This window comes from Streptomyces sp. NPDC085931 (assembly GCF_044540565.1).
In the GTDB taxonomy this organism is placed as follows: Bacteria; Actinomycetota; Actinomycetes; order Streptomycetales; family Streptomycetaceae; genus Streptomyces.
Genome location: NZ_JBITSK010000011.1, coordinates 1 through 115,343, shown reverse-complemented (window position 1 = coordinate 115,343; position 115,343 = coordinate 1). Strand labels below are relative to the sequence as shown.

Here is a 115,343-nt window from a genome sequence, read left to right as displayed (position 1 = left end):
GTCTCCGTTGGGGGTCGGGCGGCTCGTGCGAGGAGCCTGACGGCTCGGCTACGTATGACAACCGGGCCACCCTACCGGCGCGCCCGGCCGGCCGACGCGCGGACCGGGCCGGGTCACGCGCGGGTGGGACCGACGTCACAGCTCCCTGCGAGGGGGTGCAGCAGGGCGGTGGCCTGCTCGTGCAGGTCGCCGAGGGCGGACATCTCCGAGGCCACGGCCGGGGGCGAACGGAAGGCGACCGCTTCACGGCCGGTACTCCTTGACGACCGGCACTCCCCTACGGCCGGTGCTCCTTCACGGCCGGCGCTCCTTCACGGCTGGTGCTCCCGCAGCCGGGTCGACACCCAGACGCCCAGCAGGGCCACCGCCGCCATCGGCAGGAACACCGCGGCGAAGGCGGCGGGGTGGGAGCCGAAGGTGTCGGTGGCGGTGTGGGCGACCGTGCCGCCGCCCAGGGCCGCGAAGGCGGCGCCGCCGGCGGACAGGAGGACGACGTTGGACAGGCCGTCGGAGATCTGCAGCGCGGCGGAGTTGCTGCCGGCCTCCTCCGGGGCGGACAGCTTCAGCAGGAGCACGCTCGTGGAGGAGATGACCAGCCCCATGCCGAAACAGCCGACGCCCCAGGCGACGGCCAGGGTCCAGACGGGCACCGGGTCGGCCAGCACGCTCGGCGCCGTGGCGATGGCCGCGGCGACCAGGAGCATGCCGACGGTCGTCAGCCGCTCCCGGTACGGTTCGAGCCGCGGCCGCGACTGCACCCAGGACCCCAGCGCCCACGTCCCACCGCCCGCGGCGAGCGAGAACCCGGCCAGGGTCGGGCTGAGCCCGCGCTGGGTGACCAGCATCAGCGGCACGAAGGACTCCGCGGCGATGAACGATCCCGCCGCGACGCCGCGCAGCAGCACGACCGACGGCAGCCCCCGGGCGGCCCGGTAGGTGCCGCGGGGCAGCAGACCGAGCACGGCGGGCACGAGCAGGGCCACACCGAGCACCCCCGGCAGGAGCGAGAGGGGACGCAGGTCCTGCGCGGCGTACTGGAGGAGCCCGGCGCCCAGGGAGATGGCCAGGGCGAGCCGGATGCGGCGACGGTCGAAGGAGACCCTGGGCCCGCCGGCCGCGCCAGCCTTCTCCGCCGCCCCGGCCGGTCCTTCCACCGCCCCGGACGGTCCCTCCGCCGCCCCGGCCGCGTCCGGACCGCCCGCCGGACCGGACGCGCGGCGCCGGATCTGCGGCAGGGCGAAGGCGAGCGGGAGCAGGACCAGGACGGGGATGCCCACGAACACCCAGCGCCATCCGAGCCGCTCGGTCACCGTGCCGGCGGCGAGCGGGCCGACGATCGACGGCACGATCCAGGCCGCCGCGAAGGCCGCCATGATCGCCGGGCGCAGCCGTTCCGGGTAGGCCCGCCCGACCACCACGTACAGCGCGACGATCACCATCCCGCCGCCGAGCCCCTGCACGGCCCGTCCCAGGATGAACACCCACATCGCCCCGGCGGTCCCCGACAGCAGCAGCCCGGCGCCGAAGGAGGCGATGCCCGTGGTCAGCGGCGCGAGGGGGCCGTGCCGGTCCGACCACTGCCCGGCGAGCACCATCCCGAACAGGCTGGTCGTGAAGTACCCGGAGAAGGCGAACGCGTACAGCGAGATCCCGTCCAGCTCACGGGCCGCGACGGGCATCGCCGTGCCGACGGCGGTCGCCTCGAAGGCGATGAGCAGCACGACGGAGACGATGCCGACGCTCAGTGCCCGGTACCCCTGCCCGAGGACGCCCTCTCTCTCCTCCGCGAGGGGGGTCGGTGCATCCACGACATCGGCGTCACGCGGCTTGGAGTCAGGCATGCCCGCCAGCGTAAGGTCCACGCGGCACTGTGACCCCTGTCGCAAGACGGTCCCCGCCTGAGACCTTGGTCGTACGCCCTTCATGAACGCCGTGTGGCAGTCACGTTGCACCGCACCGGATGCCCTTGAGCCCGCCACCGGGCCGGCCGTACGGTCACTGCACCGAGTTCGAGCCCAGGCCCGAACAAGGCCGTGTGCCCGAGTGGTTCAGGGGCTCGCCTGCAAAGCGAGTTACGTGGGTTCGAATCCCGCCACGGCCTCCAGCTCTTCGACGTGATCGAAGCCGTCACCCTGCTGCGTGGCGCAGCCCCCTACGCCCCGGCCGACGCGGCCGATCTGGCGGCCCGCTCGATCTTCGCGCAGTGGACGGCGCGGGCTTCCTCATCGATCTGCGTCTCGTGCTCGGGGCGCATCCCGGTTCGGCCGTCGACGCCTTCGCGCAGGATGTCGGCATGCCCGGCATGCCGGTTGGTCTCGCCGAGGACGTGGACCAGGACGGCGAACAGGTTCGTGCCGGAATGAGGATCCGGCCACCAGGGCACGTGGCCGGGGGCATCGAGGGAGAGCTCGTCGATCGTCGTGTCCGCGTGTTCCCACGCGCGCCGGTAGAACTTGATGATCTGATCGCGGGTCTCGCCCTCAGCCGCCCACAGATCGCTGCCGTCGTGGTCCTGCCACCGGGGCAGCGGCAGCGGGAAAGGGCGGTCGAAGACCTCGCCGAAGTACCTGGCCTCGACGCAGGCCACGTGCTTGACCAGGCCGAGAAGGTTGCTCCCGGTCACCGTCAACGGCCGTCGGGCGTCGTATTCGGACAAGCCGTCGAGCTTCCAGAGCAGCACCTCGCGGTCCCGGCGCAGTCTCCCGTGGAGGTTGGCCTTCGCGAATTCATCGATCATGCGGCATGAGCCTGCCATGGGCCGTCACCACAAGCCGGGGAACTTCCTTCGGATCGACCCGCCGGCAGAAGGCGACTGAGGTCGAGGAGCCGGCGCGGAGGGCCGGACGCGAAACGGTGGACCGGTGCACAACCCCGAGTGCCTCTCAGGTGTCCAGGACATGACCGGTAGCCGACGCTCCGGTCCGTCATGTCCACCGTTTCGACGAGGAGAACCCCGTGCACCTGCGCCCCCCGGCAGCCGTCCTGGCCGCTGCCGTGATCGCCGTCGCCGGACCCGCCGCAGCCGCTCCCGCGGCGTACGCCGAGGAGGGCGGGCCGGACCTGGTCGTGTCGACGCTTCCGGCCGCGTCCCTGAAGCCGGGCGAGGTGTACGACCGGTCCGTCACGCTCACCAACAAGGGCACGGAGGCCGTGGACGGCGTGACCTTCCGGGTGCGTCTGACGCGCGGGCTCGACTTCCCCGAGCAGGTGAAGGGCTGCACCTACTCCACCGTGCGGGACCAGGTCAGGCAGGCCCTGTGCGAACTCGACACGGTCGTCGAGCCGGGCGCCTCCGTCACCACGCCCGTCCGGTTCAAGGCGCTCGGCAAGGCGCTGATGGAGGCCGTCGAGTACGGCACCGGCGCGAGCGGCGACGCGCCCGGTGAGGGCTACGACGACAGCCACCGGCGGATGACCCTGACCGCGGACAACACCGCCGACCTCGTCGCGGTCGGCGAGGACACGGAGGCCCTGGCCGGCGAGCAGCAGTCCGTCACGGCGACCCTGCGCAACGACGGCCCGGGCTGGGTGCAGAACCAGGACAGCGACGACCTCCCCGGCCTGCTGGTGCAGATACCGCCGGGGACCACCGCCGTGCAGGTGCCCGAGGACTGCGCGCCGTTCGGGATCGACGGCCCGAGCGGACCGCAGGGGACCCCGGGCAAGCCGAAGTACGTGTGCTGGCCCGGGGACGGGACGCTCGACGTCGGCCAGTCCCTGTCCTACACGTTCCTGCTGGACATCAAGGAGTCCGCGCAGGACACCGAGGGCAAGGTCACCGCGTCCTCCGTCTACGGCATCGCGCCCGCGTACGACAAGAACCGCGCCAACAACACCGCCCTGATCCGCATCGACCTGCCGAGCGACTACGAGCCCGCGCCGAGCCCGTCGGACGGCGCCGACGGTGGCGGCAACGGCGGCGGCGACAACGGAGGCAACGGCGGCAACGAGCCGGAGGGTCAGGCCGCCGGCGGCACCGGCGGCACAACCTCCCCCTCGGCCACGACCGGCACCTCCGGCGGATCCGGCGGCACGACGGCCGGCGGCTCCACCGGTGGCAACCTCGCCGCCACCGGCTCCGACGGCACCCCGCTGCTCGCCGGTGCGGCGGCGGCCGCCGCGGTGATCGGCGGCGGTCTGGTGTTCGCCGTGCGCCGCCGCAACGCCTCCCGGTCCGCCTGACGGCCGGCCGCTCAGCGCACTCCGCCCGCCTCGTCCTGGAACACGGTCGTCCCGTAGTGCCGGGACGAGGCCGGCGTCATGCTCCCGCGGTATCGACCGCCGACAGGACCTGGAGCATCGTCATGGCCAGCTGGTCGTAGGCGTCGGTCGTCAGCGCGTGGCCGGACTGCTCGTCGATCGCCCGCTCGCGGTGCAGGAGCCAGAGCGTGCAGGCGAGGGTCGAAACGTCCGTGTTGAGGGGGTGGAGCGTCGCTTCGGGTTCGCTCCAGTCGAGGACCGCGCCCGTGGCGCCGTCGACGACCAGGCTGTGGTCCTCGGTCAGGTGGCCGAGGCGTATCAGCCGGCCGGCGCCCGCGGGGAGGCGCGCCGGGGTGCCCGCGTCGGCGTGGAACTCGGCCAGGGTGGCCAGCGGGACGTCCGTGTCCAGGGAGAACGGGTGGACGTCCTCCGGGAGGCCCACCTCGCGCAGGAAGCGGCGGGTCGGCTCGTGCGTGAGGGTCGCCGGGAAGTCGACGTCCTCGAAGCGCGCCACCTTGCCGGGGCCGAACTCCTGGTCCAGGAGGCGGTGCGGGAGGTCCAGACCGAGGCCGGAGGCGCCGGAGCGGCCGGCGACGAGGGACAGGGGGCGGATCAGGGCCGCCGGCTTCCGCAACGAGGCCGGTTCGCCGCCCGTGCCGTCCCGGAAGACGGACAGCAGGTGCCGGGAGGCCTCCGCCACCGCCGGGAGCCCGTAGCGGCCCGCGTAGGAGGCGAACTGGCCGCGCAGCCCCGCCAGTTCGTCCGTGGCCTCGGCGAAGCGGACCAGGGTCCGCAGCGAGGGCGCCACCGGGCGGCGGTCCAGCGGGCCGGGCCGGTCGTGCAGGAGGTACGTCGTCGGGATCCCGCCCGTCGCACCGTCCAGCAGGACCGGCTCCGTCCCCAGGCCGGCGCGGCCCAGCAGCCCGCCTGTCACCAGCTGTGCGGCCAGCTCCGCCGCGAGACGGTCGTCCGGGGCACCCGGGTCGCCCGAATCGCCCGTGGCATCCGACAGCGCGCGCAGGCCGTCCCGGCGCGGCCCGTCGACGCCCAGCACGCCGCTGCCGGCCGGCAGGCCCGGTCCCGTCAGCCAGGGCCGCGTCGACGCGTGCGTGACCCACGGGTCCAGCGCGGACTCGGTCAGGGTGATCACCGCGGCACCGGCGTCGGTCGTAGTCATGGGCTCCCCCGCATGCGCTTGCTCCCGTCCCCTGGCGGAGCACGGCGGACCGCCCGGCCGGGCCCGGCAGCCGTCCCCCACTGACCGGAACACTACGCCCCACCACTGACAACGCCCCGGAACAGCGACGCGCGCCCGGCGATGAGCACGCGTCCACCCCTCAGGACGCTCAGCCGACCCTCGCGCGTTCCCTTCCCGCGAGAATCGCCTCGACCGTCTGCCCCACCGTCAGCTCCGAGGTGTCCAGCCACAGTCCGATCCGCGGGGTCCGCGTGCGCAGCGCCTCGTCCAGCGCGCCGACGGTCCAGCCGGCGCCGTAGCCGGTCTTCGGGCGCGCCGCCTCCCGCGCGGCCACCGTCCCGGGGCGCGGCGCGAGGACGACCACGTACAGCGGGCTGGTGCGCACCAGGGCGGTGTACCTTCCCAGGTTCTCGCCCAGCACCACGTCCTGGACGATCGCGGCGAAACCGGCCTCGGCGTACGCGTCGGCCGTCGCCGCCGACAGCCGGTGCCGCAGGAGCAGTTGGGCCCGCGCCTCGCCGCCCGCGCCGGGGACGTACTCGGCGCGGCCCGTCACGATCATGCGCCGGAACGCGTCCCCGCGGACGTGCGCGGCCCTCGGCAGGGTCTCCGCGAGCGCCTGGGCGACCGTCGACTTGCCGGCCGCCATGACGCCGGTGACGAGGACGACGCCCGTGAGGGACATCAGGAGCGTTCCGTCACCACCGCCGCCTGGGGGCGGATCGGCAGCCGGTTCACGGGGCGGCCCGTGGCGGCGCGCACGGCGGAGGCGACGGCCGCCGGGGAGGCCACCACCGGCACCGCGCTGACCGCCTTGGCCCCGAAGGGCGCGACCACGTCCCGCTCCTCGACCAGCCGCACGATGCGGATGTCGGGCGCGTCGAGGGCGGTCGGCAGGGCGTACCCGGTCAGGTCGGGGTGGCGGATCAGGCCGCGGGGCGTGCGCAGGTTCTCGGTGAGCGCGATGCCGACGCCCTGCGTGACGCCCGCCTCGATGCGGGCGGCGAGCTGGGCGGGGTTGAGGACCCGGCCCACGTCCTGGGCGACGGCCAGCTCCACGACCCGTACGGAACCGATCTCGATGTCGACGTCCACCACCGCGCGGATCGCGCAGAAGGCCATGCCGACGAAGGCGTCGCCCTGGCCGGACTCGTTGAGCGGCTCGGTGGGGTGCGGGCGGCACTGGGCGGTGGCCCACAGTTCCTTGCCGTCCAGCGCCTCGGTGACGGTGGTGGACAGGACGCCGTCGTACGAGGTGATCTTGCCGTCGGTGATCTGCAGCAGTTCCGTGGACATGCCGAACTTGTGCGCGAGCGGCTGGAGGAGCTGGGTGCGGACCATCTTGGCCGCGCGCTCCACCGCCCCGCCCGACACCCAGGTGTGCCGGCCGCGGCAGCCCGCGCCCGCCGGGGGCTGGTCGGTGTCGACGGGCGCCACGTGCACCTCGTCGATGCCGAGGGTCTCCTGGACGATCTGCCGGGCCAGGGTGGTGAAGCCCTGGCCGGTCTCGACGGCCGCGCACAGCACCGTCGCGACGCCGTCGTGGACCTTCACGGTCGCCGTGGAGACCTCGTCCGCGCCCTCCGCGCCGAGCATGTGCACCATGCCCACGCCGTAGCCCACGCCCCGGCGCACGGCGCCCGGTTCGCCCGCGCCCTCGGGGCCGCCGGGCAGCAGCCACTCGTCCTCGGGGGTGTCCTTGGGCAGCGGCGGCAGCGGGAAGTCCCGGACGGCCTGGAGGAGTTCGGCGACCGGGGCCGGGCAGGTCACACTCTGGCCGGTCGGCAGCACGTCACCGGTCGCCATGGCGTTGCGCAGGCGCACCTCGGCCGGGTCGAGGCCGAGCTTCTTGGCGATCTTGTCCATCTGCGCCTCGTAGGCGGCGCAGACCTGCACGGCGCCCTCGCCGCGCACATGGCCGGACGGGGGGTTGTTGGTGCGCACGGCCCAGCCCTCGATGAAGGCGTTCGGGACGACGTACGGGCCGCAGGCGAAGGCGACGGCGGCGGCCAGCGCGTCGCCGGAGGTGTCGGCGTAGGCGCCCGCGTCGAGCAGGATCTGCGCCTCGACCTTGACGAGTCTGCCCTCGGCGTCGGCGTGGTGCCGGTAGCGCAGCAGGGTGGGGTGCCGGTGGGCGTGGCCGAGGAAGGACTCCTCGCGCGTGGCGGTGAGCTTCACCGGGCAGCCGGTGCGCAGCGCCAGCAGGCCGAGGGGCAGTTGGAAGCCCTGGTCCTCGCGGTCGGCGGTGGCGCCGGGCACGCCGGTGACGACGACCTTGACGCGTTCGGGTTCCAGACCGAAGGCGGCGGCGGCCGCGTCGCGGTCGGCGTGCGGGTCGGTGGAGGCGAGGTACAGCTCCACGCCGCCGTCCGGGCGCGGTACGGCCAGGCCCGCCTCGGCGCCGATGGGCGCGGGGTCCTGGCGGCCGATGCGGTACAGGCCCTCGACGACGATCTCGCCGGCCGCCTCCGGGTCGCCGTGGTGCAGCGGGATGTGCCGGATCAGGTTGCCGTCGGGGTGCAGCGGCTCGGCCTCGAAGGCCTGCTCCGGGTCGGTCACCGGGTCGAGCACCTCGTACTCGACGATGACGGCGGCGGCCGCCATGCGCGCGGTGTCGGGGTGGTCGGCGGCGACGGCGGCGATGGGCTCGCCGTGGTGGCGCACGACCTCGGAGGCGAAGACCGGGCGGTCGGCCTTGCCGCGCCCGTGCAGCGGGCTGCCGGGGACGTCCTCGTGGGTGACGACGGCGCGGACGCCGGGCATCTCGCGCGCGTGGGTGGTGTCGATGGAGACGATGCGCGCGTGCGGGTGCGGGGAGCGCAGCACGGCCGCCCACAGCAGGCCCTCGGCCCACAGGTCGGCGGCGTAGGGGAAGGTGCCCTCCGTCTTGGCGCGGGCGTCGGCGGCCGGGAGGGAGGCGCCGAGGCCGTGCGGCAGCGGTTCGGGTGCGGGGGCGGCCTCCGCGGCCTGCGCGGTGGCTGCTTCGTTGCTCACGCCTGGCCTCCGTCCTGGCCGTAGGGCTGGTCGTGCGGTTGCGGAGAGTGCGGGTGCGGGGAGTGCGGGTGCGGGGAGTGCGGTTCGGACGCGTGCGGGTGCGGGGGCGCTCCGAAGGCCGACGCGTTCACGCCACCGGCGCCCGGGCCCGCCTGGTGCGGGATGCGCGGCTCGTCGCCGTCGCCGTCGCCCGAGGCGCCGTGCGCCTCACGTTCGGCGACGACCTCCTTGACGGCGTCGACCACGCCCCGGTAGCCGGAGCAGCGGCACAGGTTGCCGCACAGCGCCTGACGGGTCTCCAGCTCGGTGGGGGCCGGGTTGCCCTCCAGCAGGTCGTGGACCGTCATCGCCATGCCGGGGATGCAGAAACCGCACTGCACGGCGCCGCAGCGCGCGAGCGCCCGCTGCACGTCCGACGGCTGCCCGTCCTCGGCCAGCCCTTCCACGGTGCGGACCTCGCTGCCGGCGGCGGTCACGGCCGGGACCAGGCAGGACGCGACGAGGCGCCCGTCGACCTGGACGTTGCACGCCCCGCACTCGCCCTGCGAGCAACCGTCCTTGGCGCCCGCGAGACCGAGCCGTTCGCGCAGCACGTACAGCAGGGACTCGCCGATCCACGCGTCCGTGACGGGGCGTTCGGCGCCGTTCACGCGCAGGACGTAGGAGGCGAGGGGGTGCTCCTCCTGTGGTGCGGCGGGGGCGGCGGCCGCGTCCTGGGAGGTGGCGGAGGGGTCCTCGCCGGGCGCCTCGCCGTCGGCGGCCGGGGCATCGGCGGCCTGGGCTTCGGCTGCCTCAGGTACGGCGTCCGGTGCGGTCTCCGGTCCGGACTCCCGCCGTGTCTCCGGTCCGGACTCGGGTCCCGTCTCCGGTCCGGACTCCGCTTCCGGCGGGAGTGGCCCGGCGTCGGACCCGGCCGGACCGTCGGCGCCGTCCACGGCTTCCTCGGCCCCTGGGGCGTCGTCCGCGCCCTCGGCGGCCTCGGGTGCCTCACCGGGGCCGCCGACGGGCGCTGAGGCCTCCTGAGCGGCCTGCGCGGCCCCGACGGCGTCGGCGTCCCGTTCGGCCGCCGGCCCGGACCCCTCGGGGGCCTCGCCGGGAGTCTGCCCGGAGTGCCCGGCGTAAGACTGGGCGGCCTCCGGCTCGGCGGCGGCCCGGCCCGGCCCGTGAGCGGGTACGCCCGGCTGCGACGGCCCGTGGCCGGGCAGCCCCGGCTGCTCCACCTGGTGACCGGGTACGCCCGACCGGCCCGGCCCGTCCCCAGTCGGCTCACCGGCCGGCCCATGGCCGGACAGGTCCGGCCGCTCCGGCCCGTGCCCGGGTGCGCCGGTCCGCTCCGGGGCATGGCCGGGGAAGCCCGCCGACGCCTCGTGACCGGCGTAGCCGGAGGGGCCCTGCTCGTGACCGGCGGGGCCCGAGGACTCCCGCGTGGGGGAGGCGAAGTCGGCCGGTTCCTGCCCCTGGCCGGCGAAGCCCGAGGTCTCCCCCGCGTGTCCGGCGGAATCGGAGGACTCCCCCGCCCGGCCGGCGAAGCCAGGGGACTCGGGCCCGTGACCGGTCAACTCGGCGGACGGAGCCCCGTGGTCGGCGAGGCCGGAGCCGTCCGGTCCGTGACCGGCGGTCTCCGCACGGTCCGGCCCGTCGGCAGCGGCGCCCGAAGGCGCCGAGGGAACGTCGGTGAAGCCGTGGGCGTCCGCCCCGGGAGCCGCGAAGCCGGACTGCCCGGGCGCGTGGCCGGGCGTCGTCGGTTCAGCGGCGTGACGCGGTGCCGCGTGCTCGTCCGGCCCCGCGCCGTGCGGCAGCTGGGTGGCGTGGCCCGGGTCCGTCTCGTGCGGCAGGGGTCCGGCGGGCGGTCCCTCCGGGGCGTGCGCGCCCCGCGTGCCCGGCTCCGCCGGGTATCCGGAGGCGGCGGGTCCGGCGTCCTCGGGCCGGCCGTGTCCGTGGCCCTGCCCGGGCGGGAAGCCCTGCCCCCGCTCAGCCCCGTGCCCGTGCCCCGGGTCGTGGCCGCTCCCCGGGTCGTGGCCGACGCCCTGGTCGTACCTCTGGCCCGGTTCGCCCCCGTGCGGGTACGTCCCGTCCTGCCCCTGCGTGTCCTGCGGATCCTGCTGCCCCCACGGCCGGCCGGCCGCCTGGGTCGCCCACGGGGCGGGCGCGCCGCCCGGGAGCGTGGCCGGCGGCGTGCCGCCCCACTGCTCGACCAGTGACGACGTCGTGAACTCGCCGGACTCGTCCGGCAGGTCCCCCCCGGCGACGGGAATGGACCACTGCCCGGTCACGTCGTGCCCGGGCGCGGTCTCCGTCGCCGCGGGCTCCTCGAAGGTCCACTGCCCGGTGACGCCCGGGTCGTACGTGAAGCGGTCGTCATTGCCGTGCTGCCCCGCCCCGGCGCCCGGGCCGTACGGCGTGCCGTAGGGCGCCTCGGAGGTGCCGTACGGCTGCTCCCCGGCGTCCCGGCCGTGCTGCTGGTGCGCCGCGTGCGGGTCGTGCCACTGGGCGCCGTCGACGGGCGCGCCGGGCACCGGCCAGGTGCCCGTGGCCGCCGGGTCGGTGCCCGCGGTCGTGGCGGGGGCGACCGTTATCTGCGGCGGTACGTAGCCGTGGCCCGGCGCGGCGAGCGGGCTGTCGGCGGCCAGCAGGGCGTCGACGCCCCCCTCGGGCAGCTCCACGAAGGCGGTGGCGCCGTCGTCGTACTCGCCCTGGGGCAGCGGGTCCCAGCGGCTCCCGCTGCGGGGCGTGCCCTCTCCGTGCTGGTCGTCGGTCACGACAGCGCCCTCCCCAGTGCTCGTCGGGCCAGCGCGGCGACGGTGCGCCGCAGGTGCAGTACGGCGGGCGGGAGCTGCGGTACGGAGCCGTCCTCGCCCGGGGCCGCGTCGGGGATGCAGGCCGCGGCGACGTACTCCCCGAAGGCGTTCAGGGCCTCGGGGACGAGTGTGCGGCTGTTGTCCCAGTCGATGAGTCCGCCGACCCACTGCTCGGCCTCCAGGGGCCGCAGCGGCATCGGCGCTATGGCGCCCACCGCGCAGCGCACGCCCCGGCGCGCGGGGTCCAGGACCAGCGCCACGGAGGCGACCGCGCGGCCCGGGCCGGTGCGGCCGGTCGCCTTCAGGAAGACCTGCGGGGCGTGCAGCAGCGGCACGCGCACGTAGCCGATGAGTTCACCGGCGCGCAGCATGTCCATCCCCGCCAGCAGGTGCGACACCGGAATCTCCCGGCGGGCGCCGCCCGGGCCCGCGATGATCAGGGTCGCCTCCAGGGCGGCCAGCACCGGCAGCGCGTCCCCGGTGGGGGCGGCCGAGGCGATGTTGCCGCCCAGGGTGCCCGCGTTGCGGATGTGCGGCGGGCCGGCAGCGCGCGCGGCGGCGGCGAGCGCCGGGATCAGGGCCGCGAAGTCGGGGCGTCCCATGCGCGCGTGCGTGAGGCCCGCGCCGAGCAGCGCGTGGCCGTCCTGGTACTGCCAGCCGCGGATCTCGCTGATCCGGCCGAGACCCACCAGCGCGGCGGGCCTGAGCTGCCCGGAGTTGACGGCGGCCATGAGGTCGGTGCCACCCGCGACGGGTACGGCGGCGGGCACGGCGGTGAGAGCCGCGACGGCCTCGTCCAGCGTCGTGGGCAGCGTGACGGCCTGCGCCGCCTGCGGTGCGTGCGTGGTCAAACCGGCTGCCCCTTCCCGCTGCCCCACCTGGTCCCACCTGTGCTGCCGTACGGTACGTGCTGACAGGGCGGACGTGGCAACTCTGGCACATCTTGGCGAGAGCCGAAGACACGGGTCCGCTAGGAGGCATTCGCCCACCTCATCGGGGAGATGGTCCGTTTTCGCACGGGTTCACCAATGCATGCCGATTGGCACTTTCGGTGACCCTTGTGCGCTTTTTCCGTGGCCTGTTCGAGCTGTTCGGGAGGGGCGGCCGGTGCTACCGGCGGGGCGGCGGACCGTCGATCGGGCGGCCCAGCACCCCCGGTCGCCGCTGCCAGGGCAACGGACCGGCGGGTGGCCGGTACGCGACGCCCAGGGCGTCGAGCCGCCGGTAGTGGGCGGCCATACGGCGCTCGAAACCGGCGAAGTCCCGTTCCGCCGGGGCGGGCAGGGCGCTCCAGGCGACCTCGCACAAGGCGGCGAGCCGGGGGAACGCCTGGTAGTCCACGCGCGCCTGGTCCTCCATCACCTCCGTCCACAGGTTGGCCTGGGTGCCCAGCACGTGCCGGGCCTCCTCGGGCGTCAGCTCCGGGGGAACGGGCTCGAACCGGTAGACGTCCTCCAGGGTGCGCACCCACCCGATCGGTACCGGCTCGTCGGGGCCCGGTGCCTGACGGTGGTCCAGGTACACCTGCTGCTCGGGGCACATGACGACGTCGTGGCCGGCCCGGGCGGCGGCGATGCCCCCGGCGTAGCCGCGCCAGGAGGACACGGCCGCGCCCTCGGCGAGACCGCCCTCCAGGATCTCGTCCCAGCCGATCAGCCGGCGCCCGCGCGCGGCGAGCCAGGTGTCGAAGTGCCGGACGAACCAGGACTGGAGCTCGTCCTCGTCCGCGAGCCCGAGTTCCCGGATGCGCGCCTGGGCCGTCTCCGACCGCCGCCACTGCTCCTTGGGGCATTCGTCGCCGCCGATGTGGACGAACTCCGAGGGGAACAGCGCCAGCACCTCCTCGAGGACACCCTCGTAGAAGCGCAGGGTGGTGTCGGTGGGGGCGAGTACGTTCGGGTTGATTCCCCAGGTGTCCCAGACGGAGAGCGCGGAGGTGTCGATGACGTCGGTGTTGCCGAGTTCCGGGTACGCGGCGATCGCGGCCTGCGAGTGCCCGGGTACGTCGATTTCGGGGACGACGGTGATATGCCGCTCGGCGGCGTAGGCGACGATCTCCCGGATGTCGTCCTGGGTGTAGTAGCCGCCGTGCGGTTTCTCCTCCCACAAGGGGGAGGCGCGGTGGCCTGTTTTGGTCCGGGCGCGCCAGGAGCCGATCTCGGTCAGCCGCGGGTGCCGCTCGATCTCGACGCGCCAGCCCTGATCGTCCGTCAGGTGGAAGTGGAAGACGTTGAGTTTGTGTGCCGCCATCAGATCGAGGTAACGCAGCACGCCTTCCTTGGGCATGAAATGCCGGGCGACGTCGAGCATCAGGCCGCGCCAGCGGAACCGGGGGGCGTCCTCGACGGTGACGGCGGGCAGCTCCCACGCCCGCCTGCCCGACACCGGCGCGCGGCGGAACGCCTCGGGGCCCAGCAGCTGACGGAAGGTCTGGGCGCCCCAGAACAGGCCGGCCGAGTCGGCCCCTTCGACGAGGACCCGCCCGGCGTCCACCGTGAGGCGGTACGCCTCGGGCCCGCCGAGACCGGGCCGGATCCGCAGCTGGAGCCCGCCCGTGCCGCCGGTGCGCGCGTCCAGCGGCAGGCCGGTCGCCGCGCCCACGGCCGCCCGCAGCCACCGCGCGGCCGGTTCGGCGCCGGGGCCCGCCTCCAGGCCGGTGCCGGTGTCGAGCACAAAGCCGGGCCCGTTCCCGGTCTCGATGCGCACGGGCGCCGGAATCAGGTCGGTCACAGGAGAGGTCACATCAGTCCTTCACCGCTCCGCCCAGTCCGGAGACCAGGCGCCGCTGTACGAGTACGAAGAAGACCAGGACCGGGATCGTCATCACCGTGGAAGCGGCCATGACGCCGCCCCAGTCCGGGTCGTCGGGCTTGTAGAAGACCAGCAGGGCCATCGGCAGCGTCGACTGCGAGGTGTCGCTGATGATGAACGACTTGGCGAACAGGAAGTCGTTCCAGGCGGAGATGAAGGAGAACACGCTGGTGGCCACGAGGCCCGGCAGGACGAGGGGGAAAAGGATCTGCCACAGGAATCGCGCCCGGCTCGCCCCGTCGATGTAGGCGGCCTCCTCCAGCGCCTCCGGAACGGCTTTCACGAACCCCCGCAGCATCCAGATCGCGAAGGGCAGCGAGAAGGCGATGTGGGGCAGGATCAGCGACCCGAGCGTGTTCAGCTGACCGGCGTCCCGCATGAGGAAGAACAGCGGGATCGTGAGGGCTTCCACGGGCACCATCTGGGCCACCAGAAACATGATCAGCAGGGTGGTCCGCATACGGAAGCGGAATCGTGTCACGGCGGTCGCGGCGAGAAACGCGATCAGCGCGGAGGCGAGCACGACACTGCCCGCGACGACGAGGCTGTTGAGGAAGTAGCGGCCGAATTCCTGTTGCCCGAAGACGCGCCGGAAGGAATCCAGGGAGGGCGCGAGCGTCCACGGCCTGGGCTCGCTCGACTCGATCTCCCCGGCCGGTTTGAAGGCGCTGAGCACCATCCAGTAGAGGGGGAAGGCGACGACGACCGCGATCAGCAGCGCGGAGGCCTCGGCGGCCAGCCGGCCCGGGCGGCGCACACGGGCGCGAAGAAGATTCACAGTTCCTCCCCCTGCCGGCGCAGCAGCCGCAGGTACACCAGGGTGACGGCGAGCAGGATCAGCAGCATCACGACGCCGATCGCGGAGCCGAGGCCGTACTGCGAGGACGCGAAGGCCTGCTGGTAGGCGTAGACGTTGAGGACCAGGTTCTGGCCGGCGATGCCGCCGCCGTTGGTCATGACGTAGATCTGCGTGAAGACCTTGAAGTCCCAGATGACCGACTGGATCGTGACGACGACCAGGATCGGCCGGAGCATCGGGGCGAGGACCGAGCGCCAGATCCGCCACTGGGAGGCGCCGTCGAGGGAGGCGGCCTCCAGCACCTCGGCGGGGACGGCGCGGATGCCGGCGTACACGGTCACCATCACGAACGGGAAGGAGCACCACACCACTTCGAGCAGGACGAGGAGGAAGGCACTGATCCGGCCGTAGGTCCAGGAGTGGTCGCCGAGGCCCAGCATCCGGTTGACCGGGCCGAAGTCCGGGTCGAAGAGGAACAGCCACACCGTGGACCCGGTGACGGCCGGGGTGGCCCACGCGCCGAGCGCGGCGAGCATCAGCGCGAGGCGCGGCACGGCGCGCACCCGGGTGAGCAGCACGGCCAGGGCGCATCCGGCCGCGAGCGTGGAGACGACACAGGCCGCCGCGAACAGCACGGTGGCGAGCAGCACCTGCCAGAACTGCGGGTCCCCGAACAGCTCGGCGTAGTTCCCGAACCCCTCGAAGGCGGCCGGCTCGCCGCCGCTCACCTGCGCCTGCGTGTACTGGAAGAACGAGATCAGGCCGAGCTGGTAGATCGGGTAGACGAGCAGCCCGCCGAGCACGACGAGCGCGGGCGCGAGGTACAGCCAGGGCGTCCAGCCGCCGGACACCAGCGGGGAGGTGCCGGCCGGCCCCCGGCGTCTGGTGCGGCCCTTCCCGCCCGGCGGCCGCACCGCCGCCGCGCGGGACTCGCCGGCCCCGTCCGCGGCGGCCTGCGGGGAGGGGGCAGGTCCGGCCGGCGGGGCGAGGGGCGCGGCGACGGCGACCGGGGGCGCCGCGGGGCGGCCGGGGCCCGCCGGCCGCGTACGGTCGTTCATCCCGCTCACCCGGCCGAGCCGAACGCCGTGTTCATCTTCTGCGCGGCGTCCTCGGAGGCCTGCGCGACGTCCTTCTTGCCGCTGATGACCTCCTGGAACATGGTCGGCAGGACGAGCTGGGAGTCGATCTGGGCCCAGGCCGGGGACGCGGGGACGAACCTGGTGCCGGCCGAGAGGGTCTGCACGAAGGGCTTCACGAAGGGCTCCTCCCGGGCGACCTGCCGGCGCACGTCCGTGAAGGTCGGCAGGAAGCCCATGGCGTCGAAGAGTTCGGCCTGGGTCTTCTTGCCGGCCAGCCGCCGCATCAGGTCGACGGCGAGCGTCCGGTGCGAGGTGCTCTTCAGGACGCCGATGTTGTTGCCGCCGGCGAAGGCGGGCGCGATCGAGCCGGGCTTCACGCCGGGCAGCGGGGCGACGGCGTACTTGCCCTTGACCTTCCCGGCCTCGACGGCGGTGTGGCTGAAGTCGCCGCCGATGGCCATGCCGGCCTTGCCCGCGGCGAACGCGGAGACCGTGTCGTTGCCGCCCATGCCGGCGCACTTGGCGGCCGGGCAGTTGTCGTCGCCGAAGAGTGAGGTGTACGCCTTGATGCCCTTGCGGGCCTGCGGGCTGTCGATCCCGGAGGCGTACGAGCCGCCCTTGCCGGTGGCGAGTTCACCGCCGTTGGCCCACACGAACGGCATGGCGCCGTAGGTGTAGGCGCCGCCGACGACCAGGCCGTACAGCTCGGGCCTGGCCGCGCGGATCTCGCGGGCGGTGGAGGCGAGTTCGGCCATCGTCCTCGGCACGGACAGGCCGAGCTCCTCGAACACGTCGGTGCGGTAGTACAGGGCGCGCACGCCGACGTAGAAGGGCGCGCCGTAGACCTTGCCGTCCACGGTGACCGACTGCTTCGCGGTCGGGTCGGTGTTCTTCGCCTCGCTCCAGTCGCCGAACTCCTTCGTGACGTCGAGGAGTCCGCCGTCCTTCACGTAGCCGGCCGTGTCGGTGTTGCCGTACTCCATGACGTCCGGAGCGGAGGCGGGGTCGTTGAAGGCGGCCTTGACGCGCTGGGCGCGGGTCTCGATGGGGATGTACTCGACGTCGACCTCGGTGCCCTCGTGGGCCTTCTCGAAGTCGGCGACGACGGCGTCGACGACCTTCTCCTTGGGCGCGTTGCCGACCTCCTGGAAGAGCCACACGCGCAGCGTGCCGGTCTTCTCGTCCTTGTCGGAGGCGGTGTTGCCGGAGGTCTGGGGCGCGCAGGAGGTGGCCAGGAGGGCGGCGAGCGCACCGAGGCCGACGAGGCGGGCGGACAGCTTCATGGAGTGCTCCTCCGAGGGAGTGTTGCAACATGCGCAATGAAGGTTTCGCTGTGCACAACACTTCGGAGGCTAGGGACTGCATGAACACGCCCACAAGAGGTCTCAACCACTCTGTGACCGGCAGACGCACCCCGTGCAACGCCCGGACAGCACAAAAGCCCCCAGGGCACGCAAAACGCACCCTGGAGGCTTTACGCCGCGCGGACCGGGTCCGGGCCTACTGGTCGCCCTTGCCCTTGTCGTCGCCGCCGGAGCCCATGGACTCGTAGATCTCCTTGCACAGGGGACACACGGGGTACTTCTTCGGGTCGCGGCCCGGGACCCAGACCTTGCCGCACAGCGCCACGACGGGGGTGCCGTCGAGGGCGCTCGCCATGATCTTGTCCTTCTGGACGTAATGGGCGAAGCGCTCGTGGTCACCGTCACCGTGAGAGGTCTGCGGCGTCGGCTCTACGAGGGTCCCCGTACCAGTCCCGCGCTCGGGCTCGAGAGTGCTCATAGGGCCAAGGGTACTGAAGCTCACACGCATCAGTTGAGCGAAGGGTCGTCGGGGTACGTCGCCACCATCGCCAGCTCGTTGCGCTGGCGGCGCAGCACCTCGCGCCAGAGCCGCTCCGGGGACGGGCAGGACACGTCGCCGGGCTCGGACTCGACGACGTACCAGGCGCCCTCCACCAGCTCGTCCTCCAGCTGGCCCGGGCCCCAGCCGGCGTACCCGGCGAAGATCCGCAGGGAGCCGAGGGCGGAGGCCAGCAGCTCGGGCGGCGCCTCCAGGTCGACCAGACCGATCGCGCCGTGCACCCGGCGCCAGCCCAGCGGAGCGGCCTCCCCGGCCGCGCCGCCCGGGACCACGGCGACCCCGAGGGCCGAGTCCAGCGACACCGGGCCGCCCTGGAAGACCACGCCGGGCTCGACGGCGAGCTCGCCCCAGCCCTCCAGGATGTCGCCCACGTCCACCGGGGTGGGGCGGTTGAGGACGACACCGAGGGAACCCTCCTCGTCGTGGTCGAGGAGCAGCACCACCGCGCGGTCGAAGTTCGGGTCCGCCAGGGCGGGTGTGGCCACGAGCAACCGCCCTGTGAGCGAGGACACCTCGGTCATGCCAGACATGATCCCGCATCTTGCCTCCCCGTGGGGAGCGAAGCGGGCGTCCGGAGTGCGCGCAGCTCAGGGCGCACCGGTGCGCCCGGCGCGCACGAAGGTGATCGTGACCCCATGTGCCCGGCACGGAACGGTTCGTGTTGTGACAGAGCTATGACGTGGCTGGGTCCGCCTCAGGCTTACAGAAGGGGGGTGGTGGGCGATTACCCTTTCCCTCCTGGCCCCTGCCCGACTCCACGGAACGCGAGATTCATGACCGTCAACGACGATGTCCTGCTTGTCCACGGCGGAACCCCGCTGGAGGGCGAGATCCGTGTCCGCGGTGCGAAGAACCTCGTACCGAAGGCCATGGTCGCAGCGCTGCTCGGCAGCGCCCCGAGCCGGCTGCGCAATGTTCCGGACATCCGCGACGTGCGTGTCGTACGGGGTCTGCTGCAGCTGCACGGTGTGACGGTCCGTCCGGGTGACGAGCCCGGCGAACTGGTGATGGACCCGACGCGCGTGGAGAGCGCCAACGTCGCTGACATCGATGCCCACGCCGGCTCCAGCCGTATCCCGATCCTGTTCTGCGGCCCGCTGCTGCACCGCCTCGGCCACGCGTTCATCCCCGGCCTCGGCGGCTGCGACATCGGCGGCCGGCCCATCGACTTCCACTTCGAGGTGCTGCGGCAGTTCGGCGCGAAGATCGAGAAGCGCGAGGACGGCCAGTACCTGGAGGCTCCGCGGCGGCTGCGCGGCACGAAGATCCGGCTGCCCTACCCGTCCGTCGGCGCGACCGAGCAGGTGCTGCTGACGGCCGTCCTCGCCGAGGGCGTCACGGAGTTGTCCAACGCGGCCGTCGAGCCGGAGATCGAGGACCTCATCTGCGTGCTGCAGAAGATGGGCGCGATCATCGCGATGGACACCGACCGGACGATCCGCATCACGGGTGTGGACCAGCTCGGCGGCTACAACCACCGCGCCCTGCCGGACCGCCTGGAGGCCGCGTCCTGGGCCTCGGCCGCGCTGGCGACCGAGGGCAACATCTACGTCCGCGGCGCGCAGCAGCGCTCGATGATGACGTTCCTGAACACCTACCGGAAGGTGGGGGGTGCCTTCGAGATCGACGACGAGGGCATCCGCTTCTGGCACCCCGGCGGTCAGCTGAAGTCCATCGCGCTGGAGACGGACGTCCACCCGGGCTTCCAGACGGACTGGCAGCAGCCGCTGGTGGTCGCCCTGACGCAGGCCACGGGCCTGTCCATCATCCACGAGACGGTCTACGAGTCCCGTCTGGGCTTCACGTCCGCGCTGAACCAGATGGGCGCGCACATCCAGCTCTACCGCGAGTGCCTGGGCGGCTCCGACTGCCGCTTCGGCCAGCGCAACTTCCTGCACTCCGCGGTCGTCTCCGGCCCCACCCGGCTCCAGGGCGCCGACCTGGTCATCCCCGACCTGCGCGGCGGCTTCTCGTACCTCATCGCGGCCCTGGCGGCCCAGGGCACGTCCCGGGTGCACGGCATCGGCCTGATCAACCGCGGCTACGAGAACTTCATGGAGAAGCTCGTCGAGCTGGGCGCGAAGGTCGAACTGCCGGGCAAGGCGCTCGGCTAGGCCCCGCAGGCCCGTACACGCCGAGGGGCGGCCACCTGGACCAGGTGGCCGCCCCTCGGCGTTTCATGCGGCTCTCGGCGGGCTCACGCCCCGAAGGGGCGCGGGGAACTGCGCGGCCGGCCACAGGCGGCCCGCAGTTGCCCACGGCGCACGCGAGGGAACGCTTACTTGCCCTTGGCGGCTTCCTTGAGCTTCGAGCCCGCGGAGACCTTCACGCTGTAGCCGGCCGGGATCTGGATGGGCTCGCCGGTCTGCGGGTTGCGGGCGGTGCGAGCGGCACGGTGGGTGCGCTCGAAGGTCAGGAAGCCGGGGATGGTGACCTTCTCGTCCCCCTTGGAGACGATGTCGCCGACGACGTCGGCGAACGCGGCCAGCACGGCGTCGGCGTCCTTGCGGGTCACCTCGGCGCGGTCGGCCAGCGCGGCCACCAGCTCACTGCGGTTCATGTTGTTACTCCCGTGTTCATCTTGCCGTTGAGGCGTCAGATCGAAGCCGATGCTGCCAGGGTCCTCGTTGAGTCCCCGGACCCGGGTCCGTCGTCAGACCCTCGCGCCCAGGGACGCATCCTGCCCCTACCTGCGGCGGGAAAGCCAATCCGGCACCCGCAGGAGTCGTGAGAACACCCTTGGGGAGTCACACGAAAAGAGGGCCTGAGCCTGGCCGCCACGATAGCTCCGCTGCTGACGGGGGTCGTGCGACGCGCCGGTCCCCCGGCGGCCGTGGGCTTACTCACAGTCCCGGGGACGACCGTCCCGAAGGCCCCGGTAGACCTGGTCCTCAGACCGCCGACGGGCTGTTCGCCGTCGCGCCGGCCGCCTTGGCCGCCTCCCGCACCGCACCGGCCACCGCGCCCGCGACCTTGTCGTTGAAGACGCTCGGAATGATGTAGTTCGGGTTCAGCTCGTCCTCGGTCACCACGTTCGCCAGGGCGGTCGCGGCGGCCAGCATCATCTCCGTGTTGACCGTGCGGGACTGCGCGTCCAGCAGGCCGCGGAAGACGCCCGGGAAGACCAGCACGTTGTTGATCTGGTTGGGGAAGTCGGAGCGGCCCGTGGCCACAACGGCCGCGGTCTGACGGGCGATTGCCGGGTCGACCTCGGGGTCCGGGTTCGCGAGCGCGAACACGATGGCGTCCTCGGCCATGGCGGCCACGTCGTCGCCGTCGAGGACGTTCGGGGCGGAGACGCCGATGAAGACGTCCGCGCCGCGCACGGCCTCCTTGAGCGTGCCGGTGAGGCCCTCGGGGTTGGTGTTGTCGGCGATCCAGCGCAGCGCCGAGTCGGGGGCGGCGTCCACCAGGTCCTCGCGGCCGGCGTGCACCACGCCGTGGATGTCGGCGACGACGGCGTTCTTGACGCCCGCGGCGAGCAGCAGCTTGAGGATGGCCGTACCGGCGGCGCCGGCGCCGGACATCACGACGCGGATGTTCTCGATCGCCTTGCCCGCGACGCGCAGGGCGTTGGTGAGCGCGGCCAGGACGACGATGGCGGTGCCGTGCTGGTCGTCGTGGAAGACGGGGATGTCCAGCGCCTCGCGCAGCCGGGCCTCGATCTCGAAGCAGCGCGGGGCGGAGATGTCCTCCAGGTTGATGCCCGCGAAGCCGGGGGCGATCGCCTTGACGATCTCGACGATGGCGTCGGTGTCCTGGGTGTCCAGGCAGATGGGCCAGGCGTCGATGCCGGCGAACCGCTTGAACAGCGCGGCCTTGCCCTCCATGACGGGCAGGGCGGCCTTGGGGCCGATGTTGCCCAGGCCCAGCACGGCCGAGCCGTCGGTCACGACCGCAACGGAGTTGCGCTTGATGGTGAGGCGGCGGGCGTCCTCGGGGTTCTCGGCGATGGCCATGCAGACCCGGGCGACACCGGGCGTGTAGACCATGGAGAGGTCGTCGCGGTTGCGGATGGGGTGCTTCGACGCCATCTCGATCTTGCCGCCGAGGTGCATCAGGAAGGTACGGTCCGAGACCTTGCCGAGCGTGACGCCCTCGATGCCGCGGAGCTCCTCGACGATCTCGTCCGCGTGCGCGGTCGAGGTCGCCGCGATCGTGACGTCGATGCGGAGCTTCTCGTGACCGGACGCGGTGACGTCGAGGCCGGTCACCGAGCCTCCGGAGGACTCCACGGCGGTGGTGAGCTGCGAGACGGCGGTTCCGCTCGCGGGCACCTCCAGCCGGACCGTCATCGAGTAGGAGACGCTGGGCGCCGTTGCCATGGCCGACTTCCTCTGCTTTCACCTGACGCTGTTTTGTGCCGTCCGATCGTCGCACCTACCGCTCGGTAGCGGGTAGCCGCCCTCCATTGCGAACGTTTTGTTCGCGGAACCGGCGGGCAACGGCAGGCAAAAAGAGACCCACGTCACGCTGACGTGGGTCTCTTTCGCGTTTAGGTGGCACCGACCCGCCATGCTCGCCTCGCGGCAAGTGGTCGCTCGTAGCGACGAAGGTTGGGCCCGGGGGCTTGGATCGGGCCGGTGCCACGTCCAGGCTAACAAACGGATCCCGTAAGGCCATTCCCGTATCGCGAGTTCATTTCGCCGTCGAGTGGGTAACCCGCTCAATCCCGCAGCAGATCCGGGATTCCGGCCGCGTCGGGCTCGTCCCGTTCGGCGGAGACGACCGTGAGCTGCTGGGTGGCCCGGGTCAGCGCGACGTAGAGGACGCGCAGGCCGGCCGGTGACTCGTCGGCGATCTCGGCCGGCGAGACCACGACCGTCGCGTCGTACTCCAGGCCCTTGGCCTCCAGGCTGCCGAGTGCCACGACCCGGTCGCCGAGTCCGGCGAGCCAGCGGCGGGCCTCCTCGCGGCGCTGCATGGCGACGACCACGCCGACCGTGCCGTCGACGCGCTCCAGCAGCCGGGCGGCCTCGTCGCGGACGGTGGCGCCCAGGCTCTGGCCGGCCACGGTGAAGCGCGGCTCGACGCCGGTGGAGCGGACCGCCCTCGGGGCGACGGAGCCGGGCATCGCCAGGGCGAGGACCCTCGCGGCGAGCTCGGCGATCTCGGCCGGGTTGCGGTAGTTCACGGTGAGCTCGAAGCGGCGGCGCGGGCGGGTGCCGAGGGCCTCGTCGCGGGCCTCGGCGGCCTCGTCCGGGTCGGACCAGGAGGACTGCGCCGGGTCGCCGACGACCGTCCAGGTGGCGTGCCGGCCGCGGCGGCCGACCATGCGCCACTGCATCGGCGTGAGGTCCTGCGCCTCGTCGACGATGACGTGCGCGTACTCGACGCGCTCCTGGGCGAGCCGTTCGGCCCGCTCCCGCTGGGTCTCCTCGCGCACCGGCATCAGCTCCTCCAGGCCGGTGAGCTGGTCCAGCGGGTCCAGCTCGCGCTTCCTGCGGGGGCGGGCCGGGGCGCCGAGGACGGCCTGCAGCTCGTCCAGGAGCGCGATGTCGTGCACGGAGTACCCGTCGCGCTTGAGGGAGCGGGCGACCTTGCGGACCTCGCCCGGGTTGAGCAGGCGCCGGGCCCAGCGGCCCAGGCGGCGCTCGTCCGACATGGCGTCCAGGACGGCGGCCGGGGTCAGCTCCGGCCACCAGGCGTCGAGGAAGGCGAGGAAGTCGTCCTCGGAGGTGATGTCCTCGTCGAAGGAGGACCGCAGCTCGGCGGCCAGCTCCGGGTCGGTGTGCCGGCCGGCCGCGCCGGAGCGCTCCCACAGGGCGTCGAGCAGCAGCTTGCGGGCGCGCGGGCGCAGCAGGTTGACGGGGGCGGTGCCGCCGAGGGCGGCGCGGCGGATGCCGGCGAGTTCCTCGGCCTCCAGCTCCAGGCGGCGGCCGAAGGCGACCACGCGCAGCCGGGCCGGTGCCTCGGGCCGCTCCAGGGCGCCGCGCGCGGCCTTGCGCAGCACCTTCAGCATGCGCGAGGAGCCCTTGGCGCGGGCCACGGCCGGGGAGTCGTAGAGGGTGGCCTCGGCGCCCTCGACCAGGGAGCCGATGGCGCGGATGGCGACCTGGCCCTCCTCGCCGAGGGAGGGCAGGACGCCCTCGGTGTAGGCGACGAGCAGCGGGGTCGGCGAGACGATCAGGATGCCGCCGGCGTACCGGCGCCGGTCCTGGTAGAGGAGGTAGGCCGCGCGGTGCAGGGCGACGGCGGTCTTGCCGGTGCCCGGGCCGCCCTCGACGTACGTCACGGAGGCGGCGGGGGCGCGGATGACCAGGTCCTGCTCGGCCTGGATGGAGGCGACGATGTCGCGCATGGTGTGGCTGCGGGCCTGGCCGAGCGCGGCCATCAGGGCGCCGTCGCCGATGGCGGGCAGTGCACGGCCGTCGAGGAAGGCCGTCAGCTCGGGGCGCATCAGGTCGTCCTCGACGCCGAGGACCCTGCGGCCCTTGGAGCGGATGACCCGGCGGCGCACGACACGGCCGGGGTCCACGGGCGTCGACCGGTAGAACGGGGCGGCGGCCGGGGCCCGCCAGTCGATGACCAGCGGGGCGTAGTCCTGGTCGAGCACGCCGATGCGGCCGATGTGCAGGGTCTCGGCGATGTCGGCGGTGTTGTCCGGGCGCACCGCGCCCTCCGCCGGCTCGACCGCGGTGTACGCGCCGTCCGGGCCCTTCTTGCCGTCCTTGCCGAGCAGCAGGTCGATCCGGCCGAAGAGGAAGTCCTCGAACTCGTTGTTGAGCCGGTTGAGGTGGATGCCGGCGCGGAAGACCTGGGCGTCCCGCTCGGCCAGGGCGCCGGGCGTGCCGACCTGGCCGCGCTGGGCCGCGTCGTTCATCAGGAACTCCGCCTCGTGGATCTTCTCCTCGAGGCGCCGGTACACCCGGTCCAGGTGTTCCTGTTCCACACCGATCTCGTGGGCTCTCAAGGAGTCTTCGAGCGCGGCTTCCTGTTGAGCCTGAGCGGCCACCGGGCCCCCTTCTGACGTGCTGGGCAGCCGTCCACCGTACGCGAAGGGGACCCGGTAAGGCTACGCGTCGACCTCGACCAGCCGCTTGCCGTCGAAGGTGACGACCTCGAAGTGGTCGATCTCGTTCGGCTCGAAGGCGGCGCCGCCCTGGACGTACAGGGGCTGCTTGGCCTTCTCCGTCCTGGCGTCGGGGAGGCCGTAGCCCCACTCCGGGACGGACCAGGAGGACAGGGTCTCCCGCTCGCCGTTCTTGCCGACCGCGACGAGGGCGCACTTGAGCGGGCCCTTGACGTTCTTCAGCTCGGTGACCACGCCCGTCCCCCAGTCCTTCTTCTGGAGGGCGACCGTCGCGGTGACCTTGGTGGTCGGGTCGGTGGCGGAGATCTTGTCGGAGATGCCGTCGAAGGCCGCCTTGGCGGGGCTCGCCGCGAGCGGGCGCTGCTCCGTGCCGCCGCTGTCACCGCCGCCGCTGTTCGTCGCGACCGCGACGAAGGGGCCGCCCACGATCAGCGCGCCGGCCGCGGCCACCATGTAGAGACTGCGGCGGCGCTTCCGGGCGCGGCGGTCGGCGACCTCGTCGACCAGCTTCTCCACCAGGCGCGGGCGGGGCTTCGCGGACAGCGACTCGCCGATCGCGGGTGTGCTTCCGGAGCCGGGCAGGTCGGCGAGGGCGGCGAGCATGGGCTCCATGCCGGCCAGCTCGTCGAGCTGCTGGGCGCACCATTCGCAGGTGGCGAGGTGGGCCTCGAAGGCGGTCGCTTCGGCGTCGTCGAGGATGCCGAGGGCGTACGCGCCCACGGTCTCGTGCTCGTTCGGCACCGGAGATTCCTGCATGGGGCCAGACATACCCATGCCTCCCGTACCGAACCCTTGGTTACCCCCGTAAACACTCATCACGCCGTCACCCCCCGCTCCTCCAGTGCCAGCTTCATCGAACGCAGGGCGTAGAACACCCTGGAGCGGACCGTTCCGCTGGGTATGCCCAGGGTCTCGGCCGCCTCGTTGACGGTACGCCCCTTGAAGTACGTCTCGACGAGCACCTCCCGGTGAGCGGGGGTCAGGTCGTCGAGTGCGTCCGAGAGAGTCATCAGCCACAGCGCCTTGTCGATCTCGTCCTCCGCGGGGATGACCTCCAGCGGCGACGGGTCGACCTCCTGCGGCCGGGCCTGCCGGCTGCGGTGGCCGTCGATGACGATGCGCCGGGCGACCGTCACCAGCCAGGGGCGTACCGAACCGGTCGCCCGATTGAGCTGACCGGCGTTCTTCCAGGCACGGATGAGCGTTTCCTGTACGACGTCCTCGGCGCGCTGCCGGTCTCCGGCGACCAGGCGCAGGACGTATGCGAGCAGGGGTCCGGCGTGTTCGCGATAGAGCGCACGCATCAGCTCCTCGTCGGGTTCCGAGGGCTGGGACATGCGATGTCGGGCCCTCGGTGCTCGTTCATTGGCCACGACGGAATCCTTGCGCACGCCCACCTCCGATGTCCGGGGGTTCCCCCAGTCGGTCGCTCCACAAGCCGTACGGAAGCGAGCCGTTGGGTGTTCAAAGGAAGGCGACAGATTTCTTCGAAGTGACGTGACGAGCGGGACATGGGGTCACATTCCCACCCCCCGTTCTTTACATTTCCGCCACATCGGCAAGATCGGGCCGGGCTTTCCCTACGGGACCGTAGGCAAACGGCGTGTAAGCGAAATCACTTCGGCCGGGGGGTCACAGAAGTCGCATTCAGGACACGGTATTTCAGTGCACGGACCACTCAATTCCGTTTCACGCGCGGGCGAGTGCGGCACGGCGGCGGTGCCGGGCGACGCGTTCGCGGTTGCCGCAGACCTCGCTGGAGCACCAGCGCCTGCGGCGGCCCCGGGAGGTGTCGAGGTAGACGATGCGGCAGTTGTCCCCCTCGCACTGGCGCAGGGCCGCGCGCGCGACGGGGTCGGTGAGCAGTTCCACGGCGTCCCGGGCCACACAGGCGAGCAGGGCGGCGCAGTCCGGCGGGCCGTCCAACTGCCGTACGAGCTGCCCGTCCTCGCCGCGGACGGCGCGGGGCGCCGGGGGCGCGGTGCGGGCCAGGTCGTTGACGCGCGCGAGCGCGAGGTCGTACGCCGCCACGCCGGCGCCCGGCCGGCCGCGCACCAACCGGTCGATCTGGCCGCGCAGTTCGCGGAAGGCGGCCGGCCAGGTGGCGTCGGCGTGCGCCAGGGCGGTGTCCGCCGGGACCAGTCCGGAGCCGGTGATCCAGGCGCGCAGCACGGGCAGGGCGTCGAGCCGTTCCCGCGGATGCGTGGTGGAGAGCAGGTCCAGGCAGATCCGCCCGGCGTCGAAGCGCAGCTCGTAGGGGGCCGTGGCCGTACCCAGTGCCATGTGCCTGTCACCGCCTAGGTCGGTGAGACGCCAGTGAGGGCTCCAGAACCGTTCCCCTCTTACAGTGCCCGCCCCGGCACGCGCCGGAAAGCCCTCACGCGAGGACGGGCCGCGAAGCGGCCCCGGGCGGCCGAGGGGCTGCCCTCCCCTCCCGTGTCTGGCACGCCTGCCCTCCGGCTCGGGTCCCGGCCGGGCCACTGCGACCGCACACCGACCGTGACCGCGCCACGGGCCCTTGATCGGCCTCCGCCCGGCTCGGGTCCCGGCCGGGCCCCTGCGACCGCACACCGCCAGTGGCTGCGCCACCGGCCCCTGACCGGCCTCCGCCCGGCTCGGGCCCTTGACCGGCCTCCGCCGCGACACGGGCCCCTCACCAGCCGTCGCCACGCTCCCGGCCTGCGCCGTCGCATCGACCTCTCACCAGCCGTCGCCACGCCACCGGCACTCCCCCGGCCTCCGCCGCCACACCGGCCCCTGACCGGCCTCCGCCCGGCTCGGGTCCGGCCGGGCCACTGCGACCGCACACCGACCGTGACCGCGCCACGGGCCCTTGACCGGCCTCCGCCGCGACACGGGCCCCTCGCCAGCCGTCGCCACGCCACGGGTCACTCGCCCGGGCTGCGCCGCCTCACCGGCCCCCCACACCGGGCCTGTGCCGCCTCACCGGCCCCCCACCAGCCGTGGCCCCGCACCGGTCACTCGCCTGGCCTGCGCCGCCACACCGCGCCCCCACCAGCCGTCGTCACGCCACCGGCACTCCCCGGCCTCCGCCGCCACACCGGCCCCTGACCGGGCTGCGCCGCACACCGGCCCCCCACCAGCCGTGGCCCCGCCACCGGTCACTCGCCTGGCCTGCGCCGCCACACCGCGCCCCCACCAGCCGTCGCCACGCTCCCGGCCTGCGCCGTCGCACCGACCTCTCACCAGCCGTCGCCACGCCACCGGCACTCCCCCGGCCTCCGCCGCAACACCGGCCCCTGACCAGGCTGCGCCGCGCACCGGCCCCCTCCACCCCCAGGTCTGCGCCGCGCACCGGCCCCCTCCACCCCCAGGCCTGCCCCGCCGATCCCACCCCCCAGCTCGGCGGATCTTCGCTCAACCCCCGGGGCGCCTCACGCGTCCGCGTACTTCGTCTCCGTCGCCGGGTCCAGGGCCAGGCGGTAGCCGCGTTTGACCACCGTCTGGATGAGCTTGGGCGTGCCCAGGGCCGTGCGCAGGCGGGCCATGGCCGTTTCGACGGCGTGTTCGTCGCGGCCGGAGCCGGGCAGGGCGCGGAGCAGCTCGGCGCGGGCCACGACCCAGCCGGGGCGCCGGGACAGGGCGCGCAGCAGGGCCATGCCGGCCGGCGGCACGGGCCGGAGGTCGCCGTCGACCAGCACGGCGTGCCCGCGGATCTCCACCCGGTGCCCGGCGACCGGCAGGGAGCGCGCCCGCGTGGGCAGCTCCTGGCAGAGCAACTGGACGAGCGGCCCGAGCCGGAAGCGCTCGGGCTGGATCGTGTCGATGCCGCGGGACTGCAGCGGCAGCGCCGTGACCGGGCCCACGCAGGCCGGCAGCACGTCGTGGCTCAGGGCGGCCAGCACCTCGGGCAGCAGCCCGCGCTCCTCCGCCCGGGCCAGCAGCGAGGCCGCCGCCGGCGCGCTGGTGAAGGTGATCGCGTCCAGGCCCCGGGAGACCGCCGCGTCGAGGAGCCGGTCCACCGGGCCGAGATCCTCCGGCGGCATCCACCGGTACACCGGCACCCCGACCACCTCGGCCCCGCCCTCCCGCAGCGCCTCCACGAACCCCGGCAGCGGCTCACCGTGCAGCTGGATCGCGACGCGCTGCCCCTCGACGCCCTCCTCCAGCATCCGATCGAGCACTTCCGCCATGGACTCCGAGGACGGCGACCACTCCTCCGTCAGCCCGGCGGCCCGCACCGCGCCCTTCACCTTCGGCCCGCGCGCCAGGATCCGTACCCCGCCCAGCCGGGTGAGCAGGTCCTCGCCCAGGCCCCAGCCGTCGGCGGCCTCGACCCAGCCCCGGAAGCCGATCGCGGTCGTGGCGACCACGAGGTCGGGTGCCTGCCGGATGATGTCCTTCGTCGCGGCCAGCAGTTCGCTGTCGTCGGCGAGCGGCACGATCCGCAGGGCGGGGGCGTGCAGGACGGCGGCACCGCGCCGCTGCAGCAGCGCCCCGAGCTCATCGGCCCGGCGCGCGGCCGTCACACCGACGGTGAAACCCGCCAGTGGTCCGTGGTCCGGTCGTCGTTCTTCCTCGTACATGGCTCTCGTCCCGCACTCGAGTCGTCGTACTGCGTGGTACGGCGTACCTGCATGCCGATCGAGCCTGTCAACGGCTCGTGACAGGCCCGGATCGGCGTGATGTCGCTGGTGTTACGTCACACCTCGGCGTAGCTGAGCTGCGGCTTCGCCTCCGAGGCCGCCGACGTGGCGGGTACCCGGGAAGCCGTGCGCCGAAGGTATACGGCCCACGTGAGCGCGAAGCACACCGCGTAGAAGGCGAGGAAGGCGACGAACGCGCCGGTGCCGGAGCCGTAGGAGAGGAAGGACTGGCGGAAGGCGAGGTTGATGCCGACGCCGCCGAGCGCGCCCACCGCGCCGATCAGGCCCATCGAGGCACCCGACAGCCGCCGCCCGTACGCCGCTGCCGCCTCGCCCTCCAGCCCCAGGGCGAGGGCCTTGTTCTGGAAGATGCCCGGGATCATCTTGAACGTCGAGCCGTTGCCGAGCCCGCTGAGCACGAACAGCACCACGAACGCCCCGGTGAACAGGGCCAGCGACTTCTCCATGGAGGCGCCGATCAGGACCGCCGTCGCGACGCCCATCGCGACGTAGTTCCACAGGCTGATCTTCGCGCCGCCGTAGCGGTCGGCGAGCCAGCCGCCGACGGGCCGGATGAGGGAGCCGAGCAGCGGGCCGAGGAAGGTGACGTAGGCGGCCTGCAGCGGCGTGCGGCCGAACTGGTTCTGCAGCACCTGGCCGAAGGCGAAGCTGTAGCCGATGAAGGAACCGAAGGTGCCGATGTAGAGGACGGACATGATCCACGTGTGGGCGTCCCGGGCGGCGTCCTTGGCGGCACCGGTGTCGTTCTTGACGTTCTCCAGGTTGTCCATGAACAGCGCGGCCAGCACGGCGGCCACGACGATCAGCGGGATGTAGACGCCGAGCAGCACACGCGGTCCGCCGCCGGCGCCGATGATCGCGAGCGCGGCCAGCTGGATGACGGGGACGCCGATGTTGCCGCCGCCCGCGTTCAGGCCGAGCGCCCAGCCCTTCTTCCGCAGCGGGAAGAACGCGTTGATGTTGGTCATGGAGGAGGCGAAGTTGCCGCCGCCGACGCCGGCGAGCAGGCCGACCAGCAGGAAGGTCGAGAAGGAAGTGCCCGGCTCCATCACGGTGAACGCGGCGATCGTCGGGATCAGCAGCATGCCGGCCGAGATGATCGTCCAGTTGCGTCCGCCGAAGACGGCGACGGCGAAGGTGTAGGGGACGCGGACGACGGCGCCGACCAGCGTGACCACCGAGGTCAGCAGGAACTTGTCGGCGGGGGTCAGCCCGTACTCGGGGCCCATGAACAGCACCAGCACGGACCACATCGTCCAGACGGAGAAACCGATGTGCTCGGACAGCACGGAGAAGTAGAGGTTCCGGCGGGCCACCCTCTCGCCGGTCTCCTTCCAGAACGTCTCGTTCTCGGGATCCCAGTGCTGGATCCAGCGGCCGCCCCTGCTCGGGGGTGCGGGTGCCGTGCCGGGGCCTGTCATGACGCCTCCACTGTGCTCCGGGACTCGGTGGTACTTCGAGTGACTGGTCCCGAAGGTAGGGAGGGCGCGTTTCCTGCCTGTGCCCGCGAGTGACCGCGAGGGAACGATGCTCTCACCCTGCCCCCGGCCGTCATGAGAGGTTCCACCCCTGCCACGGCGCGACCGGGGCGTGTTCTCCACCGTGAAGGGCCGGGGGGACGGGCGCCGTTATCCTCTTGCGGACCCCACACGGGAAGGGGAGGGTCCATGTCCGCAGAGTCGGGGGCCGGCCGGCCGGAGGCACCGCGGCCGCAGCGTTCCGCCGCCGGAAACGTCGCCTTCGCAGCAGGGGTGCTCCTCGTTCTGGCGACGGCTGCGCTGGGCGCCTTCGCGGCCGTGGCGCTGCTGGGCAGGGCCGTGGACCCCGGCCCCTTGTCCGGCGTGGTGCCCGACGAGGGGCACCATGCCCTGATCGTCGGCGGCATCGCAGCCGGTGGGCTGACCGGGCTGATGCTGCCGGTGATCCTCTTCGGGATGGTGCGAGGCAACGAGGACACTCCCCGTGTCGATCCCGCCGCCGCTGCCCGCAAGGTGCTGGCGGTGCTGGTCTTCGATCTCCTCCTGCTGATCGTGTCGTTCCTGGTCGCCCAGCTGGGCTGGTTCCTGCCGGCGCAGGTCACCGCCGTAGTGGCCGTTTTCGCCGTCGGCTTCAGCTGGATGCCGCTGGCGATGGTGCCCTGGGAGCGGCTCGGCCTGGGCGGCGGGTTCGGGAGGCCGCGCGGGCCGTCCGCGTCACACCAGGCGCAGTGAGCCCGCCAGCTCGTCGGCGACCTCGACGAGCTCCGCGCCGAGCCCCAGGGACGTCCACAGCAGCCGGCACTCCAGTGCCGTGGAGTGCCGGCGCGGCAGGACGTAGTGGGCGATGCCCTCCACGACCGTTCCACGGTCGGCCTCCGGGTCCGTGGGCTCCTGGCGGTGCACGCGCAGAGCCGGTCCCAGCGGCAGTTCGACCTCGGTGAGGGCCGGACCTTCGCCGAAGTGCGGGCCCGGCGCGCGCTCCGCCTCGGCCCGGAACGCGGCCACCGTGCGGGAGCCCGCCGGGACGGTCAGTTCACGCACCGTGTAACTCGCCACGACGGGTCCCTCCCGGGGTGCCAGGACCGCCGCGCACAGGGCGCCCTGTCGCAGCGCCGCGCCCCAGTACCAGAGCAGGTCCGTCGCGAACGCCTCGCGCCACTGCTCCGGTACGTCGTCGCCGAGGTGCTGTCCGGCGAGGGTACGCGCCCATGCCTCGGGCTCCTCGCTCACCAGGTCCAGGATCAGCCAGTTGTGGTGGGCGGGCAGCGCGACCCGGCATTCCCGCCACTCCTCCGGATGCGTCATGCGTGCGCTCACGCCCCGGCGAGCGATGCGTCGGACCCGGTGACGTCGATCTCCGGCTCGCCGCCGAACAGCCCGATGAAGCTCTTCGTGTCGGAACCCGCGCCCGTCCCGGTGCCGCCGAGGCCCACGACGTTGTACGCCATGGCCTGCTTGAACGCGTCGGGCGTGCCGATGAAGGCCAGGTCCGCGGGGTCGATGTTCCGGATGCGCGAGAGTTCGTCGACCATGCCCGGTCCCGCGTACATGCTGACCAGGCCGCGCGGTCCGGCTGCCGTGTAGGCGTCACGAGCCGCCGAGAGGTGGTCGCCGACCTTGAACAGGTCGCGCCAGTTGCCGCGGATGGTCGCCAGGTCGTCCGCGAAGGAGTTCGGCAGGCCCCGGAAGGCCGCCCGCAGGCCCACGTCGGGCAGCGCCGCCCCGGGGCGTGCGCCGGCGCGGGCCCCGACCATGGACTCGACCAGCGCGCGGCGCGCGGCCGAGTTCATACCGGGGTTCCAGCCGCGCACGTACTGGGTGGCCGCCGTCCAGACGCGGCTGCGGCCGACGGTGGCAGCGGCCTTGGCGCCCGCCGTGAAGACCCGTCCGATGCCGAACGTGGCGAGGCCCAGCACGTCGACCGCCACGTCGCTCCAGGAGCCGTCACCGTTGATCGCGAGCAGCACATGGCAGACCAGTGAGATCGCCGTCATCACCAGGGCGACGGTGCCGAGTACGCCCGCCAGCGCCTGCCCGATGACGGGGATCCAGCCGACGAGCAGTGACAGCACCCCGCAGACGGCGGCGATGGCTCCCGTGATGTCACTGACGATCTTCAGGGTGTCGCGCAGGTCGTCCAGCAGGCCGTCGTTGAGGCCGTCGCCCTCGGTGGTGTCGTGGATGCGCCTGGCCGCCTTGTCTCCAGCCTCCTTGTGCCGGGTCTTCAGCTGGGCCAGCCGGCTGCGCAAACCGTCCAGGCCCTCCTGCAGGTCGGTGACGGCCCTGTCGAGCTTGTCCTGCCCGGCGTCGTCGGTGCCCTTGGGCGGGTTCTCGGCCTTGGACCGGGCCGTGGTCAGGCTGTGCTGCTTGGTCTCGGCCTGGGTGAGGAGCTTGTCGGCCTCGCCCTGGATCGTCTCCAGGTCGGTGGAGTAGTCCTTGAGGGCGACTCCGGCGTCGGCGTAGCGGTCGTGTGCCTTGCTCACCGTCTTGGCCGTCTCGTTCGCCTTCTCGGCGAAGGCTCGGCCTGCCTCGGAGTCCCAGCTCTCCAGGTTGCCGATCCGGCGCAGCGCGTCCGCGGTCTTGGTGATGGTCTCGGCCGTGGCCGTGAACCGGCGGGCGAGGGCCTTCATGTCGTGGACGTCACCGGGTACGGGATCGCCGCTCTCGCCCAGCACCTCCCACCGGTGGCCGGCGGGGCGGGTCACCTCTTCTTCCCCTTGCCGGTGAGCGCGTTGTACAGCGCGGTGTCGAGTTCGGTGTACGCCTTCCCGGCCTCCTTGGCGAGCGTACCGAGCCCTTCGATCTCCTCGATCATCTTCTTGCGGTTGTCGTCCCAGCCGTCGGAGAACTCCTGGAGCCGGTCGTACAGCGTCCGGTGGCCGACGGTCCGGCGGTCGTAGGCGTCCATGAGCTTGTCGAGCCCTTCCAGCTCGGTCGCCACCGTCCGCAGTCCGGTTCCGGCCGTTTCGAGATCCTGCGTCGACACCCTGAGCTTCTTGCTCACCGGTGCTCCTCCCCCGTCCGCTCGTCGTCGCGCTGCTGCCAGCGCAGGGTCGCGGCCACCGCGTCGAACAGCCCCACCATGGCGTCCGCGATCGGCTCCAGCGGTGTGCTGAACGTCAGCATCAGCACCTCGTCCCGGCCCGGAACCGGCACGAAGTACTCGACGACGGTGTCCTGGAACTCGGAGCCCAGCTTGCGCGACTGCTTCGTCCGCTCCCGCCGCAGTACCCGGGCCACCCGCCCGACGGCGGGCAGCGTCTCCAGGCTGACCTCGCCGGACCCGGCCAGCGCGGCCACGGCGTCGAGGCCGTCGAACCTCTCGTACAGGCGGGAGATCAGCAGGGAGGCCGACAGCGGGATGCCGCCCGCCTCCAGGAAGGACAGGTACAGCACCACGCCGCCCTGCTCGACTGCCGCCTCGGCCGTGCCGAGCAGGTGCTCCTCGGTCTTCCGGCGCAGCACGGGCTGGTCGTCGACGCCCGCGAACCGGCGTGTGACCAGGGCGCGCACAGACGCCTCGCGGCGGTCCGCGGGCAGCAGCGGGACGCGGAACCAGTCCTCCGGCGTGATCAACCCGAAGACCGGGGCGCGCGGCGCGGCCGGCTGTGATGTCGGAGCTTGTCTCACCGTCGTTCTCTCACCCGCGACAGACAGGGACCCGCGACGAGGGCCCGCTCGTCATCCGCCCCCGTCGATGCCGGCTCAGCTTAGCTGCCGGGCGCCGGGCGCCTCCGGCGTCCGTGAATCCTCACCCGAGGCTCACCGCTCGGCCACAGCCGGGGTTTCTGCTTCGCCGCCAGGTCCTCCGCCCAGCCGAAGGCCAGGATGCAGGCGCCGATGAGGAGCCAGACCACGGCCAGGACCGGCCAGGGGCTTTCCAGGAGGCCGGGGACGTTCTGTTCCAGGAGGGGGAAGGCCCACAGGTGGTCCCAGAGGGTGGCCGCGATCAGGATGCACATGTTGTGCCAGAGGTAGATCGTGACGGCCCGGGAGTTGAGCAGGGTGATCGTGCCGGCCAGGGGGCGCAGCCGGCGGGGCCAGTCGGACCAGGACGGGCTGACGTGGAGCAGCAGCAGGACCGTGCCGAAGGACCACAGGGCCTGGGCCAGGGGCATGCTGTCGAGGTCGTTGCCGGTGCCGAAGTCGTGGTGCAGGGCGTACCAGAGGCCGGCCAGGGCGATGACGGGCGCCACGGACGGGACGACGTAGCGCGGCAGGCGCCGCAGGATGCCCTCCTGGTGGGCCATGCCGAGGATCCAGCAGGCGCCGAAGGTGGAGAAGTCCGTGAGCGCGGAGGGGATCCGCTCGCCGGGCAGCGTGATCCAGCCCTGCTCGAAGGCGACGGCCAGGACGACCGGCGCGGACAGCGTGACGACCGGCAGGGCGCGCAGGGCCTTCAGCAGCAGCGGGGACAGCAGGACGTACCAGAGGTAGGCGCGGATGTACCACAGCGGGCCCGCGAAGTCCGCCGCCCAGTTCTCGCCGATGACGCCGTGCACGCCGGGCAGACCCTCGGCGTACGGCGGGTCGCTGATCGGCACGATCCAGAAGGCGAGGTGGAGCCACCACCAGCCGGGGTGCCCGTCGTCGCCCGGTCCCCAGCCCTGCAGGACCATGCCGGTCACGCCGACGACGCCCAGCAGCCACAGCGGGGGCAGCAGCCGGCGCATCCGGCCGCGGATCACCTGGACCGGCGGGCGCTTCAGCGAACGGGCCATGAGGTTGCCGGCGAGCGCGAACATCACGCCCATCGACGGGAACACCAGCGGCAGCCAGGCCCAGCCGGTCAGGTGGTACAGCACGACACGGAACAGCGCGAGGGCGCGCAGCAGGTCGAAGTACCGGTCGCGTCCGGGGCGTGCGGACGGGGTCTGCTCCTGTTTCGGAGCCGCGGTCACGGGTGCCGTGGTCATGCGACCGGCCTCCCGTCCATCTGCTGCCGGGGCGTGGCGGTCCCGCCCCCGGGCAGCCCCACCGCGCCCGTGCGCCGCAGCTTCTGCCAGCGCAGCCGGCCGCCGGTGAGGGCGGTGATCCAGGACTGGAGCAGGACGACGTACATGAGCTGGCGGTAGAGGAGCTGCTGGAGCGGGAGGGAGATGAGGTGGGTCATGCGTTCCTTGTCCAGGTGGAACGCGTAGGCCGCGCACACCCCTTGCACGGCGAGGACGCCCAGCCAGGCGCCGATGGTCTTCTCGGTCGGGCCGAACACCAGCCCGTACAGCAGGAACACGTCGATCAGCGGGGCGAGCAGCGGCGCCACGACCATGAACATCGACACCAGCGGCAGGCCGACCCGCCCGAAGCGGCCGGAGGGCCCGCGGTCGACCAGGGCCCGGCGGTGCTTCCAGATCGCCTGCATCGTGCCGTACGACCAGCGGTAGCGCTGGGACCACAGCTGCTGCACGGACTCGGGCGCCTCGGTCCAGGCGATGGCCTTCTCCGCGTAGACGACGTGCCAGCCGTCGCGGTGCAGGGCCATGGTGATGTCGGTGTCCTCGGCGAGCGTGTCGTCGCTCATGCCGCCGACCCGTTCCAGCGCGCTGCGGCGGAACGCGCCGACCGCGCCGGGGATGGTGGGCATGCAGCGCAGGACGTCGTACATGCGGCGGTCGAGGTTGAAGCCCATCACGTACTCGATGTGCTGCCAGGCGCCGATGAGCGAGTCGCGGTTGCCGACCTTGGCGTTGCCGGCGACGGCGCCGACGCGCGGGTCGCCGAAGGGCTGCACGAGTTCGCGGACGGTGGTCGGCTCGAAGACGGTGTCGCCGTCCATCATCACGATGATGTCGTGGCGGGCGTTGGCGATGCCCCGGTTGAGGGCGGCGGGCTTGCCCGCGTTGAGCTGGCGGACGACGCGTACGCCGGGCAGGCCGAGGTTCTCGACGATGCGGGCGGTGCCGTCGCTGGAGCCGTCGTCGACGACCAGCACCTCGATGGGGTGGTCGCTGGCGACCAGGGAACGGACCGTCTGCTCGATGCACTTGGCCTCGTTGTAGGCGGGCACGAGCACGGACACCGGTTCAATGACGGGCTCTCCCCAGCGGAAGCCCTTGCGCCGGACCCGGCGGGCGTGCGCGACGGAGAGGATCAGCATCAGCCCGAGTCGTCCGAAGACCAGGACGCCGACGACGGCCAGGCCGGCGACGAGCACGTCGGTCGTCTTCTCCGAGGCCTGCACCAGGAAGACCCAGGCGTCGCCCTTCAGCGCCTCCAGCCCGGTGACCGGGGTGTGCGCGCTCGGGGCGTCCAGGGCACCGGTGAGCGTATGGAAGCGGTAGCCCTTGTCCTGCAGCCCGGAGATGTACCGGTCGAGCGCGGCGACGGTCTGGGAGCGGTCGCCGCCGGAGTCGTGCATCAGCACGATGGCGCCCTTGCCGCCCTTCGGCATGGCGTTGCTGATGATCTTCTCGACCCCGGGCCGCCGCCAGTCCTCGCTGTCGGTGTCGTTGACGATGGTGATGTAGCCCTTGCTGCCGATGTACTCGGTGACCGGCCAGGAGTTGTTGTCCATGTTCCGGGCGTACGACGAGTAGGGCGGGCGGAACAGCGAGGTGCGGATGCCCGCCGCCCCGGCCAGGGCGAGCTGGTTCTGGGACAGTTCCCAGTCGACGCGGCTCTTGCTCTGCAGGGACAGGTCGGGGTGGTTGAAGGTGTGCAGGCCGATCTCGTGGCCCTCGTCGACCATCCGCTGGACGAGGTCCGGGTAGCGGGAGGCCATGGTGCCGGTGATGAAGAAGACGGCCCGGGCGTCGTGCTTCTTCAGCACGTCGAGGACCCTGGGCGTCCATTCGGGGTCGGGACCGTCGTCGAAGGTGAGGACCAGCTCGCGGTCCGGCAGGCGCAGGCTGGTGGGGTCGCCGTCCCGGGTGTCGATGACGGGACCGCCCTTGAGGACGTCCTTCGGGACGCGGTCGTTGGCGGCGGGCGGGCCCACGCGGTGGTCGGCGAGGATCTCGCTGTGCACGTAGCCGCGCAGCATGAGCATCGCCATCAGCGCGACGAGCACGAGCAGGGGCAGCAGCAGGCGCATGGGCAGGCGACGGCGCCTGGAGCCCCCACGGGCTCGTGACGCGGGCCCGGAACGGCGGACAGGGGATGCCATGGGTGGTGGTACCTCGGGTGGTGCGAGTCGGGTACTGCGGGGACGGGGTGTTGCGGCGGGGGGTGGTGGTGATGCGGTCTTCGGTTCGAGGACGGGTGACGGGCCCCGGGTGCCGGCCCTCGGGTGACGGCCCTCGGGTGACGGCCCTCGGGTGACGGGCTTCGGGTGACGGGCCCCCGGTCGGCGGCCCCGGTCGGCGGCCCCCGGTCGGCGGCTCTCAGGTGACGGCCCCGGGGTGATGGGCCGGTGTCACCGATGGCGTGGGACGGGACGGGCGGGACGGGACGGCACCGGCCGGGTGGGGCGGCACCGCCTCCGTTTCGCGGGCTGCGGCCGGCGGGGTTTTCCGGCCGCGCGGCCCGCGCAGGGCGTTCCGGCCGGGGCGGACGCACCGGAACGGCCCCCGCCCGGCCGGTACGGCCACCGCCACAGCCGTCGCGGGTCGGCGGCCGGCCTAGGCCGCCGGTGTCTCGGCGACCGGCTGCGGCTCCGCCGGGCCCTCGGCCACCGTTCCGGTGTCGCCGCCGTCGCCGGTGCCCGTGGTCGCGGTCGGCTCCGGGGTGGAACCGCCCGTGGGTGTCGGGTCGGTGGCCGGCGTGGTCGGCGGGTCCGCCGGTTCGCTGGGGGCCGGTTCGCTCGCGCCGGGGCCGGGGGCCGGTGCGGTCCGGGTCGCCTTCGGCGTGGGCTCGGCCGAGGGGTCGGGACGACCCGTGCCCGCGGTGGCCTCCGGCCGGAGGGCGCTGGGGCCGGACGAGGGCACCGTGGTCCCGCCGGCGGCCGGCGTGCCGCTCGGGGCGGTGGCGCCGGGGTGCGAGGCCGGGGCCGACTCCGCCGGCAGCGGCGGGCTGTCGACCTGCCCGGCCGGCGGGTTCTCCTTCTGGCCCGGCACGGGGAGCCAGGGCGCGTTGGAGTTGCCCGACATCAGCGTGGCGACGATGACGACGGCGTAGATGCCGCAGGCCAGGGCGACGGCCATGCCGATGCGCCGGAAGCGGCGGCTGCGGCGGCCGGACTCGTCGACGAAGACGGGCCGGTCGGCGGCGGGGGCGACGCCGGGGCCTTCCTTCACCTGCCGGACGAAGCCGTCCCCGAGCTGTACCGCGTCGAGCTGGACCGTGACCTCGTGCGGGTCGTGGCTGTGCTCCCCCGCCTCGGACCGCGCGTCGGCTCCGGCAGCGGAGCCGGGAGCGGGTGCGGAGCCGGGAGCGGATACGGGACCGGGAGCGGATGCGGGGCCGGAGGTGCCGGGGCCGGCTTCCTCCGGCTCCTGCCACGGATCGCGCACGGCGGGCCGGGACGTCCGGGACTCCGGGGACGAGGAGAGCGAGTCGGCCTCCCCCTCGCTCTGCCGGGGAATGCCGCGCAGTATCTCCGTCCCGGCGGGCAGGCGCACACCGGTCACCCGGACGTCGCCCTCGGAGAAGACCTGCGTCGCTCTGCCGTCGCGGGCTCTGCCGTCAGCGGTGAGTTCACCGGTCGCGGTAGCGGCCTCGGGCCATTCGGGTTGGGCGTCTTCTCGCCACTTTGTCACGCGCACGCACTTCCCCCCACGGGATGGTTCAGGCGCGCTTCCGACCTGAGCACCCGCCGTCGGACCGGGCCCCCACCCGTCCGAGCGCCCCCTCTTACCACACCGTGCTCAGGCGTCGAATGTAGCGCACGCGCAGGTTCCGTGTGGGCGCCGTGTCGAATCGTGTCAATCGTGAGACGCCATGAGGACATGATCGGCGGCCGGAATCCATCCCCCCGGAGGACGCCGCAACCACCCTTCCTCCGCGGCCAGCCGGGCCGCCGCCGCGCGCAGCGCGTCAAAGGCGGGGTGGGTCAGGCCTCTGCGCCACACCAGCGACACGGGCGACAGCGGCACCGGATCGACCAGCGGCCGCAGCACGGTCGACGGCAGGGCCGGGAACCCGACGACGGCCAGGATCGGGTGACGCGTCCTGGCCATGATCCGCTGGAACTCCTCCTCCCCGACGGCCAGCGGGGCGGGCGGCGCGAGCTCGATCCCCCGCCCTTCGAAGAGCAGCCGTGCGAGGGCCGTCCACTCCGGGGTGCGGGGATTTCCGGCGCCCGCGTAGACGGTCTCGCCGGCCAGCTCGGCGAGCGGCACCTCGGCCGCCCCGGCGAGCCGGTGGTCCTCGGGCAGCACCACCGCCATCGGCTCGTAGCGCACCGGCTGGTGGTCGAGTCCGCTGCGCAGCGCCGGGTCCAGGCCGGCGAACCGTCCGAACGACGCGTCGAGCCGGCCCGCGAGCAGCTCTCCGGCGGCCCAGGTCAGGCCGGACTCGTAGCGGGCCATCAGCTCGTGCCGGGGGGCGAGTTCGCGCGCCCGGTGCAGCACGCTGCGCGGTGTGGCCAGGCCCGGGGAGTTGAGGTCGACCAGCAGCGGCCGGGCCTGGTCGAAGGCGGCGAGCAGGTCGTCCTGCGCCCGCAGCGCCCGCCGGGCGTACGGCAGCAGCCGTTCCCCGTCGGGCGTGAGCGTCACCTGCCGGGTGGTCCGCACGAACAGCTCGGCGCCCAGTTCCCGCTCCAGCCGCCGCACGTCCCGGCTGAGTGCCTGCTGCGCCAGGTGGAGCCGGAGCGCGGCGCGGGTGAAGTGCAGCTCCTCGGCGACGGTGACGAAGGCGCGCAGCAGGCGCGGGTCGAGGTGGGCGGGCATGCCGTGAACCTACAGCGGGCGGCGGCCCGGGGGTTCAGGGGCCGGTGGGCCTGCCCCGGGCCTCGGCCTCGCCCTTCGGCGCCTCCGCGCCGGCGGGCGACGCCTGGCCCACCCGGTGCCGGGGCACCGACCGTACGGGCGGACGCGTCAGGGTGATCTGCCGGACGACCTGCTGGAAGCAGGCCAGCGCCGCGATCCCGGGCAGGGCCGCCGCCGCGGTGCCGAGCACGGTCCTGGGCGCCTGGGCGACACAGAGCAGTACGGCGACACAGGAGAAGACCAGCACGACGCACCAGGAGTGGGCGGCACGGCGCTGGTGCAGCGCGGCCCGCAGGACGGACAGCGACGCCACCAGCCACGGCCCGTAGACCAGCAGGGGCCACCAGGTGCGCAGGCCCCGTTCCGCGGGGGACGCGCCGACCAGGCGCAGCGGGTCGTAGGCGACCATGCCGCTCAGCAGGCTCACGGCGGTGGCGATCACGGCCGCCAGGGCGGCGACCAGGAAGCTGGTGGTGCGCAGCAGGCGCGGGGCCTTCCGGGTCCGGACCTTGCGGTGACGCCGGGGGACGTCACGGACGGGCGGGAGTTCCTCGGTGATGTCCTGGAGCCGTCTCATCCGCTCGCCGCCGGGTGCGGGGACCGGCTCCGCCGCCGCGGGCGGTGGCTCGTCGCGGGGGGTGGGGATCCGCTTCGCCTCGTGCTGGAGGGCTTCCTCGAGGATGAACGCCAGTTCCTCGGCCGGGTCCCAGGTGGGGTCCGGCGGGGTCAGCGGGGTGACGAAGTCCCGGGTCGGTGCCCGGTGCCGCCCACTGCCCTCGATTCCGTTGTCGTACATGACGCGGCCCGCTATTCGGCGAGCGCGAAAGCGGGCCATTCCGTCGCACTGATCCACCGTCGGGCGAGATCTTTTTCCAGATCGCTCATGGCGTCGATGAAATCGCGCAGCACCGGTTCGGTCACCTGCAGCGTGACCGGGCAACCGCCTCTGGTGAGCGTGCCGTTGACGGTGGCGGACGAGTGCGCCGGTGCCGGAATGTAGGTGTACGGGCCGAGCGTTACCGCCCAGCCGTCTTTCCTGGTCGCCTCGGTCATGTACCGACTAACCGTCGGCCCACTTCGGCGGATGCGCGGCAAACGAGTGAAGGATTTTCCCGAATGAACATCTTTTCCATGCGCGATGAGGAGCATTAGGAATCTCCATATCGCTGTATGAAGAACAGGGAGCGAACAGTTCCCGCCATGGTCTTTTCGGCCTGCCGGGAGGAGCCCGCGGACCCGGGCCCGGCGGATCCACAACGGGGGTGCGTGAGTCGGCGCGGAACAGGTGTTGGACGGCTTGATCACCGCCGGGTGACGGTGGGCGCATGCCGCGTCTCGCTCCCTACCGCCGCCTGTTCCGCCTGCCCGGCACCCGTGCCTTCACCGCGGGGAACCTGATCGCCCGGCTGCCGATGGGCATGTTCAGCGTCAGCGCGGTCGTCATGATCGCCGGGACGCGGGGCTCGTACGCCCTCGCCGGTGCCGTCACGGCCACGGGGCTCGCGGCGACCGCGGTGGTCGCGCCGTGGACCGCGCGGCTGGTGGACCGTCACGGCCAGGCCCGGGTGGCGCTGCCCGCCACGGTGATCGCCGTCCTCGGCTCCCTCGCCCTGCTGCTCTGCGTCCGCCACGGCGCCCCGGACTGGACCCTGTTCGCCTCCTACGCCGCCACCGCCACCACCCCCAACACCGGTGGCATGGCCCGGGCCCGCTGGGCCCATCTGCTGGCCGGCGACGCCGAGGGCCTGCACACCGCCAACTCCTTCGAGCAGGCCGCGGACGAACTGTGCTTCATGCTGGGCCCGGTGCTCGCGGCCTTCCTGTGCGGGGCGCTGTTCCCGGAGGCGGGCACGCTGGCCGGCGCGGTGCTGCTGCTGACCGGCATGCTGCTGTTCACGAGCCGGCGCGCGACGGAGCCGCCGGTGCGGCGGCACATACCCGGCAAGGCCCCGCTGCGCGCCCCCGGCATGCCCCCGCTGCTCGCGGTCTGCCTGGCGACGGGCGGGATCTTCGGCGCGACCGAGGTCGTCACGCTCGCCTTCGCGGACGCCGCCGGACACCGGACGGCGGCCGGTGCCGTGCTGGCCCTACAGGCGGCGGGCTCGTGCGCCGCGGGCCTGCTCTACGGCGCCGTGCGACCGGCCGGACCGGCCGCGCGGCGGCTGGCCTGGTGCGTGGCCGCGATGACCGCGCTGCTGACCCTGCCCCTGCTCGCGGCCGCCCTCACCGGATCGCTCCCGCTCCTGGCGGCGGCCCTGCTGGTGGCCGGGACGGCCACGGCCCCGACGATGGTCACGACCATGACGCTGGTCCAGGAGCGCAGCCCCGAAGGACGGCTCAACGAGGGCATGACCCTCGCGGTGACCGGCCTGCTCGGCGGCATCGCCGGCGGCAGCGCGCTCGGCGGCTGGACGGTGGAGCACGTGTCGGCGACGGCGGGGTACGCGCTTCCGGTGACGGCCGGGGCCCTGGCGCTCACGCTCGCCCTGGTCGGTGTTTCGAATCGCTTCACCGATCAGCGCACGCCCCATTGACGCTCCCCCGCACCCCGCATACGTTCGATCGTCGAAGCGCTTCGACGTCGGCACCGGGATAGTGAGGGACCCCCATGAAGTTCACCGACGGCCGCGGGCCGCAGTGTGCGCCGGAGCGGATCTGATGGCCAGGATCACGGACGTGGCGCGCCGGGCCGGGGTCTCCCCGAGCACCGTGTCGTACGCGCTGAGCGGCAAGCGCCCCATCTCGGCGGAGACCCGGCGGCGCGTGGAGGAGGCCGCGCGGGAGCTGGGCTACCGGCCGCAGCCGGTCCCGCCGGCGCACGGCGCGCCGAACGTCCTGGCCGTGGCGGCCCCGCTGCGCCCGGGCGTCCACCTGCCGGCGCTGATGCGGCTGACGCAGTCGGTGGTGACGGCGGCCCGCGGGTACGACCACGACGTGCTGCTCCTCACCGGCGAGGAGGGCCTCAGCCGCTCCGCAGTCCCGGCCCCGGCACGCGTGTTGCTGGTCGTGGACGTCGGCCTCCACGACCCGCGCCTGCCCGTGCTGCGCTCGCTCGGCCGCCCGGCCGTGCTGATCGGCCTGCCCGCCGAGCGGCCCGGGCTGCCCTGTGTGGACCTGGACTACCGCGCGGCGGGTGAGGTGTGCGTGCACCACCTGGCCGCCCTCGGCCACCGCGCCGTGGCCCTGCTGGGACCGCCGCCGGAGGTCTACGTGCGCGAGACCGCCTCGGCCCGCCGTCTGGTCGAGGGGTTCACGGCCGCCGCCGACCGGCACCGGATGGCGTCGTCGGTGCACCCGGCCGAGTGTTCCGGTGCCCCGGCCCTGGTGGACCGGCTGCTGGGCGCCCACCCCGCCCCGACGGCTGTGATCGTCCAGAACGACGCCCTCGTGGTGCCTCTGCTCACCGCTTTGCGGCAACGCGGCCGGCGCATCCCGGAGGACATGTCGGTCCTGGCCGTGGGCACCGACGTCCCCGAGACGGTCTCGGCCGTCACCGTGCCGTCGGCGGAGCTGGGCACGCTCGGGGTGGAGCTGCTGCTGCGCGAGCGCACCGGCCCGCCCGTGCCCCGGACGACGCTGCTGCCGCCGCGGCTGACGGAGCGGGGCAGCACCGGCCGGGCATGACGAAGGCCCCGCCGCCCGGAAGCGACGGGGCCTTCGCCCACATGGGATGAGTGGAGATGGCGGGAATCGAACCCGCGTCCAACGGTGCAGAACCAGGGCTTCTCCGTGTGCAGTTCGCTGCGCTTTTCTCGGCCCCGGCGATCACGCGAACAAGTCGCCGACGGGCCCAGTCACTGTTTGATTTCCCATCGAACCCCGTGACCGGGCTCGATGGTTTAGTTCCCTAGCTTATGCCAGGATCCGGGTCGGGAACGCTCCCGGGCTGACACCCATTTAGGGTCCTTCAGTCACTGCTTATCAGGCAGCGAGGGCGAAGGACTGGGAATCGCGCTTGGTGTTGGCGATTATTTTTTGCGACATATGGTTTACGAGATCATTGCCGCTTCCTCGACACGCTTCCCCTGCCTCGACAGCCGCTGTCGAAACCGATCATCCCCATGTTGTGTTGACAATGCCCTCCGTGGAGGGCGCGTACCCGCTGTGGGGTGCGGACACCATCGTACGTGACCAACGCAGGTCGGTGCCAGCGTATTCCCTACGCCCCGCGCTGCCTGCGCTTGACCGCGGCGATCGCGCGCTCGGTCTCCCTGCGGTCCTGCTTCTCCCGCAGCGCCTGCCGCTTGTCGTACTCCTTCTTGCCCTTCGCCAGCGCGATCTCGACCTTGGCCCGGCCGTCCTTGAAGTACAGCGAGAGCGGCACGATGGTGTGGCCCGTCTCGCCCGACTTGGACTCCAGCTTGTCGATCTCGGCGCGGTGCAGCAGCAGCTTCCGCTTGCGGCGGGCGCTGTGGTTGGTCCACGTGCCCTGGGTGTACTCCGGCACGTGCACGTTGTACAGCCACGCCTCGTTCCCGTCGAGCTGCACGAAGCCGTCGACCAGCGACGCCCGTCCCTGGCGCAGGGACTTCACCTCGGTGCCGGTGAGGACCAGGCCGGCCTCGTAGGTGTCGACGATGAGGTAGTCGTGCCGCGCCTTCTTGTTCTGGGCGATCAGCTTGCGCCCTTTTTCCTTAGCCATAGTGCCGCCCATTTTCGCACTACGCAGGGGGGTTCCGGGAAGCCGATTACGAGGGGCTGGCCAGGCCCCGCAGGACGCTCTCGGCCCGCTGCAGGGCCCCCTCGTCGGCCTCCAGGTCGGGCGTGATGCCCCGGCCGTCGACCCCGCGCCCCGAGGGGGTGCGGTAGTGGCCCACGGTCAGCTCGGCGACGGAGCCGTCGGGCAGCCGGCTCGGCATCTGGACCGAGCCCTTGCCGAAGGTGCGGGAGCCCACGACCAGCGCGCGGCCGCGGTCCTGCAGGGCGCCGGTGAGGAGTTCGGCCGCGCTCATCGTGCCGCCGTCGACGAGTACGACCAGGGGTCGGGTGGTGTCGCCGCCGGGTGCGGCGTGCAGCGCGCGCTGGGCGCCGTCGACGTCGTAGGTGGCGACCAGGCCGCCGTCGAGGAAGGCGGAGGCGGCGGTGACGGCCTCGCCGACCAGTCCGCCGGAGTTGCCGCGCAGGTCCAGGACGACGCCGCCGGGCGGGGCCTCGCGGACCGCCGCGCGGACCCGCTCGCCGGAGTCCTTGGTGAAGGTGGCGACCTTGATGACGGTGACCGGTCCCGCGGTTTCCCGGACGGTGACCGGGTCGGTGGACAGCTGGGCCCGGCGCAGGGTCTCGGTCCACGCGCGCGTGCCGCGCTCCAGGCCGAGGCGGACGGTGGTGCCGGCGGGGGCGTCGGTGGCGTCCCCGCGCAGTAAGGAGATCACCTCGGTGACCGGGCGTCCGTCGGTCCTGCGGCCGTCGACGCTGCGCAGGACGTCGCCGGGGCGGACCCCGGCGGTGGCGGCGGGCGAGCCGGCACGCACCTTCGTCACCTCGATCCGGCCGTCGCGTTCGCTGCGGGCCCACAGGCCCACGCCGGTGTACTGGCCGTCGAGGGCCTCCTCGAACTCCTCGTACTCGCCCTCGGAGTAGACGGCGCCCCAGCGGTCGCCGCTGCGGCTGACGGCGCGCTGTGCGGCCTCCACGGGGGACTTGCCGTCGGCCATGGCCTCCTCGGCCGCCCTGGTGACCGCCGCGTGGTGCCCGGCCGGGCGGGCCGAACGGGCCTCGTCCGGGGCCGACTTCCGGTCGGACTGCGGGAGCGCGCCGGTGGCGGCTCCGGCGGCGAGCACGCCGGCGAAGACCAAGGTCAGGGCGGCCCCGCGGCGGATGCGACGGGGCTGACAGAACGGGTCACGACCTGACATGCCGGTGAGTCTAGGACAAGGGGAAGGGCCGTACGGTCCGTTGACCGCACGGCCCCTCTTGGCATGCGTCACACCTTCAAGTACTTGCGCAGCGCGAAGAACGCGGCCAGCGCGGGCATCAGCAGGCTCGTGGCGAGGATGAGCGGCAGCTTGGTCAGGACGGCGTCCCAGCCGATGAAGTTGATCAGTGTGAGCTGATCCGCCAGGGCCAGTCCGTGGTCGATGATGAAGTACCGCGCGACGAGCAGGAAGGCGCACGCGAGTGTGCCGCCGATGAGTCCGGCGACCGCGGCCTCCATGATGAACGGCGCCTGGATGTAGAAGCCCGAGGCGCCGACCAGGCGCATGATGCCGGTCTCGCGCCGCCGGCTGAACGCCGAGACGCGCACGGTGTTGACGATCAGCATCAGCGCGACGACCAGCATCAGCGCCATCACCGCGCGCGCGGCCCAGTTCATGCCCTCCAGCAGCTTGAAGAGGTTGTCCAGGGTCTCCTTCTGGTCCTGCACGGACTGCACGCCGTCCCGCCCGTTGAAGGCGGTGGCGACCACCTGGTACTTCTCCGGGTCCTTCAGCTTGATGCGGTACGACTCCTGCATCTGGTCCGGCGTGAGGGAGGCGGCCAGCGGGGAGTCGCCGAACTGCTCCTTGTAGTGCTTGTACGCCTGGTCCTGCGACTCGTACGTGACCGTCTGGACGACGTCCATCTTGTCGAGGTCGCTCTTGATCTGCTTCTTCTGGTCCTCGGTCACCGCGCCCTTGGCGCAGTTGGGGTCGGACTCGGCGTCGGACTTGTTGCAGAGGAAGATCGAGACGTTGACCTTGTCGTACCAGTAGCCCTTCATGGTGTTGACCTGGTCGCTCATCAGGAGCGACCCGCCGAACAGGGCCAGCGACAGGGCGACGGAGACGATGACGGCGAAGGTCATCGTCAGGTTGCGGCGGAGACCGACGCCGATCTCCGACAGGACGAACTGGGCGCGCATGGCGGCTGGTTATGCCTTTCCGTGGATCTCGGGAAGCGGTCTCAGTGCTGGTAGCCGTAGACGCCGCGGGCCTGGTCGCGGACGAGGCGGCCCTTCTCCAGCTCGATGACGCGCTTGCGCATCTGGTCCACGATGTTCTGGTCGTGCGTGGCCATCACCACGGTCGTGCCCGTCCGGTTGATGCGGTCGAGCAGCTTCATGATGCCGACCGAGGTCTGCGGGTCGAGGTTGCCCGTGGGCTCGTCGGCGATGAGCAGCTTCGGGCGGTTGACGAACGCCCGCGCGATGGCCACGCGCTGCTGCTCACCACCGGACAGCTCGCCGGGCATCCGGTCCTCCTTGCCGCCGAGCCCGACGAGGTCGAGCACCTGCGGCACGGACTTGCGGATCTCGCCGCGCGACTTGCCGATGACCTCCTGCGCGAAGGCGACGTTCTCGCCGACCGTCTTGTTCGGCAGCAGCCGGAAGTCCTGGAAGACCGTCCCCAGCTGGCGCCGCATCTGCGGCACCTTCCAGTTGGAGAGGCGGGCGAGGTCCTTGCCCAGGACGTGCACCTGGCCGTGGCTGCACCGCTCCTCGCGGAGGATCAGCCGCAGGAAGGTGGACTTTCCGGAGCCGGAGGACCCCACGAGGAAGACGAACTCGCCCTTCTCGACCTCCAGGGAGACATCCCTGAGGGCGGGGCGGGTCTGCTTGGGGTAGACCTTGGAGACATTGTCGAATCGGATCACGGATGCACCACGGGTCGCCGGGGGTAGATGAGCGTGACCTTACGCGACCCGGGCACGGCGCCGCAGTCACCGGTCGCGGTTGCGCATCGGATGTGCCGTTTTGTACGTCCCCCCGGTGGGGCGGGGAACTGTACGAGCGGCGCGCACCCTCCGGAGGAACCTGGCACAGTGGAGGGGGAACATTCCCACCCCCACGAACGTTGGACACGTGGAACCGTCGCAAGGAGGGCAAGCGCATGACGTACGACCGGCTGGTGTGCGCGAACTGTGCGGCCCCCGTGAGCGAGGGCCGCTGCCCCGTGTGCCGCGCGAACCGCGAGCGCCTGCAGCAGGAGAACTTCCTCGCGGGTATGAGCCCGATGGCGCTGATCGCCCTGCTGACGGTGCTGATCGCGGCCGTGGCCCTGCTGGCCCACCAGACCGCGTGACGGCGTAGCCCCCGAGCGAGCCCCCTGTCGTTACGGCACGGCGAAGGGCCCGGAGCGTGCTCCGGGCCCTTCGCGCTGTGCGCACGGTCCGTGCGGGCGCGGCTACCGTCAGGCGGCGGCGCCGCCCCGGCCGCCCATCAGGCGCGGCAGGACGCGGAAGCCGACACCGCCGGCGATCATCGTGGCGGCGCCGAGCACCAGGAAGGTGGTCTGCGCGGCACCCGTCTCGGCGAGCTCGGGGCCGCCGGCCTGGGCCTGCGGGGCCGGGGTGTTGTCCGAGCCGGTGTCGGTGAGGGCCGACGAGCCCTGCTCCTGGGTGGAGGCACCACCGTCGGGGTCGGCGTTGTTGCCGCCGCCGTTGCCCCCGCCGCCACCGTTGCCGTTCCCGCCACCGTTGCCGTTGCCGTTCCCGTTGCCGTTCCCGTTGCCCGGGTCGCTCGGCTCGTCCGTCGGGTCCTCGGTCGGTTCGGTGGGCTCGTCCGTGGGCTCGGCCGGGGGCTCCTCGGTCGACGGCGGGTCGGTCGGGAGGTTCGTGGGGACGCCGGTCGGCTCCTCCGTCGGCGTGGGCGTCGGCGTCGGGACCGGCGACTCCTCGGCGCACAGGATGCCGAGCAGGCAGTCCTCGGCCTCGGCGGCGGATGCGGCACCGGCGGCGGTCAGCGAGGCACCGGCGGCGATCACGGCGCCGGCCGCTATCCGCGCGACGCGGATCCGCGTCTTCTTCGTCATGTGGTTGCTACCCCCAGTAGCTCATCGTCATTAGGCAGCGTTCGGGGCTGTGCTCGACGGGGACGGCTGCGGTGAAGGGCCCCCCGGTTCACATGCGCCCCAGAGACACGCATGCCGCGCTTCACCCTTCCCACTTTTCAAAGACACGTCAAGGCCGTTTGCGGGCGCCATGTCCAACTACGGGGGCTATGCCGGGAGTCTGAGCTCGTGAGTGTGATGTAAAACCCAGACATGCGGGTACGGAAAAGGCAACTGCCGCCTGGGGGGCGGCAGTTGCCTTGTCGACAAACTTACTTCTCCTGCTGCTTGCGCCAGCGAATTCCGGCCTCGAGGAAACCGTCGATCTCGCCGTTGAACACGGCCTCGGGGTTGCCGACCTCGAAGTCGGTGCGCAGGTCCTTCACCATCTGGTAGGGGTGCAGGACGTAGGAACGCATCTGGTTGCCCCAGGAGTTGCCACCGTCGCCCTTGAGGGCGTCCATCTTGGCCTGCTCCTCCTGACGGCGCCGCTCCAGCAGCTTGGCCTGGAGGACGTTCATCGCCGTGGCCTTGTTCTGGATCTGCGAGCGCTCGTTCTGGCAGGAGACGACGATGCCGGTGGGGAGGTGGGTGATGCGCACCGCGGAGTCCGTGGTGTTCACGCCCTGGCCGCCGGGGCCCGAGGAGCGGTACACGTCGATCCGCAGCTCGGACTCGTCGATGTCGACGTGGTCGGACTGCTCGACCACGGGCAGCACCTCGACGCCCGCGAAGGACGTCTGCCGGCGGCCCTGGTTGTCGAAGGGCGAGATGCGCACGAGCCGGTGCGTGCCCTGCTCGACGGAGAGGGTGCCGTAGGCGTAGGGCGCCTGGACGGCGAAGGTGGTCGACTTGATGCCGGCCTCCTCCGCGTACGAGGTCTCGATCAGCTCCGTCTTGTAGCCGCGCTGCTCGGCCCAGCGCAGGTACATCCGCTGGAGCTTCTCGGCGAAGTCGGCGGCGTCGACGCCACCGGCCTCGGCGCGGATGTTCACCAGGGCCTCGCGGGAGTCGTACTCGCCGGACAGGAGGGTACGGACCTCCATCTCGTCCAGCGCCTTCTTCACCGCCGCGAGCTCGGACTCGGCCTCGGCGCGCGTGTCCGGGTCGTCCTCCTCCTCGGCCATCTCGAAGAGGACGCTCAGGTCGTCGATGCGACCGCGCAGGGCCTCGGCCTTGCGCACCTCCGCCTGGAGGTGGGACAGCTTGCTGGTGATCTTCTGCGCCTCATCGGGGTTGTCCCACAGGGACGGCGCGGCCGCCTGCTCCTCGAGCACGGCGATGTCTGCCCTCATCTTGTCGAGGTCCAGAACGGCCTCGATCGACTCCATGGTCGAGGAGAGGGACTTGAGCTCTTCGGATACGTCGACGACTGCCACGCCCTCCAGCGTAACGGCTCCGCCCACCGACCATGCCCGCACGCCCACCGCGCCCGGCCCACCCCGGCGGAGCCGGGCCACCCCGACAGGTCATGAATCCCAGGACCGGGACGCCCTCGCCGAGGCCGGACACCCGGGCCGGTCCGGGGGGCGGGCGGCCCCCGCCGACTCCGGACAACCCGGCCGGCTTCCGGGGAGCGGGTGGCCTTCGCCGGCTCCGGACAGCCCGGCCGGTTTCCGGGGAGCGGGAGACCCCCGTCGACGCCGGACACCCCGGCCGACCCGGGGAGCGGGCGGCCCCCGCCGGCTCCGGAGAGCCCGGCTGGTCCGGAGAGCGGGTGGCTCCCGCCGGCTCCGGACTGCCCGGCTGGTCCGGAGAGCGGGTGGCCTTCGCCGACTCCGGACACAGCCCGGCCGGCCCCGAGAGCAGGCGGGGGCCGTCCGCTTCCCGGCCCCCGCCTGCTCTCCGGGCCGGTCGGGAGAGCGGGACGCCCCCGCCGACGCCGGACACCTCGGCTGGTCCGGCGGCCGGGACGGAGCCACTGGGGCCTGCGGCGCGGTAGGCAGCGGTCCGGGCAAAGCCGCGCTCTTGCCCCCTGGGCCCAGGACGTCAGGTCCTGGAGGCACCCCAGCGGTTCGGGCGGAACACCGGCAGGCTGCGGCCGGCCCTCCGGGGGGGGGACCCGAGCGGCCCGGCCGGAGCGCCCGCGCCCTGCAGTCGGGTCCGGGACCCCGCGCCCTGGCGGTGGGCGGCAGCCGCCCGGGGGCGAGAGGCCAGCGGCGACGCCGGGCGCCCGGCCGGTCCGGCCGTCGGGGCGGAGCGCCGGGAGGCTGTGGCCCCCGGCCGTCACACCCTGGCAGCGCCCGGCGGCCGCCCAGGAGGCACCCCGGTCGGTCCGGCCACCGGGACCTGCGGCGCGGCACCCGGGCGGTCCGGGTGGAGCGCCCGGAGGCTGCAGCCGGGCCTCCGGGTGTCACGCCCTGGGGGCAGCCGAACGGCCCGGGCGGAGTGCCCGGGCCCTGCAGTCGGCTTCGGGGCCCCGCGCCCTGGCGGTGGGCGGCGGCCGCCGGGGGCGGGAGGTGCGCGGCGACGCCGGGCGCCCGGTCGGTCCGGCCGTCGGGGCGGAGCGCCGGGAGGCTGTGGCCGCCGGCCGTCTCGCCCTGGTAGCGCCCAGGGGGCACCCCGGTCGGTCCGGCCACCGGGACCTGCGGGGCGCCACCCGGGCGGTCCGGGTGGCGCGCCCGGGGGCTGCGGCCGGCCTCTGGGTGTCACGCCCTGGGGGCAGCCGGGCGGTCCGGGTGGAGCGCACCGGCCCGTGCCGGGGGCCACGGGGCGTCACGCCCCGGCGAGCCCGGCCGGTGTTCAGGGGGACTGCGGGGCCGAGTTCTTCGTGTCCTGGGACGGGGGGGTCGAGTCCTCGTCCGAGGAGGAGAGCCAGGCTCCTACGCCGACCGCTGCCGCCAGGGCCACCGCGCCCGCGCCCAGGGCCACCCTGCGGCGGCGGGCGACCGCGCGGTTGCGGGCCGAGCCGGGGCGGGGGGCGCCGGGGGCGCGGGGCGCCCGGGCCGTGCCGTGGGCACCGCCGGCCAGCTCGTCGGGGGCCGGGACGCGCATCGACGTGTGGGTGTCCCGGTTGGAGTCGGCCGGTTTCGCGCCCGGAACCAGGGGGACCGCGCCCCGCCGCCGGACCTGCCGGCCGGCCGGGACCGGCCCGGCGGGCCGTTCCTCGCGGTCGGACTCCTCCACGGCCTCCGTGTCCGGCTCGTCCACCTCCAGCGGCGGCATGCCCGCCAGTATCGGCAGCAGCTCCCGCAGCCGCGTCCCGAGCTCGGAGGCGCGCAGCCGGGAGGCCGGGGCCTTGGCGAGGCACTGTACGAGCAGCTGCCACAGCTCGTCGGGGATGCCGGGCAGCGGGACGACCGTCTCCGTGACGTGCCGGCGCAGGACCGCGCCCGGGTGGCCGCCGCCGAACGGGGTGAAGCCCGCGAGCAGCTCGTAGAGGACGGTGGCGAGCGCGTAGATGTCGACGGACGCGCGCGGGGGCAGGCCCTCGACGATCTCGGGGGCGAGATAGTCCGGCGTGCCGATGATCTTCGTGGCCTTGGTGCGGCGCGGGGTGTCGATGAGCTTCGCGACGCCGAAGTCGGTGAGCAGCGCCCGGTGGGAGCCGCCGGGGCCGAGCGGGCCCTGCATGTCCAGCAGGACGTTCTCCGGCTTGACGTCCCGGTGCACGACCCCGGCGGCGTGGGCCGCCGCGAGTCCGTCGGCGATGTCGGCGGCGATCGCGACGGCCGCCTCGGGGGCGAGACGGCGGTCCCGGTCCAGCCGGGTGCGCAGGTCCGTGCCGCGGACGAGGTCCATGACGAGGGCCAGGTCGTTGCCGTCGACGACCAGGTCGCGCACGGACACCACGTGCGGGTGCTCCAGGCCGAGCAGGGCCGTGCGCTCCTGCACGAAGCGCCCGACGAGTTCCTGGTCGGACGCGAGGTCCTCGCGCAGCAGCTTGATGGCGACGGGGCCTTCCGGTCCCTCGCCCAGCCACACCGTGCCGGCGCTGCCCCGCCCGAGGATCTGGTGGGCGGTGTACCGGCTGCCGATCTTCCGTGCCAAGGCTGCTCCTACCGACGCGTGTTGTCGCTAAAACTACGCGTCCGAGGGACCAACCTTCACCGCGGAGGCGGAAATCACCCGCCAGGTGTCGACAAATCACCAACCCCGCAGGGTGGTTCGGGTCAGTTCGTGCCCGAACCGCTCCCGCCGAGCTTCTCGAACCAGCCGGTCACGGTGGAGAACCAGTCGGTGAGCTGGTCCCAGTAGCCCTTGGTGGTGCCGATCCAGTCCTGGAGCGGGCTGAGCTCCCAGACCAGCCAGCCGGCGACGAACAGGATGACGATCGTGAACAGGCAGCCCTTGAGGCAGCCCAGGCCGGGGATGCGCATCGGGTTGGCGCTGCGCTGGCGCGGCTGCCGGGGCTCGCGCTGGGGCCGCTGCGGCTGCTGCGGCTGGGCCGGGGGCGCCGGCGGAGCGTAGCGCTGCGGCGGCTGGGGCCGCTGAGGCTGCTGCGGCTGCGGGGCGTACTGCTGGGGCTGCTGCTGTTGCTGCGGGTAGCCGTAGCCGGGGCCCGGCGGGGGCGCCTGGCGGCGCGGGGGCTGCTGCTGCGGCCGGGCGACCTGGCGCTGCGGGCGGCGGCGCAGCGGGTCCTCGTTCGAGTCGAGGTACTGCACCTGCGTCTGCTCGTTGCGGTCGCGGGCCGCGCGCAGCTGGTTCTGCCAGGGGTGCGGGTCCTCGGGGCCGCCCTGCTGGTTCTGCTGCCCGGGGTGACCGGGGGCGCCCGGCGGGACCGGCGGCATCACGGCGGTCGGGTCGGCCGCGCCCCGGTGGGGCAGGACGGCGGTGGGGTCGGCGGCACCGGCCGGGCCGCCGGTGTGCGGCAGGACACTCGTCGCGGCGTTCGGGTCGTAGGCGCCCGCGCCCTGCGGCAGGACCTGCGTCGGGTCGGCCGCGCCGGGCGTGTCCGGCACCGGCGCGGGGGCCGGGTCGGGCGCCAGGAGCGCGCCGACGCCCTCGGCGGCGGCGATCTGCGCGGAGTTCGCGTGCACGCCGATGCCCTCGGCGACGACGCGCAGGCCACGGGCGAGGTTGACGGCGCTGGGCCGCTCGTCCGGGTTCTTGCGCAGGCAGCGCTCGATGACCGTCCACAGCGGGTCGGGGACCGTGGAGGGACGGCGCGGCTCGGCGCTCAGGTGCTGGTGCAGCACCTCCAGGGCGGAGCCGCCGGCGAACGGCGGACGGCCGGTGACCAGCTCGTACAGCAGGATGCCGGCGCCGTAGATGTCCACGGCGGAGGTCTGCGGGCGGCCCTCGGCGGACTCGGGGGCGACGTACGCGGGCGTGCCGACGAACTCCTGGGTGCGGGTCAGCCCCGGGGAGTCGGCGAGGCGGGCGATGCCGAAGTCGGTCAGCAGCGGGTGCATCCGCCCGTCGTACTGCTTCAGCAGCACGTTGGCCGGCTTGAGGTCGCGGTGGACGACCCCGTCGGCGTGGCTGGCGGCGAGCGCGTCGGCGATCTGGGCGGTGAGCAGCGCCGCCGCGACGGGTGTGAAGGGCCCGTTCTCGCGCAGGTAGCGGTGCAGGTCGGGGCCGTCGACGAGGTCCATGACCAGCGCCAGCAGCTCGCCCTCGACGACCAGGTCGCGGACCCGGACGATGTTCGGGTGGGTCAGCCGGAGCAGGACCGAGCGCTCCCGGAGGAACCGCATGACGATGTCCGGGTCACCGGCCAGCTCCTCCTTGAGGACCTTGATGGCGACGGTCTCGCCGGGCTGTCCCGGCACGGCCGCCTCGGCGCCCGCCGTCTCGCGCTGGCGGGCTCGCCAGACGGTGCCCGTGGCGCCGCGTCCGAGCGGCTCCTCGAGCAGGTACTTGCTGCCTACCGGCCGCACGTCATGCGCTCCCTGGTGCTTGCCTTGCCTGCTGGCCTGTCCGACCCACTGTAGTGCCGGGTCGCCGAGGACCGGAGTGTCGTCTTTCTGTGCGTCTTACGTATCCGCACTCCTACGTGTTCGAACGGAAGACGCTCACCCCGGTCGTGTGGTTGCCGGGAACGGACGTGACCGATCTCAAGGCGATGCCTGCGGGTCATTTCTCAGGCACTTTTGCGGGCAGAGCCGACCAATCAAGATCACCTTTTCCGGAGCGAGGGGCGCGGTGTCAGTGGCAGGTGCGAGGATGCCTGCAGTACTGGCCGACGTGCCGGGGCGGGGCGGGGGGCTCCGCGCCCGGGCAGAAGGGACCGCTGACGGCGATGCAGATCCGGCTGACCGTCGTAGATCCGCTGGGCGCATCGGCTCCGGGGCGGGAGAGCGCCCCACGCAGCGACGTCCTGGTCACGGCACCGGCCGGTACGGCGCTCGCGGCGGTGGCCTCGGCGCTCGCCCAGGTGGTCTCCGGGGGCGACGGTTCGGGCACGCCCGTGCTGTACGCCGGGGAGCAGCGGCTCGACGCGCAGCGCTGCACGCTCGGCGAGCCGCCGCTGACCGACGGTGCCGTGCTGTCCGTGGGCGCGCCCGGGGAGCCGGAGCCGCACCCCGAGTGGGACGACGCCCCGGCCCAGCTGCAGGTGGTCGCGGGCCCCGACGCCGGCGGTGTCCACCTGCTGCACGGCGGCGAGATCCGCATCGGCCGCTCCGCCGACGCCGACGTGCCCCTCGACGACCCGGACGTCTCCCGGCTGCACTGCGCGGTGACGGTGGCCGCGGACGGCCGCGTCTCGGTCGCGGACCTGGACTCCACGAACGGCACGACGCTGGACGGGGCGCGGGTGGGACGCCGGGCGGTCCCCCTCGCGCCCGGGGCGCTGCTGCGGATCGGCGAGTCGGCCCTGCGGCTGGCTCCCGCCGGAGGGCCGGGGGGCCGGGTGGAGACGACGCCGGACGGGGAGGGACACGTGCGCGTGCCCGGACCCGTGCCCGAGCCCGCCGGGGACGAGCCGCCTTCCCCCGCGCGGCCCTCCGGCCCCGCGCACCACGCGTACGGCACGGCGGCCTGGGGCACGCCGGGAACCTCCGGGCACGGTCCGGGAGAGGCCGTGGTGCCCGGGCAGGGCGGCGCGCCGCGCGCCGAGAGCGGGAACCAGCCGCCCGCGGAGGGAGCGCGACCGGGGGCTTCCGGGCTGCTTCCCCCGGAAGGCAGCCTCCGGGCGCCCCGGCAGCGGGGTGCGGCGCCGTCTGGGGGCGGTGACACGGACACGCACGCGGGGCGTTCCGGGGTGCGCGCCTTCGGCGGAACGACCCCGGACGGCACCTCTGCGCAAGCCGGGGCTGCGGTCGGGGCCGGACGCGGTCCGGCCGGGGCGTACGGGGCGGAACCCGGTCCGGCCGGGGCTGCGGACGGGGCCGGGCATCCCGGTGCCGGACCTGCCGACGGTGTGGGGCGTCCGCCCGCCGGGGCCGCCGACGAGACCGGTCGGCCTGGCAGCGGGGCCTTCGACGACACCGGCCGGTCCCGCACGGGGGCCTTCGACGACACCGGCCGGTCCCGCACCGGGGCCCTTGACGGCACCGGGTGGCCTCGTGGCGGAGTCGCGGACGGTTCTGGTCACGGCACGGCCCGGCCCGACGCGGCCGCCGCCGGGCGCGACTCCCGCGGGGCCGCCGTCCCCGCCTCCCCCGCCCCACCTGCCGCCCCCGGCGTTTCCGCCGCATCCACCGCATCCACCGCATCCACCGGCGCCGCCGTCCCCGCTGACGAGCGCGTCGGACGGGGCCGCAAGGGCACTCCTCTGCGCGGCACCGACGTGCCGCCCGGCACGCGTCGGCGGGGCGGGCTCGGAGCATGGGCCCGGCGGTGGGCCGGAGGGCGTACGGAGCAGCCCGCGGAACCGCACGGGACGTACGACGAGGACGAGCCGGCCGGGACGCCCCCGGTGGAGCGTCCGGCGGCGGGCCCGGCCGTGCCCGAGACCTGGCCGGACCCGGCCGCACTGCTGCTGACGGCCCTGGGGCCCGGGCCCCGGCTGTGGGAGCGCGGGCCGGACCACCCCGAGGCACTCGCCGTGCGGCTCGGCACGGCGGACCGGGCGGCGCCGGACGGCTCGGGCCTGCTGCCGGCCGTGCCGGTGACGGCCGGGCTGCGTGAGGTCGGGGCGCTGGGACTGGCCGGGCCGCGGGCGCGGCTGTCCGGGCTGGCCCGCGCCGTGCTGGCCCAGCTCGCCGCGCTGCACTCCCCCGACACCCTGGAGATCGTCCTGATCACGGCGGACCGCTCCCGCCCTCTGGAGGAGCGCACCGCCGAGTGGTCCTGGCTGGGCTGGCTGCCCCATGTCCGCCCGGGGCACGGGCAGGACTGCCGCCTCCTCCTGGCGCACGACCGCGAACAGGCCGCGGCCCGCACGGACGAGTTGCTGCGCCGCCTGGACGACCAGCTGGCTGAGGAGGGGGCGGGCCCGGCCCCGGTGGGGGGTGGGCTGATCCCCGGCGCCCGGAGCGCCGGCGCCCACGCCGCCCGGTCCGGCGGGCCGAGTGCCTCCACGTTCCGCGCCCATGGAGCCGACGGCCCGGGCGACCGCGCCGCAGGCTCGGGCGGACCGGTGCCCGGCGCGCGGGTCCCGGACGACGCCCGGTATGCCGACGGCTCCGGCGTCCCGGCCGCCCCCGCCCACGGAACCACCGCCCCGGACGCCCACACCCGGGGTGCGGACACACCGCTGCCCGACACACGCACCCCCGCCGCCCAGACCCACGGCACCGCCGACTCCCGGCACCACACCCCGGGCACACCCACCCCCGGCGCACGCACCCCCCGCACCCCCGCCGCCCAGACCCACGGCACCGCCGACTCCCGGCACCACACCCCGGGCACACCCACCCCCGGCGGCCGCCACCCCGCCGACACCGGCAGCCACCCCGGCGGCACCGGCACCCCCGTCCTCCACGCCCCGGCGGCCCCCGCCGCCACCCCCGCCGGCCCCCGGGGTGAACACCCGGCGCCGCCCCACCCCCGGCGTCCGTCCTGGGCGCAGGGCGACCTCGACGCCGTCGGGGGGAACGGCTTCCCGGGGCCGTACACCGTCCTCGTCGTCGACGGCGACCCCGGCGGAGCCGGTCTGCGGGAAGCCGTGGCGCGGCTGGCCGTGGAGGGGCCGCGGGCCGGGATCCACGTGATCTGCCTGGCCGAGACCGCCGCCGCCTCGCCCGCCTCCCCCGTGAGCGACACCTACGAGGCGGCCTGCTCCGTCGCGCCCACCTTCCGGCAGTGCGGCGCGGTCGCGCTGCTCAGCGGGGACGTGGCGACCGCGCTGCGGCTGCTGCGCGTGGCCCGGGCCGGCGCGGACGGCGCGGCCCCGGGTCCCGTCGGGCACGGCACCGTCGCCACCGTCGACGCCGTCTCCCCGGCCTGGGCCGAGCGGTTCGCGCGGGCGCTGGCCCCGCTGCGGACGGACGGCGCGGCGAGCGACCGGCAGCCGCGCGTCTCCGCACCGCTGCCGCAGGCGGCCCGGCTGCTGGACGAGCTGGGCCTGGCCCGGGCCACCCCGGCCTCGCTGATGGCCCGCTGGGCGGACGCGGCCGACGACACCGACGCGCTGGGCGGCCGGGTGCGCGCGGTGCTCGGCGCCGGCCCGCGCGGCCCGGTCGGCGTGGACCTCGCGGCCCAGGGACCGCATCTGCTGATCGAGGGCCCGCCGGGCAGCGGCCGTACGGAGCTGCTGCGGGCGGTCGTGGCGTCCCTGGCCGCCGCCGAGCGGCCGGACCGGCTCGGCATCGTGCTGGTCGACGGCCGGGGCGGCCCGGGCGCGGGCGGCGGTCCGGGCGAGGGCCTGCGGGTGTGCACGGACGTCCCGCACGTGTCCACGTATCTGACGGCGCACGACCCGGTGCGCATGCGGGAGTTCGCGCAGTCGCTGAGCGCCGAGCTGAAGCGCCGATCCGAGCTGCTCGGGCGCAGCGACTTCGCCGAGTGGCACACGGGACGTGAGCTGGCGGGCCGCATGGTCGCCCAGCGCACGGCCGCGGCCCGCGGCGCCCAGCCGGGCGAGGCGGCCGCCGGCGCCGCCGACCTGGACAGCGCCTCCAGCTCCACGCTGCGGCTGCGGCCCGGCGGAGCCCGGCGGCAGACGGAGGCGGCGGCGCCTCCGCTCCCCCGGCTCGTGGTGGTCGTGGACGACCTGGACGCCCTGGTCTCCCCCGCCCTCGGCTCGACGGGCCGCCCCGCCGCCGGGTCGGTGATGCGCGCCCTGGAGGCCGTGGCCCGGGAGGGCGAGCGGCTCGGCGTGCACCTGGTGGCGGCCACCGGCCCGTGCCCCCGGACGGCGGAGACGGAACCGGCCCGCCGGGCCACCCTGCGGGTCACGCTGGACGCCCCGGCCACGGGCCCCGACGAGCCCGCGCCCGGCCGCGGCAGCCTCACCGCGGCGGACGGGCGGGTCACGCCGTTCCAGGGCGGGCGGGTCACCGGCCGGATCCCCCGGACGGCGACGCTGCGCCCCACGGTCGTGGCGCTGGAATGGCACCGCATGGGTGACCCTCCGGCCCGGCGTCCGGTGCGGGAACTCGGAAACGGCCCGACCGACCTGGCACTGTTGGCCAGCGCGCTGGAAAGGGCGGCGCGGGAGGTCGCGGCGGCGCGGGTGCCGTCCCTTCTGTGACGGGGACGGCCGTCTCCGTGACGGGGACGGCCGTCGGCCCCGCCCGGCGACGCGGGGCCGCGCCCCTGGTCACGAGGGGGTCACGATCCCCCGCTTGACACGCGACGCCATCTTGCCGCCCCCGCACACCCGGGCGTAGACCAGATCGCACGGGAGCGCGCTCGACGTTCGACGAGGAACGAAGAACGGGGCAGTCATGCGCATGACGAGCAGCACCATCCGGAACCGCTGGTCGCCCGAGCGGGACACGGCGACCCCCCGAAGCCGCAGAGCCACCAGGGCCGCGGCGGCCGTCGCCGCGGGAGCGCTCGCGCTCTCGCTCACCGCCTGCGGAGGCGACGACGGCAACGACAGCAGTGGAGACACGGGCACCTCCGAGGAGACCGCCAACAGCGTCACCCTTCCCAAGCTGAACGGGACGAGCCTGGAGATCGCCGCCGTCTGGACCGGTACCGAGCAGGCCAACTTCAAGAAGGTCCTGGCGGAGTTCGAGAAGCGCACGGGCGCCAAGGTCACGTTCGTGCCGGCCCAGGACCCGATCATCAACTTCATCGGCTCCAAGGTGGCCGGCGGGCAGCCGCCGGACATCGCGATGCTGCCGCAGCCGGGCGCCATCAAGCAGGCCGTGGACCGCGGCTGGGCCAAGCCGCTCGGGGCCGACGCCCAGAAGGAACTCGGCGAGAACTACTCGCAGGGCTGGCAGGACATCGGCAAGGTCGGCGGCAAGCAGTACGGCGTCTACTACAAGGCCGCCAACAAGTCCCTGATCTGGTACAACAACCAGGTCTTCGAGAACGCCGGGGCGAGCGAGCCCGAGACCTGGCCGGACCTGCTGAACACGGCCCAGACGGTCTACGACTCCGGCGTCACCCCGTTCTCCGTCGGCGGCGCCGAGGGCTGGACGCTCACCGACTGGTTCGAGAACGTCTACCTCTCCCAGGCCGGCCCGGAGAAGTACGACCAGCTGGCCAAGCACGAGATCAAGTGGACGGACCCGTCCGTGAAGGACGCGCTGACCACCCTCGCGCAGGTCTGGGGCAAGCCGGACTACATCGCGGGCGGGGCGAACGGGGCCTTGCAGACGGACTTCCCGGCCTCCGTCACGCAGGTGTTCACCGGCGGGGACCAGCCCAAGGCGGCCATGGTCGCGGCGGGTGACTTCGCGCAGGTCAACATCCCCTCCTCGATGAAGGTCGGCACGGACGCGAAGGTGTTCCCGTTCCCGGCGGTCGGGGACAACGGGCCGGTGGTCTCGGCCGGTGACGCGGCCGTGATCCTGGAGGACTCGAAGGGGGCGCAGGCTCTGGCCACCTGGCTCGCCTCGCCGGACGCGGCGACGATCCAGGCCGAGCTGGGCGGCTACCTCTCGCCGAACAAGAACGTGGAGAACTCCGCGTATCCGAACTCGGTGCAGCAGAAGATCGCCAAGGCGCTCATCGACGCCGGTGACGACTTCCGCTTCGACATGTCCGACCAGGCCCCGCAGGCCTTCGGCGGCACGCCCGGCAAGGGCGAGTGGAAGATCCTCCAGGACTTCCTGAAGAACCCGAAGGACGTGGCGGGCACGCAGGCGAAGCTGGAGTCCGAAGCGGCCGCGGCGTACGGGAACTGACGTCATGACGTCGGCCACGGCGGCAGGGGGCGTCACGCCCCCTGCCGCTCCCAAGTCGCGCAAGAGTGTGACCGGCACCCGCAGGATGGTCGCGGCACTGTTCCTGCTGCCTGCGCTCGTCCTGCTCGGCGCGCTCGTGGTGTACCCGATCGGGTACTCGGTGGTCCGCAGCTTCTACGACCAGTCCGGCGACGGCTTCGCCGGTGTCGACAACTACAAGGCCCTGTTCACCGACGAGGGCATCCGCACCGCCCTGAAGAACAACGTCTTCTGGGTGGTGTTCGCGCCGACGGTCGCCACGGCCCTCGGTCTGATCTTCGCGGTGCTGACCGAACGGGTGCGCTGGGGCACGGCGTTCAAGCTGGTCGTCTTCATGCCGATGGCGATCTCGATGCTGGCCGCGGGCATCATCTTCCGCCTGGTGTACGACCAGGACCCGGACAAGGGCGTGGCGAACGCGGTGTGGGTGGGCGTGCACGACACGTTCGCCCAGTCGTCGGCGTTCCCCAAGGCCCACCCGGGCCGCGAGTCGCCGCTGGAGCCGGTCGGCGGCGGTGCGTTCATCACCAAGTCACCCGTGCGCGCGGGCGAGGCGGTCTCGCTGCCGCTGGTGGGCGTGGCGCCGGACCTGATGCCGGACGACGCGAAGCCGGCGGCGGCGCCGAAGCCCGAGCCGGACAAGGTCACCGGCACGGCCTGGCAGGACTTCACGCGCGGCAAGGGCGTCGGCACCCTCAACAGCGTCGACGCCTCCGAACTGGGCTACGCCGGGATGCGGATCGAGGCCGTGAAGGACGGCCGGGTCGTGGCCTCCACCACGGCCGGCGACGACGGCACCTTCACGCTGCCCGCCTCGGCCGACGGGGCGCAACTCAGGCTCCCGGACAGCAACTTCAAGGAGCCCTACAACGGCCTGGACTGGCTCGGCCCGTCCCTGGTCACCCCGTCCATCATCGGCGCGTACATCTGGATGTGGGCGGGCTTCGCGATGGTGCTGATCGCGGCCGGGCTCGCGGGCGTGCCCCGGGAGCTGCTGGAGGCCGCCCGGGTCGACGGCGCGACGGAGTGGCAGGTGTTCAGACGGGTCACGGTGCCGCTGCTGGCGCCGGTCCTCGCAGTCGTCACCGTCACGCTGATGATCAACGTGCTGAAGATCTTCGACCTGGTGTTCATCATCGCCCCCGGCTCCGCGCAGGACGACGCGAACGTGCTCGCGCTGGAGCTGTACCGCAAGGGCTTCTCCGAGGACCAGCCGGGCATCGCCAGCGCCATCTCGGTGTTCCTGCTGCTGCTCGTGATCCCGGTGATGTGGTTCAACGTCCGGCGGCTGAGGCGGGAGGTGCGGCGATGAGCGCGGACGCGGGCGTTCGGTCCGGCGAGGCGGCGCGGCCCACCGGCCCGGCCGAGGCGAAGCACTCGCTGGCGTCCCGGCTGGTCGAGGGGGTCAGCGGCGGACTGCTGCGGGTGTTCCTCATCGTGGTCGGCCTGTTCTGGCTGGTGCCGACGATCGGTCTGCTGCTGGCCAGTCTCCGCTCGCCGGAGGACATCGCGGCCAGCGGCTGGTGGAAGGTGTTCACCGAGCCGGCGCAGATCACCTTCGACAGCTACGCCAAGCTGCTGGAGAACGACGACATCACCAGCAGCCTGCTGAACACGGTGTGGATCACCGTGCCGGCGACCCTGCTGGTGGTGATCATCGGCTCGCTGGCGGGCTACGCCTTCGCCTGGATGGAGTTCCCGGGCCGTGACTGGTGGTTCCTGGGCGTGGTCGGCCTGCTGGTCGTGCCCGTGCAGGTCGCGCTGATCCCGATCGCCGAACTCTTCGGCAAGATCGGCATCTTCGGCTCGGTGATCGGCGTGGTCCTCTTCCACGTCGGCTTCGGCCTGCCGTTCGCGGTGTTCCTGCTGCGGAACTTCTTCGCAGAGATCCCCCGGGAGCTGCTGGAGGCGGCGCGGCTGGACGGGGCGGGCGAACTGCGCCTGTTCTTCCGTGTCGTGATGCCGCTGGGCGGTCCGGCGATCGCCTCGCTGGGCATCTTCCAGTTCCTGTGGGTGTGGAACGACATGCTGGTCGCGCTGATCTTCTCGGACTCCGGGAGCCAGCCGATCACGGTCGCACTCCAGACGCAGGTACGGCAGTTCGGCAACAACATCGACGTGCTGGCGCCCGGCGCGTTCATCTCGATGGTGGTCCCGCTGGCCGTCTTCTTCGCGTTCCAGCGGCAGTTCGTCTCCGGCGTGATGGCCGGCGCGGTCAAATAGCGCCCAGCGCAAGGTGGTTGGAGGGGCGGGCCGGGTGCGGTCCGCCCCTTCGGCGTTCCCCCGGATGCCGTAGCCGCCGTAACCAACCGGCCCCACCGGCCGTTCCCGGGCCGAACGCCCGCGCCGACCGATGGATGGCCTCTTGCCCAGGTTCAGTGTCATTGTCCCCGCGTACCAGGTTCAGGCGTACCTGCACGAGTGCCTCGAATCGGTGCTCTCCCAGTCCTGTCCCGATCTGGAACTGATCGTCGTCGACGACGCCTCGCCGGACGCGTGCGGCGCCATCATCGACGAGTTCGCCGCCCGCGACGCGCGCGTGCTCCCCGTCCACCTGCCCCAGAACGTCGGCCTGGGCCGCGCCAGAAACGCCGGCGTGGCCCGCGCGAGCGGCGACTACCTGCTGTTCCTCGACAGCGACGACACCCTCACGCCCGACGCGCTGCGCGCCGTCGCCGACCGGCTGAAGGAGACGGGCGATCCGGACGTCCTGGTCTTCGACTACGCGCGCACCTACTGGACGGGCGAGGCGGTCCGCAACCAGGCGGCGCTGCAGCTGACCGAGCAGGGCCCGGCCCCGTTCCGCCTGGAGGACCGGCCGGGCCTGCTGCGGCTGCTGATGGTCGCCTGGAACAAGGCCTACCGGCGGGAGTTCGTCGAGAAGCAGGGCTTCGCCTTCCCGCCCGGCCTGTACGAGGACACGCCGTGGACGTACCCGGTGCTGATGACCGCGGAGTCGATCGCGACGCTGGACCGGGTCTGCGTGCACTACCGGCAGCGGCGCCTGGGCAGCATCCTGCGCACCACCAGCGAGCGGCACTTCGACGTCTTCGACCAGTACGACCGGGTGTTCGCGTTCCTGGAGGAGCGCCCGGAACTGGCGCAGTGGCGGCCGGTGTTGTTCCGCCGCATGGTCCACCACCTGGCGATCGTGTACTCCCGGCGGGACCGGCTGCCGAAGGGCTCGCGGGCGGACTTCCTGCGCCGGGCCCGCGCCCACTACCGGCGCTACCGCACCCCGGGCGTCCCCGTCCCGCTGCGGGCCCGGGTGCAGCACGTCCTGATCCGCTTCGGCCTGCACCGCACCTACCGGACGCTCCAGCTGGCGTCGGCCCTGCACCGCCGCCTCGCCCGGCGGACGGGCAAGCTGCTGCGGGGCGTGCGCGGGGCCGTCCTGCGCACCCACTACCGCGTGCAGCGCTGTCTGCCGCTGCGCGCCGACCGGGCCGTCTTCGCCGCCGACGACGGGCGCGGGCACGGCGGCGACCCGGGCGCGCTGGAGAGCGCGTTCCGCGAGCTCGCGCCGCACATCCGCACGGCGTGGATCGCCCGCCCGGAGCACCACCACACGATCCCGCCCGGCCCGCGCCGCCTGGTCCCCGGCACGGCCGCCTACTGGACGGCGCTCGCCCGCTCCCGGTACCTGGTGAGCAACACCGACTTCGACCCCGGCCTGGCCAAGCGCCGGGGCCAGATCCTGATCCAGACGGGGCAGGGCACCCCGCTGGGCCACATCGGCCTGGACCTCCAGGAGCGCCCGGCGGCCGCCCGGGGCCGGGACTTCGCCGGGCTGCTGCGGGACGTCGACCAGTGGGACTACGTGCTGTCCGCCAACCGCCACACCACCCTGACCCATGAGCGCGTCCACCCCGGCCGCTACACCACGCTGGAGTACGGCCACCCCCGCAACGACGTGTTCCTGACCGCCGGCCCGGCGGACGTGACCCGGCTGCGCGCCTCCCTCGGCATCCCGGAGGGCACGGTGGCGATCCTGTACGCGCCGACCCACCGCGACTACCGGCGTTCCCCGTACCGCAGCCTGGACCTGCAGCGGATCGCGCGCCGCCTCGGCCCGCGCTTCGTCGTCCTGGCCCGCGGCCACCACGCCTACGACGCCCCGCTGACCACCACCTGCGGCCGGGTCGTCGACGTCAGCGACCACCCGAGCGTCCAGTCGCTCTGCCTGGCCTCCGACGCCCTGGTCACGGACTACTCCTCGCTGATGTTCGACTACGCCTGCCTGGACCGGCCGATCGTGATCCACGCCGACGACTGGGAGGCGTACCAGGCGGCCCGCGGCACCTACTTCGACCTGCGTGCCTTCCCGCCCGGGGCGATCGCGCGCGGCGAGGACGAGCTGATCGACATCTTCGCCACCGGCCACTGGCGCGGCTCCCGGTCGGCGCAGCTGCGCTCGGCGTTCCGCGAGCGGTTCTGCACCTGGGACGACGGCCGGGCCGCCGAGCGGGTCGTCCGCCGGGTCGTCCTCGGCGAGACGGAGCTGCCGCCGGTGGTGCCGCTCGGCGAGCGCCGCCCGGTGCCGTCGGCGGCGTCCGCGCTGGCGCGTGAGCCGCTCGCCACCGTGCCGCACCCGGCCGGCGCGCCCGCGGCCGCCCTCACCGACCTCCTGTGACCACGGTTCTCACCCCGGGGAGTCCCATGCCCTCCAGCCCGTCGCGGCCGACACCCAGCCGTCCGCCCTCCTGCCGCCCGTCCGGGCGGCCGGGCCGCCCGCGCGCGGCCTGAGCCGGCCGGCGGCCCCGCAGCCCTCCGCCCGCAACACCCCGACAGAAAGAGCAGAATGCCCCGCTTCAGCATCGTCGTCCCGTCCCATGGCGTCGCCGGCCGGCTGTCCCAGGCGCTGGACTCGGTCCTCGCCCAGTCGTTCGGCGACTTCGAGCTGATCCCGGTGTGCGACGCGCCCGACGCGCCGGCCGCGGACGTCGTCGCCGGGTACGCCGAGCGGGACTCCCGGGTGACGCCGGTGCACTCGCCGCCATCGGCCGGTCTGGCCGGGGCGCGCAACACCGGGCTGCGGGCGGCGGTCGGCGGCCATGTGCTGTTCCTCGACGGCGACGACCTCCTGGTCCCGGGGGCGCTGGCGGCGCTGGACGCCCGGCTGGGCGAGACCGGCGAGGTGGACGTGCTGTACTTCGAGCACGAGCGCGCCCCCTGGTGGGAGGGCGAGCCGGGCAACCCGGCCGCCCCCCTGCTGGCCGGAACACCGGACCGGGCGTTCGCCCCGGACGAGGCGCCGCGGCTGACAGGCGTGGCGCTCCCGGCGTGGAGCGCGGTCTACCGCCGGGCCTTCCTCGCCGAACACGGCCTGGCCTTCCCGGGCGACCACTTCACCGACGTCGGGTTCGGCGGTCTGGTCGCGCTGCGGGCGGAGCGGATGGCGGCCCTGCGCACGGTCGTCGTGCGGCACCTGCTGCGCCGGCAGGGCAACCGGCTGAACCTGCCCGGCGCGCACCACACCGAACTGCTCGACCAGGCCGAGCTGGTGCTGACCGGGGCGGCGGAACAAGGGCTGGCCGCGGGCCGGCTGGTGCCATTGTTCGAGCAGTTGTTCGCCGCCGTGCTGAAGACGGCGGCGCACCCGAGGCGGCTGCCGGCCGGGCGGCGCGCGTTCTTCCGCCGGGCGGGCGCGCTCTACCGGCGGCACCTGCCCGCCGGGTACCGGGCGCCCGGCGGCAGCCTGGGCGTCCAGCACCGGCTGCTGGCGTCCGGTGCGTACACGGCGTTCCGCGTGCTGCGCGCCGCGAACCGCAGGGCCGCGGGCGCCGCCGCGCTGCTGCCCCGCCCGCGCGGGCTGCGCACCCGCCTGCGGTACGCGGTGCAGCTGCGCCTGCCGCTCGACCGGAACCTGGTCGTGTACTGCGCGTACTGGGGCCGTGGCTACGCCTGCAACCCGGCCGCCATCCACGCCAAGGCCCGCGAACTCGCCCCGCACCTGCGGGCGGTGTTCCTGGTGGAGCGGGACGCGGTGGGCAGCATGCCGCCGGACGTGGAGTACGCGGTGATCGGCAGCCGGAAGTACTGGGAGGTGCTGGCCCGCGCCACGTACCTGGTGAACAACGCCAACTTCGCGGACGCGGTGGTCAAGCGCCCGGGCAGCGTGCACCTGCAGACGCAGCACGGCACGCCGCTGAAGAAGATGGGCGCCGACCAGTCGGCGTACCCGGTGGTGGCGGCGGCGACCGGAAGCTTCGCCAGGCTGCTGGCCCGGGTGGACCGCTGGGACTACAACCTCACCGCCAACCGTCACTCGACGCAGATGTGGGAGTCCGCGTTCCCCGGCGCCCACGAGACCCTCGAGTACGGCTATCCGCGCAACGACGTCTACTGCACCGCCTCGGGCGAGGACGTCGCCCGGGTCCGCATGGAACTCGGCGTCCCGGACGGCAAGAAGGCGCTGCTGTACGCCCCCACGCACCGCGACTACGCCACCGGCTTCGCCTCGGGCCTGGACCTGGCGGAGTTCTGCGAGGCGATCGGCGACGAGTACGTCGTCCTGCTGCGCGCCCACTACTTCTACGACCGGGGCGCCTCCCGGGGCGGCGGCCGGATCATCGACGTCACCGGGCACCGCTCCTCGGAGGACGTGTGCCTGGCGGCCGACGCGCTGATCACCGACTACTCGTCGATCATGTTCGACTACGCCAACCTGGACCGGCCGATCGTCGTGTACGCCGACGACTGGGACGTCTACCGCGAGGTCCGGGGCGTCTACTTCGACCTCATGGAGTGCCCGCCCGGCCGGGTCGCCCGAACGCCCGGGGAGCTGGCGGCCCTCTTCCGCGACGGCGGCTGGGCCGACGCGTCCGCCACGGCGCTGCGGGCGGCGTTCCGCGAGCGGTTCTGCCAGTTCGACGACGGCCGGGCCGCGGAGCGCGTGGTGCGCCGGGTGCTGCTGGGCGAGCCGCCCGAGTCGCTTCCGCCCGTGCTGCCGCTCGCCGAGCGCGTCCCGGCCCCCGCCGCCACCCTCACAAGGAGCTGACCGAAGAAGTGCCCCGCTTCAGCATCATCGTCCCCGTCTACAACGTGCAGGGCTTCCTGCGCGAGTGTCTCGACTCGGTGCTCGGCCAGTCCTGCGGCGACTTCGAGGTGATCGCCGTGGACGACCGCTCGCCCGACGGCAGCGGCGCGATCCTCGACGAGTACGCCGCCCGCGACGACCGGGTGCGGGTGCTGCACCTGGCCGAGAACGTCGGTCTGGGCCGGGCCCGCAACGCCGGGCTCGCCGAGGCGGCCGGCGACTACGTCCTGTTCCTCGACAGCGACGACCGCTACACACCGGGTCTGCTGGCGGCCGTCGCCGCGCGCCTGGAGGCGACCGGCGACCCGGACATCCTGGTCTTCGACCACGTACGCACCCACTGGTGGGGCCGGGGCGGGCGCAGCGAGGCGGCGGACCTGCTGGCCGCCGCGGGCCTGGAGACGTTCTCGGTCCGCCGGAGCCCGCAGTACCTGAACCTGTTCCTGGTGGCCTGGAACAAGGCGTACCGGCGCGCGTTCTTCCAGGGGCACGGCCTGGAGTACGCGCCGGGCCTGTACGAGGACGCGCCGGTGACGTACCGGTCGATGGTGCTGGCGGAGCGCATCGCCTGCCTGGACCGGATCGGGGTGGAGTACCGCCAGCGCCGGCAGGGCGCGATCACCAGGACGCCGGGCCGCCGGCACTTCGAGATCTTCGCGCAGTACGAGGGTCTGTTCGCGTTCCTGGAGCAGCGGCCCGACCTCGGCTGGGCGCGGCCGCTGCTGCTGGAGCGGGCGCTGGACCACATGCTGTTCGTGCTGGCCCGCGAGGACCGGGTGCGGCCCGCCGACCGGGGTGACTTCTACCGCGAGATCCGCTCCTTCCACCGCCGGCACCTCCCGGAGGGCGGTTTCCCGGAGCCGGACGGCTGGCGCGGGCTGGAGATGCGGCTGCTGGCCTCGGCGCCCTACCCGGCCTACGCGGCGGCCCGTGGTCTGCGGGACCTGCGCGCGGCCGCCCTGGGCGGGCGGCGCCGGGTGACCCGGAAGACCGCGGAGACCGCCCTGCGCGGCTGGTACGGGGTCCAGTCGAAGCGGCCGCTCGATCCCCACCTGGCCGTCTACTCGGCGACCCACCACCGCGGGGCGACCGGCGACCCGGCCGCGATCTACCACAAGGCCCGTGAGATCGCCCCGCACATCCGGGGTGTGTGGGTGGTGCGGGAGGACGCGGTGGCGGCGCTGCCGCCGGGGGCCGAGCACGTGATCGTCGGCTCGCGCCGCTACCACGAGGTCATGGCGCGGGCCACGTACTGGGTGAACAACGTCAACTGGCCCGGCACCCTGGCCAAGCGGCCCGGCAGCGTCCACATCCAGACGCATCAGGGCACCCCGCTGAAGTACATGGGCGCCGACCTGCTGACCAAGCCGGGCGCGCGGCACGGTTTCGACGTGCCGCAGATGCTGCGCCGGGCCGACCGCTGGGACTACAGCCTGGTCGCCGGGCTCCACGCGGAGCGGGCCTGGGAGCGCGCGTACCCGTGCCACTTCACCTCGCTGCGCACCGGCAGCCCGCGCAACGACGTGCTGGTCGGGGCCGGTCCGGAGCGGGGCCGGGCGGTGCGCGAGCGGCTCGGCATCCCGGCGGACCACACGGTGGTGCTGTACGCGCCGACCCGCCGGGACTACCGCAAGGGCGGCCACGTCGACCGGTTCGACCCGGCCCGGTTCGCGGCGGACCTGGGGCCCGGGCACACCCTGGTCGTCCGGCTGCACCCGTCCCTGGCCGGGGGTGTGGCGCGCGGCCTGGGCCTGTCGGACCTGCACCGGCGGGGCGTGCTGGTGGACGCGACGGACGAGCCGCACGTCGAGGACGTGCTGCTGGCCTCGGACGTCCTGGTCACCGACTACTCCGCCCTGATGTTCGACTACGTCCTGCTGGACCGGCCGGTCGTGGTGCACGCCGACGACTGGGGCGCGTTCGCGGCCAGCCGGGGCGCGTACTTCGACATCACCGCCGACGCGCCCGGCCATGTGTCGCGCTCGTACCGGGAGCTGGCCTGGCTGTTCGCGTCCGGCACCTGGCAGGACCAGGAGGCGGCGCGGCTGCGCTCCGGTTTCCGGGAGCGGTACTGCGAGTTCGAGGACGGGCGGGCCGCCGAGCGGGTCGTGCGGCTGCTGATGCTGGGCGAGCGGGGCGAGGCGTCGCTGCCCGCGGCCCGCCGGACCGAGGGCGTTCCCGCCCGCCCCGGGGCGCTGATCGACAGATGACGACACCCACGACCCCCGAAGCCGTCCCCTCCCTGCCCGGCCAGCGGGCCGCCACGCCCCGGCCGCCGGCCGCCACCGGGTGGCCCGGACCGGCGCGCTGGTGGCACGCGGCCCTGGTCGCCCTGCCCACCGCGGCCCTGTTCGTCCTGGGGTACCGGCGCCGCTGGATCTGCGACGACGGGCTGATCTACCTGCGCCCGGTCCGGCAGATCCTGGCGGGGCACGGGCCGGTGTTCAACGTCGGGGAACGGGCGGAGAGCTCGACGGGCACCCTGTGGCAGTGGCTGCTCGCGCTGGCCGCCTGGGTCACCGGCGAGGACCCGGCGTTCCTCGCGGTGGGCCTGGGCCTGCTGCTGAGCACGGCCGGGTTCGCGCTGGCCCTGTACGCGACCTGCCGACTGCACCGGGGGGCCGGGTTCCTGCTCCCGGCCGGGGTGTTCGTACTGCTGGCCGTGCCGCCGTTCTGGTCGTACATGACCTCGGGCCTGGAGAGCGGGCTGGGCGCGTGCTGGACGGGCCTGGCGTGGTGGCTGCTCACCCGGGTCCGGCGGGGGCAGGAGGCCCGGCAGACGTACCTGACGGCGTTCGTGTTCGGGCTGGGGCCGCTGGTCCGGCCGGATCTGGCCGTGGTCACGGCGTGCTTCCTGGCGGCGCAGTGGTGGGTGCTGCGGCCGTCGAGGCGGGGCGTCGCGGCGCTACTGGCGTCGGCCGGCGCGGTGCCGCTGGCGTACGAGGTGTTCCGGGCCGGGTACTACGGGATCCTGGTGCCGCTGCCGGCCATCGCCAAGGAGGCGAGCGCCAGCGACTGGGGCCGGGGCGCCGGGTACGTGCAGGAGACGCTCGGGCCGTACTGGCTGTGGCCGGTCGTGCCCGTGCTGGGCGCGCTGGCCGTGCTGCTGGTGCGCCGCACCCGGCGGCGACGGGCGGAGCGGGCAGCGGGACGCGGCTCGCTCGCGGTGCTGCTGGCGCCGTTCGCGGCCGGTGCGCTGCTGGCCGGGTACGTCGTCCGCGTCGGCGGCGACTACATGCACGCCCGCATGATCCTGCCCGCGCTCCTGCTGCTGCTCCTGCCGGTGCTGGTGGTGCCCGCGAACCGGGTCACCGGTGCGGCGAGCGCCCTGCTGGTGGTGTGGCTGTGCGCGGCGGTCAGCCCGCTGCGGGCGCCGTTCGACGTGCGCAGCACGCCCGGCTCGTTCAATGTGCGCAGCTCCGACGTGGAGGGCCTGGGCGACCACAATCCGGTGCGCACCGCCACCTGGGTGCGCAACTGGCCGGCCCTGCCGGAGGGGCGCCGGATGCTGGCGGAGGCCGCCCGGTCGCCCCGGCCGACGCTGCTGTACTTCGACGCCGGGCGGCGGCTGCACGCCACGCCCATGCGCGCGGACTCCCCGTACCACGTGGTGATCGTGGGGCGTCACCTCGGTGTCACGGGGGCGGCGGCGCCGCTCGACGCCTACGTCAACGACGCCTGGGGGCTGGCCAGTCCGCTCGGGGCGCATCTCGCGCTGGAGCGGTGGAGCTGGCCGGGGCACGAGAAGTTCCTGCGCAACCACTGGGTCTTCGCCGAGTGGGCGGTGCGGCACCCGCCGCACCGCGACCTGCTGCGGGCCGGGGCCACCCGGGAGGCGGTGGAGGCGGCCCGGGCGGCGCTGGGCTGCGGGCGGCTCGCCGAACTCAGGGAGTCGGTGCGGGCGCCGCTCACCGCCGAGCGGTTCTGGGACAACCTCACCGGGGCCTTCGAGCGGACCCGGTTCCGGTTCGCGCGCTGGCCGGCGGCGGCGGAGACGGCGCTGTGCGACGGGCCCTCGGCAGGTGGGCGTAGCGGGCTCACCCGATGAAGTGACGCGGGGTCAGGGCGGGCGTGCGGCCGGGAAGGTTCGGCGCATGCCCCAGACCCCCTTCCCCCTCCTGTGAGCGCCCCGGTCCTGGTCCGGCGGGCCGTGCGCGGTGCGACGGCGCTGCGCGGCGGCCGGGTGGGACGGCCCACCCCGTACCAGCTCTGCGGCGCCCTGTTCTGGCTGGTGATGACGCTGGCGTACTGGCGGATCCCGCTGTGCTGCGACGCCGGGCAGCACGCGGCGGTGATCGAGCGCCTCAGGGACGACCTGCTGCACCCGGCCCACACCATGGCGGACCTGCCGGGCGAGGGCAGCCCCTACTACGGCCCGTACGCCGTCGCGCAGGGCGTGCTCGCGCGGCTGACGGGGCTGTCCGGCTGGGCGGTGGTGAAGCTGGCCGGGCCGGCCCATCTGCTGGTGCTGCTCGCCGGGCTCGGCCGTTTCGTGCGGAGCCTGACCGCCCGGCCCTGGGCGCCGGTGCTGGCGCTGCTGTTCATGACGCTGCTGTGGGGCACCACCCGGATCCTGTGGAGCGGCTACCTCGGGCTGATGTCGATGACGACCAACCTGGGCTATCCGTCCGCGCTGGCCATCGGCCTGACGTTCTGGGCGTGGGCCTGGACGGGCACCCGCGCCCGGGAGGACGCCGCCGTGCGGTTCGTCGGCCCGAGCGGGCTCGGCGGCTGGTGGGGGTACGCCGGGATCGGCGCCCTGTACGCGCTGATCCTGCTGACGCATCCGGTCACGGCCGCCTCGGCGTTCACCGGGGCGGTGGCGATCGTGGCGTCCCGGCAGCGCGGCTGGCGCCGGCCGGTCGTGGCGCGCTGGGCGCTGACCGCCGTGTCCTGCGCGGCGCTCGCCCTGGCGTGGCCGTACTACGACGTGCTGGAGCTGGTGGGCGACAGCGGCATGGACGCGATGCACCGGCAGTTGTACGAGCGGATGCTCGCCAACTCCTGGCTGGCGCTGCTCGGCCTGCCCGTGCTGTGGCTGCGGGCCCGCCGCTCGGCGCGTGATCCGCTGGTGTGGATGTTCGCGCTGGAGTGCCTGCTGGTGGCGTACGGCTGGGTGAGCGGGCACTACACGTACGCCCGGGCCCTGTGGGCCGTGCTGGTGCCGCTGCAGTTCGCCCTGGCGGTGGAGCTGGCGGCGCCCCGGCCCTGGCGCACGGCCCGCAGGGTGCTCGGCGGGCTGGCGGCTGCCGGGGTGTGCGCCGGGTTCGTCACCGTGCACGCCGGGGCGGTCGTGCCGCGCTCCGTCGACCCGGTGGGGTTCGCGCAGCCGACCCGCTGGCCGTCGTACGACTGGGCGGCGCGGCACATCGGGCGGGGCGAGGTGGTCATCACCGACGGGTACTTCGCCAGTCACGCCCTCGCCGGTCACGGGCCGAACCTCGCCGCGCCGATCTGGCCCGACCCGGCCCTGGACGAGGCGGAGCGCAAACGCCGCGCGGCCGAGGTGCGCGCCTACCTCGCCCCTGACTCGACCCGCGCCGAGCGGGCCGCCGTCGTCCGCCGCTACCACGTGCGCTGGCTGCTGCTGACGCGCTGGCACCCGGTGCCCGAGGAGGCCGTGGTGGTGGCGTGGAGCGGACGGACGGGGGAGGTCCTGGCGCGGGTCGGGGAGTGAGGCGCGGCGGGTGACTACTCGATGACGAGGTCGACGTCGATGTTGCCGCGGGTGGCGTTGGAGTAGGGGCAGACCTGGTGGGCCTGCTCGACCAGCTTGCGGCCGGTCGCCTCGTCCACGCTGTCGGGGAGTTCCACGCGGAGGGTGACGGCGAGCCCGAAGCCCTCGCCCTGCTTGCCTATGGAGACCTCGGCGGTCACGGCGGCGTCGCTGACGTCGACCTTGGCCTGACGGCCGACCAGGCCGAGGGCGCTGCCGAAGCAGGCGGCGTAACCGGCGGCGAAGAGCTGCTCGGGGTTGGTGCCCTGGCCGTTGCCGCCCATCGACTGGGGCACGCCCAGGGCGAGGTCGAGCACGCCGTCGGAGCTGACGGCCCGGCCGTCCCGGCCGTGGGTGGCGGTGGCGACAGCGGTGTAGAGCGCGTCCATGGAAAACCTTCCCTCTCGGTCGTCGTTCGGCGGCCCGCTTCCGGACCGCCCGACACGAGAAGTAGAGCACACAATTGAGTTGTGTGCAATTTAATGGCGGACCCGAGCTACCCTGGAGGCATGAACACGCAGGACGACGACTGGCTCCGCCTGGACCAGCAGATCTGTTTCTCCCTGCACGCGGCCTCCCGCGCCTTCAACGGCGTCTACCGCGTGATCCTCAAGGACCTGGGGCTCACCTACCCCCAGTACCTGGTGATGCTGGTGCTGTGGGAGCACGGCGACCTGCCCGTGAAGAAGCTCGGGGAGCACCTGCGGCTGGACTCCGGCACGCTGTCGCCGCTGCTGAAGCGGCTGGAGGCGGCCGGTCTGGTACGCCGGGAGCGCAGCGCGCGCGACGAGCGGTCGGTTCAGGTGCGGCTCACCGAGGAGGGCACCGCGCTGCGGCGGCGCGCCCTCGAGGTACCGCGCCGGATCGCCGCCTCGACGGGCTTCGAGGCCGCCGAGATCCGCGCCCTGCGCGCCCGCCTGGACGAGCTCACCACCGCGCTGGACGCGGCCGCGCTCGCCGGGGCGCCGGGTGGCCCGCCGGCAGCCGGGCCGTCGTAGCGGCACCGGGCGGCACCTCGGCGGCCCGCCGCCGCACGTGCAGGCGCAGCACCACGTCGTCCCGGACGTGCTCCTCGCGGACGGCGAACTCCTCCGCCAGCACGGCCAGCTTGGTGCGCTCCACGGGGTCGGCCGGCGACCAGCCCGGGGCCAGCGCGTACCGCTCGGCGACCAGCCAGACGCGGTCCACCGAGGCGAGCCGCCGGCGCAGCTGCCCGGGTGTCGCCTCGCGCCCCCACAGCGTCCCGGACCGGGGCGCCGACTCCCGCAGCGCGATGTCCCGCACCCGGGCGAACCCCTTCGGGTAGGCCAGCGCGGCCAGCCTGCCGACCGACGGCACGAACAGCACGGGGTCGCCGGGGCGCATCTGGCGGACGGCGAGCGCGGAGACCACGGCGAGGTTGTCCGGGCGGTGCGCGGCCGAGCGGTCCTGGCGGTGGACGGGCAGCTGGTGCAGGAAGGTCGCGGTCAGGGCCAGGACGCCGGTGACACCCACCAGGGCGTGCGCGTGCCGGCCGCCGATCCGCACCCGGCGCCCGTCGAACCGCACCCGCCCCAGCAGCCCGGCCACCCGCCCCGCCCCGGCCGCGATCAGCAGGGACGCGCCCGCCAGCGCGTACAGCACGTACCGGTCGTGGTAGAGCGGCCGGACCTGGGACGCGGTCAGCAGCAGGCCCGGCGGCACCAAGAGCAGCGGCAGCGCGACCGCCGCCGTGCGCCGCGCCCGCAGCCCCACGGCCAGCAGCAGCAGCGACACCCACAGGGCGGCGCCCTCCGGGCCGGGCACGACGTTCCGGGCCAGCCGCGCGACCCGGTCCCAGCCGGGCGTGACCAGCCACGCCACCTGCCCGGCCTGCCCGTGTGAGACCCACACCAGCGGCAGGACGAGCAGCACCACCGCGCCCGCCGCGCGGCCCCAGCCGGACCACACCCGGCGCGGGACCCGCCACAGGGCGAGGGTCACCGCGTGCGCGCAGAGCACCAGTACCGCGAACTCGTGCAGCAGACAGGTCGGCGCGAGGACCGCCCCGTACGGCCACCAGGCACGGGCCCGGCCCGCGTCCACGGCCCGCACCAGCAGCAGCGTCGCCGCCGCCACGCCCGCCGCGACGAGCGCGTAGGACCGCCCCTCCTGGGCGTAGTGGCCGGTCATCGGCGTGATCGCGTAGAGGACGCCGGCCCACAGGCCGACCCGCGGCCCGGCCAGCCGGACACCCAGGGCCGCCACCAGCCCGGCGGTCGCGGTCGCCGCGGCCACCGACGGCAGGCGCAGCACGACCTCGTCCGGGTGGACGGCGAGGACGGCGTGCATGACCAGGTAGTACAGGCCGTGCACCGCGTCCACGTCGTGCAGCAGCCGCCAGATCTGCGGGACCGTGCGCTGCGCGACCTGGAAGGTGACGCTCTCGTCGCCCCACATGCCGCCGCGGTCCAGGCCCCACAGCCCGACCGCGAGCATCACCGCCATGGGAACCGCCACGGCAACCGTCTCGGGCGGCACGCGGGTGCCGAACCGGCCGCTCCCCCTCGCCTGTCCGATCGTCACGGCCCGATTCTGCGGGGGAAGAGGCGGATCAGGGGTAATTGGTGGTGTGTTATCACTTTCATGTCATTCGCCCGGCTTACGATCCGCGGTGATGGATGCCGTGAGGAATGCCGAGGGGGACGTCGCCGTCGTGGTCATCGGCCATGACGACGCCGCCCATGTGACGGACGCCGTGCGCTCGGCGCTCGGCCAGGGCCCGGCCGTGCGGGAGGTCGTCGCCGTCGACGACTGCTCCACGGACGGCAGCGCGGACCTGCTCGCCCGGCTGGCCGCGTCGCAGCCCCGGCTGCGGGTGATCCGGCGGCGGGCCAACAGCGGCGGCTGCGGCACCCCGCGCAACACCGGGCTCGACGCGGTCACGGCGCCGTACGTGATGTTCCTGGACAGCGACGACGTGCTGCCGCCCGGAGCGGTCGACGCGCTGCTCGCGGCGGCCGCGGGAGCCGGCGCCGAGGTGGCGGGCGGCCTGTGCGTGCGCAGGGAACTGCCCTCCGGCCGCGAGGTCCCCTGGCAGGCCGGCCTCTACGCGCACCACGCCGTGGTGCCGCGGCCCGCGCGGCGGCCCCGCCTGGTCCACGACACGCTGTGCGTCAACAAGCTCTACCGGACCGGCTTCCTGCGCGCGCACCGCATCCGCTTCCCCGAGGGCCGCTTCCCCTACGAGGACGTCGTCTTCACCGCGCGCGTGCTGGCCGCGGCGCCGCGCATCGCCTTGGTGCCGGACCGGGTGTACGTCTGGCACGTGCGGCGGTCCGCCGAGCGGCTGTCGATCTCGCTGGACCGGGCCGGCGTCGACAACTGGCGGGCCCGCACGGAGGCGTGCCGGCAGGCGTACGAGCTCCTGCTGGGCGCCGGGCAGAAAGAACTCGCGCGGGCGTCGCGCGCCAAGTTCCTCGACCACGACCTGCGGATGTACCTGCGCGAACTGGGGTTGCGTGACGCCGCCTACCAGCGCGCGTGGTGGGAGCTCACGCGGGCGCATCTCGCGCGGTACGACGCGGACGACTGGGCCCGCAACCCGGTGGCCCCCGGCCGGCTGGCGGGACGGGTCGTCCTGGCGTCCCCGGAGCCGCGCGACCTGCCCCGGCTGCGGGAGCTGGCGGCCCGCCCGGCCCGGCTCCGCCCGCCGTACGCCCGCGCCGCCGACGGCACGCCCGTCTGGTCCGGCGACCTGCCCCAGGTCTCCCTCGAACCCCTGCTGAACGCTCCGGTGCGCACGCTCCCCCTCGCGGTCGACGCCGCGCTGCGGCCCCGCGCGCGGGGCACCCGGCTGCGGCTGCGTCTGCACGAGCTGTACGGGCGGGTGGGGCGGGCGGGACCGGAGGCGGTGGAGGTGGAGTGGTGCCACCGGGACGACGGGGCCGTGGTGGTCCGGTCGGGGACCGCGCCCCTCGTGCCGTGCACCGGGACGGCCGGGTCCGCGCCCGGCCCCGAGGCGCCCCCCGAGCCTCCCGGAGCCACGGCCGCCGCCCGCCCGCCCGAGGCTCCTGCGGCCTGGTCGGCCGAGGCTCCTGCGGCCTGGTCGGCCGAGATCGGGGTCGATCTGCCCGCCCTCTTCGCGCTCGGCGCGGGCACGTGGGATCTGCGCCTGCGGGTCCGCTTCCGCGACGGCGGGAGCCGTGAGGTCACGGCGCACGCGCTCACGGGCGCCGGGCTGCTGCGCCGCCGCGCCGTCCCGAGCGCCCGGCGCGGCGTGGTACTCGTACAGCCGTACACCACCCACTCCGGCGCGCTGGCGCTGCGGGTGGCACCGGGCGTACGCGGTGTGCTGTCCGTCGTACGCCGGAGGCTGCGGCGCCTGCTTCACTGAGAGCACCACGACCACCGCCCGGCCACCACGGACCAGCGCCACGCACGCCACGCACACCACCACGGGTCAACTGACGAGGGGACGCACGCACATGACCTGGTTGATCACCGGCGGCGCCGGCTACATCGGGGCGCACGTCGTACGGGCGATGACCGCGGCGGGGGAACAGACGGTGGTGTACGACGACCTGTCCACCGGCATCGCCGAACGCGTGCCCGACGGGGTGCCGCTGGTGGTGGGCTCGACGCTGGACGCCGAGCGGCTCGCGCGCGTCCTCGCGGACCACGAGGTCACCGGCGTCGTCCATCTCGCCGCGAAGAAGCAGGTGGGCGAGTCGGTGGAACAGCCGCTGCGCTACTACCGCGAGAACGTCGAGGGCCTGCGGATCCTGCTGGACGCGGTGACGGCGGCCGGCGTGCCGTCCTTCGTCTTCTCCTCCTCCGCCGCGGTCTACGGCATGCCCGACGTGGACCTGGTCACCGAGGAGACGCCCTGCGCGCCCCTGTCGCCCTACGGCGAGACCAAGCTGGCCGGAGAGTGGCTGGTGCGCGCGACGGGCCGGGCGACCGGGCTGTCGACCGCCTGTCTGCGCTACTTCAACGTGGCCGGCGCGGCGAGCCCCGAGCTGGCGGACACGGGCGTGTTCAACCTCGTGCCGATGGTCTTCGAGAAGCTCACGCGGAACGCTCCGCCGCGGGTCTTCGGTGACGACTACCCGACCCCGGACGGCACCTGCGTACGGGACTACATCCACGTCGTCGACCTGGCCGAGGCCCATGTCGCCGCCGCCCGGGCCCTGCGCTCCGCCCCCGGGCGGGACCTCACGGTCAACATCGGCCGGGGCGAAGGCGTCTCCGTGCGCGAGATGATCGACCGCATCAACGCGGTCACCGGGTACGACCTGCCGCCCGAGGTCACGCCCCGCCGCCCGGGCGACCCGGCCCGGGTCGTCGCCTCCGCCGACCGCGCCGCCACCGAGCTGGGCTGGAAGGCCCGGCACGACGTCCAGGACATGATCACGTCGGCCTGGCAGGGCTGGCTCCGCCTGCACCCGGAGGCGGCGCGCCGCTGAGCCACCCCGCCCGGCCGGGCGACCGGGCCCGGCGGCAGACTGCGGTGGCCGGTGGCCGGGCGGCAGGCTGCGGTGGCCGGCGGCCGACTGCGGTGGCCGGTAGCCGGCGGCCGGCGGCGGTGGCCGGCTGCGGCGCCACGCTGCGGCGGCCGTCAGAGGTTCACCCGCTCGACCGGATCGGCCCCCTGCGCGCCACCCGGATCGGTCCCCCGGCCCGGCGGCGGAGTCTCACAGCGCCCGCAGCGCGCCCGCCGTCGCCGTGGCCAGCGATCCCAGGTAGCCCTTGGGCAGCCGAGGGCTGCGGATCACCACCGAGCGCCAGTACAGCGGGCCCGAGATCAGGTCGAGGGCCAGGTCGTGGTCGAGGCCCGCCCGCAGCTCCCCGCGCCGCTGCGCCGCCGTGACGATGCCGGTGGCGACCCCGTCCTGGCCTTCCCGCAGGGCCTTTTGGAGGGCCTCGGCGATCTCGGGGTTGCGGGCCGCCTCGGCCTGGAGGTCGGGGATGATCTGCGAGGCGACGGGGTGGCGCAGGGCGCGGGACGTCACCTCGTACAGCAGCCGCAGGTCGCCCTCCAGGGAGCCGGTGTCCGGCGCGGGCAGGCCCTGCACGGCGAGGGCCGAGACGATGTCCAGGACGAGGTGCAGCTTGGAGCGCCAGCGGCGGTAGACCGCCGTCTTCCCGACCCCGGCCCGCCGCGCGATCCCCTCGATGGACATCCGCGCGTAGCCGACGGCCGCCAGCTCCCCGAACACGGCCGCCCGGATCGCTTCCGTCACGTCCTCCCGCAGCACGGCCGCGCCCGCGGGGGCCCGGCGGCGCGGGGACGGCTGGGGCTCCTCGGGCTTCGTCGTCATGCCGGACAGCATAGGGCGTCACGACGAAACGGTTGCGTTCCGACGCTCGATCGGCTTACGCTCACGTTGCGACGATACGGTCCCGTCCCGACGTAAAGAGTCGTGCAGGTTCCGGCAAAGACCCTCCCTCCCTCGACCGGCCCTGCCCCCTGGTCCCCTCCCCTCCCCCCGAGCGAAAGCAGCGGATGTGAGTCAGGTCCTCCACTCACCGCCCCAGGTCCCGGCCCCCGCCGACGACGACCTCGCGGCCCTCGCCGCCCGCCACGGCCTCTCCGTCAGCGGCGCCCGCCCGTCCCTGCCCGAGTACGTCCGGCAGCTGTGGGCCCGCCGCCACTTCATCACCGCGTTCGCCACCGCCAAGCTCACCGCCCAGTACAGCCAGGCGAAGCTCGGCCAGGTCTGGCAGGTGATGACCCCGCTGCTGAACGCGGCGGTCTACTACTTCATCTTCGGCATCCTGCTCGGCACCAAGCACGGCGTGCCGGACTACGTCCCGTTCCTGGTCACGGGCGTGTTCGTGTGGACGTTCACGCAGAGCTCGATCATGGCGGGCACCCGCGCCATCTCCGGCAACCTCGGCCTGGTGCGGGCCCTGCACTTCCCGCGCGCCGCGCTGCCGCTGTCGTTCTGCCTCCAGCAGCTGCAGCAGCTGCTGTTCTCGATGGCCGCCCTGGTCGTCATCCTGCTCTGCTTCGGCGTGCCGGTCGGGGTGTCCTGGCTGCTGGCGGTGCCGGCGCTGTTCCTGCAGTTCACGTTCAACGCGGGCGTCTCCATGGTGGTGGCCCGGATGGGTGCCAGGACCCCCGACATCGCCCAGCTGATGCCGTTCGTGCTGCGCACCTGGATGTACGTCTCGGGCGTCATGTGGAGCATCGACAGGCTGGCGGACAAGGACAGCCTGCCGCGCGTGGTGACGGTCCTGCTGGAGACCAACCCGGCCGCGATCTACATCGACCTGATGCGCTTCGCCCTGATCGACAGCTTCCACGCGAGCCAGCTCCCGGCCCACGTGTGGGCGATCGCCGCCGGCTGGGCGCTGCTCGCCGGGGTCGGCGGGTTCATCTACTTCTGGAAGGCTGAGGAGACCTACGGCCGTGGCTGAGCACCCGAGCGAGAAGATCCCCACCGTCGTCGCCGACGGCGTCGACATCGTCTACCGCGTCAACGGCACCGGCGCCGGACGCGGCTCCGCGACCGCCGCCCTCAACCGCATCGTGCGCCGCAGGCAGACCGAGAAGGCCTCCGGGGTGCGCCGGGTGCACGCCGTGAAGAACGTGTCCTTCGTCGCCTACCGGGGCGAGGCGATCGGCCTGATCGGCACCAACGGCTCCGGCAAGTCCACCCTGCTGAAGGCCGTCGCCGGGCTCCTCCCCGTGGAGAACGGGCACATCTACACCGACGGGCAGCCCTCCCTGCTCGGCGTCAACGCGGCCCTGATGAACGACCTCACCGGCGAGCGCAACGTGCACCTCGGCGGCCTGGCCATGGGCATGACCCGCGAGCAGATCAGGGAGCGCTACCAGGAGATCGTCGACTTCTCGGGCATCAACGACAAGGGCGACTTCATCACGCTGCCCATGCGCACCTACTCCTCCGGCATGGCGGCGCGGCTGCGGTTCTCCATCGCCGCCGCCAAGGACCACGACGTGCTGCTCATCGACGAGGCCCTGGCCACCGGCGACCGGTCCTTCCAGAAGCGCTCCGAGGAACGCATCCGCGAGCTGCGCAAGCACGCCGGCACGGTGTTCCTGGTCAGCCACAACAACAAGTCGATCCGCGACACCTGCGACCGCGTGCTGTGGCTGGAACGCGGGGAGCTGCGCATGGACGGTCCGACGGAGGACGTCCTGAAGGAGTACGAGGCGTTCACCGGGGAGAAGGCACCGAAGCCCAAGGCGAAGGCCTCCGCGTGAGGAGGCACCGGCTCCCTCGTGAGACGCACTCGAACGGCCCTTTTGTCTCATTGGTGGCAGCATGACCGCGTAGGTGCAGCCGCGAGAAGGGGGCCCGTGATGGCCGAGCTCAGCATCGTCGTCCACGGGCCGAACGTGCAGGACCACCTGACGGAGCTGCTCGACTCCCTCGCCGCCCATCCGCTCCCCGACGCCGAGGTGATCGTGGCCGCGGTCGGCGACTGGGCCCGGGAGACGGCCGAGCGGCACGCCCCGGAGGTCCAGGTGCTCCCGCTGCCGGACGGCGCGGGCGACGCCGCGGCCCGGGCGGCGGGCGCGGCGCGGGCCTCCGGGCGCTGGCTGCACTTCGTGCACGCCAAGGACGGCCTGCCCGCCGGCGCCCCGCGCCTGGTCGCCGAGCGGGTGGCCGAACTCCCGCCCGAGGTGGACGTCCTGCTGCTCGACCACGTCCGCAGCACCTGGCGCAGCACCGGCATGCCCTCCCCGGACGGCTCCCTGCTCGCCCGGGCGGGCCGTGCCGACGTCGCCCTCGACGACTGCTCGCCGCTGCTGCGGCTGACCCCGCTGCTCGGCACCCGGGTCCTGCGCGCGGAGTTCTGGAAGGCGCACGAACAGCACTTCACCACCGACGACGAGCCGTACGCCGCCCTGGCCGCGCTGCTGCTCGCCGACCGTGTCGCCTGCCTGCCGCACGCGGTCTACGAGGACCGCCGGCTGCGCCCCGCGAGCCTGCCCCCGGTCACGCCCGAGCAGCGCTACGGCCTCGTCGCCCGCTACGAGGCGCTGCTCGACCTCACGACGGGCCGCCGGGCCGCCCACACCGTGCTCTACGACGTCATGGTCCGCGACTGCCTGCGCACCTTCGCCCGCAGCGGCATGCCCGAAGAGGTCGCGCGGGAGTTCTTCCGCCGGGCGTCCCTGGCCGCCGTGCGCCGCCGCCCCGAGGGCTACCGCCATCCGGCCGGCCTCGAAGGCGTCCGCCGCTCGCTGCTCCAGGAGGGCGCGTACGGCAGGTACCGGGCGTTCCAGGCCGTCAACCGCACCCGCCGCACCGCCAGGTCGGCCGTACGCACCCGCAAGCGCCAGGTGGGGGCCAGGCTCCGCGACCACCAGTACCGCAGGGCGCTCGGCCGCCCGGTCAACCCGCACCTGGCGGTGTTCTCGGCGTACTGGAACCGCGGGGTCGCCTGCAACCCGGCCGCGATCGCCGCCAAGCTCGCCGCGCTCGCCCCGCAGATCCACCCGGTGTGGGTGGTGAGCGCGGAGAACGCGGCCCTGCTGCCGCCCGGCACCGACCACGTCGTGCCCGGCACCCGCCGCTACTGGGAGGTGCTGGCCACCGCCAAGTACCTGGTCAACAACGTCAACTTCCCCAACGCGGTGGTCAAGCGCCCCGACGCGATCCACGTCCAGACCCACCACGGCACGCCCCTGAAGCGCATGGGCCTCGACCAGATGGCCTACCCGGCCGCCGCCCAGGGGCTGGACTTCCAGGCGCTGCTGGAGCGCATCGACAAGTGGGACTTCAGCGTCTCCGCCAACAGCCACACCACCCGCATGTGGGAGCGCGCCTACCCCTCGCGCTACGTCTCCCTGGACCACGGCTATCCGCGCAACGACGTGTACTACACCGCCGGCGCCGCCGAGATCCGCGCGGTGCGCGACCGCCTCGGCATCGCCCCGGGCCGGCGGGCCGTCCTCTACGCGCCCACCCACCGCGACTACGAGGCCGGCTGGACGCCCCGCCTGGACCTCGCCGCCCTCGCCGACCGCCTCGGCGACGGGACGGTCCTCCTCGTGCGCGGCCACTACTTCTACGGCGGCGCCGCCTCCCCGCTGACCAGCCTGCGCCGCACGGGCCGGATCATCGACGTCTCCTCCTACGACCCGGTCGAGGAGCTGTGCCTGGCGGCGGACGCCCTGATCACGGACTACTCCTCCATCATGTTCGACTACGCCAACCTCGACCGGCCGATCGTGATCCACGCCGACGACTGGGAGACGTACCGCACCACCCGGGGCGTCTACTTCGACCTGATGGCCGAGGCCCCGGGCCCGGTGGCGCGCACCCAGCAGGAGCTGACGGAGATCCTCACCACCGAGGCCTGGCGCGACGAGGGCGCGGCCAAGACCCGGGCCGCCTTCCGCCGCCGGTTCTGCGAGTACGACGACGGGCGCGCCGCCGAACGTGTCGTGCGCCGGGTCTTCCTCGGCCAGGACGAGAAGGATCTGCCGCCGGTCCTGCCGCTAGAGGAGCGCACCCCGGCCCCCACCCCGCAGGAGGCGACCGCATGAGCCCCCAGGACGTCCTGAGCACCCCCGGCGACCTGAGCACCCCCGACGTGACGGTGACGGTCATCGTCTACAACGACGCCGAACGCCTCCCCCGAGCCGTCGAGTCGGTCCGCCGCCAGACCCACGGCGCCATCGAGATCATCATCAGCGACGACCACTCCACGGACGCCACCCCGGCGGTGGCCCAGCGCCTGGCGGCCGAGGATCCGCGCATCCGCCACCTGCGCCTGGAACGCAACAGCGGCGGCTGCGGCGTCCCGCGCAACCGCGCCCTGCAGATCGCCCGGGCACCGTTCCTGATGTTCCTCGACAGCGACGACGAACTCCTCGAGGACGCGGTCGCCCTGCTGCTCGCCGCGCACCGCGAACGCGAGCTCGACTTCGCCATGGGGGCGGTGCAGCGGATCCGCGTGGACAACGGCCGCCGCTCGACGTGGATGCCGCACCTGGTCGCCGAGCGCCGCACCCTCGACGGCATCGAGTCCGACCCGCGCCTGCTCTTCGAGCACCTGTCGACGAGCAAGATGTACGCCCGCGCCTTCCTCGACCGGCACGACCTGCGCTTCCCGGAGGGCATCCACTACGAGGACCAGCTGTTCTCGGCGCAGGCGTACTGCCTGGCCAAGACCTTCACGATCATCCCCGAGCCGGTCTACCGCTGGTACGTGGCCCCCTACGCGGCCTCCGACGCGGCCTCGATATCCAACCAGCGGCACAAGCTCGCCAACGTCCGCGACCGGATCCACGTCCAGCGCCTCATCGACGCGTTCCTCGCGGAGAGCGGGCACGAGTCGCTGCGCGAGGACAAGGACCACAAGTTCCTCAAGCACGACTTCCGCATGTACGCCGGTGACCTGCCCTACCGCGACGACGCCTGGCTGGCGTCCTTCGCGGACCTCGTCACCCCCTACCTCGACACCCTCACCCCGGGCGCGTTCGCCCGGCTGCCGCGGGCCGAGCGCGTGGTCGTGCAGCTGATCCGGGACCGCCGGTTCGCGGACGCCCGCCTGGCGTCCAGAGGGCTGGGCCACGGCGTCGGCCCCCGCCAGGTCACGACGGACGGCGCCGGCCGCGCCTACTGGGGCGACCGGGTCCCCGCGTCCGCCCCGGCCCGCCGCGAACTGGACATCACCGACCTGGAGCTGGAGACCCGCCCGTTCCCGAGCGCCCAGTTCCGCCACGAGATCACCGAGATCACCCGGGGCCCGGGCGCCTCGATCGACCTGACGATCCGCACCTACGACCCGGCCCGGCGCCTGCCGGTCGGCCCCCAGCGCGCCATGCTGCTCATCGCCCCCGGAGGCCGCCGCCTGCACGTCCCCTTCCGCCTCTCCCCCGTGCGGCCGGGGCTGTTCGAGGGCCACGCCCATCTGGATCTGGCAGCGGCCTCCCTGCCCCTGCAGGGCTTCGCGGGCGTGCGTCACCCCCTGCTCCGGCTGACGCACCAGGGCCTGTCCCACACGGGCCTGCTGCTGGCGCCCCTGACGTTCCCGACGCTGACGACCCTCGTCCCCTCGCACCGGCTGACGGTGGAGCCGGAGGGCCACGGCCCGGGCCGTCTCCAGGTCCGCTGGGAGCCGGTGGGCGTGACGGCACGGGTGATCCGCCCGGTGGTGCGGCGGGTGGCCCGGCCGAAGGTGAAGCGGGCGGCCCGGCTGGTGGCCGGCGCCCTGCGCTGAGCGTCGCCCGCGTCCGGCCCTGCCGAGGAAAAACGCCCCGGGCCGTGCTCGGCCCGGGGCGTTCTCGTGACCCGTGCGCGCTACGAGTGCGTCCGCAGCAGGGTCCTCATCGTGCGCATCGCCACCGACAGGTTCGCCAGGTCGAACGCGTCCGAGCCCTGGATCTCCTCCAGCGTGGTGCGGGCCCGGCCCAGGATCGCCGCGTTCTTCTCCTCCCAGGCCTTGTAGCGCTGCTCGGGCGTCGAGGTGCCGTTGCCGACGGCCAGGACGTCCGCGGTCAGCGCCGCGTGCGCCGCGTACAGGTCCTCGCGGATCGCGGCGCGGGCCATGGACTGCCAGCGGTCGGCGCGGGGCAGCTCGATGATGCGGTCCATGAGCTGGGTGATGCGCAGCCGGTCGGCGAGGTCGTAGTAGACCTCGGCGACGTCGAGCGGCTCCCGGCCCATGCGGTCGGCGACCGAGACAATGTCGAGCGTCGGGAAGGCGGAGGAGAAGCCCGCCACCCGCGTGGCCAGCTCGTCCGGGACGCCCGCGCCCGTCAGCTCGTCGTAGATCTTCTGGTACCACTCCAGGTCGGCGCCGCGCAGCAGCTTCGGCAGCTGCGACCAGACCTGCTCGACCCGGTCGGCGAAGAAGTCGACCGTCTCGGCGAGCTGGAGCGGCTGCGGCCGGTTGTTGAGCAGCCAGCGCGTGCCGCGCTCCACCAGCCGGCGCGAGTGCAGCCGGATGCGGGTCTGGACCTCGGCCTCGACCTTGTTGTCGAGGGACTCGACCGCGTCCCACACCGGGTACTGGCGGAAGATCGCCCGGGCCGCGGTCTGCGCCCGCACGATCTCCTCCAGCGACGCGCCGGTCTCCTCGCGCAGCCGGTGCAGGTAGGTCGTGCCGCCCGTGTTGACCGTGTCGTTCACCAGGACCGTCGTGGTGATCTCGCGGCGCAGCGGGTGGCTGACCAGGTGCTCGGGGAACTGCTCGCGCAGCTCCTTCGGGAAGTAGGCGTGCAGCAGCGTGCTGAGGTACGGGTCGTCCGGCAGCGAGGTGTGCAGCAGCTCCTCGGCGACCGTGATCTTCGTGTAGGCCATCAGCACGGCCGTCTCCGGGCCCGTCAGACCCTGGCCCTGGGCGAGCCGCTCGCGGATCTGCCGGTCGCTGGGCAGGAACTCCAGCGCCCGGTCGAGGTGCCCCTCGCGGACCAGGTGCTTCATGAAGCGCTGCTGGGCGTGGAGCATCGCGCCGGACTGGGCGAGGGCGTTGGCGATGGCGGTGTTCTGCGCGTAGTTGTTGCGCAGCACCAGCCGGCCGACCTCGTCGGTCATGTCGGCGAGCAGCTTGTTGCGCTGCTTGACGGTCATGTCGCCGTCGGCGACCAGGCCGTTGAGCAGGATCTTGATGTTCACCTCGTGGTCGGAGGTGTCCACGCCCGCGCTGTTGTCGATGGCGTCGGTGTTGATCCGGCCGCCGTGCAGCGCGAACTCGATCCGGCCGAGCTGGGTCAGGCCCAGGTTGCCGCCCTCGCCGACGACCTTGACGCGCAGGTCCTTGCCGTCGACGCGGATGGCGTCGTTGGCCTTGTCGCCGACGTCGGCGTTCGACTCGGTCGAGGCCTTCACGTACGTGCCGATGCCGCCGTTCCACAGCAGGTCCACCGGGGCCTGGAGGATGGCCTTCATCAGGTCGGCCGGGGTCAGCTTGGCGACCTTGGCCTCGATGCCGAGGGCCTCGCGGATCTGCGCGTTGACCGGGATCGCCTTGGCCGTGCGCGGGAAGACGCCGCCGCCGGGCGAGAGCAGCTCGGTGTTGTAGTCCTCCCAGCTGGAGCGGGGCAGCTCGAACAGGCGGCGGCGCTCGGCGTAGGAGGTGGCGGCGTCCGGATTCGGGTCGATGAAGATGTGCCGGTGGTCGAAGGCGGCGACCAGGCGGATGTGCTCGGAGAGCAGCATGCCGTTGCCGAACACGTCGCCGGACATGTCGCCGATGCCGACGACGGTGAAGTCCTCGCTCTGCGTGTCCACGCCCATGTCGCGGAAGTGCCGCTTGACCGACTCCCAGGCGCCGCGGGCGGTGATGCCCATGCCCTTGTGGTCGTAGCCGGCGGAGCCGCCGGAGGCGAAGGCGTCACCGAGCCAGAAGTTGTACTTCTCGGCGACCTCGTTGGCGATGTCGGAGAAGGTGGCGGTGCCCTTGTCGGCGGCGACGACGAGGTAGGTGTCGTCCTCGTCGTGCCGGACGACGTCGGCCGGGGGCACGACCTCGCCGGCGACCATGTTGTCGGTGATGTCGAGCAGCGCCGAGATGAACGTCTTGTAGCTGGCGATGCCCTCGGCCATCCACGCGTCGCGGTCGACGCTGGGGTCGGGCAGCTGCTTGGCGACGAACCCGCCCTTGGCGCCGACCGGCACGATGACGGTGTTCTTCACCATCTGCGCCTTGACCAGGCCGAGGATCTCCGTGCGGAAGTCCTCCCGCCGGTCCGACCAGCGCAGACCGCCACGGGCGACCTTGCCGAAGCGCAGGTGCACGCCCTCGACCCGGGGCGAGTACACCCAGATCTCGAACGCCGGGCGCGGCGCGGGCAGGTCGGGGATGGCCTGCGGGTCGAACTTCATGGAGACGTAGTCGTGCGGCCTGCCGCCCTCCGCCTCCTGGAAGAAGTTGGTCCGCAGGGTCGCCTTGATGACCGTGAGGAAGGACCTGAGGATCCGGTCCTCGTCGAGGCTGGCGACCTGGTCGAGGGCCGCGTCGACCTCCTCCAGCAGCGCGTCCACGATCTCGTGCCCCGCGCGCTGCCGCTCGGGCGACATCCGCGCCTCGAACAGGGAGACGAGCAGCCGGGTGGTGTGGACGTTGTTGCGGAGGGTGTCCTCCATGTAGTCCTGGCTGAACGTGGAGGCGGCCTGGCGCAGGTACTTCGCGTACGCCCGCAGCACCATCGCCTGGCGCCAGGTCAGCCCGGCGCTGAGCACGAGGGCGTTGAAGCCGTCGTTCTCCGCCTTGCCGGTCCAGGTGGCGGCGAAGGCGTCCTGGAAGCGTTCGCGGGCGTCGTCGCCGAAGTAGTCCGCGCTGCCGCCCTGCGGGCGCGGGATGCGCAGGCCGAAGTCGTAGATCCAGGCCACGCTCCGGTCCGAGCAGCGCAGCTCGTACGGCCGCTCGTCGACGACCTCGACACCGAGCCGGTTGAGGACCGGCAGCACCGCCGACAGGGAGATCGCGTCACCCGTGCGGTAGATCTTGAAGCGGCGTTCCTCGGGGGCGGCGCCCACCGGCTCGTAGAGGCTGAGCGCGAAGTCCTTGCCCTCCTCGGCGTTGAGCTGCTCCAGGTGGACGAGGTCGGCGACCGCGGCGCGCGGGTTGTGGTCGGCCTTGTAGCCCTCGGGGAAGGCGTGCGCGTAGCGGCGCATCAGCTCGGCCGCGCGCTCCTCGCCCAGCTCGGCGTTGAGCGCCTCGGCGAAGGCGTCCTCCCAGGAGCGGGCGGCCTCGACCAGGCGGGCCTCGATGCGCTCCTTGTCGGCGTCGGACAGCTGCTCCAGCTCGGTGCCCTGCGGGACCCGGACCACGAAGTGCAGCCGGGACAGGATCGACTCGGTGTTCCACGCCGTGAAGTCGACGCTGATGCCGCCGAGCTCCTCCTTGAGGATCTCGATGATCCGCAGGCGGACGGCGGTGGTGTAGCGGTCGCGCGGGAGGTAGACGAGGGCCGAGTAGTAGCGCCCGTACTCGTCCTGGCGCAGGTAGAGGCGCAGGCGCCGCCGCTCCTGCAGGTAGAGGACGGAGGTGACGATGGCGCGCAGTTCACCGACCGGGGTCTGGAACAGCTCGTCGCGCGGGTACGTCTCCAGGATCTGCAGCAGGTCGCGTCCGTCGTGGCTGTTGGGCGAGAACCCGGCCTGCTCCAGGACCTCCTCGACCTTGCGCCGGATCACGGGGACGCGGCGCACGGACTCGGTGTAGGCGGCGGAGGAGAACAGTCCGAGGAAGCGCCGCTCGCCGACGACGTTGCCGTCGGCGTCGAACTTTTTGACGCCGATGTAGTCCAGGTACGACGGCCGGTGCACGGTCGCCCGGCTGTTCGCCTTGGTCAGGACGAGCAGCTTGTGCTCGCGGGCCTTGGCGCGGGCGTCGGCGGGCAGCCGCTCGAAGGACGGGCTGACCGGGTGGCTCTCCTGGTCGGAGTGGTGCGGGTCGGCGCGCAGGATGCCGAGGCCGGTGCCGGGCACGGCGGCCAGGGAGTCGTCGTCGCGCAGCTGGTACTCGCGGTAGCCGAGGAACGTGAAGTGGTCGTCGGCCAGCCAGCGCAGCAGCTCGCGGGCCTCCTCGACCTGGGGACCGGGCAGGTCGCCGGGGATGGGCTCGTCCGGCAGCCCCTCCGCCAGCCGGATCGCCGCGTCCCGCATCTTGCCCCAGTCCTCGACGGCCTCCCGGGCGTCGGAGAGCACGCGCAGCAGGTCGGCGGTGATCTGCTTCAGATCGGCCCGGTCGGTCTCACGGTCGATCTCGACGTGGATCCAGGACTCGACGTGCGCGTCGTGCGGCAGGTCCGCGGCGCCGGTCGCGGGCGTGGGCAGGACCTCGACGAGCTTGCCGGTGACGTCGCGCCGCACCACGAACTGGGGGTGGATGACGACGTGGATGCCGCGCCCCTGCCGCGTCAGCTCGTTGGTGACGGAGTCGACGAGGAAGGGCATGTCGTCGGTGACGACCTCGACGACCGAGTGGCTGCAGGTCCACCCGTTCTCCTCGACCGTGGGCGTGTGGACCCGCACGTTGGCCGTGCCCTGGGGGCGGTTCTCGGCCAGCCGGTAGTGCGACACGGCGGCTCCGAAGACATCGACCGGGTCGCGGTCGGCGAGGTCCTCCGGGGCCGTGTGCAGGTAGTAACGCTGGAGGAACGTGAGCAGGGACTCGCGGTCCGGGGCTCCCTGGGCGTCTGGGGTCTCCTCGCCCGTCGACCCGGTCGGTAGGTGCCCCCCGACCGGGCTGTTCTCAGCTACCCGGGCGGCCCTCTCGAGCAACTCGGCCTTGGCTTCGTCCAGCTTGGTCTGCATTGTCCTCTGGCTCCTGTCGCGCGCCGTTGCGTGACGTAGAAGGAAGTACGGCCTCTGCGCTTACGACGTCACGTCGTGACACGGGGTATCCGGTCTGTACCGACGCTATGCCGCAAAGTGAGATGAGCGGGGGTGTCTGAGCCATTCTTGAGCTGCTCCACCGGTGTGACGCTGCTCTCCGCGACGCCTGGGTCCTGGTGGTGCTCGGCGTCCCGGGGGCCCTCGATGCCCCGTCCCGCCCGCGAGGACCAGCGACTGCCGCCCGGACACGGATGTCGTCCGTGCTCACCGGGCGCAGGGCGAGGACGTCGGCGTCCCCGCGAACTATCGCGCTGATCACGCCACCAAGGCTATCGCTCCTGACAGGGCCCCCGTCATGAGCCGTATGTGTACAAAACCAGCCCTGGAAGTTTGACGTTCTGCACAGTGCGCGCACCCGCCGGAGGGCATCGCGCCGTGCAGCCCGCGATCAGGCCGCCAGCCGCTGCGCCTCCTCGACCGCTTCCTCCAGCGTGTCGACGACGGGCACGCCCACCGTCTCCAGGCTCGCCCGGCTGTGCGATCCGCCGGTGTACAGCACGGCCCGGGCCCCCACGTGCAACGCGGCGACCGCGTCGTCCGCGGCGTCCCCGATCACCACCGTGCGCTCGGGAGCCACTCCCTTCAGCGTCCCCAGATGCCGCACCATGTGCTCGGCCTTGCTGCCGCCCGACGGCCCGGTCCGCCCGTCCACCCGTATGAAGTGCGGCTCGATCCCGAAGCCGCGCACCAGCGGCACGAGCTCCTCGTGCACGTACATGCTCAGGATCGACTGGCTGCGCCCCGTCGACCGCCACCCGGCCAGCAGCTCCTCGGCGCCCGCGGTCAGCCCGCACCGCACCCGGTGCTCCGCGTAGTACCGGTGGAAGATGCCGTCCATCAGCTCCCACTCGGCCTCGGTCGGCAGCCGCCCCATCAGCCGCTCGTAGAACTTCGGCACCGGAACGCAGTACAGCTCGCGGTACTGCTCCAGCGTCAGCGGCGCCAGCCCCAGCTCGGCGAAGGCCGCGTTCGTCGCCCCGATGATCGCGTCGATGTCGTGGAACAGCGTCCCGTTCCAGTCCCAGACAATGTGCGCGCCCGTCTTCGTCCCCATGCCCAAAACGTACCCGGCTCCACTGACAATCAAGAGACCAGCGCCTCCACGCGCCCCCGGGCGCGGGTTCGCTCAGTCCCCGCGGCCGACCAGGTTGGGGATCTCCTGCGTGGCGAACCACAGCAGTTCGTGGTCCTCGGCCCCGTCGACGACGAACTGCGCGTCGTCGTCCCCGCCGTCCGCCGCCGGCAGCGCGTCGGCCGCCGCCGTCACATCGGCCTCCGCGTCGGGCGCGTCGACGTGCACGGACGCCGCCTTGGCCAGGGCCACGGCGCCCGCGACCCGCACCTCCCCGAGCGCCGCCGGGTCGAGGCCCCGGTCGGGATCGGCGCTCGCGACCCGGTCGGGCACGTCCACCGCCACCACGACCCGGCGCCGGGGCGCGTCCGGCTCGGCGGCCAGCAGCCGCAGCGAGGCCAGCGCGGCACGGCTGAGCGCCGCGTACTCCAGCTCCTCGATGTCGTCGGAGAGGTACCACTCGCGCAGCGCGGGCGTGACGGCGTAGGCGACGAACGGTCCGGCCCCCAGCTCGCCCGTTCGGTACGCCTCGGCGAGACCGGGGAGGGTCATGGGCACGTAGACACGCATGGCTGGCCGCTTTCGTGGTCGGTCGGTGGGTCGTGTCCGGGTCGGACGGCGCCGCGGAGGCCTTCAGAATACGTGCCGCCGCGTCCCCTTTCGGGTCCCGCCCCGGGGCGCCGGACGCGTCCACCCCGGGCCGGGGATTCACCCGGGCCGCCCCTGGAAGGCCGGGGTCCATGCCCTGCGGACCACCCGGATAGGTGAACTTCCCTGCGCCCGCGACGCGCGGTCCGCTTCCTTGCTCCGGCCCTCCCCGTCCCCGTACAAGATCACCACCCGAAGTTACTCACCGGTATCCACCGGCCCACGGAACGGGACCCCCCATGCACAAGGTCATGACCAGGACCCATCGCCGCCCGCCCACACACCGGGACGAGCACGCCCCCGGCACCCCGGCGGACGCGGCCCCGCGCCCCCGAGCCCGCGAAACGGCCCTCACCACCGGACGCGCAAGCAGGCCACCCCTCACCAACGGAAACTCCGGCGCGCCACCCCTCACCACCGGAAGCGCAAGCACCCCACCCCTCACCACCGGAAGCGCCGGCGCGCCGCCCCTCACCCCCACCGGCCCGCCCCGCGTCCCCGGCGGCGGCCCGCCCCGCACCCCGGCGTCCGGCGGCCGCCCCCCGGCTTCCGCACGCGCCAAACGCCCGTACACACGCCCCGCCGACACCCGCCCGCCCGCCTCCCCGGGCAGCCGCCGCCCCGCCGCCCCCGCCGCGCGCAGGGGCCCGCACGGCGCCCCGCCGCCGTCGCCGAGCGCCCCCGGCCCGGCGTCCGGGCGGACCGTCCCCCGCGTCCCCGCCCAGGCCCCTCGGCGGACCCTCCCCACGGACCTCTTCGCGGACCTCCTCGTCGCCGTCCTGAGCGGCCACCGCCCCGTCCACTCGATGCTCCGCCACACCCGCGGCCGCGCCTACGACGAACTGACCTGGCTGGCCGAACGCGGCCCCCTGCGCACCCGGGGCGCGCGTCCCGTCGTGCGGGACATCGGCTACTTCGAACCCCGCCCGGGCGCCATCGAGGCCTTCGCCCGCATCGGCGCCGGCGACCGGCTGCGCGCGATGGCCTTCCGCCTGGAACTCGGCCAGGACCTCCGCTGGCGCTGCACGGCCGTCGAGCTCGGCGGCCCCCGCCCGCCCCGCCCCGACGCCGGCTGAGCCGCTGCCTCCGGCGAAGCGGACCGCCCCACGGCACGCCGAAGGGCCGGACACCCTCGGGTGCCCGGCCCTTCGAAGACGCTACGGCGACGGCCGCCGAGGCGGCTCGGCCCGCGTCACTTCTTGCGGCGGCCCCGGCTGCGGGCCTGCTTGCGGCGCTCCGCGCGGGTGAGACCGTCGGCCTCGGACCGCACCGGCTCGCCGTCCTCGGTGAAGTCGCCCTCGATCGTGCCGCCCTCGCCGTCGACCGTCGGCGCGGAGAAGTGGAGGTTGCGCCGCTGCGGGACGTCGAGGCCCTTGGCGCGGATCTCCGGACGGGCACCGGCCTGCGCCGGCACCGAGTCGTGCTTCTCCAGGTCGGCCACGGGCTTGGTGTCCTCGACGGGGACCTCCTCGACCTGCTGCTCGACCTGGACCTCCAGGTTGAACAGGTAGCCGACGGACTCCTCCTTGATGCCCTCCATCATGGCGGTGAACATGTCGAAGCCCTCGCGCTGGTACTCGACCAGCGGGTCCTTCTGCGCCATCGCGCGCAGGCCGATGCCCTCCTGGAGGTAGTCCATCTCGTAGAGGTGCTCGCGCCACTTGCGGTCCAGGACCGACAGCACGACCCGGCGCTCCAGCTCACGCATGATCTCGGAGCCGAGCTGCGCCTCACGGGCCTGGTACTGCTCGTGGATGTCGTCCTTGACGGAGTCGCTGATGAACTCGGCGGTGAGTCCGGCCCGGTCGCCGGCCGCCTCCTCCAGCTCCTCGACCGTGACGTTGCACGGGTAGAGCTGCTTGAAGGCGCCCCACAGCCGGTCCAGGTCCCAGTCCTCCGGGAAGCCCTCGGCGGTCTCGGCCTGGACGTAGGCGTCGATGGTGTCGTCCATGAAGTGCTGGATCTGCTCGTGCAGGTCCTCGCCCTCCAGGACGCGGCGCCGCTCGCCGTAGATGACCTCGCGCTGGCGGTTGAGGACCTCGTCGTACTTCAGGACGTTCTTACGGGTCTCGAAGTTCTGCTGCTCGACCTGCGACTGGGCGGAGGCGATCGCGCGCGTGACCATCTTGTTCTCGATCGGCACGTCGTCCGGCACGTTCGCCATGGACATCACGCGCTCGACCATCTGCGCCTTGAACAGCCGCATCAGGTCGTCGCCGAGGGAGAGGTAGAAGCGGGACTCGCCCGGGTCGCCCTGACGGCCGGAACGACCGCGCAGCTGGTTGTCGATCCGCCGCGACTCGTGCCGCTCGGTGCCCAGCACGTACAGGCCGCCGAGCTTCTCGACCTCTTCCTTCTCCGCCTTGACGGCCTTCTCGGCCCGCTCCAGCGCCTCGGGCAGGGCCTGCGCCCACTCCTCGATGTGCTCCTCGGGGTCGAGACCGCGCTGGCGCAGCTCGGCCTCGGCGAGGTCCTCGGGGTTGCCGCCGAGCTTGATGTCCGTACCACGGCCGGCCATGTTCGTCGCCACCGTGACCGCGCCCTTGCGGCCGGCCTGGGCGACGATCGTCGCCTCCCGGTCGTGCTGCTTGGCGTTGAGCACCTCGTGCTGGATGCCGCGCTTGCTCAGCTGCTGCGAGAGGTACTCGGACTTCTCGACGGAGGTGGTGCCGACCAGGATCGGCTGCCCCTTGCGGTGCTTCTCCTCGATGTCGTCGACGACGGCCTCGAACTTGGCGACCTCGGTCCGGTAGATCAGGTCGGACTGGTCCTTGCGGATCATCGGCCGGTTGGTCGGGATCGGCACCACGCCGAGCTTGTAGATCTGGTGGAACTCGGCGGCCTCGGTCATGGCCGTACCGGTCATGCCGCACAGACCGGGCTGTTCCTTGCCGTTGTGGTCGTGGCGCTTGTAGAGGCGGAAGAAGTTCTGGAGGGTGATCGTGGCGAGCGTCTGGTTCTCGTCCTTGATCGGCACCCCTTCCTTCGCCTCGATCGCCTGGTGCATGCCCTCGTTGTAACGGCGGCCGGCGAGGATACGTCCGGTGTGCTCGTCGACGATCATGACCTCGTCGTCGATGATGACGTAGTCCTTGTCCTTCTTGAACAGTTCCTTCGCCTTGATGGCGTTGTTCAGATAGCCCACGAGCGGGGTGTTCACCGACTCGTAGAGGTTGTCGATGCCCAGCCAGTCCTCGACCTTGGCGACACCGGACTCGTGGATGGCGACCGTGCGCTTCTTCTCGTCGACGTCGTAGTCGCCGGTCTCCTCGATGCCCTTGAGCGGCTGGCCGGCCTCGCCGCGCTTGAGGCGCTTGACCAGCTTGGCGAAGTCGCCGTACCACTTGGTGGCCTGGTCGGCCGGGCCGGAGATGATCAGCGGCGTACGGGCCTCGTCGATGAGGATGGAGTCGACCTCGTCGACGATGGCGAAGTTGTGGCCGCGCTGGACGAGCTCGTCCTTGGACCACGCCATGTTGTCGCGGAGGTAGTCGAAACCGAACTCGTTGTTCGTGCCGTACGTGATGTCGCAGGCGTACTGCTCGCGGCGCTGAGCCGGCGTCATGTTGGCGAGGATGCAGCCGACGCTCAGGCCCAGGAAGCGGTGGACGCGGCCCATCATCTCGGAGTCGCGCTCGGCCAGGTAGTCGTTGACCGTGATGATGTGGACGCCCTCGCCGGACAGCGCGTTCAGGTACGCCGGCAGCGTGCCGACGAGGGTCTTGCCCTCACCGGTCTTCATCTCGGCCACGTACCCCATGTGCAGGGCGGCGCCGCCCATCATCTGCACGTCGTAGTGACGCTGGCCCAGGACGCGCTTGGCGGCCTCACGGACGGTGGCGAAGGCCTCGGGCAGCAGGTCGTCCAGGCTCTCACCATCGGCGTACCGCTGCTTGTACTCATCGGTGAGGGCCCGCAGCTCGGCGTCGGAGAGGTCGACGAAGTCCTCTTCGATGGAGTTGACCTGGTCCGCGATGCGGTGCAGCTTGCGCAGGATCTTGCCTTCGCCTGCACGCATGATCTTCGAGAGGACGGACACGGGGGTTGGTCTCCTTGCCGGTCGGGCCTGGGACGGTCGGTTACCACTTGACTTACTGAGCAACGGCCATCGTATGCGAGGACCCCGCCGCGCCGGGAGGGCCTGCCGTGACGGCGACCGTCCGCTGCTTCAATTCTGATTCACGTCTGCTTCGAAGGGGACAACGTCCGGGCCCTCCGGATGGTGCCGCATCACGCCACCGTTTTGCACAGCGCGTGATCACCGCCTCACCGACGGCAAAGGAATGGCGCCGCGGGCACCCTCCGCGCAGAATCGGCCGATGGAACCCGTCACCCTCACCACGGACCGCCTCCTGCTGCGCACGGTGGGCCCCCGGGACACCGACGCGGTGTACGAGGCCTGTCAGGACTCCGACATCCAGCGCTGGACGACGATCCCCTCGCCCTATCTGCGCGAGCACGCCGAGAGCTTCACTCAGCGGCTGGCCCCCGAGGGCTGGGCGGACGGCTCCATGTTCACCTTCGGCGTCTTCCTCCACTCCGGCGACCTCGCGGGCATGCTCGGCCTGACGATGCGCGCCCTGGGCATGGCGGAGATCGGCTTCTGGGCCGCGCCGCAGCACCGCTCCCACGGCTACATCACCGAAGCGGCCCGCGCCGCCTGCCGCTGGGCCTTCGCGCACGGTGCGATCGACCGGGTCGAATGGCGCGCGGAGGTGGGCAACCGGGCCTCGCGCGCGGTGGCGGAGCGCGTGGGCTTCACGATCGAGGGCACACTGCGCGCCGCGACGAACAACAAGGGAGTGCTCCGGGACACCTGGATCGGCTCCCTGCTCCCCTCGGACCTCGGCCTGCCGTCGACGGCGCCGTACCTGCCAGCCGCCCGCTGACCGAGATCCCGCAGGTCCGGCCCCCGATGTCAGTGCCACCGCATATCGTGCGAGCCATGACCACCCCGCGCCCCGCAGCAGAGCTCTCCGCAGACGAGGCCCGCAGAATCGCCCTGCGCGCCCAAGGCTTCCTCGGCGCCCCCGACCGCCGCTCCGGTGTCCGCGGCGTCCTGCGCCACCTCGGTGCGATACAGCTCGACACGATCTCGGTCCTGGCCCGCTCCCACGAGCTGGTGCCCTACGCCCGCCTGGGCGCGGTGGGCAGGAAGACGGTGGAGAAGGCGTACTGGACCCCGGATCCCTCCGGCGCCCCGCACGCCTTCGAGTACTGGTCGCACGCCGCGTGCATCCTGCCCATCGAGGAGTGGCCCCACTTCGCCTTCCGCCGCCGCGCCTACCGCAACCGCCCGCACTGGAACCACGAGCTTCCCGACGGTGTGTACGACCGGGTCATCAAGCAGCTCCGCGCCGAAGGACCCCTCACGGCCACGGAGTTGGGCGGCGCGAAGAAGACGAACGACTGGTGGGACTGGTCCGGCTCCAAGGTCGCCGTGGAGCGCGCCCTGATGCACGGCGAGGTGGTGTGCGTGGAACGCCGCGGCTGGAAGCGGCTCTACGACCTCGCCGAGCGCGCGATCCCGCCCGCGCTGCTGCACGACGAGCTGGACGACACCGAGTGCCTGCGCCGCCTGGTCCGCCTGGCGGGCCGGTCCCTCGGCGTCGGCACCCGCGCGGACATCGCCGACTACCACCGCCTCAAAGGCGAGCAGGTGGACGCCGTGATCGCCGACTCGGGGCTGGTCCCGGTCACGGTCGAGGGCTGGGGCAAGCCGGCGTGGGCCGACCCGGCGGCCCTGGAGACACCCCCGCGCGGCCGGCACCGCACCACACTGCTGTCGCCGTTCGACTCCCTCATCTGGGAGCGGGCGCGCACGGAGCGGATCTTCGGTTTCACGCACCGCCTGGAGGCCTACGTCCCCAAACCGAAGCGGGTGTACGGCTACTTCGCGATGCCGGTCCTGGCCGGCGGCCGGCTGGTCGGCCGTGTGGACCCGGCGCGCGCGGGCAGCACGCTGGTGGCCAAGCAGGTCACGCTCGACGGCGCGAAGGCGGTCCCGGCCGTCGCCCAGGCCCTGGTCGAGGCCGCGTCCTGGGTGGACTGCACGGACGTGCGCGTGGAACGGGTCGACGCGCCGGACCTGCGGGAGCCGCTCGTACGGGAGCTGGCCCGCCTGACCGTCTGAGTGCACCGACCGCCCGGGTCAGCGGATTTCGAGGATCTTCTCCCGCATCGCGTACACCACGGCCTCCATCCTGGAGTGCAGCTGCAGCTTCTCCAGGATGTTGCGCACATGGTTCTTCACGGTGTTCTCGGAGATGAACAACTCCTTGGCGATGTCCCGGTTGTTCATTCCCGTGGCGACGAGCTTGAGGACTTCCAGCTCGCGGTCCGTCAGGCGCGGCGCGGGCACCAGGCGGCGCTCGTCGGTGCGCTGGATCATCGATTTGAACTCGGTGAGCAGCTTGGACGCCATGGACGGGCTGATCTGCGACTGCCCGTCGGCGACCGCGCGAATCGCGGTGGCCACCTCGTCCGTGGAGATCTCCTTGAGGAGATAGCCGGTCGCGCCCGCCTTGATGGCGTCGTAGAGATCGGCTTCCTCGTCGCTGATCGTCAGCATGATGATCTTCGCGCTGGGTGCCACCTCCTTGATGGAGGTGCAGGCCTCGATGCCGCCCCGCTTCGGCATGCGCACGTCCATCAGGACGATGTCGGGCAGCAGGTCGGCGGCCTTCTCGACGGCTTCGGCTCCGTCACCCGCCTCCCCGACGACCTGGATGTCCTCCTCGGCGGCGAGCACGATCTCCAGGCCGCGGCGGAACAGGGCGTGATCGTCCACCACGAGGACTCTGATCGGTTCCTTGCGTGGGGTCTCCGTGTCCGGGCCCATGCCGATGACGCCGTCGTGGGCGTCCTCGTCACGCATCGGTCCGAAGCTGTCCGCCATCGTTCCTCCCCCTGAAGGCTGTGGCCTGTGGTCCTGAGCCATCGCCAACCCAGAGCAGCGACCCACCGGTTGGGCCGTGGCCACCATGATTTCATGCCCGGACGGCACCGGGGTGACGGAGCGGGGCGCGAAGTGGTCGCACAGGGGTGCCCCTGGGGGCGCACACGCGCTCCAGGGGCACCCACTGCACCTGTCACCCGGCCCGGTCAGCCGCCGAGCGCACCGCCCGCGTCCGGGGAGTGCGCCTGGGTGACCATGGTGTCCGTCCTGAGGTGGATCACGCCGTAGTCGTAGGCGTGCCGTCGGTAGACGACACTCGGTTCCTTGGTCTCGGAGTCGACGAACAGGTAGAAGTCGTGGCCGACCAGCTCCATCTCGTAGAGAGCCTGGTCGAGGGTCATGGGCGCTGCGACGTGGGTCTTCTCGCGGACGACGATGGGGCCGTCACCTTGTACTTCCAGCGAGCCGATCTTCTTCGTGGGGACCGCTTCCGGCTCCTCCTCGGAGGCGGGCGCGAGGCCGCTCCCGTTGAGCGTCGCCACACCGGGGACGTGGTCGGCGACCTCGGCGGCCGGGATCCGGCGCGCGCCGCGGCGCGAGAACCGCTTGTCGTGCTGCCTGCGCAGCCGGGCTTCCAGCTTCTCCGCCGCCAGGTCGAGCGCCGCGTACGGATCGCTCGCCGCTGCCTCCGCCCGGATCACCGGACCGCGGGAGCGGAGCGTGATCTCCACTCGGTCACAGCGGTCGGCCTGCCTGGGGTTGGGCTCCTTGGACACCTCGACGTCGAGGCTGATCACCTTGCCATCGAGCTTCTGGATCTTCTCCAGCTTCAGCTTCTCGGCCACGTGCTTCCGGAACCGCTCGGGCACCTCGGTCTTGCGGCCCTTGACGACGATGTCCACGCAGAACTCCGTTCCCGGATCGCTCCGCTTCGCTGCGGAGCATCTCCCTTTTGCACCAGGTTCCGGTCAGCCCCGGAACCTCGGACTCGGTGACTTCCACCTCCTCCCCCGTGGGCGAGATCTCCACTCCACCGTCGCGAGTGATGAAGGAAAACCCGCGTCACGGCATTCGGATTTGAGAGGTGTGGCCTGCGGCTTTCCCTCTCAACCGAACATATCTCGCCCGGACGGATGTCGTCACCCTCTACTGCGGCGTACCTCCGTTCAGGTGAATAGGCCCTCTCATTACCTGCAACGACGCAAGATCTCAGTCAGTTCCGGTTTATTTGGAAAGCGTCCGGTGATGCCGCGACCACTGCCGCGCACACCACGTCGGCCACTCCGCCGGCGCCGTCCGCGCCCGCCATTTCCTGCCGGCCGGGCCGCCGGCTCGTCCTCTCGCGCCTTGATCCGACGTTCTGTTCCTCTCTGCTTTCCCAGCTCTCTCCCCCGTACACGGCCTCGGTCCACGCAGCGTTCGAAATCGGCCCCGTCACCGCCGCGTACGACACCCCCGGCCCGCCGCCGGCGGCCCGCACGGCCCGGGCAGCCTCCGCCAGGGAGGCGCCCGTGGTCATCACGTCGTCGACCAGGACGACCGGCCCGGCAGCCAGCAGCCCGGCGCCTCCGGGCGCGACCGTCAGCGCGCCGGCGAGATTGTCCTGCCGCTGCCGGGAGTTGAGACCCGACTGGTCGGCCACGGCCCGGCGGTGCCGCAGCACACCGAGCACCCGGGCCGGGACGCCGCCGCGCCGCAGGTCCGCGGCCGCCGCGAGGGCGATCCGGCGTGCCGGGTCATGTCCCCGGGCGCGCACGGCCCGCCGCCCGGACGGCACGGGCACGAGCAGCACGGGAGCGGTTCCGGCCCCGGTGCCGACGCCTGCGGTCGTTGCGGCGCTTCCAGCGCTTCCTGTCCGGGTGGCGCTACCGGGCCTTCCGGCGCTTCCAGCGCTTCCTGTCCAAACGGCGCTACTGGGCCCTCCGGCGCTTCCGGCCCTTCCGGCGCCAACTGTCCATACGCCGCTTCCATCGCTTCCGGTCCCTGCGGCGCTTCTGCTCGGTCCGGCGCCGCTTCTGTCCCCCACAGCGGCCCCGGTGCCCGGCCGGCGGGCTTCCCGGAGCCCGGCGCGCACGGCGTGGGCCAGGGCCGTTCCCAGCGGACCCGCGAGCGCCAGGGCACCCCGCTCCTTGTGGGCCAGCAGCGTCGCCCGCACCTCGTCGGCGTACGCGGCCGCCGCGTGCACCACCGGCAGCCCGGACGGCTCCGGCACCGGCCGCACCCGCCGTACCGCGACCCCGTCGAGCACCGCACGGCACCGCGCGCACAGCACCGTACGCGGCGCGCCGCAGCCCTCGCACTCACCCGGCAGCACCAGGTCGGTCAGGTCCCGCCACCACCCCCGCATGCCGACCACTCTGCCGCCCCGGCCGGGCCGCGGCCACCCCTGTGGACAACCGCCTGTGGACGACCGTCCTTGGACTACCCGTCTGTAGACATAGCGGTGAGGCCCTCTCGGCCGGCGCCCACGCAGGGCGAGGTCGCCGCCGCGCAACCGGGGCAGCCGGGGGTATGCCGCCCCGGCCGTGCCACACGGCCCGTGCGGCTCCGTGCCACACAGCCCCTACGGCTCCGGCCCTCACCGCGACATGAGGTCACGGCCCGAGCCTCACCCCGGGTAGACCGGCGCCGTCCCCTCCGTCACCTTCTGCCACTGCGCCCCCGTGGGCAGCCGGACGATGCCGTCGACCGAGTTCGCCACCAGCGGCAACCCGTCGTCCTCGGCGGCGGTGACCTCCTTGACGCCGGTCAGGGCCGCGGGGGCCGGGACGTCCGGCGTGGAGCCGTCGACCTGGACGTACCGCATCTGCTCCACGCCCCCGTGCTCGCGCCCGACCACCACGAGCCGGCTGTCCCCGGCCCACGACATGGCCGTGACCTCCTCCAGCTCGGGGGTCGCGGAGCGCAGTTCGACCACGCGGACGGACGGCTGCGCGCCGGCCTTCTCCTCCCGCTCGATCAGCCCGATGAGCAGCGTCTTCTTGCCGCCCTTCTCCACGACGAGCGCGATCCGCACCCCGTCCGCGGCCACCCGTACGGACTGGATCCGCCCGTCCAGATGCGGCGTGCGCACCTCCAGCGGCTCGCCCTTGCCGTCCTCCAGCAGCAGCAGCCGGGGATCGCGCGGGTCGCGGTCGGCCACCCACAGGCCGTCCTCCGCGTCCCAGCTGGGGGTCGTCAGCCGGTCCGCCTCGCTGCGGCCCTGGCTGCGCAGCACCGGTTCACCGAGCGAGCCGCCCGAGACCAGCGAGCCGACGTACAGCGACTTGCCGTCGAGGCTGACGCCCGCCGCGGTGTGCTCGTCGCGCGAGACGGCCACCGACCGCAGGGCCGTGTCGCCCTCGCCCAGCGCGCCGGGCGCCGGGTCCGGCTTGGTCTCGTCACTGCCCGCCGGGATCCGTACGAGCCGGTCCTTGCCGTCGACGAAGTACAGGTAGTCGGGGTGACGCGCCGCGCTGCGGGAGGCGGCGGTCTCGGCCGCCGCCTGGGTGAGCGAGCACAGCTCGGTCCCGCCGGCGCGCAGCTCCACCTCGTCCACCGCGGGGCTGAGGCTGCGCAGCGTGAACAGCAGCTGGGCCGCCATCTCCTCGCACCGGTTGGTGCCGATGCCCGCGGCCTTGTCGTTGAGCGGGACGGTCAGCAGGTTGCGGTCGTCGGGCGTGAGCGCGCCCGAGCCCTTCGCCAGCGCCGTGCCGGTGGGGAAGCTCGACCGGACGACGGGGTCGAGCCAGCGCGTGGGCCCGCTCAGCAGCGAGCGCACCATCTGCGTCATGGGATCCACGCGCCGGCGCACGTAGACGGGGTCCGCGACCGCGGTGGGCTGCGTCTTCGCCCCGGCCGCCACGGTGTTCGAGGCGAAGTAGTACTTACTGGCGGACATGTAGTTGCGCTGGAAGTCCGACTGGCCCATGACGACACCCTGCGGCAGCGCGTCGATCCGCCACTGCCCGCTCTTCTCGTCCTGCGTCAGATGCACGGTCCTGCCGTACGTCCCGGTGGCCGGCGCGTACGACTGCTGCGCGTCCACGGTGGCCACCTTGGTGCCGGTGAGCACGTACGAGATCTCGCCGGTGTCCTCCCGGCCTCCCGGCCCCTCGGGCTTGGCGCCCGGTCCGTCGGCGAGCACCGTGGTGTACAGCTCCGGCCGCCAGGTCTTCGCGGCGTCCCCGGTCAGGTACTGGCGTGCCGTCTTGTACTGCGGATCGTCGCTGGTCAGCGCCTCCAGGAAACCCTGCACGATCTCCGAGGGCGGCGCGTCCTCCCCGGGCGGCACGGCGAACACGCGCACCTGGGTGTCCTGGCGCGGCGTGGACTCCACGCTCCGCAGATCTCCGCTGTCCGGCATCGACGCACACCCCGCCAGCACCAGGACGCCACCGGCGGCGTACGCCATCACGCGCGCGGGACCGCCCCGGCCGCGCCTTTCGCGGTCAGCGCCCACGAGATGCCTCCCCTTGCCTGTTCGCCGCACCCGGCGCGCCCTCACCACTGGAAGCACCCTCACCGCCGAGAGCACCCTCACCGCCGAGAGCGGCGGCACCGTCGCCCGTGCCGGCGTCGCCGGCGCCTGCGCCAGCGCCTGCGCCGGTACGGCCCGGAGCGCCGTCACCCGTCCCGCTCGCCACACCGTTCTCGGTGCTCGGGGCGGGACCGCCCACACGTCCACCGCTCCCGCGTCCACCGCCTACGTGCCCACCGCCTCCGCTTCCACCGCCGACGTGCCCTCCGGGCACCGTCCCCGCGGCGCCCGCGCCGTCGCCGGGTCCACCCCGGCCCGCGGTCCCGGCGGGACCGGTCTCCCCGTCCTGCCTCCGGGTGCCCGAGGCGGGCCGTGGCACCACGCGCGCGCCGTTGCCCGGCAGCGCCGTCGGATCGGCCGTGGCACCGGCCGCCCTCGGCGGTATCGGGTCCCGCTTCGCCCCCGGTGCCGCGGAGCCGCTCGCCGGCTGCGCCGGCACGGTCGCCCGCTTCTCGCCGTCACCGCCGCACGGCAGACCGGCGTCGTCGAGGCCGCGGTTGCGCCGCGAGTCCTTGGGCTCCAGCGGTATCGGCGAGCCCCGCAGCGGCTCGTCCGCGGTCCTGGGCAGCGTCAGCCGGAACTGCGAGCCGCCGCCCGGCTCACCCCACGCCTGCAGCCAGCCGCCGTGCAGCCGCGCGTCCTCCAGGGCGATGGACAGCCCCAGACCCGTACCGCCCGTGGTACGCGCGCGTGCCGGGTCGGCCCGCCAGAAGCGGCTGAACACACGGGTCGCCTCACCCGGCTTGAGCCCGACCCCGTAGTCCCGCACCGCGACGGCGACAGCGCCGCCGGCCGCGGCGAGCCTGACGATCACGTCGTTGCCCTCGCCGTGCTCCACGGCGTTGACCACGAGGTTGCGCAGCACCCGCTCCACGCGCCGGGCGTCCGCCTCGGCGACGACGGGCTGCTGGTCGCCCAGGACGCGGATCCGCGAGCCCTTGCGCTCCGCGAGCGGCTCGGCCCCGCTGACCACCCGCCGCACGACGTCCCGGAGGTCTATCGGCTCGGCCTCCAGCGCCGCGGCACCCGCGTCGAACCGGCTGATCTCCAGCAGGTCCGCGAGCAGCGACTCGAACCGGTCCAGCTGGTCGGCGAGCAGCTCCGCCGACCGCGCGGTCACCGGGTCGAAGTCCTCACGCGCCTCGTGGATGACGTCCGCCGCCATCCGCACGGTCGTCAGCGGCGTCCGCAGCTCGTGCGACACGTCCGACACGAACCGGCGCTGCATCCGCGACAGGTCCTCCAGCTGGCTGATCTTGAGCTGGAGGTTCTGCGCCATCTTGTTGAAGGCCTCGCCGAGGCGCGCGATGTCGTCCTCGCCGGTGACCTTCATGCGCTCCTGGAGCCGCCCGGCCGACAGCCGCTCGGCGATCCCCGCCGCCATCCGCACCGGCGTGACGACCTGGCGCACCACGAGCCAGGCGATGGCCCCGAGCAGCACGACGACGAACAGCCCCGCCGTCGCCAGCGTGCCCTTGACCAGGCTCAGCGACTTCTCCTCCTGGGTGAGCGGGAAGAGGTAGTACAGCTGGTACGGGTCGCCGTTCGGGTCGTTGACCTGCTTGCCGATGACCAGGCCCGGCTGGGAGTCCTTGATCTCGTTGTTGTACGTGATGCGCGTGTAGCTCTGCGCGGCCGTCGTACTGCTGCCGATCCGCTCGCGCAGGTCCGCGGGCACGCTCCGGTTCCAGTCCACCTCGCCGGAGGCCCGCTGTCCGCGACCGCCGGCGCCGTTCGCGTCGGAGGCCGGGAGCGTCACCACGTCGAAGGCGCCCTGGCCACCGCTGGACAGCGAGGAGACCAGGTCGCTCAGCCACTGGGTGACGTTCTGCGCGGGCCGGCCGTCCGCCGTGGCGACGTCGTCGCCGGTCCCGCTGGCCGCCTCGTCGGCGCGCTGCTTGGCCACCGCGAACCCGCCGGTGGCCTGGCTCTGGGACGCCTTCACCTTGGCGTCGAGCAGGCCGTTGCGCACCTGCCCGATGACGACGAAGCCCAGCAGCAGCACCACACCGAGCGACATCAGCAGTGTCGTGACGACGACCTTGAGCTGGATGTTGCGCCGCCACAGGCGCATGACCGGCAGCAGCGGCCGGCGCACCCACCGCACGAACAGCCGGACGACCGGGCTGCCCTGAACACCGCCCTGGAGCAAACCGCTCTCCAGGAACCGCCCCCAGCGGCCGCCCTTCCTCCGCCCGACAGGCCGCCCCGGGCGGGCCCCGGACCGGCCGGGCGCCGAAGCGGCACTGTCGCCGGACATGTCAGCTCGGCCCTGCCTTGTACCCGACACCACGCACGGTCACCACGATCTCCGGCTTCTCCGGGTCCTTCTCGACCTTGGAGCGCAGCCGCTGCACATGCACGTTGACCAGCCGCGTGTCCGCCGCGTGCCGGTAACCCCACACCTGCTCCAGCAGCACCTCGCGCGTGAACACCTGCCACGGCTTGCGCGCCAGCGCGACCAGCAGGTCGAACTCCAGCGGTGTCAGCGCGATCGACTGCCCGTCCCGCTTCACGGAGTGCCCCGCCACGTCGATGACCAGGTCACCGATGGCGAGCTGCTCCGGAGCCGGTTCCTCCGACCTCCGCAGCCTGGCCCGGATGCGGGCCACCAGCTCCTTCGGCTTGAACGGCTTCACGATGTAGTCGTCGGCACCCGACTCCAGGCCCACCACCACATCGACCGTGTCGCTCTTGGCCGTGAGCATCACGATCGGCACGCCGGACTCCGCCCTGATCAGGCGGCACACCTCGATGCCGTCCCGGCCGGGCAGCATCAGGTCCAGCAGCACCAGATCCGGCTTGGCCTCCCGGAACGCGGCCAGCGCCTTGTCCCCGTCGGCCACGAACGACGGCTCGAAACCCTCACCACGCAGCACGATGCCGAGCATCTCGGCCAGTGCGGTGTCGTCGTCGACGACAAGGACTCGTCCCTTCATAAACGACATCATCCCATTCTCATAACGGTGGCGAAGGCAGTGGTGAGGTAGGTCACCGGCCAGTGACCATAGTCGCAGCAAGCGCGACTGTCTGCCCTCGTCCGCCCGCCGATGATCTTTCCGGCGACCTCCGCGGAGTCCCTTCGCCGGCCGAGCGGCCCGCCCCGGCCCCCAACCGACGGCCGGACGACCCGGCCCGAGCCCGCCTCGACGGCCGAGCGATGCGGCCCGAGCCCCCAACCGACGGCCCGACGCCCCGGCCCGGGCCACTTCGACCGCCGAGCGACCCACCCCGGGCCCCCAACCGACGGCCGAGCGCCCCGGTCCGAGCCCAAAACCTCACGGTCGGACGCCCCGGCCCGAACCCACTTCGACGGCCGAGCGACCCAGCCCGAGCCCGCTTCGGCGGCCGGACGGCCCGGCCGGGCCGACTCCGGCGGACGAGGGACCCGATCCGGGCCGCTCCGGTAACCGTGCGAAGCTCAGCCCGCCGCCCTCAGCCCGCCACCACCCTGCGCGACCGCGCGCACACCTCGGCGAGCGCCTCGGCCGTCACCGGCGAGACCACACCCTCCTCCGTCACGATCGCCGTCACCAGCTCCGGCGGCGTCACGTCGAAGGCCGGGTTGTACGCCTGCGTCCCCAGCGGCGCCACCGGGATCCCGCCGCCCGCCTCCGTACCGGCCACCGGCACCTGCGGCGCCACCAGCTCGGTCACCTCGTGCCCGGGACGCTGCTCCACCTCGATGGACGCCCCGTCCGCCGTGTCCAGGTCCACCGTCGTCACCGGCGCCACCACGATGAACGGCACATGGTGGTACCGCGCCAGCACCGCCAGCGGGTAACTCCCCACCTTGTTCGCCACCGACCCGTCCGCCGTGATCCGGTCGGCCCCGATCAGCACCGCGTCCACCTCGCCCGCGGCGAACAACGACCCCGCCGCGTTGTCCGTGAGCAGCGTGTACGCCATCCCGCTGCGGGCCGCCTCGTACGCCGTCAGACGCGCGCCCTGCAGCAGCGGACGCGTCTCGTCCACCCACAGCCGCCGCAGCCGGCCCACCCGGTGCGCCGCGAGCGCCACCGCGAACGCCGTGCCCTCGCCCCCCGACACCAGCGAGCCGGTGTTGCAGTGGGTCAGGATCCGGTGCCCCCCACCGGGCAGCAGCTCGTCCAGCAGCGCCAGGCCGTGCTCGGCCATCCGCCCACTGGCCTCGGCGTCCTCCCGGTGCAGCTGCCGCGCCGCGGCCAGCGCCGCCGCGGCCGCCTGCCGGACGTCACCGCCCTTGGCCAGCGCCGCCGCGTGAGCCTCCTGCGCCCGCCGCACCCCGACGGCCAGGTTCACCGCGGTCGGCCGGGCCGTCGCCAGCGCGGACGCGGCCTCGTCCACGTCGAAGCCCCGCACGGCGGCGAGCGCGACACCGTACGCCCCCGCGATGCCGAGCAGCGGCGCCCCGCGCACGGCCAGCGAGCGGATCGCCTCCACCAGCGCGGACGCGTCCGTACAGACCAGTTCGACCTCCTCTGCCGGCAGCCTCGTCTGGTCGAGCAGGACCAGAACGGGTCCCTCCGGTGGCTCTTCCCAGCGGATCGCCGGGATCTCGGTCGGCCGCTTGTCGTCGCCGCTGTACGCGTACTGATCAGCCATGCGATCAGTCTGCCCCCAATCCGGCGGACAATTGAAGGTACGCAGCCCAGACCGCGGCCGGTCACACCAAGACCACCCCATGGCACGATGGCTGCCAACCTGCCGCCGCGACCGCGGACGGGCACCGTGAAGGAGCGACGATGAACGACACTCCGGGCTGGGCCTCGCCCGGATCCGCCCCGTCCGACGGGCAGAAGCCTGACGCGTCCGGCCCTGCCGAGCCCGCAGACCGCCCCGGTCCCGCACAGCCCGCCGACCAGGCGGGACAGCCCGACCACAGCTCGCAGGGCCCCGGCCCGCAGTGGTCCAAGGAACAGCCGCCACCGGCCCAGTGGTCCGCCCCCGGCACCCCGCCCGGCCCCGGCCAGGCACCCCCGCCCCCGCCGCCCGGCCCGGGCTGGGGCACCCAGCCCCCCGGCGGCTACGGCGGCCCGGGCGGCTACGGCCCCGGCGGTCCCGGAGCCCCCGGCGGCTACGGCCCCGCTTACGGACACCCGGGCGGCCCCGGCGGCTGGGGCGCCGGCTGGGGCGGCCCCCCGCCCGCCGCCAAGCCCGGCGTGATCCCGCTCCGCCCGCTCGGCGTGGGCGAGATCCTCGACGGCGCGGTCTCCACCATGCGCACCTACTGGCGCACGGTCCTGGGCATCTCGCTCACCGTCGCGGTCCTCACCGAGATCATCGTCGTGCTCTTCCAGGGCCTCGTCCTGGACGACTCCAGCACCGACGCCCTCAACGACCCGAGCGCCACCCTCAGCGAGCTGAGCCGGGCCATGGGCGACGCGCTGCTCAACTCCAGCGTCATCTTCGTGATCTCCCTGGTCGGCACGGTCATCGCCACCGCCCTCCTGACGACCGTCACCAGCCGGGCCGTGCTCGGCAAACCGGTCACCATCGGCGAGGCCTGGCGCGACGCCCGCCCTCAGATCCTCAAACTCTTCGGCCTCATCTGCCTGTTGCTGCTCATCACCGCCGGCATCGTCGCCGTCGGCACCCTGCCCGGCATCCTCGTCTCCGTCGCCGGGAGCACCGCAGCGGGCGTCGCCCTCACCGTCCTGGGAATCATCGGCGCCGGCATCGTCGCCCTGTGGCTGATGATCCGCTTCTCGCTCGCCTCGCCCGCCCTGATGCTGGAGAAGCAAGGCATCAAGAAGGCGATGAGCCGCTCCGCGAAGCTGGTCCAGGGCACCTGGTGGCGGATCTTCGGCATCCAGCTGCTCGCCACGATCATCGCCAACGTCGTCGCCTCGATCATCGTCATCCCGTTCACCTTCCTCGCCGGGGCCTTCAGCGACGAGGGCATCACCGGCTGGCTCAACTCCGGTGCCGGCAGCCTCGGCTGGACGTTCCTCATCGTGAGCGGCATCGGTTCGGTGATCGGCTCCATGATCACGTTCCCGATCACGGCCGGCGTCACCGTGCTCCTCTACATCGACCAGCGCATTCGCCGCGAGGCCCTCGATCTCGAACTGGCCCGCGCCGCCGGTGTCCAGGGCTACGGCCCCGGCGCCACCCCGGGGAGCTGATGCGGTGAGCCCGGCGGGGGACCTTCTCACCACGGCGCTGCCCGGCGCCGCCCTACGGACGCTGCTGCACGCCGGCGACACCTCCGTGCTGTCGTCGGCCCTCTCGGACGACGAACCGCCCCTGACCACCCCGCGCGACCCCGCGCGCGAGGCCGCCCGGCGCGAGCTGTCCAAGCGGATGTACCACGAAGACGACCCCAGCCTGTTCCAGCGTGCCCTCGACGCCTTCTGGGACTGGCTCGGCAGACTGCTCAACGCCGCCTCGACCGCCACGCCCGGCGGCACGCTCGGCCTGGCCGTCATCGTCCTGGCCGTCGTCGCCGTCCTGGCCGCCCTGTGGTGGCGCCTGGGCACGCCGCGCCGCCAATCCACCTCGTCCGCCGCCCTGTTCGACGACCGCCCGCGCAGCGCCGCCGACCACCGCGCCGCCGCCGAGGCACACGCCGCCCAGGGCCACTGGAACCAAGCCGTCCAGGAACGCATGCGCGCCCTCGTCCGCGCCCTGGAGGAACGCGCCCTCCTCGACGTCCGCCCCGGCCGCACCGCCGACGAGGCAGCGGCCGAAGCCGGCCGCGCCCTGCCCGCCCACACCGACCGGCTGCGCGCCGCCGCCCGCGACTTCGACGACGTCACGTACGGCGGCCGCTCGGCGACCGAGCAGGCGTACCACCGCATGGCGGAACTCGACCGCGACCTGGAACGCACCAAGCCCCAGCTCGCGACGAGCAGCGCGAGCACGGCCCCCACCACCCGCCAGGGAGCCGCCGAATGACCACCGAGGCCACGCTCCCCACCACCTCGGCCTCGCCCACCGCCCGCCAGGTGTGGACCCGCGCGCGCGGGATCGCCCTCGCGCTCGCGGTGCTCGTCGCCGGAGCCGTCGCCATCGCCGTCATCCGCTCCGACGCCCGCCACGGCGAACTCGACCCACGCTCCGCCGACCCGGGCGGCAGCCGCGCCGTCGCCGAACTGCTCGCCGACCGGGGCGTGGACACCCGTGTCGTCACCACCCTGGACGAGGCAGCCGTCGCGACCGGCCCGGACACCACCCTCCTGGTCGCCGTCCCCGACCTGCTGACCCGTGGTCAGCAGACCCGCCTGCACGACGCGTTCGCCCGCTCCGACGGCCGTACCGTCCTGGTCGCCCCGGGCAGCGCCTCCGTCGAACGGCTCGCCCCCGGCGTCACCGCCGACCCCGCGACCAGCCTCGACTCGGCGCTCTCCCCCGACTGCGCGCTGCCCGCCGCCCACCGCGCCGGCACCGCCGAAACGGGCGGCGTCCGCTACACCACCACCCACCTCGACGCCGACCAGTGCTACCCGAGCGAACGCCTGGCCACCCTGCTGCGCATCCCGGCCGACCGCGCAGACGGCGACACCGTCGTCCTCGGCGCGCCCGACATCCTCCTCAACGACCGCCTCGACGAGCAGGGCAACGCCTCGCTCGCCCTCCAACTCCTCGGCTCCCGCCCCCATCTGGTCTGGTACCTCCCCTCGCTCTCCGACACCTCGGCCACCGGCACCGACGAGGAACGCGGCTTCTTCGACCTGCTCCCCTCGGGCTGGCTCTGGGGCACCCTGCAACTCTTCATCGCAGCAGCCCTGGCCGCCCTGTGGCGGGCACGCCGGTTCGGCCCCTTGGTGCCCGAGAAACTCCCCGTCGCGATCCGCGCCTCGGAAACCGCCGAGGGCCGCGCCCGCCTCTACCGCAAGGCCGACGCCCGCGACCGCGCGGCCGACGCTCTCCGCTCCACCACCCGCACCCGCCTCGCCCCCCTCGTCGGCGTCCCCGTCACCCAGGCGCACTCGCCCGAGGCCCTGCTCCCCGCCCTGTCCACCCGCCTCCACGGCGACGGACAGGACCCCCACGCCCTGCTCTTCGGAGCACCGCCCAGCGACGACGCAGCACTCATCGCACTCGCCGACCGACTCGACGCCCTCGAAAGAGAGGTACGCCGTCCATGATGGACCCGACCACTGACAACGCCGGGCAGACCGGGGACCCGGGCGACGCCCGAGCCGCCCTGGAGGCCCTGCGCGCCGAGATCGCCAAGGCCGTGGTCGGCCAGGACCCCGCCGTCACGGGCCTCGTCGTCGCCCTGCTCTGCCGCGGCCACGTCCTCCTCGAAGGCGTCCCCGGCGTCGCCAAGACCCTCCTGGTCCGCGCCCTCGCCTCCGCCCTCGAACTCGACACCAAGCGCGTCCAGTTCACCCCCGACCTGATGCCGAGCGACGTCACCGGCTCCCTGGTCTACGACACCCGCAGCGCCGAGTTCTCCTTCCAGCCCGGCCCGGTCTTCACCAACCTCCTCCTCGCCGACGAGATCAACCGCACGCCCCCCAAGACCCAGTCGTCCCTCCTGGAGGCCATGGAGGAACGCCAGGTCACCGTCGACGGAACCCCCCGCCCCCTGCCCGACCCGTTCCTGGTCGCCGCGACCCAGAACCCGGTCGAGTACGAGGGCACCTACCCCCTCCCGGAAGCCCAGCTCGACCGCTTCCTCCTCAAACTCACCATCCCCCTGCCCTCCCGCCAGGACGAGATCGACGTCCTCACCCGCCACGCCGAGGGCTTCAACCCCCGCGACCTCAAGGCCGCCGGCGTACGCCCCGTGGCCGGCCCCACCGACCTCGAAGCCGCCCGGGCCGCCGTCGCCAAGACGACCGTCTCCCCGGAGATCACCGCCTACGTCGTCGACATCTGCCGCGCCACCCGCGAGTCGCCGTCCCTCACCCTCGGCGTCTCCCCCCGGGGCGCCACGGCCCTCCTCGCCACCGCCCGCGCCTGGGCCTGGCTGACCGGCCGCGACTACGTCATCCCCGACGACGTGAAAGCCCTCGCGCTCCCCACGCTCCGCCACCGCGTGCAGCTCCGCCCGGAGGCCGAAATGGAAGGCGTGACGGCCGACTCCGTCATCACCGCGATCCTCGCCCACGTCCCCGTCCCCCGCTGATGGCACTCACCGGACGCGCCGCCCTCCTCGCGGCCCTGGGCTCCCTCCCCGTAGGCATCTGGGAGCCCGGCTGGACGGGCATCCTGGCGGTCAACGCACCCCTGGCTCTGGCCTGCGCCTGCGACTTCGCCCTGGCCGCCCCCGTGCGGCGCCTGGGACTGACCCGCTCCGGCGACACCTCCGTACGCCTGGGCGACACGGCGGACGTCACCCTCACGATCACCAACCCGTCCCGCCGCCCCCTGCGCGCCCGCCTCCGCGACGCCTGGCCCCCCAGCAGCTGGCAGCCGGACACGGAGACCCCCGCGTCCCGGCACCGCCTCACCGTCCCCCCGGGCGAGCGCCGCCGCGTCACCACCCGGCTGCGCCCCACCCGCCGGGGCGACCGCCAAGCGGACCGCATCACCATCCGCTCCTACGGCCCCCTTGGCCTCTTCGCCCGCCAGGGCACACACAAGGCCCCGTGGACGGTACGGGTCCTGCCCCCGTTCACCAGCCGCAAGCACCTGCCCTCCAAGCTGGCCCGCCTGCGCGAACTGGACGGCCGCACCAGCGTGCTCACCCGCGGCGAGGGCACCGAGTTCGACAGCCTCCGCGAGTACGTCCCCGGTGACGACACCCGCTCGATCGACTGGCGTGCCACGGCCCGCCAGACCGCTGTCGCCGTCCGCACCTGGCGCCCCGAACGCGACCGCCACATCCTCCTGGTCCTCGACACCGGCCGCACCTCCGCCGGCCGCGTGGGCGACGCACCCCGCCTCGACGCCTCCATGGACGCGGCCCTGCTCCTCGCGGCGCTGGCGTCCCGCGCCGGCGACCGCGTCGACCTCCTCGCCTACGACCGCAGGGTCCGCGCCCTGGTCCAGGGCCGCACGGCAGGCGATGTCCTGCCGTCCCTGGTCAACGCGATGGCCACGTTGGAACCGGAACTGGTGGAGACGGACGCCCGGGGCCTCACGGCCACGGCACTGCGCACGTCACCCCGCCGTTCCCTCATCGTCCTGCTGACCACCCTGGACGCGGCCCCCGTCGAGGAAGGCCTCCTCCCGGTCCTGGCCCAGCTCACCCAACGCCACACGGTCCTGCTGGCCTCCGTGGCGGACCCCCACATCTCCGACATGGCCAAGGCCCGCGGAAACGTCGACGCTGTCTACGAGGCCGCCGCAGCCGCCCGAGCCCAGTCCGAACGCCACCGCACGGCGGATCAACTCCGCCGCCACGGCGTCACGGTCGTCGACGCCACACCGGAGGACTTGGCGCCGGCCCTGGCCGACGCATACCTCGCCCTGAAATCGGCGGGACGCCTATAGCCCGCCGATGCGAAAGGACCTGTTCTCCGAAAGGAGCAGGACCCTGAACGCAGAAAACCCCCGCATCACCAGATGCGGGGGTTTTCCCAATGATTGTTCGGCGGCGTCCTACTCTCCCACAGGGTCCCCCCTGCAGTACCATCGGCGCTGTAAGGCTTAGCTTCCGGGTTCGGAATGTAACC

At 73.3% G+C, this 115,343-nt stretch carries 82 protein-coding genes, 1 tRNA gene, 1 rRNA gene, 1 other RNA gene and 1 pseudogene; 31 read left to right on the top strand and 55 right to left on the bottom strand.

Translation table 11 applies throughout. The features are described 5' to 3' along the window. Positions 1-311: 311 nt before the first annotated feature. Positions 312-1,841, bottom strand: a complete 1,530-nt coding sequence (locus tag ACIGAN_RS23555) for an MFS transporter (RefSeq protein ID WP_399860217.1) — start codon at positions 1,839-1,841, stop codon at positions 312-314. 188 nt (positions 1,842-2,029) lie between these two features. On the opposite strand from ACIGAN_RS23555, the gene ACIGAN_RS23550 reads away from it, so the two are divergent. Next, positions 2,030-2,104 (top strand) — tRNA-Cys (locus tag ACIGAN_RS23550). 48 nt (positions 2,105-2,152) lie between these two features. On the opposite strand, the gene ACIGAN_RS23545 is transcribed toward ACIGAN_RS23550, so the two are convergent. Beyond that, positions 2,153-2,737, bottom strand: a complete 585-nt coding sequence (locus tag ACIGAN_RS23545) for a DinB family protein (protein ID WP_399860214.1) — start codon at positions 2,735-2,737, stop codon at positions 2,153-2,155. 218 nt (positions 2,738-2,955) lie between these two features. Between ACIGAN_RS23545 and ACIGAN_RS23540 the strand changes: the two genes are divergently transcribed. Next, positions 2,956-4,182 carry an LAETG motif-containing sortase-dependent surface protein gene (locus ACIGAN_RS23540; protein ID WP_399860212.1) on the top strand — a complete coding sequence of 409 codons (1,227 nt, stop codon included), beginning with the start codon at positions 2,956-2,958 and terminating at the stop codon, positions 4,180-4,182. A gap of 11 nt (positions 4,183-4,193) precedes the next feature. On the opposite strand, the pseudogene ACIGAN_RS23535 reads toward ACIGAN_RS23540, so the two are convergent. From ACIGAN_RS23535 to ACIGAN_RS23485, 11 genes and pseudogenes are all read right to left on the bottom strand, one after another. Further along, a pseudogene (locus ACIGAN_RS23535) lies at positions 4,194-5,377 on the bottom strand (SUKH-4 family immunity protein). A gap of 169 nt (positions 5,378-5,546) precedes the next feature. Next, a complete protein-coding gene (locus ACIGAN_RS23530; RefSeq protein ID WP_399860209.1) occupies positions 5,547-6,083 on the bottom strand; it encodes an AAA family ATPase in 537 nt (178 codons plus the stop codon). Further along, entirely contained in the window at positions 6,083-8,392 is a 2,310-nt protein-coding gene (locus tag ACIGAN_RS23525) for a xanthine dehydrogenase family protein molybdopterin-binding subunit (protein WP_399860207.1), read from the bottom strand. Before ACIGAN_RS23525 ends, ACIGAN_RS23530 begins: the two co-directional genes overlap by 1 nt. Then, complete coding sequence (locus ACIGAN_RS23520; RefSeq protein WP_399860205.1) at positions 8,389-11,151, bottom strand: 2Fe-2S iron-sulfur cluster-binding protein; 2,763 nt, start codon at positions 11,149-11,151, stop codon at positions 8,389-8,391. Before ACIGAN_RS23520 ends, ACIGAN_RS23525 begins: the two co-directional genes overlap by 4 nt. After that, the gene (locus ACIGAN_RS23515) at positions 11,148-12,041 is read right to left on the bottom strand and encodes an FAD binding domain-containing protein (RefSeq protein ID WP_094052215.1); all 894 of its coding nucleotides are present in this window, start codon (positions 12,039-12,041) and stop codon (positions 11,148-11,150) included. The genes ACIGAN_RS23520 and ACIGAN_RS23515 overlap by 4 nt, the downstream gene beginning before the upstream one ends. A gap of 259 nt (positions 12,042-12,300) precedes the next feature. Then, complete coding sequence (locus ACIGAN_RS23510; RefSeq protein WP_399860435.1) at positions 12,301-13,920, bottom strand: beta-N-acetylhexosaminidase; 1,620 nt, start codon at positions 13,918-13,920, stop codon at positions 12,301-12,303. 13 nt (positions 13,921-13,933) lie between these two features. Next, positions 13,934-14,779 (bottom strand): carbohydrate ABC transporter permease, encoded by an 846-nt coding sequence (locus ACIGAN_RS23505; protein ID WP_365086439.1) that lies wholly within the window; start codon positions 14,777-14,779, stop codon positions 13,934-13,936. Continuing rightward, complete coding sequence (locus tag ACIGAN_RS23500; RefSeq protein WP_365086442.1) at positions 14,776-15,858, bottom strand: carbohydrate ABC transporter permease; 1,083 nt, start codon at positions 15,856-15,858, stop codon at positions 14,776-14,778. Before ACIGAN_RS23500 ends, ACIGAN_RS23505 begins: the two co-directional genes overlap by 4 nt. A 5-nt stretch (positions 15,859-15,863) precedes the next feature. Continuing rightward, entirely contained in the window at positions 15,864-17,162 is a 1,299-nt protein-coding gene (locus tag ACIGAN_RS23495; RefSeq protein ID WP_399860202.1) for an extracellular solute-binding protein, read from the bottom strand. Positions 17,163-17,379: 217 nt separating this feature from the next. Continuing rightward, positions 17,380-17,661, bottom strand: coding sequence for a DUF3039 domain-containing protein (locus ACIGAN_RS23490; protein WP_365086448.1), 282 nt, complete (start codon positions 17,659-17,661; stop codon positions 17,380-17,382). Positions 17,662-17,690: 29 nt separating this feature from the next. Then, the gene (locus ACIGAN_RS23485; RefSeq protein WP_365086451.1) at positions 17,691-18,263 is read right to left on the bottom strand and encodes a YqgE/AlgH family protein; all 573 of its coding nucleotides are present in this window, start codon (positions 18,261-18,263) and stop codon (positions 17,691-17,693) included. 252 nt (positions 18,264-18,515) lie between these two features. On the opposite strand from ACIGAN_RS23485, the gene murA reads away from it, so the two are divergent. Continuing rightward, on the top strand, positions 18,516-19,856 hold the full coding sequence (gene murA / locus ACIGAN_RS23480) for a UDP-N-acetylglucosamine 1-carboxyvinyltransferase (protein ID WP_365086454.1): 1,341 nt from the start codon (positions 18,516-18,518) through the stop codon (positions 19,854-19,856). A 164-nt stretch (positions 19,857-20,020) separates the two neighbouring features. Here the strand turns inward: murA and ACIGAN_RS23475 are convergent, their stop codons facing one another. The 8 genes from ACIGAN_RS23475 to ACIGAN_RS23440 all read right to left on the bottom strand — a co-directional run bounded on the left by ACIGAN_RS23475 (position 20,021) and on the right by ACIGAN_RS23440 (position 30,824). Then, positions 20,021-20,302 carry an HU family DNA-binding protein gene (locus ACIGAN_RS23475; RefSeq protein ID WP_003990598.1) on the bottom strand — a complete coding sequence of 94 codons (282 nt, stop codon included), beginning with the start codon at positions 20,300-20,302 and terminating at the stop codon, positions 20,021-20,023. Positions 20,303-20,633: 331 nt separating this feature from the next. Then, positions 20,634-22,067 carry an NAD-dependent malic enzyme gene (locus ACIGAN_RS23470; RefSeq protein ID WP_309094144.1) on the bottom strand — a complete coding sequence of 478 codons (1,434 nt, stop codon included), beginning with the start codon at positions 22,065-22,067 and terminating at the stop codon, positions 20,634-20,636. A 341-nt stretch (positions 22,068-22,408) separates the two neighbouring features. Further along, positions 22,409-24,697, bottom strand: coding sequence for a HelD family protein (locus ACIGAN_RS23465; RefSeq protein WP_399860198.1), 2,289 nt, complete (start codon positions 24,695-24,697; stop codon positions 22,409-22,411). A gap of 60 nt (positions 24,698-24,757) precedes the next feature. After that, the gene (locus tag ACIGAN_RS23460; protein ID WP_365086462.1) at positions 24,758-25,591 is read right to left on the bottom strand and encodes an anti-sigma factor family protein; all 834 of its coding nucleotides are present in this window, start codon (positions 25,589-25,591) and stop codon (positions 24,758-24,760) included. Next, positions 25,591-26,112 (bottom strand): sigma-70 family RNA polymerase sigma factor, encoded by a 522-nt coding sequence (locus ACIGAN_RS23455; RefSeq protein ID WP_010039908.1) that lies wholly within the window; start codon positions 26,110-26,112, stop codon positions 25,591-25,593. The genes ACIGAN_RS23460 and ACIGAN_RS23455 overlap by 1 nt, the downstream gene beginning before the upstream one ends. A 352-nt stretch (positions 26,113-26,464) precedes the next feature. Further along, on the bottom strand, positions 26,465-27,058 hold the full coding sequence (locus ACIGAN_RS23450; protein ID WP_365086465.1) for a CGNR zinc finger domain-containing protein: 594 nt from the start codon (positions 27,056-27,058) through the stop codon (positions 26,465-26,467). A 1,112-nt stretch (positions 27,059-28,170) separates the two neighbouring features. Further along, positions 28,171-29,322 (bottom strand): uroporphyrinogen-III synthase, encoded by a 1,152-nt coding sequence (locus ACIGAN_RS23445; protein ID WP_365086468.1) that lies wholly within the window; start codon positions 29,320-29,322, stop codon positions 28,171-28,173. A 116-nt stretch (positions 29,323-29,438) separates the two neighbouring features. Then, positions 29,439-30,824 (bottom strand): nitrate/nitrite transporter, encoded by a 1,386-nt coding sequence (locus ACIGAN_RS23440; protein WP_399860194.1) that lies wholly within the window; start codon positions 30,822-30,824, stop codon positions 29,439-29,441. Positions 30,825-31,070: 246 nt separating this feature from the next. Here ACIGAN_RS23440 and ACIGAN_RS23435 point away from each other — a divergent pair, with 246 nt between their 5' ends. Then, positions 31,071-31,613, top strand: a complete 543-nt coding sequence (locus ACIGAN_RS23435) for a hypothetical protein (RefSeq protein WP_399860191.1) — start codon at positions 31,071-31,073, stop codon at positions 31,611-31,613. Here the strand turns inward: ACIGAN_RS23435 and ACIGAN_RS23430 are convergent. The 10 genes from ACIGAN_RS23430 to ACIGAN_RS23385 all read right to left on the bottom strand — a co-directional run bounded on the left by ACIGAN_RS23430 (position 31,596) and on the right by ACIGAN_RS23385 (position 41,740). Then, positions 31,596-32,186, bottom strand: a complete 591-nt coding sequence (locus tag ACIGAN_RS23430; RefSeq protein WP_365739071.1) for a hypothetical protein — start codon at positions 32,184-32,186, stop codon at positions 31,596-31,598. The genes ACIGAN_RS23435 and ACIGAN_RS23430 overlap by 18 nt on opposite strands. A gap of 8 nt (positions 32,187-32,194) precedes the next feature. Further along, positions 32,195-33,586 (bottom strand): hypothetical protein, encoded by a 1,392-nt coding sequence (locus tag ACIGAN_RS23425; protein WP_365739073.1) that lies wholly within the window; start codon positions 33,584-33,586, stop codon positions 32,195-32,197. Continuing rightward, on the bottom strand, positions 33,583-33,885 hold the full coding sequence (locus tag ACIGAN_RS23420) for a hypothetical protein (protein ID WP_365086483.1): 303 nt from the start codon (positions 33,883-33,885) through the stop codon (positions 33,583-33,585). The genes ACIGAN_RS23425 and ACIGAN_RS23420 overlap by 4 nt, the downstream gene beginning before the upstream one ends. Continuing rightward, positions 33,882-34,511: a hypothetical protein gene (locus tag ACIGAN_RS23415; protein WP_399860188.1), complete on the bottom strand. Its 630-nt coding sequence runs from the start codon at positions 34,509-34,511 to the stop codon at positions 33,882-33,884. The genes ACIGAN_RS23420 and ACIGAN_RS23415 overlap by 4 nt, the downstream gene beginning before the upstream one ends. 80 nt (positions 34,512-34,591) lie before the next feature. After that, the gene (locus ACIGAN_RS23410) at positions 34,592-35,797 is read right to left on the bottom strand and encodes an acyltransferase family protein (RefSeq protein ID WP_399860185.1); all 1,206 of its coding nucleotides are present in this window, start codon (positions 35,795-35,797) and stop codon (positions 34,592-34,594) included. Then, positions 35,794-37,986, bottom strand: coding sequence for a bifunctional polysaccharide deacetylase/glycosyltransferase family 2 protein (locus ACIGAN_RS23405; RefSeq protein ID WP_399860183.1), 2,193 nt, complete (start codon positions 37,984-37,986; stop codon positions 35,794-35,796). The genes ACIGAN_RS23410 and ACIGAN_RS23405 overlap by 4 nt, the downstream gene beginning before the upstream one ends. 454 nt (positions 37,987-38,440) lie before the next feature. Then, the gene (locus ACIGAN_RS23400; RefSeq protein ID WP_399860180.1) at positions 38,441-39,517 is read right to left on the bottom strand and encodes a hypothetical protein; all 1,077 of its coding nucleotides are present in this window, start codon (positions 39,515-39,517) and stop codon (positions 38,441-38,443) included. A gap of 165 nt (positions 39,518-39,682) precedes the next feature. Beyond that, the gene (locus ACIGAN_RS23395) at positions 39,683-40,648 is read right to left on the bottom strand and encodes a LysR family transcriptional regulator (protein ID WP_365086498.1); all 966 of its coding nucleotides are present in this window, start codon (positions 40,646-40,648) and stop codon (positions 39,683-39,685) included. Between the two features lie 34 nt (positions 40,649-40,682). Beyond that, positions 40,683-41,483 carry a hypothetical protein gene (locus ACIGAN_RS23390; protein WP_365086501.1) on the bottom strand — a complete coding sequence of 267 codons (801 nt, stop codon included), beginning with the start codon at positions 41,481-41,483 and terminating at the stop codon, positions 40,683-40,685. A gap of 11 nt (positions 41,484-41,494) precedes the next feature. Further along, complete coding sequence (locus ACIGAN_RS23385; protein WP_309094133.1) at positions 41,495-41,740, bottom strand: hypothetical protein; 246 nt, start codon at positions 41,738-41,740, stop codon at positions 41,495-41,497. 272 nt (positions 41,741-42,012) lie between these two features. Between ACIGAN_RS23385 and ACIGAN_RS23380 the strand changes: the two genes are divergently transcribed. Beyond that, a complete protein-coding gene (locus ACIGAN_RS23380; RefSeq protein WP_399860175.1) occupies positions 42,013-43,221 on the top strand; it encodes an MFS transporter in 1,209 nt (402 codons plus the stop codon). Between the two features lie 124 nt (positions 43,222-43,345). After that, entirely contained in the window at positions 43,346-44,311 is a 966-nt protein-coding gene (locus ACIGAN_RS23375; protein ID WP_399860172.1) for a LacI family DNA-binding transcriptional regulator, read from the top strand. A gap of 48 nt (positions 44,312-44,359) precedes the next feature. Here the strand turns inward: ACIGAN_RS23375 and ssrA are convergent. The 5 genes from ssrA to ftsE all read right to left on the bottom strand — a co-directional run bounded on the left by ssrA (position 44,360) and on the right by ftsE (position 48,259). Continuing rightward, positions 44,360-44,748, bottom strand: a transfer-messenger RNA (tmRNA) gene (gene ssrA, locus ACIGAN_RS23370). Positions 44,749-44,846: 98 nt separating this feature from the next. Beyond that, complete coding sequence (smpB, locus tag ACIGAN_RS23365) at positions 44,847-45,329, bottom strand: SsrA-binding protein SmpB (RefSeq protein ID WP_365086513.1); 483 nt, start codon at positions 45,327-45,329, stop codon at positions 44,847-44,849. A gap of 46 nt (positions 45,330-45,375) precedes the next feature. Beyond that, positions 45,376-46,542, bottom strand: a complete 1,167-nt coding sequence (locus tag ACIGAN_RS23360) for a S41 family peptidase (protein ID WP_365739091.1) — start codon at positions 46,540-46,542, stop codon at positions 45,376-45,378. 68 nt (positions 46,543-46,610) lie between these two features. Next, positions 46,611-47,528, bottom strand: a complete 918-nt coding sequence (gene ftsX / locus ACIGAN_RS23355) for a permease-like cell division protein FtsX (protein ID WP_309094128.1) — start codon at positions 47,526-47,528, stop codon at positions 46,611-46,613. A 41-nt stretch (positions 47,529-47,569) separates the two neighbouring features. After that, positions 47,570-48,259, bottom strand: a complete 690-nt coding sequence (ftsE, locus tag ACIGAN_RS23350) for a cell division ATP-binding protein FtsE (RefSeq protein ID WP_003990615.1) — start codon at positions 48,257-48,259, stop codon at positions 47,570-47,572. Between the two features lie 236 nt (positions 48,260-48,495). Between ftsE and ACIGAN_RS23345 the strand changes: the two genes are divergently transcribed. Continuing rightward, positions 48,496-48,687, top strand: coding sequence for a hypothetical protein (locus ACIGAN_RS23345; protein ID WP_365739094.1), 192 nt, complete (start codon positions 48,496-48,498; stop codon positions 48,685-48,687). A 108-nt stretch (positions 48,688-48,795) separates the two neighbouring features. On the opposite strand, the gene ACIGAN_RS23340 is transcribed toward ACIGAN_RS23345, so the two are convergent. The 4 genes from ACIGAN_RS23340 to ACIGAN_RS23325 form a co-directional block, all read right to left on the bottom strand. After that, complete coding sequence (locus ACIGAN_RS23340; protein WP_399860168.1) at positions 48,796-49,416, bottom strand: hypothetical protein; 621 nt, start codon at positions 49,414-49,416, stop codon at positions 48,796-48,798. Between the two features lie 290 nt (positions 49,417-49,706). Beyond that, the gene (gene prfB / locus ACIGAN_RS23335) at positions 49,707-50,813 is read right to left on the bottom strand and encodes a peptide chain release factor 2 (protein WP_365086523.1); all 1,107 of its coding nucleotides are present in this window, start codon (positions 50,811-50,813) and stop codon (positions 49,707-49,709) included. 1,363 nt (positions 50,814-52,176) lie between these two features. Continuing rightward, positions 52,177-53,424, bottom strand: coding sequence for a serine/threonine-protein kinase (locus tag ACIGAN_RS23330; protein ID WP_399860165.1), 1,248 nt, complete (start codon positions 53,422-53,424; stop codon positions 52,177-52,179). Positions 53,425-53,546: 122 nt separating this feature from the next. After that, positions 53,547-55,256 (bottom strand): serine/threonine-protein kinase, encoded by a 1,710-nt coding sequence (locus ACIGAN_RS23325; RefSeq protein ID WP_399860163.1) that lies wholly within the window; start codon positions 55,254-55,256, stop codon positions 53,547-53,549. Positions 55,257-55,618: 362 nt separating this feature from the next. Here ACIGAN_RS23325 and ACIGAN_RS23320 point away from each other — a divergent pair, with 362 nt between their 5' ends. The 9 genes from ACIGAN_RS23320 to ACIGAN_RS23280 all read left to right on the top strand — a co-directional run bounded on the left by ACIGAN_RS23320 (position 55,619) and on the right by ACIGAN_RS23280 (position 74,323). Then, complete coding sequence (locus ACIGAN_RS23320; RefSeq protein ID WP_399860161.1) at positions 55,619-59,956, top strand: FHA domain-containing protein; 4,338 nt, start codon at positions 55,619-55,621, stop codon at positions 59,954-59,956. Between the two features lie 196 nt (positions 59,957-60,152). After that, positions 60,153-61,568 (top strand): ABC transporter substrate-binding protein, encoded by a 1,416-nt coding sequence (locus ACIGAN_RS23315; protein WP_399860158.1) that lies wholly within the window; start codon positions 60,153-60,155, stop codon positions 61,566-61,568. A gap of 4 nt (positions 61,569-61,572) precedes the next feature. Continuing rightward, a complete protein-coding gene (locus ACIGAN_RS23310) occupies positions 61,573-62,919 on the top strand; it encodes a carbohydrate ABC transporter permease (RefSeq protein ID WP_399860155.1) in 1,347 nt (448 codons plus the stop codon). Then, positions 62,916-63,830, top strand: coding sequence for a carbohydrate ABC transporter permease (locus ACIGAN_RS23305; RefSeq protein WP_399860153.1), 915 nt, complete (start codon positions 62,916-62,918; stop codon positions 63,828-63,830). Before ACIGAN_RS23310 ends, ACIGAN_RS23305 begins: the two co-directional genes overlap by 4 nt. Before the next feature lie 142 nt (positions 63,831-63,972). After that, the gene (locus ACIGAN_RS23300) at positions 63,973-66,240 is read left to right on the top strand and encodes a bifunctional glycosyltransferase/CDP-glycerol:glycerophosphate glycerophosphotransferase (protein WP_399860150.1); all 2,268 of its coding nucleotides are present in this window, start codon (positions 63,973-63,975) and stop codon (positions 66,238-66,240) included. A gap of 168 nt (positions 66,241-66,408) precedes the next feature. Further along, on the top strand, positions 66,409-68,607 hold the full coding sequence (locus tag ACIGAN_RS23295) for a bifunctional glycosyltransferase/CDP-glycerol:glycerophosphate glycerophosphotransferase (RefSeq protein ID WP_399860147.1): 2,199 nt from the start codon (positions 66,409-66,411) through the stop codon (positions 68,605-68,607). 8 nt (positions 68,608-68,615) lie between these two features. Continuing rightward, positions 68,616-70,856, top strand: a complete 2,241-nt coding sequence (locus ACIGAN_RS23290) for a bifunctional glycosyltransferase/CDP-glycerol:glycerophosphate glycerophosphotransferase (protein WP_365739112.1) — start codon at positions 68,616-68,618, stop codon at positions 70,854-70,856. Continuing rightward, the gene (locus ACIGAN_RS23285) at positions 70,853-72,694 is read left to right on the top strand and encodes a hypothetical protein (RefSeq protein WP_399860144.1); all 1,842 of its coding nucleotides are present in this window, start codon (positions 70,853-70,855) and stop codon (positions 72,692-72,694) included. Before ACIGAN_RS23290 ends, ACIGAN_RS23285 begins: the two co-directional genes overlap by 4 nt. Before the next feature lie 72 nt (positions 72,695-72,766). Next, positions 72,767-74,323: a hypothetical protein gene (locus ACIGAN_RS23280; RefSeq protein ID WP_399860141.1), complete on the top strand. Its 1,557-nt coding sequence runs from the start codon at positions 72,767-72,769 to the stop codon at positions 74,321-74,323. 14 nt (positions 74,324-74,337) lie between these two features. Here ACIGAN_RS23280 and ACIGAN_RS23275 read toward each other — a convergent pair whose 3' ends face one another. Further along, entirely contained in the window at positions 74,338-74,751 is a 414-nt protein-coding gene (locus ACIGAN_RS23275) for an organic hydroperoxide resistance protein (protein ID WP_309094114.1), read from the bottom strand. A gap of 93 nt (positions 74,752-74,844) precedes the next feature. On the opposite strand from ACIGAN_RS23275, the gene ACIGAN_RS23270 reads away from it, so the two are divergent. Beyond that, entirely contained in the window at positions 74,845-75,360 is a 516-nt protein-coding gene (locus tag ACIGAN_RS23270; RefSeq protein ID WP_399860138.1) for a MarR family winged helix-turn-helix transcriptional regulator, read from the top strand. On the opposite strand, the gene ACIGAN_RS23265 is transcribed toward ACIGAN_RS23270, so the two are convergent. Continuing rightward, the gene (locus ACIGAN_RS23265; RefSeq protein WP_399860433.1) at positions 75,290-76,828 is read right to left on the bottom strand and encodes a glycosyltransferase family 39 protein; all 1,539 of its coding nucleotides are present in this window, start codon (positions 76,826-76,828) and stop codon (positions 75,290-75,292) included. The genes ACIGAN_RS23270 and ACIGAN_RS23265 overlap by 71 nt on opposite strands. Positions 76,829-76,997: 169 nt before the next feature. On the opposite strand from ACIGAN_RS23265, the gene ACIGAN_RS23260 reads away from it, so the two are divergent. Then, positions 76,998-78,716, top strand: a complete 1,719-nt coding sequence (locus ACIGAN_RS23260; RefSeq protein ID WP_399860136.1) for a glycosyltransferase family 2 protein — start codon at positions 76,998-77,000, stop codon at positions 78,714-78,716. A gap of 91 nt (positions 78,717-78,807) precedes the next feature. Further along, entirely contained in the window at positions 78,808-79,788 is a 981-nt protein-coding gene (galE, locus tag ACIGAN_RS23255; protein WP_365098195.1) for a UDP-glucose 4-epimerase GalE, read from the top strand. Positions 79,789-80,016: 228 nt separating this feature from the next. Here the strand turns inward: galE and ACIGAN_RS23250 are convergent, their stop codons facing one another. Continuing rightward, positions 80,017-80,643, bottom strand: coding sequence for a TetR/AcrR family transcriptional regulator (locus tag ACIGAN_RS23250; RefSeq protein WP_365098196.1), 627 nt, complete (start codon positions 80,641-80,643; stop codon positions 80,017-80,019). Positions 80,644-80,830: 187 nt separating this feature from the next. Here ACIGAN_RS23250 and ACIGAN_RS23245 point away from each other — a divergent pair, with 187 nt between their 5' ends. From ACIGAN_RS23245 to ACIGAN_RS23230, 4 genes are all read left to right on the top strand, one after another. Further along, positions 80,831-81,745 carry an ABC transporter permease gene (locus ACIGAN_RS23245; RefSeq protein ID WP_399860133.1) on the top strand — a complete coding sequence of 305 codons (915 nt, stop codon included), beginning with the start codon at positions 80,831-80,833 and terminating at the stop codon, positions 81,743-81,745. Continuing rightward, positions 81,738-82,556 carry an ABC transporter ATP-binding protein gene (locus tag ACIGAN_RS23240; protein ID WP_365739126.1) on the top strand — a complete coding sequence of 273 codons (819 nt, stop codon included), beginning with the start codon at positions 81,738-81,740 and terminating at the stop codon, positions 82,554-82,556. The genes ACIGAN_RS23245 and ACIGAN_RS23240 overlap by 8 nt, the downstream gene beginning before the upstream one ends. 99 nt (positions 82,557-82,655) lie before the next feature. After that, complete coding sequence (locus tag ACIGAN_RS23235; RefSeq protein WP_399860131.1) at positions 82,656-84,851, top strand: CDP-glycerol glycerophosphotransferase family protein; 2,196 nt, start codon at positions 82,656-82,658, stop codon at positions 84,849-84,851. Further along, a complete protein-coding gene (locus ACIGAN_RS23230) occupies positions 84,848-86,530 on the top strand; it encodes a glycosyltransferase family 2 protein (protein ID WP_365739130.1) in 1,683 nt (560 codons plus the stop codon). The genes ACIGAN_RS23235 and ACIGAN_RS23230 overlap by 4 nt, the downstream gene beginning before the upstream one ends. An 80-nt stretch (positions 86,531-86,610) precedes the next feature. Here ACIGAN_RS23230 and ACIGAN_RS23225 read toward each other — a convergent pair whose 3' ends face one another. From ACIGAN_RS23225 to ACIGAN_RS23215, 3 genes are all read right to left on the bottom strand, one after another. Further along, on the bottom strand, positions 86,611-91,572 hold the full coding sequence (locus ACIGAN_RS23225; protein WP_365098205.1) for an NAD-glutamate dehydrogenase: 4,962 nt from the start codon (positions 91,570-91,572) through the stop codon (positions 86,611-86,613). Between the two features lie 469 nt (positions 91,573-92,041). Beyond that, the gene (locus ACIGAN_RS23220) at positions 92,042-92,707 is read right to left on the bottom strand and encodes an HAD family hydrolase (RefSeq protein ID WP_365739132.1); all 666 of its coding nucleotides are present in this window, start codon (positions 92,705-92,707) and stop codon (positions 92,042-92,044) included. 72 nt (positions 92,708-92,779) lie between these two features. Beyond that, on the bottom strand, positions 92,780-93,295 hold the full coding sequence (locus ACIGAN_RS23215) for a DUF6912 family protein (protein ID WP_365098208.1): 516 nt from the start codon (positions 93,293-93,295) through the stop codon (positions 92,780-92,782). A 329-nt stretch (positions 93,296-93,624) separates the two neighbouring features. On the opposite strand from ACIGAN_RS23215, the gene ACIGAN_RS23210 reads away from it, so the two are divergent. Continuing rightward, complete coding sequence (locus tag ACIGAN_RS23210) at positions 93,625-94,449, top strand: Rv3235 family protein (protein WP_399860127.1); 825 nt, start codon at positions 93,625-93,627, stop codon at positions 94,447-94,449. A 116-nt stretch (positions 94,450-94,565) separates the two neighbouring features. Here the strand turns inward: ACIGAN_RS23210 and secA are convergent, their stop codons facing one another. Then, a complete protein-coding gene (gene secA, locus ACIGAN_RS23205; RefSeq protein ID WP_365739136.1) occupies positions 94,566-97,412 on the bottom strand; it encodes a preprotein translocase subunit SecA in 2,847 nt (948 codons plus the stop codon). A 280-nt stretch (positions 97,413-97,692) separates the two neighbouring features. Between secA and ACIGAN_RS23200 the strand changes: the two genes are divergently transcribed. Further along, positions 97,693-98,262, top strand: coding sequence for a GNAT family N-acetyltransferase (locus ACIGAN_RS23200; RefSeq protein ID WP_399860125.1), 570 nt, complete (start codon positions 97,693-97,695; stop codon positions 98,260-98,262). Between the two features lie 56 nt (positions 98,263-98,318). After that, positions 98,319-99,506, top strand: coding sequence for a winged helix-turn-helix domain-containing protein (locus ACIGAN_RS23195; protein ID WP_365098213.1), 1,188 nt, complete (start codon positions 98,319-98,321; stop codon positions 99,504-99,506). Positions 99,507-99,524: 18 nt separating this feature from the next. Here ACIGAN_RS23195 and ACIGAN_RS23190 read toward each other — a convergent pair whose 3' ends face one another. From ACIGAN_RS23190 to mtnA, 7 genes are all read right to left on the bottom strand, one after another. Beyond that, positions 99,525-100,271, bottom strand: coding sequence for a response regulator transcription factor (locus tag ACIGAN_RS23190; protein WP_365098215.1), 747 nt, complete (start codon positions 100,269-100,271; stop codon positions 99,525-99,527). Between the two features lie 206 nt (positions 100,272-100,477). Beyond that, positions 100,478-101,173 carry a ribosome hibernation-promoting factor, HPF/YfiA family gene (hpf, locus tag ACIGAN_RS23185; RefSeq protein WP_399860122.1) on the bottom strand — a complete coding sequence of 232 codons (696 nt, stop codon included), beginning with the start codon at positions 101,171-101,173 and terminating at the stop codon, positions 100,478-100,480. A gap of 311 nt (positions 101,174-101,484) precedes the next feature. After that, on the bottom strand, positions 101,485-102,618 hold the full coding sequence (locus ACIGAN_RS23180) for a ComF family protein (RefSeq protein WP_399860119.1): 1,134 nt from the start codon (positions 102,616-102,618) through the stop codon (positions 101,485-101,487). Between the two features lie 261 nt (positions 102,619-102,879). Then, a complete protein-coding gene (locus ACIGAN_RS23175; RefSeq protein ID WP_399860116.1) occupies positions 102,880-104,712 on the bottom strand; it encodes an LpqB family beta-propeller domain-containing protein in 1,833 nt (610 codons plus the stop codon). Continuing rightward, the gene (gene mtrB, locus ACIGAN_RS23170; RefSeq protein WP_399860114.1) at positions 104,702-107,050 is read right to left on the bottom strand and encodes an MtrAB system histidine kinase MtrB; all 2,349 of its coding nucleotides are present in this window, start codon (positions 107,048-107,050) and stop codon (positions 104,702-104,704) included. Before mtrB ends, ACIGAN_RS23175 begins: the two co-directional genes overlap by 11 nt. A gap of 1 nt (position 107,051) precedes the next feature. Next, positions 107,052-107,741, bottom strand: coding sequence for a two-component system response regulator MtrA (mtrA, locus tag ACIGAN_RS23165; protein ID WP_009188938.1), 690 nt, complete (start codon positions 107,739-107,741; stop codon positions 107,052-107,054). Positions 107,742-108,225: 484 nt separating this feature from the next. After that, a complete protein-coding gene (mtnA, locus tag ACIGAN_RS23160; RefSeq protein ID WP_399860111.1) occupies positions 108,226-109,374 on the bottom strand; it encodes an S-methyl-5-thioribose-1-phosphate isomerase in 1,149 nt (382 codons plus the stop codon). Between the two features lie 140 nt (positions 109,375-109,514). On the opposite strand from mtnA, the gene ACIGAN_RS23155 reads away from it, so the two are divergent. The 5 genes from ACIGAN_RS23155 to ACIGAN_RS23135 are packed head-to-tail and all read left to right on the top strand — an operon-like array spanning position 109,515 to position 115,161. Continuing rightward, a complete protein-coding gene (locus ACIGAN_RS23155) occupies positions 109,515-110,897 on the top strand; it encodes a glycerophosphoryl diester phosphodiesterase membrane domain-containing protein (RefSeq protein ID WP_399860108.1) in 1,383 nt (460 codons plus the stop codon). Between the two features lie 4 nt (positions 110,898-110,901). After that, positions 110,902-111,669, top strand: coding sequence for a DUF4129 domain-containing protein (locus ACIGAN_RS23150; protein WP_399860105.1), 768 nt, complete (start codon positions 110,902-110,904; stop codon positions 111,667-111,669). Further along, the gene (locus ACIGAN_RS23145; protein WP_399860103.1) at positions 111,666-112,862 is read left to right on the top strand and encodes a DUF4350 domain-containing protein; all 1,197 of its coding nucleotides are present in this window, start codon (positions 111,666-111,668) and stop codon (positions 112,860-112,862) included. Before ACIGAN_RS23150 ends, ACIGAN_RS23145 begins: the two co-directional genes overlap by 4 nt. Next, positions 112,862-113,851, top strand: a complete 990-nt coding sequence (locus ACIGAN_RS23140; RefSeq protein ID WP_399860101.1) for an AAA family ATPase — start codon at positions 112,862-112,864, stop codon at positions 113,849-113,851. The genes ACIGAN_RS23145 and ACIGAN_RS23140 overlap by 1 nt, the downstream gene beginning before the upstream one ends. Further along, positions 113,851-115,161 carry a DUF58 domain-containing protein gene (locus ACIGAN_RS23135; protein ID WP_399860098.1) on the top strand — a complete coding sequence of 437 codons (1,311 nt, stop codon included), beginning with the start codon at positions 113,851-113,853 and terminating at the stop codon, positions 115,159-115,161. The genes ACIGAN_RS23140 and ACIGAN_RS23135 overlap by 1 nt, the downstream gene beginning before the upstream one ends. A gap of 95 nt (positions 115,162-115,256) precedes the next feature. Here ACIGAN_RS23135 and rrf read toward each other — a convergent pair. Next, positions 115,257-115,343: ribosomal RNA gene (gene rrf / locus ACIGAN_RS23130) — 5S ribosomal RNA — on the bottom strand; the annotation flags it as partial.

Coding starts and splice junctions, on each gene's coding strand:
- ACIGAN_RS23555 (WP_399860217.1), bottom strand. CDS start 1,841: ATGCCTGACTCCAAGCCGCGTGACGCCGATGTCGTGGATGCACCGACC.
- ACIGAN_RS23545 (WP_399860214.1), bottom strand. CDS start 2,737: ATGATCGATGAATTCGCGAAGGCCAACCTCCACGGGAGACTGCGCCGG.
- ACIGAN_RS23530 (WP_399860209.1), bottom strand. CDS start 6,083: ATGTCCCTCACGGGCGTCGTCCTCGTCACCGGCGTCATGGCGGCCGGC.
- ACIGAN_RS23500 (WP_365086442.1), bottom strand. CDS start 15,858: ATGAACGACCGTACGCGGCCGGCGGGCCCCGGCCGCCCCGCGGCGCCC.
- ACIGAN_RS23495 (WP_399860202.1), bottom strand. CDS start 17,162: ATGAAGCTGTCCGCCCGCCTCGTCGGCCTCGGTGCGCTCGCCGCCCTC.
- ACIGAN_RS23490 (WP_365086448.1), bottom strand. CDS start 17,661: ATGAGCACTCTCGAGCCCGAGCGCGGGACTGGTACGGGGACCCTCGTA.
- ACIGAN_RS23485 (WP_365086451.1), bottom strand. CDS start 18,263: ATGACCGAGGTGTCCTCGCTCACAGGGCGGTTGCTCGTGGCCACACCC.
- murA (WP_365086454.1), top strand. CDS start 18,516: ATGACCGTCAACGACGATGTCCTGCTTGTCCACGGCGGAACCCCGCTG.
- ACIGAN_RS23475 (WP_003990598.1), bottom strand. CDS start 20,302: ATGAACCGCAGTGAGCTGGTGGCCGCGCTGGCCGACCGCGCCGAGGTG.
- ACIGAN_RS23470 (WP_309094144.1), bottom strand. CDS start 22,067: ATGGCAACGGCGCCCAGCGTCTCCTACTCGATGACGGTCCGGCTGGAG.
- ACIGAN_RS23460 (WP_365086462.1), bottom strand. CDS start 25,591: ATGAGTGTTTACGGGGGTAACCAAGGGTTCGGTACGGGAGGCATGGGT.
- ACIGAN_RS23455 (WP_010039908.1), bottom strand. CDS start 26,112: ATGTCCCAGCCCTCGGAACCCGACGAGGAGCTGATGCGTGCGCTCTAT.
- ACIGAN_RS23450 (WP_365086465.1), bottom strand. CDS start 27,058: ATGGCACTGGGTACGGCCACGGCCCCCTACGAGCTGCGCTTCGACGCC.
- ACIGAN_RS23445 (WP_365086468.1), bottom strand. CDS start 29,322: ATGTACGAGGAAGAACGACGACCGGACCACGGACCACTGGCGGGTTTC.
- ACIGAN_RS23440 (WP_399860194.1), bottom strand. CDS start 30,824: ATGACAGGCCCCGGCACGGCACCCGCACCCCCGAGCAGGGGCGGCCGC.
- ACIGAN_RS23435 (WP_399860191.1), top strand. CDS start 31,071: ATGTCCGCAGAGTCGGGGGCCGGCCGGCCGGAGGCACCGCGGCCGCAG.
- ACIGAN_RS23430 (WP_365739071.1), bottom strand. CDS start 32,186: ATGACGCATCCGGAGGAGTGGCGGGAATGCCGGGTCGCGCTGCCCGCC.
- ACIGAN_RS23410 (WP_399860185.1), bottom strand. CDS start 35,797: ATGACCACGGCACCCGTGACCGCGGCTCCGAAACAGGAGCAGACCCCG.
- ACIGAN_RS23405 (WP_399860183.1), bottom strand. CDS start 37,986: ATGGCATCCCCTGTCCGCCGTTCCGGGCCCGCGTCACGAGCCCGTGGG.
- ACIGAN_RS23395 (WP_365086498.1), bottom strand. CDS start 40,648: ATGCCCGCCCACCTCGACCCGCGCCTGCTGCGCGCCTTCGTCACCGTC.
- ACIGAN_RS23390 (WP_365086501.1), bottom strand. CDS start 41,483: ATGTACGACAACGGAATCGAGGGCAGTGGGCGGCACCGGGCACCGACC.
- ACIGAN_RS23385 (WP_309094133.1), bottom strand. CDS start 41,740: ATGACCGAGGCGACCAGGAAAGACGGCTGGGCGGTAACGCTCGGCCCG.
- ACIGAN_RS23380 (WP_399860175.1), top strand. CDS start 42,013: ATGCCGCGTCTCGCTCCCTACCGCCGCCTGTTCCGCCTGCCCGGCACC.
- ACIGAN_RS23375 (WP_399860172.1), top strand. CDS start 43,346: ATGGCCAGGATCACGGACGTGGCGCGCCGGGCCGGGGTCTCCCCGAGC.
- smpB (WP_365086513.1), bottom strand. CDS start 45,329: ATGGCTAAGGAAAAAGGGCGCAAGCTGATCGCCCAGAACAAGAAGGCG.
- ACIGAN_RS23360 (WP_365739091.1), bottom strand. CDS start 46,542: ATGTCAGGTCGTGACCCGTTCTGTCAGCCCCGTCGCATCCGCCGCGGG.
- ftsX (WP_309094128.1), bottom strand. CDS start 47,528: ATGCGCGCCCAGTTCGTCCTGTCGGAGATCGGCGTCGGTCTCCGCCGC.
- ACIGAN_RS23345 (WP_365739094.1), top strand. CDS start 48,496: ATGACGTACGACCGGCTGGTGTGCGCGAACTGTGCGGCCCCCGTGAGC.
- ACIGAN_RS23340 (WP_399860168.1), bottom strand. CDS start 49,416: ATGACGAAGAAGACGCGGATCCGCGTCGCGCGGATAGCGGCCGGCGCC.
- ACIGAN_RS23320 (WP_399860161.1), top strand. CDS start 55,619: ATGCAGATCCGGCTGACCGTCGTAGATCCGCTGGGCGCATCGGCTCCG.
- ACIGAN_RS23315 (WP_399860158.1), top strand. CDS start 60,153: ATGCGCATGACGAGCAGCACCATCCGGAACCGCTGGTCGCCCGAGCGG.
- ACIGAN_RS23310 (WP_399860155.1), top strand. CDS start 61,573: ATGACGTCGGCCACGGCGGCAGGGGGCGTCACGCCCCCTGCCGCTCCC.
- ACIGAN_RS23305 (WP_399860153.1), top strand. CDS start 62,916: ATGAGCGCGGACGCGGGCGTTCGGTCCGGCGAGGCGGCGCGGCCCACC.
- ACIGAN_RS23295 (WP_399860147.1), top strand. CDS start 66,409: ATGCCCCGCTTCAGCATCGTCGTCCCGTCCCATGGCGTCGCCGGCCGG.
- ACIGAN_RS23285 (WP_399860144.1), top strand. CDS start 70,853: ATGACGACACCCACGACCCCCGAAGCCGTCCCCTCCCTGCCCGGCCAG.
- ACIGAN_RS23275 (WP_309094114.1), bottom strand. CDS start 74,751: ATGGACGCGCTCTACACCGCTGTCGCCACCGCCACCCACGGCCGGGAC.
- ACIGAN_RS23270 (WP_399860138.1), top strand. CDS start 74,845: ATGGCGGACCCGAGCTACCCTGGAGGCATGAACACGCAGGACGACGAC.
- ACIGAN_RS23265 (WP_399860433.1), bottom strand. CDS start 76,828: ATGGCGGTGATGCTCGCGGTCGGGCTGTGGGGCCTGGACCGCGGCGGC.
- ACIGAN_RS23260 (WP_399860136.1), top strand. CDS start 76,998: ATGGATGCCGTGAGGAATGCCGAGGGGGACGTCGCCGTCGTGGTCATC.
- galE (WP_365098195.1), top strand. CDS start 78,808: ATGACCTGGTTGATCACCGGCGGCGCCGGCTACATCGGGGCGCACGTC.
- ACIGAN_RS23250 (WP_365098196.1), bottom strand. CDS start 80,643: ATGACGACGAAGCCCGAGGAGCCCCAGCCGTCCCCGCGCCGCCGGGCC.
- ACIGAN_RS23235 (WP_399860131.1), top strand. CDS start 82,656: ATGGCCGAGCTCAGCATCGTCGTCCACGGGCCGAACGTGCAGGACCAC.
- ACIGAN_RS23230 (WP_365739130.1), top strand. CDS start 84,848: ATGAGCCCCCAGGACGTCCTGAGCACCCCCGGCGACCTGAGCACCCCC.
- ACIGAN_RS23225 (WP_365098205.1), bottom strand. CDS start 91,572: ATGCAGACCAAGCTGGACGAAGCCAAGGCCGAGTTGCTCGAGAGGGCC.
- ACIGAN_RS23220 (WP_365739132.1), bottom strand. CDS start 92,707: ATGGGGACGAAGACGGGCGCGCACATTGTCTGGGACTGGAACGGGACG.
- ACIGAN_RS23215 (WP_365098208.1), bottom strand. CDS start 93,295: ATGCGTGTCTACGTGCCCATGACCCTCCCCGGTCTCGCCGAGGCGTAC.
- ACIGAN_RS23210 (WP_399860127.1), top strand. CDS start 93,625: ATGACCAGGACCCATCGCCGCCCGCCCACACACCGGGACGAGCACGCC.
- ACIGAN_RS23200 (WP_399860125.1), top strand. CDS start 97,693: ATGGAACCCGTCACCCTCACCACGGACCGCCTCCTGCTGCGCACGGTG.
- ACIGAN_RS23195 (WP_365098213.1), top strand. CDS start 98,319: ATGACCACCCCGCGCCCCGCAGCAGAGCTCTCCGCAGACGAGGCCCGC.
- ACIGAN_RS23190 (WP_365098215.1), bottom strand. CDS start 100,271: ATGGCGGACAGCTTCGGACCGATGCGTGACGAGGACGCCCACGACGGC.
- ACIGAN_RS23180 (WP_399860119.1), bottom strand. CDS start 102,618: ATGCGGGGGTGGTGGCGGGACCTGACCGACCTGGTGCTGCCGGGTGAG.
- mtrB (WP_399860114.1), bottom strand. CDS start 107,050: ATGTCCGGCGACAGTGCCGCTTCGGCGCCCGGCCGGTCCGGGGCCCGC.
- mtrA (WP_009188938.1), bottom strand. CDS start 107,741: ATGATGTCGTTTATGAAGGGACGAGTCCTTGTCGTCGACGACGACACC.
- mtnA (WP_399860111.1), bottom strand. CDS start 109,374: ATGGCTGATCAGTACGCGTACAGCGGCGACGACAAGCGGCCGACCGAG.
- ACIGAN_RS23155 (WP_399860108.1), top strand. CDS start 109,515: ATGAACGACACTCCGGGCTGGGCCTCGCCCGGATCCGCCCCGTCCGAC.
- ACIGAN_RS23145 (WP_399860103.1), top strand. CDS start 111,666: ATGACCACCGAGGCCACGCTCCCCACCACCTCGGCCTCGCCCACCGCC.
- ACIGAN_RS23140 (WP_399860101.1), top strand. CDS start 112,862: ATGGACCCGACCACTGACAACGCCGGGCAGACCGGGGACCCGGGCGAC.
- ACIGAN_RS23135 (WP_399860098.1), top strand. CDS start 113,851: ATGGCACTCACCGGACGCGCCGCCCTCCTCGCGGCCCTGGGCTCCCTC.